We start from the raw sequence: 83602 nt of genomic DNA, 5'->3' as shown, positions 1-83602 counted from the left end.
CGCCATCGGATCGACAGGGGAAAGGATGGTCAGGCGGCAGGCGGCTGGGGCAGGGGCACCACCGCCAGGGGGGCGGGGCCGGGGCGCCGGGGGGGCACGGCGGCGGGGGCCCAGGCGGGCGGAGCGGCCGGGCGGACGGGGCCGTCGTCCCGCAGCACCAGGCGGCCGTCGCCGCCCAGCTCCCGCACCTGGGGGTGGGTGGGCTGGCCGCGGAGCAGCAGATCCACCGTGCCGGCCACGTCGCGGTGCACCAGCCAGCGGTGGCGGCTGTGCATTTCCACCGCCAGGGGGAACGTGGGCTCGGCCGCCCGTTCCAGCACGGTCTTCTGGGTGCGCCGGCGGCGGGCCTCCTCGTCCCCCAGGGTCACCGACTGGATCCCCCCCACCAGGTCGCTGAGGGTGGGGTTGCGGATCAGGTTGGCCAGTTCGTTGCCGTGGGCGGTGGCCACGAGCATCACGCCCCGCTCGGCGATGGTGCGGGCCGCCTGGGCCTCCAGTTCGGTGCCGATCTCATCGATGACGATGACCTCGGGCATGTGGTTCTCCACCGCCTCGATCATCACCTGGTGCTGCAGCTCCGGGCGCGCCACCTGCATCCGCCGGGCCCGGCCGATGGCGGGGTGGGGGATGTCGCCGTCGCCGGCGATCTCGTTGCTGGTGTCGATCACCACCACCCGGCGCTGCAGGTCGTCGGCGAGCACCCGGGCAATCTCCCGCAGGGCCGTGGTCTTGCCCACCCCGGGGCGGCCCATCAGCAGCAGCGACTGGCCCGTGTCCAGCAGGTCGCGCACCATCGCCACCGTGCCGAACACGGCCCGGCCCACCCGGCAGGTGAGCCCCACCACGTCGCCGGTGCGGTTGCGGATGGCGCTGATGCGGTGCAGGGTGCGCTCGATGCCGGCCCGGTTGTCGCCACCGAAGGGGCCGAGGCGCTGCAGCACCGCCGCCAGATCGGAACGCGCGATCGCGTCGTTGCCCAGGGCAAGAACCCTGCCGGGGTAACGGGCCTCCGGCACCCGCCCCAGGTCGAGCACCACCTCCAGCAGGCCCTCCCGCTGCTCCGGCCCCGCCAGGGCCCGTTGCACCACAGGCGGCAGCACGGCCAGCAGACGATCCAGATCGTCGGTGACCCGCTGGGGGGAGAGGGACGGGGGGGGCGAAGGCTCCAGGGGGCGGCGGGGGGAGCTGTCCGTTCGTTCTAGCCGGGCCCGGGGCCCGCCAGACCCCGGGGGCCGCTGGCACCACGGACCAGCCAGGGGTTCACCAGCGCTTCCGCGATGGCCAGGGCCCGGGGCCAGAGCAGGGGCAGGTCCAGCAGCCGTCGCCCCTCGGCCTGGGCCTCCTGCAGCAGGGGCTGGAGCTGGCGGCGGGCCACCCCCCCAAAGGCGACCCCGGCCGCCCGGGGCCCGGCCGCCGGGGAGCGGGCCAGCACCGCCAGGGTGTGGGCATTGGTGCCGCCGGCCAGCTGCAGCGGACCCGGCGGCGCCAGCGGCCCCAGCCGCTCCAGCAGGGCCACGGCCGCATGGGCCGTGCCGGCCCCCACATCACCGCTCATCGGCCGGCCATCCAGCTGCCAGAGCGGTCGGTAGCCGGCCCCGCGCAGCAGGCGGAACCGCGCCCAGAGCTCCGCTGCCAGCCCCTCCACCGTGGCCCCACCCTCCAGGGCGGCGCTCACCGCCACCCGGCGCAGCGGCACCCCGCTGGCGGCCAGCTGGGCCACCCGATCACCGAAGGCCTCCAGCCGCCCCGGCCGGGTGTGCAGCTCCACCGCGTCCGGGGCCAACTGCGCCAGCAGGGCCCCCACGCCGGCGGCCTCCAGCACCTGGCTGCGCTCCTCGATCAGCCCCAGGGGGCAGGCCGGCAGGCAGCGGCCGCAGCCGTAGCAGCGGTCCTCCACCACCCCGGTCCCGGCGATGGCCAGGGCGGGGCAGACCCGCTCGCAGGGCCGGGGGCAGGCGGGGGGGCAGCGGTCCGGATCGAACCAGGCCTTGCGGAAGTGGGGGTCGAGGCCGTCACTGAGGCTGACCATCAGCCAGGGACGGGCTGCGCCGCGGGCCGCGGCCCAGGCCATGCCCCGCCGGGCCGCGGCCACCACCGCCGGATCGGCGGCCACATCGATGCAGTGCACCCCGGCCAGGGCATGGATGCCGGCCAGGTCCTCGATGGCGGCCAGATCCTGGTTGCTGGCCCCGCCGATCAGCTTCACCCAACGGCCGGTTGCCAGGGCCTGCTCGGGGTCCTGCCGGAGCAGCGGCTCGGGGCCCCGGAGCAAGGCACCCATGGATGGCGCGCGTGGGGCGAAACGATCCTGCCACCGGCAGGGCCCTCAGCCGGTGCCGGGCAGCTCCGGCGCGATCTCCGGCTGGGCCAGCCCGAGGCGCTGCACCAGCCAGGGGGCGGAGAACCCCTGCAGGCCCACGGTGAGCAGGATGGTCAGGAACACCAGCCCCTTGAGGGTGGCGCCGCCGGGGACCTCGGCCCGGTCGAGCTCGAGGGCGAACAGGCTCACCACCGCCGCCGTGACGATGCCCCGCGGCGCGATCCAGCTGAGCAGAGCCTTCTCCTTCCAGTCGAGGCTGGGCAGGCCGAGGCCCGTCAGTTGGATCAGGGGCCAGCGGATCAGCATCAGGCCCAGCACGCAGGCCAGGCCGCCCAGGCCGAGGGGACTCAGCTCGGCCCAGGACACATCGGCCGCCAGCAGGGGAAACAGCACCGTGATCGCCAGCATGGCCAGCTGGCGGATCAGGGCGTCGAGCTGGGTGGCGGCCGCATCAAGGCGCAGCCCCACCACCACCCCCGCGCTCACCGCCGCCGGCAGGCCCGACTCCGGCAGCAGCGCCTCGCAGCCGCTGAACATCAGAAACAGCACCCCAAGGGTGAGCTGCAGCTCCAGGCCACCGGGCTCGGCCGGCGGCTGGCCGCCCCGCGACGCCGCCACGGCGGCCAGGCGCCGGAGCACCTCCGAAAGCAGCAGCCCGGCCAGGCCGCCGAGCACCACCCCGCCCCCCAGGCGCAGCAGCAGTCGGGAGGCCACCTCCTGCCAGCTGCCCAGGTCCCCCAGGATCACCTGGAGCAGCACCAGGCCCAGCACCGCACTGACCGGTTCGAGGATCAGGCCCTCCGCCTCCAGCAGCTGGCCCAGCTTCGGAGCCAGGCGCAGCTGGCGCACCATCGGGGTGACCACCGTGGGACCGGTGGCCAGGGCGATCGCGCCGTAGACCAACGCCAGGGGCCAGGGCAGCCCCGCCAGGACATGGGCCAGCAGGGCCGCCAGGGGCAGCCCCAGCACCAGGCGCACCAGCACCAGCTGCAGCACCGACCGCTGCAGATCGCGGCCGGCCAGGCGCAGGTTGAGCCCCCCGTCGAAGAGCACCAGACTCACCAGCAGGCCGACCAGGGGCTCCAGGCCGGCGCCCAGGTTCTCGGGATGGACCAGGTCGAACCCGGCGTGGCCCGTGATCAGGCCGATCGCCAGCAGCAGCACCACCGCCGGCTGGCCGGTGAGCCAGGCCGTGGCCTGGGCCAGGGAGCCGGCGAAGAAGGCCGAACCCCAGATCAATCCGAGCCGCTCACTCAAGGCCTGGGAGTCCGCGGAACGGACCCAGGCTATGGGGTGAATTCAGCTCAGGCCGGCACGAGCTGTTCGAGCGGCTGCCAGCGCAGGGCCCTGGCGCCGCCCATCTCCACCACCAGCTTCAGGCGCGGTTCGCGGCGGCAGAGCTCACAGAGGGCGGCCAGTTCAGAGCTGCTCAGCACCTGGCCCTCCAGCAGCCAGAGAAGCACCGGACCCTCGCCGGCCAGCGCGGGGCCGAGCTGGGGCATCACCCGCTGCACCTCGCCCACGGCGGCCGCCTGGCCGACGCTGTGGTGGCCCAGGTGGGGCGGCCGGATGCCGTGCAGCTGGAGCAGGTAGGCCTCCGGGTCGCCCAGCCCGCGGGCGGAGGTGAGGTGGGCCCGGTAGCCGGCCGCCCGCAGCCGCCGCAGCAGCCGGGTCTCGGCGCCGCCCTCCAGGGGAACAAACAGGGCGAGGGCACCGCAGCGCTCCAGCTCGGTGCGGAAACCACGGCCGGTCATCAGCAGGGGCATCGGGAGCGGCAGGCGAATCGGGGCTGAGTCTGGCAGCCGATGAGGGTCCCAGGGGTGGTGGTGCACACCATGGGGTACTGTTGTCTCTTGTGCCGATGATCTGTGCCCGTCCGCTAGCCGGGCCTCCAGAGAACGGTACGGGGTCCGTCAGTGGTGACGAACCCTTCCCGGCCCGTACGACTCCTGCAGCGCTCGTCGCTGTCCGGACCGTCGGGATACTGCCCGAGGCCTCACCGCTTCCGGCAAGTCCCAGCCCGCTGATTCGCCTCGCTAGCTCCTGACCCTCGGGTCAATCTGCGATTCCACGAATTCAGCCCCCCCGCCGTCCAGCGGGTCCTCCACGGATGTCGGGCCTCGGCCCAGATCCATGGCGGCACGCCTCGGCAGTCCAGCTGGTGTTGTTCTCCCTCCCATGTCCATCGGCATTCTCGGGAAGAAGCTGGGTATGTCCCAGTTCTTCGACGAAGAAGGCAAATCCATTCCGGTCACCCTGATCGAAGCGGGTCCCTGCCGCATCACCCAACTCAAGAGCGAAGCCACCGACGGCTACACCGCGGTGCAGCTCGGCTTCGGCGAGACGCGCGACAAGCTCGTCAACAAGCCGGCCAAGGGCCACCTGGCCAAATCCGGCGAGGCGCCCCTGCGGCACCTCAAGGAGTACCGGCTGGAGGCCCTCGACGGCCTCGAGCTCGGGGCCGCCGTCACCGTCGGTGACTTCGCCCCCGGCCAGAAGGTCGACGTCAGCGGCGACACGATCGGTCGTGGTTTCTCGGGCCTCCAGAAGCGCCACGGCTTCAGCCGCGGCCCCATGAGCCACGGCTCCAAGAACCACCGCGAACCGGGTTCCATCGGCGCCGGCACCACCCCAGGCCGGGTCTATCCCGGCAAACGGATGGCCGGCCGCTACGGCGGCAAGCAGATCACCACCCGCGGCCTCACCATCCTCAAGGTGGATGCGGAACGCAATCTGCTCGTCGTCAAGGGCTCCGTACCCGGCAAGCCCGGCGCCCTGCTCGACATCCGCCCGGCCCGGCGGGTGGGCGTCCCCGCAGCGAACTGAGGAGAACACCCATGACTGACTGTGTGATCCGCGACTGGCAAGGCAAGGAGAGCGGCAAGGCTCCCCTCGACCTCAAGGTCGCCAAGGAAACATCCGCCAACGGCCTGCTGCACCGCGCCGTGGTCCGCCAGCTGGCCCATGCCCGTCAGGGCACCGCCAGCACCCTCACCCGGGCCGAAGTGGCCGGTGGCGGCCGCAAGCCCTACAAGCAGAAAGGCACCGGCCGGGCCCGCCAGGGCTCGATCCGTACCCCCCTGCGGCCCGGTGGCGGCGTGATCTTCGGTCCCAAGCCCCGCAGCTATGCGGTGTCCATGAACCGCAAGGAGCGTCGCCTGGCCCTGCGCACCGCCCTGATGAGCCGCGTTGCGGACATCACCGTGGTGAAGGGCTTCGGCGCCGGGCTCGACACCCCCAAAACCAAGGAGATCACCGCCGCCCTGGCCCGCTTCGGCATCGAGGCCGGCGCCAAGGTGCTGCTGATCCTCGATGGCGCTCCCGAGGCGGTGACCCGCTCGGTGCGCAATCTCAAGAAGGTGAAGCTGATCGGTGCCGATCAGCTGAACGTGTTCGATCTGCTCCATGCCAACAAGCTGGTGCTCAGCGAAGAGGCACTGGCGAAGATTCAGGAGGTCTACGGCGATGTCTGAGCGTTTTGCAGGCCGGTTGGCGGACGTGATCCGTCGCCCGCTGATCACCGAGAAGGCCACCCGGGCCATCGAGATCAACCAGTACACCTTCGAGGTGGACCATCGGGCCGCCAAACCCGACATCAAGGCGGCCGTCGAGCATCTGTTCGACGTCAAGGTCGTCGGCGTCAGCACCATGAATCCCCCCCGCCGCTCCCGTCGGGTGGGGCGCTTCGCCGGCAAACGCGCCCAGGTGAAGAAAGCGGTGGTGCGCCTTGCCGAAGGCAACGCCATCCAGTTGTTCCCTGAGTCCTGAGGGGTCTGAAACGTCATGGCAATCCGCAACTACAGGCCCAACACCCCCGGCACCCGCACGCTGGTCGTCACTGATTTCAGTGACATCACGGGCAAGAACCGGGAACGGGGCCTGGTGGTGTCCAAGCACCGCCACAAGGGCCGCAACAACCGCGGCGTGATCACCTGCCGCCACCGCGGCGGTGGCCACAAGCGCCTCTACCGCATCGTCGACTTCCGTCGCGACAAGCACGGGGTGAGCGCCAAGGTGGCCGCGATCCACTACGACCCGCACCGCAACGCCCGTCTGGCGCTGCTCTATTACACGGACGGCGAGAAGCGCTACATCCTTGCCCCCGCCAACGTGGCGGTGGGCCAGAGCGTCATCTCCGGCCCGGACGCCCCGATCGAGAACGGCAACGCCCTGCCCCTCTCGGCCATCCCCCTGGGCTCAAGCGTCCACAACGTGGAGCTCTACGCCGGTCGCGGCGGTCAGATGGTCCGCACCGCCGGGGCCAGCGCCCAGGTGGTGGCCAAGGAAGGGGACTACGTCGCCCTCAAGCTGCCCTCCACCGAGGTGCGGCTGGTGCGCCGCGAGTGCTACGCCACCCTCGGTGAGGTGGGCAACGCCGAGCAGCGCAACACCAGCCTCGGCAAGGCCGGCCGCAAGCGCTGGCTGGGCCGCCGTCCGGAAGTGCGCGGCAGCGTGATGAACCCCTGCGACCACCCCCACGGTGGTGGTGAGGGCCGGGCACCGATCGGCCGTTCCGGTCCGGTCACGCCCTGGGGCAAACCCGCCCTGGGCCTCAAGACCCGCAAGCGCAACAAGCCGAGCAACCGGTTCGTGCTGCGGAAACGACGCCGCACCTCCAAACGGAGCCGTGGCGGACGCGACTCCTGATGACCCACACCGCTCTGCTGTTCGCCTGATCCGCCATGGGACGCTCACTCAAGAAAGGCCCGTTCGTTGCCGACCACCTGCTTCGCAAGGTGGAGAAGCAGAACGCTGCCGACGACAAGACCGTGATCAAGACCTGGTCACGGGCCTCCACCATCCTGCCGATGATGATCGGCCACACCATTGCCGTTCACAACGGCAAGGCCCACGTGCCCGTCTACGTGACGGAGCAGATGGTGGGCCACAAGCTGGGCGAATTCGCCCCCACCCGCACGTTCCGCGGTCACATCAAAGACAAGAAGGGAGGCCGCTGATCCGATGGCAACCACCACACCCGACACCCAGGCCCTGGCTCACGGCCGCTTCATCCGCGGTTCCGTGTCCAAGGTGCGCCGGGTTCTCGATCAGATCCGGGGTCGCACCTACCGCGACGCCCTGATCATGCTCGAGTTCATGCCTTACCGCTCCACGGGCCCGATCACCAAGGTGCTCCGCTCCGCGGTCGCCAATGCCGAGCACAACCTCGGCCTCGATCCGGCCACCCTGGTCATCAGCCAGGCCAGCGCCGACATGGGACCCTCCCTGAAGCGGTTCCGGCCCCGGGCCCAGGGCCGCGCCTACGCCATCAAAAAGCAAACCTGCCACATCAGCATTGCTGTGGCAGCGCCCACCGCCTGACCCCCGAGGACACCGCCCGATGGGACACAAGATCCATCCAACCGGCCTGCGCCTGGGGATCACCCAGGAACACCGCTCCCGCTGGTACGCCCCAAGCAAGACCTACCCCGTCCTCCTTCAGGAGGACGACCGGATCCGGTCGTTCATCAACAAGAAGTACGCCGCCGCCGGCATCAGCGACGTGCTGATCGCCCGTAAGGCCGACCAGCTCGAAGTGGAACTCAAGACCGCCCGTCCGGGCGTTCTCGTGGGCCGCCAGGGCAGCGGCATCGAAGAGCTGCGCACCGGCATCCAGAAGACCCTCGGCGACGCCCACCGTCAGGTGCGCATCAACGTGGTCGAGGTGGAGCGGGTCGACGCCGACGCCTTCCTGCTGGCCGAGTACATCGCCCAGCAGCTGGAGAAGCGGGTGGCCTTCCGGCGCGTCATGCGCATGGCGGTGCAGCGCGCCCAGCGGGCCGGGGTGCTGGGTCTCAAGCTCCAGGTGAGTGGCCGCCTCAACGGCGCCGAGATCGCCCGGACGGAGTGGACCCGCGAGGGTCGCGTGCCCCTGCACACGCTCCGCGCCGACATCGACTACGCCACCAAGGTGGCCACCACCACCTATGGGGTCCTGGGCATCAAGGTCTGGGTGTTCAAAGGGGAGGTGCTTCCCGGTCAGCAAGACCAGCTGCCCGTGGGTGGAGCACCGAAACGCCGCGCCAACCGCCGGCCGCAACAGTTCGAAGACCGCTCCAACGAGGAGTGATCAGGAGGCCTGAACCATGCTGAGTCCAAAACGCGTCAAGTTCCGAAAACAGCAGCGAGGCCGCATGCGCGGCATCGCCACGCGCGGCAACACCATCGCCTTCGGCGATTTCGCCCTGCAGGCCCAGGAGTGCGGGTGGATCACCTCCCGTCAGATTGAGGCCAGCCGCCGTGCCATGACCCGCTACGTCAAGCGGGGGGGCAAGATCTGGATCCGGATCTTCCCCGACAAACCCGTCACCATGCGGCCTGCCGAAACCCGCATGGGTTCCGGTAAGGGCAACCCGGAATTCTGGGTGGCCGTGATCAAGCCGGGCCGCATTCTCTTCGAGATGGGTGGCCCCGAGATCACGCCCGAAATCGCCAAGGAAGCCATGCGTCTGGCCCAGTTCAAACTGCCGCTCAAGACCAAGTTCCTCGCCCTGGCCGATCAGGTGGCAGCCGCCCCCGAACCCGCCCTCGCAGTGGAGTCCTGACCATGGCCCGTCCCACCATCACCGATGTGCGTTCGCTCAGCGACGCCCAGATCGCCGAACAGATCGATGGCGTCCGTCGCGAACTGTTCGACCTCCGCTTCCAGCAGGCCACCCGCCGTCTGGAGCACCCGCACCGCTTCAAGGAGTCCCGCATCAAGCTGGCCCACCTGCTGACGGTGCAGGAGGAGCGTCAACGCTCCACCGTCGCCTCCTGATTCCCCCCTCGATCCCCATGGCACTCAAGGAAAGGGTCGGCACCGTCGTCAGCGACAAGATGGACAAAACGGTGGTGGTGGCGGTGGAAAACCGCTTCCCCCATCCCATCTATCAGAAGACCGTCCGCCGCACCACCCGCTACAAAGCCCACGACGAAGCCAACAGCTGCCGCGTGGGTGACCGGGTCCGGATCACCGAGACCCGCCCCCTCAGCCGCACCAAACGTTGGGCCGTCGCTGAGGTTCTCTCCCCCACCAGCGCCGGCTGAGGAACTCCCCATGATTCAGCAGGAAACCTTCCTCAACGTCGCTGACAACAGCGGCGCCAAGCGCATCCAGTGCATCCGGGTGCTCGGCACCAACCGTCGCTACGCCCACGTGGGCGATGTGATCGTGGCCGCCGTCAAGGACGCCATGCCCAACATGGGCGTCAAGAAGTCGGATGTGGTCAAGGCCGTGGTGGTGCGCACCCGGGCCACGCTGCGCCGGGACACCGGCAACGCGATCCGCTTCGACGACAACGCCGCGGTGATCCTCGGCAACGACAACAACCCCAAGGGCACCCGCGTCTTCGGCCCGGTCGCCCGTGAGCTGCGCGAGCGCAACTTCACCAAGATCGTGTCCCTCGCCCCGGAGGTGATCTGAGATGGCCACCGCAACCCCCAAGGCCCGGCCCGTCCAGCGCGTCAAGATGCGCATCCGCAAGGGCGACACCGTCCAGGTGATCGCCGGCAAGGACCGGGGCAAGACCGGCGAGGTGCTGCGCACCCTGCCGAACGAGAACCGTGTGGTGGTGCAGGGCATCAACCTGCGCACCCGCCACGTCAAGCCCACCCAGGAGGGCGAGACCGGCCGCATCGTCACCGAGGAGGCGTCCCTGCATGCCTCCAACGTGATGCTGTACTCCACCGCCAACAAGGTGGCCAGCCGGGTGGAGATCGTCGTCCAGGAGGACGGCAGCAAGAAGCGCCGCCTCAAGAAGACCGGGGAGGTGCTCGACTGACCGCCCCCCACCGCGTCGCTGCCCACACCCCCTTCCGCGACGCCCCCCACGCTCCGCGTCCCTGCCTCCCTCCCCCGTCCGCCTTCTGACCACGTCCAGAAGCGCCCCCCCATCCCCCCGTCATGTCACTCAAACAGCGCTACCGGGAGACGATCCAGCCCAAGCTGCTGAAGGATCTCAACCTCTCCAACGTCCACGAGGTTCCCAAGGTGGTCAAGGTCACCGTCAACCGGGGCCTCGGTGAAGCCGCCCAGAACGCCAAGGCCCTTGAGGCCTCGATCACCGAACTGGCGACCATCACCGGTCAGAAGGTGGTGGTGACCCGCGCCAAGAAGGCCATCGCCGCCTTCAAGATCCGCCAGGGCATGCCGATCGGCGTGGCCGTCACCCTGCGGGGCGAGCGGATGTATGCCTTCCTCGAGCGTCTCATCCACCTGGCGCTGCCGCGCATCCGCGACTTCCGCGGTGTGAGCCCGAAGAGCTTCGACGGCCGGGGCAACTACACCCTGGGGATCCGGGAGCAGATCATCTTCCCCGAGATCTCCTTCGACAAGATCGATGCCATCCGGGGGATGGACGTCACGATCGTGACCAACGCCCGTAACGACGAAGAGGGCCGGGCCCTCCTCCGCGAAATGGGAATGCCGTTCCGCAATACCTGAGCCCCCTCCCGGACACGACCATGGCCAACCACGACCCGATCTCAGACATGCTCACTCGCCTTCGCAACGCGAGTGAGAAGCGCCACGAGCGCACCAGGATTCCCGCCTCCCGGCTCTCCCGCAGCATCGCCAACGTGCTGCACCAGGAAGGCTTCATCGGCGCCATCGCCGAGGAAGGCGAAGGTGTGCAGCGCCAGCTGGTGCTCGAGCTGAAGTACAGCGGCAAGCACCGTCAGCCCACCATCCGCTCCGTGCAGCGGGTGAGCAAGCCCGGCCTGCGCATCTACAAGAACACCCGCCAGCTGCCCAAGGTGCTGGGCGGCCTCGGCGTGGCGATCATCTCCACCTCCCGGGGTGTGATGAGCGACCGTGATGCCCGCAAGCAGGGCGTCGGCGGCGAAGTGCTCTGCTACGTCTACTGATCCCAGGAGTTGTTCCATGTCTCGTATCGGTAAAGCCCCGATCCCCATCCCCGACAAGGTCACCGTCAGCCTCGATGGCCTGGCGGTCACCGTGAAGGGCCCCAAGGGGGAACTCAGCCGCGTTCTCCCGGAGGGCGTCAGCGTCAGCCAGGAAGGCGGCACGGTGGTGGTCAGTCCCACCAGCAGCCACCGCCGCTCCCGGGAGCGTCACGGCCTCAGCCGCACCCTCGTCGCCAACATGGTGGAAGGGGTCAGCCAGGGGTTCACCCGCAAACTCGAGATCGTCGGCGTGGGCTACCGCGCCCAGGTCCAGGGGCGCAAGCTCGTGGTCAGCGCCGGCTACAGCCACCCGGTGGAGATGGTTCCCCCCGAAGGGGTCACCTTCTCGGTCGAGAACAACACCTCGGTCTTCGTCTCCGGCCCCGACAAGGAGCTGGTGGGCAACGAGGCGGCCAAGATCCGCGGCATCCGTCCGCCCGAGCCCTACAAGGGCAAGGGCATCAAGTACGAAGGTGAGCGGATTCTGCGCAAGGCCGGCAAGACCGGCAAGAAATGAGGTCTGCTCGAGCGTCATCCGTCTGATCCCCCATGTCTACCCTCTCCCGCAAACAGCAGACCCAGAAGCGTCACCGCCGCCTGCGTCGTCTGCTCTCCGGCACCGCCGACCGTCCCAGGTTGGCCGTGTTCCGCTCCAACAACCACATCTACGCCCAGGTCATCGACGACGACGCCCAGAGCACCCTCTGTGCCGCGTCCACCCTCGACAAGGACCTGCGCACCAGCGTCACGGTGGGAGCCAACTGCGATGCCTCCATCGCGGTGGGCCAGCTCGTCGCCCAGCGCGCCCTCGCCAAGGGCATCCAGCAGGTGGTCTTCGATCGCGGCGGCAACCTGTACCACGGCAGGGTCAAGGCCCTTGCTGACGCCGCCCGGGAAGCGGGCCTTCAGTTCTGATCCCTGCTCTCACCATGACCGAAACCAACGACCAGATCCAGACCGGCGCCGTGCCTGCGGCCTCCGACGTCCCCGCCGCTGCCGAAGGCCAGCAGGAGCAGCGCCGGGGCGGCGGCGGCGGTGGCCGGGGCGATGCCAAGGGTGACCGCCGCGGTGGCGGCGGCCGTGGCCGCGACAACCGCCGCGGCCAGGAACGCGACTCCGAATGGCAGGAGCGGGTGGTGCAGATCCGCCGCGTCTCCAAGACCGTCAAGGGCGGCAAGAAGATGAGCTTCCGGGCCATCGTCGTTGTCGGCAACGAACGCGGCCAGGTGGGCGTGGGCGTCGGCAAGGCCGGCGATGTCATCGGTGCCGTCCGCAAGGGCGTGGCCGACGGCAAGAAGCATCTGGTCAAGGTGCCCCTCACCCGCACCAGCTCGATCCCCACCCTCAGCAACGGCCGCGACGGCGCCGCCAGCGTGCTGATCCGGCCGGCCGCCCCCGGTACCGGGGTGATCGCGGGCGGTTCGATCCGCACCGTGCTCGAACTGGCCGGCATCAAGAACGTGCTGGCGAAGCGGCTGGGCTCCAAGACCCCGCTCAACAACGCCCGCGCCGCCATGCAGGCCCTTGAAGGCCTGCGCACCCACAAGGAGACCGCCAAGGAGCGGGGCATCTCCCTCGAGCAGATCTACTCCTGAGGCCCGCCATGACGTCCTTCTCTCTCAACAGTCTCCATCCCCAGACGGGCTCGCGCCGGCGCAAGCTGCGCAAGGGTCGCGGCATCGCCGCCGGCCAGGGCGCCAGCTGCGGCTTCGGCATGCGCGGCCAGAAGTCCCGCTCCGGCCGGCCCACCCGCCCCGGCTTCGAGGGTGGCCAGATGCCCCTCTACCGCCGGATCCCGAAGCTCAAGCACTTCCCGGTCATCAACCCCACCCACTACACCGTGATCAACGTGTCGCGGCTGGGTGAACTGAAGGCCGGCAGCACGGTCAGCCTCGAGTCCCTCGAGCAGGCGGGTCTGGTCACCAGCCCCCGCTATCCGCTGAAGGTGCTCGGCAACGGCGAACTGAAGGTGAAACTCACCGTCCACGCCGCCGCCTTCACAGCCTCGGCCCGCGCCAAGATCGAAGCCGCCGGCGGCACCTGCGAGATCATCGACTGACGCCGGGCCCTGCCCCCAGCCGCGAGCCGCCTGCCCGTAGCCTTGTGCTGCGGCAGGCGGCTCCGGTCGTAGCGCCCCGTTCCCTCCACTCCCGACATCACCATGCTCCTCAGCCGGGGGCGCAATCCGAGCGCCGCTGAAATCCTCGTCCAGCTGGTCCAGTCGAAGGGCCTGCGGGATCGGGTGCTCACCACCCTGGGCCTGCTGCTGCTGGTGCGACTCGGCATCTACATCCCGGTGCCCGGCATCGACCGGGTCGCCTTCCAGGACTTCATCCGCCAGGGGGGCCAGCTGATCGGCTTCCTCGACATCTTCACCGGCGGCGGCCTGTCGACCCTGGGCGTGTTCGCCCTCGGCATCCTGCCCTTCATCAACGCCTCGATCATCATCCAGCTGATGACGGCGGCCCTGCCCCAGCTCGAGGAGCTGCAGAAGAACGAGGGGGAAGCCGGGCGCCGCAAGCTGGCCCAGATCACCCGCTACGTGGCCCTGGGCTGGGGCATCCTCCAGAGCATCGTCTTCGCCCTGATCCTGCGGCAGTACGCCCTGCCGGGCCTGCCGGAATGGCTGTTCGTCGTCCAGACGAGCCTGGCCCTGGTGACCGGATCGATGGTGGTGATGTGGGTCAGCGAGGTGATCACCGAGCGGGGCATCGGCCAGGGGGCCTCCCTGGTGATCTTCATCAACATCGTCGCCACCCTGCCCAAGGCCCTCGGCTCCACCATCCAGCTGGCCCAGAGCGGCGACCGGGCCACGGTGGGCGGCATCGTCGTGCTGGTGCTCGTCTTCCTGGTGACGATCGTGGGGATCATCTTCCTTCAGGAGGGCAGCCGCCGTATCCCGATCGTCAGCGCCAAGCGTCAGGTGGGCGGGGCCAGCACCCTGGCCTCCCGCCAGAGCTACCTGCCCCTGAAGCTCAATGCCGGCGGCGTGATGCCGATCATCTTCGCCTCGGCGGTGGTCTTCCTGCCCCTCACCATCGCCAACCTCACCAAGAGCCCCTGGCTGATCCGGGTGGCGGGCTACCTCAACCCCACGAGCAGCACCCCCTGGGTCTATGCGGTGGTGTACTTCGCCCTGATCTGCGGCTTCGCCTTCTTCTACGCGTCCCTCACCGTCAACCCGGTGGACATCGCCACCAACCTCAAGCGCTCCGGCGTGGCCATCCCCGGGGTGCGGCCGGGCTCGGCCACGGCCGACTACCTCTCGGGTGTGTCCAACCGCCTGACCCTGCTGGGGGGCCTGTTCCTGGGCGCCATCGCGATCATCCCCTCAGCCGTGGAAGGCGCGACCCAGGTGCGCACCTTCCAGGGGCTCGGGGCCACTTCCCTGCTGATCCTGGTGGGCGTGGCCATCGACACCGCCAAGCAGGTCCAGACCTACGTGATCTCCCAGCGCTACGAAGGACTGGTCCGCCAGTAGGCCCCTTCTCCCGTTTCCTTTCCCATGAAACAGCGACTCCTCTTCCTCGGTCCCCCCGGCGCCGGCAAGGGCACCCAGGCCGAGCTCCTGGCTGAACGTCACCAGCTGCTGCACCTCTCCACCGGCGATCTGCTGCGGGCGGAGGTCAAGGCCGGCACCGCCCTGGGCCAGGAGGCGGAGGCGGTGATGGCCCGGGGCGAGCTGGTCAGCGACGCCCTGGTGCTGGCGATCGTGCGCAGCCGCCTCGAGGGCCACACGGGCGGCTGGCTCCTCGACGGCTTCCCCCGCAACCTCGCCCAGGCCGAGGCCCTCGACGACCTGCTGGCGGAGCTCGACCAGAGCATCGAACGGGTGCTGCTGCTGGAGCTGGAGGACGGCGTGCTGATCCAGCGCCTGCTCTCCCGCGGCCGGGCCGACGACAACGAAGCGGTGATCCGCAACCGCCTGGTGGTGTACCAGGAGCAGACCGCCCCCCTGATCGACCACTACCGCCAGCTGGGCCTGCTCTGCAGCGTGGAGGCCTCCGGCACCGTGGAGGTGATCGCAGAGCGGATCGTAGCCAGCTTGACGGACTGATGTGATAAGGTAGCTGTTTGCAAATTCGGAGAGCACAACGCCCATGAAGGTGCGTGCCTCAGTCAAGAAGATGTGCGACAAATGCCGGGTGATCCGTCGCCACGGCCGGGTCATGGTGATCTGCACCAACCCGAAGCACAAGCAGCGTCAGGGTTGACCCCCCACGCTTCCACGGCGGCCGCCTTCGGCCGCCACCCCCTTTGCCCTCTGATCGTTTCCTGACGTGGCTCGGATCGCCGGTGTCGATATCCCTCGTGACAAGAGGGTTGAGATCTCACTCACTTACGTGTACGGGATCGGGCTCACCAGGGCCCGCAAGATTCTCGCCAAGTCGGGGGTCAGCCCCGACATCCGGGTGAAGGACCTCAGCGACGGCGACGTGCAGAAGCTGCGCGGCGCCGCCGACTCCTTCGTCCTCGAGGGCGACCTGCGCCGCGAAGAGGGCATGGCCCTCAAGCGCCTGCAGGACATCGGCTGCCTGCGGGGTCGCCGCCACCGCATGGGCCTGCCCGTGCGCGGCCAGCGCACCCGCACCAACGCCCGCACCCGTCGCGGCGCCCGCAAGACCGTCGCCGGCAAGAAGAAGTGAGGTCCGGGCCTCCGTGCCCGCCCTCCCTTCCCTGCCTGCACCATTTCCCGGCCCGTGGCCCCTCGCGGCAGCCACCGGGCCCCAGTCCCGCCGCCCTCCCTTTGCGGAGGTCGTCACCGGGGCTCCCCCCCAGTCCTCCGATCACCTCCCCGCAGCCGCGGGGTCACCGCCATGGCCAAACCAGCCAAGAAGACCGGCCCCAAGAAGGCCAAGCGCAACGTGCCCAACGGCGTCGCGCACATCCAGAGCACCTTCAACAACACGATCGTCTCCATCACCGACACCGCCGGTGAGGTGGTGAGCTGGTCGTCGGCCGGCGCCAGCGGCTTCAAGGGAGCCCGCAAGGGCACCCCCTTCGCCGCCCAGACCGCCGCCGAAGCCGCCGCCCGCCGTGCCCTCGAGCAGGGCATGCGTCAGATCGAAGTGCTGGTGCGCGGCCCCGGCTCCGGCCGTGAAACCGCCATCCGAGCCCTGCAGGTGGCCGGTCTCGAGATCACCCTGATCCGCGACGTCACCCCCCTGCCCCACAACGGCTGCCGCCGGGCCAAGCGCCGCCGGGTCTGAGCCCCCGGAGTTCCTCCGGCCTCCTTCCCGCCTTCCCCGGGCCGCCGTCGCGGCCACCGTTCCCTTTTCACCTCCTCAGACCGTGTTGCACTACCAGATCGATCGGGTCGAGCACCAGGTCGCCGACGACCGTTCCCAGACGGGCGTCTTCCTGATCGGCCCCCTGGACCGGGGTCAGGCGACCACCCTCGGCAACGCCCTGCGGCGCGTGCTGATCGGTGGGCTCGAGGGAAGCGCCATCACGGCGGTGCGTCTCTCCGGGGTCAACCACGAGTACGCCACTGTTCCTGGTGTGCGCGAGGACGTGCTCGACATCCTGCTGAACTGCAAGTCGGTGCCGGTCAACAGCCGCAGCCGCGACCTGGAGATCGGCCGCCTGATGGTGAACGGCCCGGCCAGGGTCACCGCCTCGGATCTGCAGTTCTCTCCCCAGGTGCAGGTGATCGACGGCGACCGGGAGATCGCCACCGTGGCCGAGGGCCACAGCCTGGAGATGGAGGTTCACGTCGAGCGCGGCGTGGGCTACCGGCCGGTGGATCGCCACAACGAGGACACCTCCGCCATCGATCTTCTGCAGATCGATGCGGTGTTCATGCCCGTCCGCCGTGTCAACTACACCGTCGATGAGACGGCGGTCGGCGAGGGCGGTTCGGCCCACGAGCGCCTGCGCATCGAGATCGAGACCAACGGCAGCGTCACCCCCGACGACGCCATGGCCCAGGCCGCCAACCAGCTGATCAGCCTGTTCCAGCCCCTGGCCACCCTCACCATGACCGAGGAGCCCGGCCTGGAACCCGAGCCTTCGGCCGAGGCCCAGATTCCCCTGGAGGAGCTCAACCTCTCCGTCCGCGCCTACAACTGCCTCAAGCGCGCCCAGGTCAACTCCGTCTCCGACCTCATGGGCTTCAGCTACGAAGACCTGCTGGAGATCAAGAACTTCGGTTCCAAGTCTGCCGACGAGGTGATCGAGGCTCTCGAGAGGATCGGCATCTCCCTGCCCCAGAGCCGCACCAGCGGCTGAAAGGCGGTTTCCCCTTCCCCGTTTCGCCACCCGCCCCGTCCCCACCATGCGACACCAGTGCCGAGTCCCCCTGCTGGGACGCCCCGCCGACCAACGCAAGGCCATGCTGCGTGGTCTCACCACCCAGCTCATCCGTGAAGGCCGCGTCACCACCACCAAGGCCCGTGCCAAGGCGCTGCGTGACGAAGCCGAGCGCATGATCACCCTGGCCAAGGACGGCACCCTCGCCGCCCGCCGCCGCGCCATCGGCTACATCTACGACAAGCAGCTGGTGCACGCCCTGTTCGACAAGGCCCAGGACCGCTACGGCGATCGCCAGGGTGGCTACACCCGCATCATCCGCACGGTGCGCCGCCGTGGCGACAACGCCGAGATGGCCATCATCGAGCTGGTCTGAAAAGGATCGCCCTCTCGCTGCAGTACGACGGAGCCGCCTTCCACGGCTGGCAGCGGCAGGCCCATCACCTCAGCGTCCAGGAAACCCTGGAGGCCGCCATCGAGGTCCTCGACCCGCACCGGCCCGTCCGGGCGGTGGCGGCGGGCCGCACCGACACCGGCGTCCATGCCGCCGCCCAGGTGGTGCACTTCGATGCTGTTGGCCCCATCCCCGTGACCCGCTGGGCCAAGGCCCTCAACGGCCGCCTGCCGCCCACGGTCCGGGTGCGGGCCGCCGCCGAGGTGCCTGGCGACTGGCACGCCTGCTTCAGCGCCACCTACCGGCGCTACCGCTACACGATCCACAACGGCCGCACCCCCAACCTCTTCCTGGCCCCCTGGACCTGGCACCGCTACCAGTGGCGTCTGGATGAGGCCCTGATGGCCCGGTGCCTCGAGGCCCTCCTGGGCGAGCACGATTTCTCCGCCTTCCAGCGGGCCGGCAGCCGCCGCGCCCATGCCCGCACCACCCTCCAGGAGGTGCGCGTGGAACGCCACGGCGATCTGCTGGTCACCGAGGTGCAGGCCAGCGGCTTCCTCTACGGCATGGTGCGCCTGCTGATGGGCCAGCTGGTGGCGGTGGGGGAGGGCCGCCTGGCGGCTTCGGAGTTTCTGCATCGCTGGCGCAGCGGCGCCCGCCACGCCGTGAAGGAGGCCGCACCGCCCCAGGGGCTCTGCCTGCTGCGGGTGGGCTACCCGGAGCCGGTGTTCCCTGAGGCTGCCTGGTATGATTGTCAACCGCGATTTCTGTTGGAATCGCGCGATCCTCCCGCCGATCCCTTCGGCGACGATCCGATCGGTTGAGTGCCCTGCAGGGAGCCCCGTCCGGTGGCCCCAGGCAGCTGGTGCCTCTCCGAATTCGCCGGATCCGGCGACACGGTAGGGTCGAATCTTCCTGTCCCGACCCATCCGGCTGCGATGGGCTCACCCCAAACCGGCCCGCCGGCGCGATGAACAAGACAACCCCACCCTCCATCGATTCGCTCGAGCGCCAGTGGTATCTGGTCGACGCAGCGGACCAGACCCTCGGCCGTCTCGCCAGTGAAGTGGCGCAGGTGCTGCGCGGCAAGAACAAGCCCACCTTCACGCCCCACCTCGACACGGGTGACTTCGTGGTGGTGATCAACGCCGACAAGGTGCGCGTCAGCGGCAACAAGGCCACCCAGAAGATCTACCGGCGCCACTCCGGTCGTCCCGGCGGCATGAAGACCGAAACCTTCGAGCACCTGCAGGCCCGCCTGCCGGAGCGGATCATCGAGAAGGCGATCAAGGGCATGCTTCCCCACAACGCCCTGGGCCGCCAGCTGTTCCGCAAGCTGAAGGTCTACAAGGGTGCCGAGCATCCCCACGCCGCCCAGCAGCCCCAGCCCCTCGCCCTCGATCCCGCCGCCGCCGCCCAATGACCAGCACCTCCAACCGCGTCGTCTACTGGGGCACGGGCCGTCGCAAGACCGCCGTCGCCCGTGTGCGGGTCGTCCCCGGCAGCGGCAGCGTCACCATCAATGGCCGCCCCGGCGACAACTACCTCAACTACAACCCCGTCTATCTGGCGGCGGTGAAGGCTCCCCTGCAGACCCTGGGTCTGGAAGCCCAGTACGACCTCCTGGTCAACGTGCGCGGTGGCGGCCTCACCGGCCAGGCCGATGCCATCAAGCAGGGTGCGGCCCGTGCCCTCTGCGATCTCTCCCCTGACAACCGCAAACCCCTCAAGATCGAAGGCCACCTGAGCCGCGATCCCCGGGCCAAGGAGCGTCGCAAGTACGGCCTCAAGAAAGCCCGCAAGGCTCCCCAGTTCTCCAAGCGCTGATTCCTGTCATGCCGAAAGCCGACATCCATCCCACCTGGTATCCGGACGCCAAGGTGATCTGCAACGGAGAGGTGGTGATGACCACCGGCTCCACCCAGCCCGAGCTCACGGTCGACGTGTGGAGCGGCAACCACCCCTTCTACACGGGCACCCAGAAGATCCTCGACACCGAGGGCCGGGTCGACCGCTTCATGCGCAAGTACGGCATGGGCAGCACCGATTCCGCCTCGGGTGCCAAGAAGGCCGCCAAGGCCACCGAAGCCGCCCCCACCCCGGCCGAAGAGCCGGCCGCCTCCGAAGCCTGACGCGTCTCTCGGCCTGACGCGTCCCTCGGACCCCCGGATCGCGCAACGGTCCGGTTCTGCCTTGGCCGGGTGCCTGACGCACCCGGCCCTTTTTATTGCCGGTGCCGCCCCATGGATTCCGAGCTGCTGCAATCCCGGCTGGACACCGCCTGCCGCACCTTCCAGACACTGGAGCGCCAGCTGGCGGATCCGGCGGTGGCCTCCGATCCGGCCCGGCTGCAGGCGATCGCCCGGGAACGGGCGCGGCTGGAGCCCCTGGTCAACGACTACCAGCGGCTGCGCAAGCTGGAGCAGGAACGGGAGGAGGCCCGCGCCCTGCTGCGGGCCCACCGCGACGACCCCGCCGGCGAGGAACTGGCGGCCCTGGCCACGGAGGAGCTGGTCAGCCTCGAGGGCCTGATCAACGCCCTCAACGACCGCCTCACCCTGAGCCTGCTGCCCTCGGATCCCCGTGACGAGCGCAGCGTGATGCTGGAGATCCGCGCCGGTGCCGGCGGTGATGAGGCCAGCCTCTGGGCGGGGGACCTGGCCCGCATGTACGAGCGCTACGCCCAGGGCCAGGGCTGGCAGGTGCAGCCGGTGAGCGCCTCGGAGGCCGATCTGGGGGGCTACAAGGAGCTGATCCTCGCCATCCGCGGTGAAGCGGTCTACAGCCGGCTCAAGTTCGAGGCGGGCGTGCATCGTGTCCAGCGGGTCCCGGCCACCGAATCCCAGGGGCGGGTGCACACCTCCACCGCCACCGTGGCGGTGATGCCCGAAGCCGACCCGGTGGAGGTGCAGATCGATCCAGGGGATCTGGAGATCAGCACGGCCCGCTCCGGCGGCGCCGGGGGCCAGAACGTCAACAAGGTGGAGACGGCGGTCGACCTGCTGCACAAGCCCACCGGCATCCGGGTGTTCTGTACCCAGGAGCGCTCCCAGCTGCAGAACCGGGAGCGGGCCATGGAGATCCTGCGGGCCAAGCTCTACGAGCGCCAGCTGGCGGAAGCCAACGCCGCTGAGCGTTCCGTGCGCCGCGCCCAGGTGGGCAGCGGCGACCGCAGCGAGAAGATCCGCACCTACAACGCCAAGGACAACCGGGTGACCGATCACCGCCTGGGGCGGAACTTCTCCCTTGAGCCCGTGCTGGCCGGCCAGATCGAGGACCTGATCGGCGCCTGCATCGCCGAGGAGCAGCGCCAGGGTCTGGAGGCCCTCGCCCTCGAAGCCACCGGGACCGGCGGCTGAGGGGGCGGATGGGGCCGGTGACGACGGGAGTCGGGTCAGGCGCCGATGACGTACTTGGCCCACTCCTGGTGCTGGCCGGAGCGGATGCGGCGGTTGGCCTCGAAGCTCAGGCTGCCGAGGGGCCGGCGGGGCTCCCGGGCCAGGGGCATCCCCGCCTCCCGCGGGGTGCGGTTGCCCTTGCGCACGTTGCAGGGCAGGCAGGCGGTGGTGACGTTCTCCCAGACATCGGTGCCGCCCCTGCTGCGGGGCACCACATGGTCGATGGAGAGCTGCTCACCGCTGTAGCCGCAGTACTGGCAGGCGTGGCCGTCGCGATGGAAGACATTGCGGCGGGTGAGGGGGAGGGGCTTGTAGGGCACCCGCACGAACTGGCGCAGCCGGATCACCGTGGGCAGGAAATGGTCCGGACGGATCGTCCGCTCGGGGTCGTGCTCGAGACCCTCGGCCTTCCCCTTGAGCAGCATCACCATGGCGCGCCGCCAGGTGGTGATGTTCAGCGGTTCGTAGGACGCATTCAGAACGAGTACGTGGCCCATTCCCGTCCGCTGGTTACGCGGCATGCTAACGGGATTCCCATGATTTCCATGGTTCACCCCCTGCGGCGGCGCCCATGACCAGCTCTTCGCTCGCCAACGCCAGTGCGACGGAGGAGACCCAGCCGTCGCGGCAGCGGGCCTGGGTGGAGGTGAACACCGCGGCCATCCAGGCCAACGTGCGGGCCCTGCGGCGCCACATCGGCCCGGCCACCCAGCTGATGGCGGTGGTCAAGGCCGACGCCTACGGCCACGGAGCCCTGGCGGTGGCCCGGGCCTCCCTGGAGGCGGGGGCGGCCTGTTTCGGGGTCGCCACCCTGGCCGAAGGGCTGCAGCTGCGCCGCGCCGGCATCTCCGCTCCGGTGCTGGTGCTCGGCAACCTCACCCAGCCCGAGGAGCTGCGCAGCTGCCTGCGCTGGCAGCTGATGCCCACCCTCAGCAGCATGCGGGAAGCCCTGCTCTGCCAGAACCTGGCCAGCGGCAGCGGCCGCCCGATGACCGTGCAGCTGAAGCTGGACACCGGCATGGCCCGCCTCGGCGCCGACTGGCAGGAGGGCCCCAGGCTGGTGGCGGCCCTGCAGGGCATGGAGGCCCTCGAGCTGGCGGGCCTCTACTCCCATCTGGCCTGCGCCGATGCCGCTCCCGGGGAGGACGACGGCCTCAACGCGCTGCAGCAGCAACGCTTCGAGACCGTCCTCACCAGCCTGGCCGAACAGGGCCTGGCGGCCGGTTGCCGTCACCTCGCCAATTCGGCGGCCACCCTGCGGGGGCACGGGCAGCATTTCGACCTGGTCCGGGTGGGGCTGGCCCTCTACGGCCAGCCTCCGGCGGCCCACCTGGCCGGCGTGGTGCCCCTGCGGCCAGCCCTGCAGATTCACGCCCGCGTCACCCTGCTGCGCCAGGTGGGGGCGGGGGTCGGCGTCAGCTACGGCCACCGCTACCGCACCAGCCGGCCCAGCCGGCTGGCGGTGGTGTCGATCGGCTACGCCGACGGCGTGCCCCGCCAGCTCTCCAACCGCATGGACGTCCTCTTCGAGGGCCGGCGCCTGCCCCAGGTGGGCGCCATCACCATGGACCAGCTGGTGATCGACGCCACCGACGCCCCCGGCATCGAGGTGGGCAGCATGGTCACCCTGCTGGGCGAGCAGGAGGGGGAGACGATCAGCCCCCTCGACTGGAGCGAGCGCTGCGGCACCATCCCCTGGGAGATCCTCTGCGGCTTCAAGCACCGCCTGCCGCGTCTGGCCGTGCCCCCGGACCCGGGGGCGCCCCTGCCGCCGGGGCCCGAGTCCGAGCCCTGATAAGCTCGCTGGGCCACTGGAGAGGTGGCTGAGTGGTTGAAAGCGGCTCCCTGCTAAGGAGTTACAGGAGGCAACTTCTGTCGAGGGTTCGAATCCCTCCCTCTCCGTTCCAGGCCCTTCCATGGGCCGACCCCAGGGCCCTTCCATGGGCCCGACCCCCAGGCCCTTCCCGGGCCCCCGTCGCCAGGTCCGCTCAGAGCCTGGCAACACCGCTCCAGCCCAGATAGGCGGCGAACAGAAAGCACAGACCGCCATTGATCCCGCCCTGGTGGGCCAGGGTCCAGTGGCAGAGCTGCTCGAGCCGGGCCCGACCCCAGGCCCCGGTGAGCACCAGGACCACCGGCGGCAGCAGCGAAGGCGCCAGGGTGACCAGGCTCACCAGCAGCACCAGGGCGGCCAGGGGGCCCGCCGCCAGGCCGGAACGGGCCAGGTCCTGCAGCGCCGGCAGGTAGAGCACCAGGGAGGTGAGGTTGCCGGCCATCAGGGCGATCCCCAGCCCGAAGGATCGACCCAGCGACTGGCCCCCCGGGGCGGTGGAGGCCGTTGGGCCCTCACGATGCAGGGCCCGGGCGCCGATGGCGAGCAGCACGGCGGCCAGGACCAGCCGGACGCCGGCGGACACCGGATCGGCGCCGGCGGCGGCGCGCGAGGGCAGGGAGCCCCCCGAGCCCAGCCCCACCAGCGCCCAGCCCACCACCACAACGGCGTTGCCGGCGACGTAGGCCCAGCTCTGGCGCACGCCGGACCCCGGAGCGGTGAGGATGCGCATCTGTCCCACCAGCAGCATCGGGCTCACCGCCGCCCCGAGGGCGAGGGGAACCACATCGAGGGGCGGGGACGTCACTGGGGCGGGGCAGTCAGCGGGGCAGGGTCAGGCGTCCAGCAGGGCGGCGGCGATGGCCGGCAGCAGGGTCTCGTCGGCGGCCCGCACCCGTCCCTCACTGAAGACCACCAGCAGCATCGGCGCCCTCCCGTCCACCTCCACATAGGCGGCGTCATGGCGCGCCTGGCTCATCCAGCCGGCCTTGCTCCACAGCCGGGACCCCTCGGGCAGGCCCGCCCCGAGGAAGCCATCCACCTGGTTCTCGGGGTCGGCGGCCCTGGCCTGGGGGTCGAGGGAGCGGTGCAGCAGCGCCGCCATGCGGCGACAGGCCGGGGGCGAGACCGCCGCGCCGGCCATCACGGCGTGCAGCAGGCGGGCCGTGACATCGGTGCTGAGGCGGTTGCGGTTCTCCAGCTCGGCGCCGTAGAAGTCCCGTTCGCGGCCGTAGGGGCCCTCCGCCCAGGTCTTCTGGCAGGCGTTCACCCCCGCCACCTCGCTCCAGCCGAGGCGGCCCAGCCAGTCGTTGACCACCTGGCGCTGGCGGCACCAGGCGGCATGGCGCTCCGGCGGCAGGGACGGACCACTGGTGGTGCCGCTGAGCAGATCCACCACCAGGCTGGTGGCATCGTTGCCCGAATCGCGCACCATGTCGGCGAGGGCCCGGCGCAGCTCCGGTCCGTCCTCGATCAGCTGGCGCTGCAGCCAGGCTTCGGCCGCCACCAGATAGACCAGCTTCACGACGCTGGCGGGATAGCGGGGCGTCGGACCCGCCCAGGAGGCGCCGGCCACCGGCCGGCCCCAGAACTCCTCCTGGCCCAGGCCCTCGGCCGCGCCCACCAGGGAATCGCCGTAGCGGAGCCAGGTGACGGAGATCTGCTCCCCCAGCCCCGGACGCCCCTCCTCCTCCAGTCGGCCGATCAGCTGGCGGAGGGCCTCGCCCATGGCCGGATCCGGGCTGTAGAACGCCATCAGCGGCGGCACCTTGCGATGGCGACCTTAGGCACCCTGCCGGCGCCGGGCCGTGTCTGGACCCTGACCCGGCCGCTGCCGGCCTACAGCCGGCCCGAGGGCCCGGGGCTGGCCACCGAGATCCACGCCGGCCGGAGCCTGAGGGTGCTGGGGGCGGCCCCGGCCGCCGCCGCCGCCGAGACCCGCCTGCGGGTCCGCCTGCACGAGGACGGCTACCCCTGCTGGGTGGAGGCGGTGGCCCTGGCGAGCCACGGGCACCAGGTGGCGGCGCCACCGCCACTCCCCCGCCTCGATCGCGACCGGATCGCCGCCCGCCTGGAGGCGGTGCTCGCCTTCGCCGAGGCCGCCCGACACCGCCCCAACCGCTACCTCTGGGGGGGCACCCTGGGGCCCGATTTCGATTGCTCGGGGCTGGTGCAGGCCGCCTTCGCCCAGGCCGGCATCTGGCTGCCCCGCGATGCCTACCTGCAGGAGCGCTTCTGCCGCCCGGTGGCCGTGGCCAGCGGCGTCACCAGCCTGCTGCTGCCGGGCGACCTGATCTTCTTCGGCACCCGGCGGCGCTGCACCCACGTGGCCCTGCACCTGGGCGGGGGCCGCTATCTGCACAGCTCCGGGCGCCAGCACGGCCGCGACGGCATCGGCATCGACGACCTGAACCCCCGCAACCGGGATCCGGTGGCGTGCCACTACCGCGCCGAACTGCGGGGCGCGGGGCGGGTGATGCACAGCCACGACGGCAGCCCCCTGCCGCCCTGAGGTAAGTTCAGGCGACGAGCCCTGGGGAACGGTCATGGCGGGGGCAGCCCTGGCCCACAGTCCGGAACTCTCCGTTCCCGAGCTTTCCCCCGAACTCTCCGTTGTCGTCCCCCTCTACAACGAGGAGGAGAGCCTTCCCCATCTGGTGGAGAAGCTGCTGGCGGCCCTGCGGCCGCTGGGTCGCACCTTCGAGCTGGTCCTGGTGGATGACGGCTCGAAGGACGGCACCCCGGCGGTCCTGCGGGATCTGGCCGGCCGGGTGCCCGAGCTGGTGGCGGTGCTGCTGCGGCGCAACTACGGGCAGACGGCCGCCATGGCCGCCGGCTTCGATGCCAGCGGTGGCGGGGTGATCGTCACCCTCGACGGCGACCTCCAGAACGATCCCGCCGACATCCCGATGCTCCTGGCCCGGCTGGAGCAGGACGAGCTGGACCTGGTGAGCGGCTGGCGGCACCAGCGCCAGGACGGGGCCCTGGACCGGCTGCTGCCCTCCCTGCTGGCCAACCGCCTGATCGCCCGGGTCACCGGGGTGCGACTGCACGACTACGGCTGCTCCCTGAAGGCCTACCGGCGCGAGGTGGTCAGCGACATGAACCTCTACGGGGAACTGCACCGCTTTCTGCCGGCCCTGGCCTTCATCGAAGGGGCCCGGATCGGTGAGGTGAGGGTGTCCCACCAGGCCCGCCGCTATGGCCGCAGCAAGTACGGCATTGATCGCACCTTCCGGGTGCTGATGGACCTGCTGACGGTCTGGTTCATGAAGCGGTTCCTGACCCGGCCGATGCACGTGTTCGGGTTCGCCGGCCTCCTGGCCCTGCTGTCCGGGCTGGCCATCGCCGCCTGGCTGGTGGGCGAAAAGCTGCTGCTGGGGGCCGACATCGGCAACAGACCCCTGCTGCTGATGGCGGTGCTCGCGATCCTCAGCGGCGTGCAGCTGTTCAGCTTCGGGCTGCTGGCGGAACTGCAGATGCGCACCTATCACGAAAGCCAGGGCCGGCCGATCTACCGGGTGCGGGCGACCCTGCGCGGGGGCGGGTGAGCAGGGCGGCTGGGCGCGGCGGCTGAACTTTTATGTCACCCCCGCTCGCCTGAGAAGCCAGGCAGGAAGGGGTCCTTACAGTACCGGCGGTTCCTATTGGCCCAAGCCATGACTGGTGAATTTGCCGTTGCCTGGATGCCGTCCGTGATGGTTCCCCTGGTGGGAATCCTCGGCGCGGCGGTGGCCATGGCCCTGCTGTTCAACGTGATCGAGGCGACCGACTGACGCCGGCTCCGGCCCCAGCGTCATTCGCCTCCTGATCCGACGACCCCCGATCCGCCGACCCCCCGATCCGCTTCCCATGACCGTGACCCCCGTGGCCGACCCGACCGTCGGCAATCTGGCCACCCCCGTCAACAGCAGCTACTTCACCAAGGCCTTCCTGAACGCCCTGCCGGCCTACCGCCCGTCCCTCTCGCCCAACCGTCGCGGTCTCGAGGTGGGCATGGCCCACGGCTACCTGCTCTACGGCCCCTTCGCCTACACCGGCCCCCTGCGCGCCACTGAGTTCGCCAGCACCGCCGGCCTGCTTGCCGCCATCGGCCTGGTGTCGATCCTCACCATCTGCCTGTCGATCTACGGCACCGCCGGCAGCGGTCCCAACGTCCAGCCCCCCGACGCCACCATCGACAACCCCCCGGCCGACCTGTTCACCAAAGCCGGCTGGGCGGAATTCGCCAGCGGTTTCTGGCTGGGTGGCTGCGGCGGCGCCGCCTTCGCCTGGTTCCTGTGCAGCACCGCCATCCAATCGCCCCTGGCCAACATCGCCGGTGGCGTCTGGAGCGTCGGCTGAGTTCCGCGATGGTCAGCCATCCCCGGGTCAACCCTGGGATGGTCCTCCAACCCTGTCCTTCAAGCCCTGCCTCGGCAGGGCTTTTTCATTGTCCAGCTCCTAAGAGCGATCGCCGTGGCTGCCCCCGCTCGATCTGGCTGCCGCCCAGTGCCGTGCCCTCAACCGAAGGGCATCAGTGGTGACTGGATGAGGCGCTCGCTGAACACGGCCAGGTTCAGCACGAGGGTCAGCAACGAACAGATCAGAAACGTGATCTTCAGGGACCGTGGCGCCTGGGGGGCTCCGGCGGCCGCCGCGGACAGCACCACCAGCGGAATGAAGACCACAGCGAGATAGCGAGGACTGATGAATCGCAACAGCAGCGGTGGCGTCAGGGCAAGGAAAGCCGCCGCACCCAGAAACCTCAGGCTCAGCCGGGTGGCGGCAGGGAAGACCCCAAGGCGCAACGCCCGAAAAAAGGGAATCAGCATCAATCCCATCGTCTGCAACACGGAAACCACACCGAAGCCGCCAGCCACCAAGACAAAATCAAGATACTTCTTGGGATAGAGGAGCATCACCTCACTCACGGTGCGAGCCCCCGGGAACACCGAACGCATCACATCCTGCCAATTCGCGGAGTTGGCAGCCAGCGATTCGGAGCCAGAAGAAAACTGATGGGGGCTGAACATGAACACATAGGACGAGGCAAAGGTTCGCAGGCCCTTGACCGTCCTGACCATGTCCATCCCATAGAGCCTGAAACCGGGAGCCATCAGCAACACCAGCCAGAAGGCCATCCCCAGCGGGACCTGCCAACGCATCCGGTTCTCACGGAAATCCCACCAATACCAGACAGCACCCACCCCCAGGGAGCAGAGGAGCAACTGGATCTTGGAGAGCCCAAACAGGACCAGGAGGCCAGAGGACACCAGCCGTGGCCATCCCAAGCGCACGGACAGCATGAACAAGGCGAAGAATGCCGCCGCGATGATGTCACTGGAAGGCTCAGCAAACTGAAGGCCGGAACTGGCAATGACGGAGAAGGCCAGAGCCTGGAAGATCCAGTGACGAATGAACAGCCGACAAAGGGAGAATGATGATCCCAGAAACAGCAGAGTGGTGATGCACTTGGCGTGCCAATTGAGTGTCTCCGGAGCTGGAGAGACAACCAACTTGTAGAGGCCGATCAGCAGGCTGGCAGACACCCCACCGGACCACTTGAAGCGGGGATATTGAAAAACCCAGCCCGTCGGCAGTCGTTCAAGGCGCAGATCTGCCCTCGTCACAAAGGACTGGTCCATGGGCCATTCGGACACCAGACCGCTCTGACTCAGGATCCCGGCAAACGAGACGACGATGGCAATGACAAGCAGTAATGGCAGGCAACTCTTCTTGAACAAGCCCGGAAGATCCTGGGACTTTATTTGCATTTCCAGCCGGCAACCGCAAGAGCGTAGCAGGCAAAAATGCAGCCATCCACACCCTGCAGCGATGGACTCAGACCAGCTGGTTGAAGTTGAAGCCGATCACGTGGTCATCGAAATCGCGGTCACCACCACCGAATGTGTCCTCCAGGCCGAACAGGTTGGTGCCCAATGTCCGGAAGTGGCTGATGCCGTCGGCATTGGCTCCGGCATAGGCAAAGAAGCTGCGTCCCCTCACCTGGGCAAAGGGTGCCAGGAAGGAGGATTCCGTGATGGTGACCGAAGCGGCGCTGGACTGGTTATCGCCCACCCGCAGCCCCTGGAGTTCGGTGACGAGGTTGTCGGCGCGCAGGGCAGCCTCGCGATAGCGGGCCTCCCCGGGGCGCACAAGGTTGCCAGCGGCATCGCGCACGGTGCCATGGGCATCGAGGGCGCGGTAGAAGCCGGTGACGGCATCGAAGTCGGCTTCGCGGCTGAGCACCACGGTGCCTTGGACCCCCTGGACGGCGGAGAAGGCGGTGAAATCCAGGACCGGGGCCAGGCCCTGCTCCTGACCGATCAGCGCATCGAGCCCCTGGTCGCTGTCGAGCAGATCGAGGGCGAGGCGCACGCCGCTGGCGGAGGCGAAACCCACCGAACGTTCGGAGCCGGCAGGGGCGGCGGGGCTGAAGAAACGCAGACGCGTGTCGCCGGCACTGGCGAGGTCGGCGAGGCTGGCGTCGACCACCTCGAAGAAGCGCACCGACTGGCCGTTGACCAGCAGGATCTCGCGATCGAACGTGGTGCCCGCCGCCAGGGTGACGTCGCTGCTCTCCAGGGTGGAGAACAGGGTCTGGGCGCGGGAGCGGATGGCCGCCAGATCCGCCAGAAGGGTGTCGGCGCTGGCCAGCTCGCTGGCCTCGAGCACCACATAGCCGATCTGGTTGGAGCTGGCCGGCCGGCCTGACAGGGTGGCCCGCAGCACCAGGCTGGCCGCCGCGTTGCCTTTGGACGGATCCGCCACCGTGAGGGTGAGCGGATCGACGCGCCGGAAGACAGGCGCCAGATCCACCGTCCCGACCGTCACCGACTGCAGGATCTCGCCATCCGCCGCCGGCCCCTGATCACCGGGGCCGCCATCGGCCAGGGAGAGGTGCAGAAACTCCGCGGCCCCATCGGCATCGAGGTCATAGAAACGGGCACCGCCGCCCTGGCGCGGGTCGTAGGTCAGCGGTGTGGTGACGCCGGTGTCTGGGTCGGTGGAGACGGCGACCCAGCGGCTGGACGGGGTGTCGGCGAAAGGGGCCCCGACCGTCAGCGCAGCCAGCTCGAAGCTGACCGTCGCCCGCTCCAGCCCCGGGTCCAGATCAATGCCGAAATCAACCGAACTTTCCCCGAGAACGACACCGGGGGCCGTCACCAACGCGGCATGGCTGGGATCCTGGGAATCGACCAGGGAGCTGGTCGGAACCACCTGGAAAGGCCGATCGGCCTGGACGGTGCCGCCGGTGATATTGACGGGAATCGCTTCGGCATCACCTCCGGGCGTGATGACCACCACGACCGGGTTGCCCGGCTCGGAAGGCGGGACCGCACCGATCGTCAGCGCCGGCGAGAAGGGCGTGATCGCCGTTCCATCGAAGAAGCCCAGCCGCAGGTTCAGGCCGGCCAGGTCGGCGGGGCCGAAGCCGGCGGGGGCCGTGAGGCTGAGGGTCGTACGGTCGGCTCGGATCCAGTCGGGGCCCTCGAGGACCACCAGCTGCAGGCTGTCGCCATCGGCATCGAGGCCGGAGGGCCCCAGGTTCTGAAGCACCTGGACACCGGGAATCACAGTGAGGCTTGGAGGGGTCGATGGGGTGGCCAGGTCCGGCGCCGCATTGGCCTGGATGCCGGCCGCGGCCAGGGCCTGCCTGATCTGGCCCCAGCTGCCCTGGAGCTGCTGGCCATCGATGAAGGCCGTATCCCGGCCCACTTCGAAGTCGCTGATCCGCAGGGGCGCGGCCATCGCCACGGCGGCGGAGCGGTCGATCAGGAACTGATCCGCCTCGCGGTCCGCCAGGGCTGTGGCGGGCGCCAGCCCAGGCAGGCGGGCGGGGTCGATCAGACGGCCGCCGATGACCACATCCCTGGCCTGGCCCAGGAAGAACTGATCAGCGCCCCCGCCGCCCACCAGGACGTTGCCGCCCAGGCTTTCGGTGTTGAAGAACTGGTCGCTGCCGCCCCGGCCCTCGATGCGGGAGCCCACACCGACATAGACGCTGTCCGGCGCATCGGAGCCGATCACCGTCACGTTGGCGAGCTGGATGCCCTGCTCGGGGACGGCCCCGTAGGCGGCCGGGTCCAGCAGCAGGACGTTGCCGCTGCTGTCCACCGCGGCGCCGAACACCAGATCGAGTTCCTTCCAGCCGGCCTGCCAGAGGATCGGGCCACCCCGTTCGGGAGCCACCGTCAGGCTGAGATCGGCCGAACCGGTCACCGTCTCGATGGCCCAGGCCGGTTGGTTGGTGAGCGGGTCGGTGCCGGAGAGCAGGTGGAAGGCGCCGTCGACCTTGTCAGTGGTGACGGTGAGATCGAGGAAGCCGCGCCGGTTCACATCGGCGTAGGCCAGTCCCTTGATGTAGCCCATGAACAGACCGTCGAGACCATCGACGGCGGGGTAGTTCGCCCGGATGTAGGCATCGGCGCCGGGGAGATACTTTTCCAAGCCCGGCGAGGTGACCCCGGGGGTGGCGAACTCCAGGCCGGCCAGGCTGCCGGCGGGGCGGGTGCCCGCGGTCATCGTGTCGAGCACGCCGGCCCAGGCGTTGTGGGTGTCGCCGGCCAGGCTGATCAACCGTTTGCCCAGGGCCAGGGCGGTCTGCAGGATCGTTTCCCGCTCCACCCCGTAGCCATCCCAGGCGTCGAGGTTGTAGGGGATCTTGCCGGCCTCGGCGAACAGGGCTTGCTCCGCCGGGCTCAGCTGGTTGAAGGGGGTCCCGGTGGCGAGTTTCTGCAGGGGGGCGGCGTACTTGTCGAGCAGGGCGGGGTTGCCGGCATCCAGCAGCAGCTCCGCCGGCACCGCCATCGACTGCATCAGCACCTGCTGGCCCAGCACCTGCCAGGCGGCGCTGGAGCCCGCCATCCGTTGCTGCAGCCAGGCCATCTGGCTGTCGCCGAGGAGATCACGGCCGGGGTCGCCCCAGGCCTGCTGCACGGTGGCCAGCACCAGTTCCTGGGTGACGAGGGGAGCCAGGCCAGCCGCAAAACCCGGGACCGCCGCGGGGGAGGCCGGCGGGGTGAGGCCCAGCCGGTTCGCATAGGCCACCACCTGGGCAGGGTCGGCGAGGATCGCGCCGATGCGGGCCTGCACCGCGGCGGCATCGGGGTAGTCCAGCTGCCGGTCGCGGGCGGTGAGACGGGTTTCGAGGATGTGCAGGGCCAGCACATCGCCGAAATCGAAGGAGCGGTACCCCTGGGTGAGCGGCGTGAGGGCGTTGGCGCCGTCCTCGGGCTGCCGCAGACCGGGTTCCCGGATCGGCAGCCACTCGTGGTAAGCCTTCAGGGCTGCATCACGCCGGCTGATCCAGTCGCCCTCGGTGGCGCTCTGGTGGTTCTGGGCGCCCCCGGCCCAGCTGTCGTTAGCGGTCTCGTGGTCGTCCCAGATGGCGATCAGCGGCGCCGAAGCCCGCAGCGCCTGGAGATTGGCATCGGTGTGGTACTGGGCATAGCGGAGCCGGTAGTCGTCGAGGCTGACGATCTCCCGGTTGGGCAGGAAGCCGCGGTCGCCGGCGGCGTCCTCCGCCTCACCGAAGCCCCCGGGGCCGTACTCGTAGATGTAATCACCCACATGGACCAGGGCGTCGTAGGGATTCACCGCATGGACGGCGGCGGCCCGGCCATAGGCGAGGAATTCCTCAGCGGCGGTGAAGTTGGCGCAGGAGAAGACGGCCAGCCGCACCGGGCCGCTACCCACCGGCAGGGTCTTGGTCTGCCCCACCATCGACTCCGCGCCGCCGGCACGGAAGCGGTAGTGGTACACGGTGTCGGCGCTGAGGCCGTCGGCCTCCACCTTCACGGTCCAGTCGCGGGCGGCACTGGTGGTGAACACACCGCTGTCAACGATCGAGCCGGGCTCGAAGCCGGCGCTGCGGGACACCTCCCACTCCACATCCACCAGGCCCGCAAAACTCCCGGGCGGCGTGATCCGGGTCCAGAGGATCACCGAATCGGCGTAGGGGTCGCCGGAGGCGACACCGTGGGAGAAGGCGAGTCCGGCAGGGAGCGCCCGGCCCAGATCCAGGTCCAGCACCAGGGGATCGTGGTCGGAGGTGCGGTAAGGGTCGGGCGCGAAGAAGTCGCGGGACGCCGCATTGCCGTTGCTGTTGGTGTCGAGGTTGTAGTCGCGGAAGGCGCCTTCGGCGGCGTTGATGCCCCAGTCGGTCGCGGCCACCGCCTGGCGCACCAGCGAGGGGGAGATCAGCATGTGATCGAGGGCCCCGCTCATGTCGACCGGGTTGAAGAAGGCGTAGCTCGAGGGGGGTTCGGCCGTGAAGGTGGGCAGGGCGTTGCGGAAGCCCGCCGCCTCCAGCCCCCGGATCGGGTCCTCCTTGGCGTAGGCATTGATGTCGCCCAGCACCACCCAGTCGCTGTCGCCGGTGCCGGTGGGGTCGGTGCCGATCCACCGGAGCAGCTCGGCGGCCGCCGCGGTGCGGGTGGCATTGAAGGCCGACTGACCATCCCGCTGGTCGAGATCAGGGCCGGTGGCACCGCCGCTGCCCTTCGACTTGAGGTGGTTGACGGCCACATTCAGCACCTCGCCGCTGGCCAGTTCCCGGAAGCCCTGGGCCAGGGCCGGGCGGTTGAGCGGGCTGCCGGTGGCGAGGGGGTCGGTGAAGCCGGCGCTGTCCAGCACCCGGGCCGGGCCGGTGGGGGCCACCGTCCGGCTGTCGTAGATCAGCCCCACCTTGATGGCATCGCTGCCGATCAGGCCGGTGGGCACGAAGCTGTACAGGCGCGCCGAGCCACTGGGCTGGGCGGCGTTGAGGCGGGCCACGATCGCGGCCAGGGTGGCGTCGTCGGCATCGTTCTCCAGCTCCATCAGGCCGATCACATCGGCACCCAGGCCGACGAGGGCGGCGCTGAGCTTGGTGAGCTGGCGCTCCAGTTCCTGGACCGTGTTGGCCCCGCGGGGGGCCAGACCGGTGTCCGTGAGGGCGCCGCCGGCGTTGAGGGTGGTGAAGGTGTTCAGCACGTTGAAGCTGGCCAGACGCAGCTGGCCCGCCCCGGCCGGCGCCGGTGCCGGCGGGCGGGGATTGCCGCTCTCGAAGCTGAGGGGCGCCGTGGGCTGCAGCCGGTACTTGCCGAAGTCGAACCCGAGCACCCCTTCCACATCGGTGATGGTGTCGCCGCGGCGCAGCAGCTGGTCACGCACCGGCGCCGCCGGGGTGGCGGCCGCCGCCGGCCGGTAGGCGCTGTTGCTGCCGTCGTCGAGCACCAGCTCGCGCAGGGCCGTGGCCTGCTCGGCGGCAAAGGCCTCCGGCCCCGGCTCCATCACGTTGGTGGGCTGGAGCGGCAGACCACCGGCGCTGAGCTCCACCTCGCCGAAGCGGAACTGGCCGAACAGACCGTTGACGCTGAGGGTTTCCGGGAAGCGCACCCACATGCCCTCGTAGGGCTCCAGGTCGAGGGCGCTGCTGCGCTGGGCGAGCAGGTCGGGGATGTCGACCCGGCGGGTGTCGCCCAAGCGGCCCTGCCCTTCCACCGTCAGGGCACTGACGGCGGTGATCGCCGTCTGGCCGAAACGCTCAGCCGCCGTGCCGGTGAGCCGCACCCGGTCACCGATCACCACATCCACGTTGGCGCCCGTCAGGGGGTAGGCCACATAGAGCCCCTCGGAGGTCAGGGCACTGCTGTCCCAGTCGGCGGTCTCCTCCTGCAGGAAAAAGCCGCCCAGCTCGCCGGTGGCCTGGAAATCACCCACCACCACGGCGCGGAGGGTGACGCTCTGGGCCAGGAGGGGACTGCTGGTGCCGCTGCCCTGCACCGCCGAGATCCGGCTGATGCGGTCGTTGTCGGCGATGGAGACGGTGGCGCTGCCCGCCGCCGCGGCAACCGTGTGGCCGGCCGGTGCGGCCAGCTCGATGCGCAGGGTCTCGGGGCCCTCATCGAGGGCGTCATCGAGCACGGCGATCGCCAGATCAACGCTGGCCGCGCCCGCCGGGATCAGCACCGAAGCCGGCAGGGGGCTGGCGAGGTCGCCGGCCCCGGCCAGCCCGACGCCCGCGGCCAGGCTGATGGGCACCGTCAGGGCCGCCAGGGTGGAGCCACTGCGGCTGATGCGCAGGCTGGCCCCATCGCCGGATTCGCTCGCCACCGCGTCGATGGCCTGGATCGACACCTCGGGCAGCGCCGGTGGCGTCGCCGCCGACAGGCTCAGATCGTCGATGGCCAGGCCGTGGTCGTTGCCGGGATCGTTGATCTCCGCCCAGCGCAGCCAGAGGGTGGCATCGGCCGCCCAGGGGCTGGCCGAGAGGTCGAGGCTGCCTCCCACGCCAGCCACCCGGCCGGCGCTGTTGCCATCCACGGCACCGGCCGTGCTGCCGGTCAGCGGCGAGCTCCAGTTGAAGCCGCCGCCTGGCGTGGTCCACTGGCTCACCTGCGCAAAGCTGGCGCCGAAACCCCACTGCAACTCCATTGTGTGGGCCGCGGTGTTGCCGCCGTTGCGCCACTGCTCGCCGCTGAAGGAGAGATCGAGGCTGGCGATCGCCGCCCCGGTGGTGTTGGTGAGGGCCAGGGCGAACCAGCCGGCCACCGAACCGCTGGCGGGTGAGCCGAAGAAGGCACCGCCGGAGCCGAGGCTCCCCAGGGCGCGGTCGCCGCTGCCCGTCGCTCCGTAGCTCAGGACGGCGCCGGCATTGCCGCTGCCGCTGTCGGCGGTGTAGGTGGCCAGGGCGACGGGGGCGGCCGCCGGCTGGCGGAACAGGTGCCACCCCGGCAGCGTCACGTCGTTCACCCAGGCGTTCCCGGATCCGGAGGCGGCCAGGGCATCGAAGCTCTGGCTGTACAGGCCTGTGAAGAGGGCTGGCATGGTCCGGGTGGGGGAGGGCGAGGGAGGAAGACGAAGACGCGAGGGGGCCCAGGGGATGGGCCCCCAGGACGTGCTCAGACCAGGGCGAAGTTGGCCTGGTTGTTGAGCGCGGAGGCGCTGATGTTCGTGAAGTGGCCCACGGCCACCCCCGACACACGCAGCAGGGTGTCGGCTCCCACCTGGGAGAAGCCGAGGTCGGCGAAGGCCACGCCCCGCAGGCCCACCGTGTCCACACCGACCGTGAAATCCATCACGAACTGCTTGGCGGCGGGCCGGTCCCCCGGCTCGCTCACCAGCCAGAACTGGTCGGCGCCGGCGCCACCGTTGAGGTGGTTGGTGCCCGCCCCGGCCAGCACGGTGAAGATGTCATTGCCGGCGCCGCCCAGGGCCCGGTTGCCGCTGCTGCCGAGGATGAATTCGTCGTCGCCGGCCATGCCGCTGAGGCGGTTCTGGCCACCGTCGATCGCCCAGATCTGGTCGCTGCCGCTGCCGCCGGTGATCACATCGCGGCTGCCGGCGTACACCACGTCGGCACCGGATCCGGTGAAGATCGTGTTATCGAAGCCGTTGGTGATCGCCACATCGACTTCGTCGTTGCCGGCGCCGGTGAACACGGTGCTGACCCGACCGTCGAAGCCGGGAACCGTGGACTGGCCCGGGAGGGTGGTGTCGTTGCCCTCGGTCCCGACCAGAACCTCACCGCGCTGGGCCAGGACCACCGGATCGATGCCGAACAGGGTCGTGTACATCAGGCCATAGATGCCCGTGTTGTCGACCGTGGAGGGCAGCAGATCGGCGTTCATGCCGTAGGTCTTGGCGACGATGCTGCCCGGGAAGTCCGGCGTCCCGGCCCAGGCGATGCCGAAGTTGCCCATGGGGCCATCCGCGCTGTTGACCGAACCGAAGGCGGTCCAGGGCTGGCCGGGGGCGGCGGTGCTTCCCTCCGGGCCATCGAGAAAGGCCCTGGAGGTGTTGGTGGTGGTGCGGTTCACATTGATGAACGGCACCTCGGGCTGGGTATCGGCGAGGTTGGGGTTGGAGACGTCGAAGTTGCCCGTCGGCCTGACATAAGGCGCGAACTGGAACACCTGCATGCCGCCGGCATCGCTGTCGGCCGCGGTGATCACCAGGGTGTTGGGATCCTTCTGATCCACATAGTTCATGGCCACGCCGATGGCCGCATCCGCGCGCCTGGTCGCCTCAATCGAGCCGATGGCGTTGTTGTTGTTGGCGAAGTTGTCGGTCCCCTCCTCCTCCACCACCACGAAGAAGCCGTCGTCGCTCTTGCCGACGATCTCCAGGGTGGCCGCCAGCATCTCGGCGACCGTGGGGGCCGTGGAGACATACAGGGGCAGGGGAGTGTCCGTGTTCAGGCCAAGGCTCTCCTCCCGTCGATCGTCAAAGGTGTGGTTGGCCGCAAAGATGCCGAGCAGCTTGGTCGCGGGTGTGGCGTTCTGGGCCGCTTCGAGCAGTTGATCCTTGGTGTAGACAACCTGGTAACCGAGAGACCTGGCCAGTTCGATCAGGTTCTGGGTCGGGCGGTCTTCGGCGTCCGGGAAGCGGGCGTCGATCTCGGCGGTGACGTGGAAGCCGAGGGTCCCCTTCGGCAGCAGGTAGACCTCGCCACCGGCCAGGATCACCTGGGTTCCCGAGCGGATCACCTGCTCAGCGATCTCCGCCGTTTTCTCCCTGGCACGAATCGCATTGCCATCCCGGTTGGTGGTGGCGGCGGCGAAGGCGGCCGTACCCGGCTCGCCGATGTGGCCCGACTGGATCAGGGCCGTGGCCTTCCCTGACGCAATGGCCTCTTCGAGGATGGTGTAGCCGAGCTTCCCGGAGGCCGAGCGGATGGGGGTGTTGTCCTCCTCGAGGCCGAAGGATTCGTTGAAGACCTTGGTCCCCGTGGCATGGGTGACGGCGCCGGCGTTGGAGGTGCCGGTCAGCTGGTTCTCCATGTGGCCGAGGTAGACACCGGCCTTGGTCATCTTGTCCCAGTTCAGTCGACCATCCGGGCCCTTGTCGATGTTCCGCAAGGCCATGAAGCTCGAGGGCGTCGAGCCATCGGGATGGATGAAGATCACATTGCCCGTGTTCTGATTCGCCGCCGGAGCCGTCTTGACCTGATCGGGGAGGCGCGACGCGATCTCTGTGTCAAACAGAGTCTCGTACATCAGTTCGTAGATCTTTGTGTTGTCCAGGGTGGCCGGCAGCCGATCGGCGTTGAGGCCATGGGCCTTGGAGACGATCGAACCACTGAAATCCGGCAGGCCCGCCCAGGCGATGCTCAGGCTGAAGCGATCGCCGTTCTGATCAGGAGCCGACAGGAACGGCAGGCTGCCGACGCCGGTGACGCCATCGGTCGGCAGATTGCGTCCCGACGTGCCATCGATCGGATTGTTGGTGATGGAACCCACGGGCCGATCAGAGGCCAGCGGGTCGCGAACCTGCAGGCCCCCCGCATCGCTGTCGGCCGCCGTGATCACCAGCGTGTTGGGATGTCGCTCAACAAAATCGAGGGCGACACCGATGGCCGCATCGGCCCGCCGCAGGGCCTCAAGCGTGCCGGCCGCATTGTTGTTGTTGCCGAAGTTATCCGTGCCTTCTTCTTCCACGATCGTGATCGACCCCTTCACAAAGTCGGGGTGGGCCTCCATGAGGCGCTGCGCCGCCGCCAGCATGTCGGCGATCGCAGGAGCCGTGGGGGAATAGAACGGCAGACCCGCGGCGGCGAGCTGCTCTTCGGCGCGATCGTTGAACGTATGGACGGGGGCAAAGACGCCGAGAACCTTCTGGGGCAGGACGGCGCCACTGATGAGGCTGTTGAGCTGATCCTTGGTATAGACAACGGTGTAGCCAAGGCTCTGGGCCAGCTCGATCAGGTTCTGGCTCGGCCGCAGGCTGGAGCTGGTGCTCAGGGCGTCGTACTGGGCGGCGGTGCCATGGAATCCGGCCACACCGACCGGCAGCAGATTGAGCTCGCCGCCACTGAAGATGAAGTTGACCCCTGACTCGATGACCTGTTTGGCAATCTCAGCCGATTGGGCCCTGGGAACGACGCGCGTTCCATTGGGATTGACGATCTCCTCGGTCTTGGCGACGAAGGCGGCCGTTCCCGGCTCGAAGATGGCTCCGGACTGCACCAGCGCCGTCACCTTGCCGGCCTGGGTGGCCGCCTCAACGATCGTGTTGGTGCTGCCATCCAGGGAGGTGATAGGGAGATTCCCCTGCTCATACCCGAAGGATTCGGCATACACCTTGGCACCGGTCGCATGGGTGACCGCACCACCATTGGAGGTGCCACCCAGCTGGTCCTCCATGTGCCCGAGATAGACACCGGCGGCTTCCATCTTGTCCCAGTTCAGGCGACCATCAGGGCCATGGTCGATGAAGCGGGCAAATCCGAAGTGCGATGGACTTGCACCATCCGGATGGATGAAGATGACGTGATTTCCAGAGGTCGTCATGGCTCTATGAGAGAGGGAGTGAGAAGCGGTGCACCCGTACCTGGAGACGATGTCGGGTATCGCCCGGACGGGAATGACTCAGACAGAAATGAATCAGACAGAAATGACTCAGACGGGAATCGCTCTGACCTGGAAGGCTCAGACCGGCCGTTCACTCAGCCGGACACCTGTATTCTCAAACCATCGGATCGGCCGTGGGGTGATGCGGCCGACACCATCTCTGTAGCCTGGAATGCCTTGTGGAAAGATGTTCTTAACCAGGCAGAAGCTGGCCTAGATGTTGAGAGTCGAAATGCTGATCGTCGTGAAGTGAGCTACGGCCACCTCCGACATGTTCGGCTGGGTGGCCGCTCCCACCAAGGGAAAGCTGTCTGGCGGGGGCCCGGTTGCCCGTGCTGCCGATGATGAAGGCATCATCGGCACGCAGCAACAGCAAACGCCTGGGGCGAATCCACGCTCACAGCATCACTGGGGCCGTCTTGTGTCAGGCCAGCAACTGAATGTCGGCGGCCGGGCCGCCGAGGCTGAGGCCGGTCACTCCCTCAAGCAACACACCCTGCAGCGGCCGTCCGGAGAAGCTGAGGAAGGTGCCGTTGCGGTACTCCCTCAGTTCGGTCACGCCCGCTCCTCCGAGCAGGGTGAGCTTGTCGCGGCCGGCTTCAAAGCCGACGACGCGGTCCACGCCGCCGCCCTGGATGTCGTACACGACAGTGTCGGCGGCCCCGTCCCCGCCGCCGCCAGGGGCGCGCAGGTCGATCAGGTCGCCACCGTTCACCACAACACTGCGCGCGACCCTCCTGCCGGAGAAGCGGAAACTGCCCCCGTCGCCACCTCCGGTGAGGGTGTCCTCTCCCAGCCCACCGATGAGGGTGTCGTCGCGCCGCGAGCCGATCAGGGTGTCCTGGCCCTCGCCGCCATCGGCCTGGAGCCGCACGCTCCCCTGGCTTTCGATTCGGTCGGCGCCGGCGCCGCCGAAGGCGATGGCGGTGCTGAAGCGACCGTCGTAGGAGGGATCCCAGAGGGGGCCGTTCCCGGGACCCCCGGGGTTGTCGGCGAGCAGCGCCTCGTCAACCGACGCACTGCCCACGGCCGCGAAGGTCAGCGTGTCATTGCCGGCTCCGGCCGTCACCGTGGCCGTGTTGACAAGGCTGGGGCCATCGCTGTGGAACAACCAGGTGAGGGTGTCGTCGCCGGCGCCGAAGTCGACGACGCCGCGCTTGGCCCCCACCACCTGGAGATCGAAGTCCAGGGGTGGCGCAGCGGAGAGATCCCAGCGCACGTCGACGAAATTGGCCACCAGCAGGTTGGTGCCCAGGGCCGGTGTCCAGTAGTCCGCGCCGAGGGTGAGGTTCTTGAGGTCGTTCCAGGAGCCGGTGTTCTCGATCCGTGCCCGAGGGACGTTTTCACCGGGAAGGGTGATCGGGGTGGTTGCCACGGCTCCCAGCGCGCCGGTGGGCAGAGCGGGCCCTCCAGGCTGGGATCCCCGAGGTCTGCCGCCCAGCTGCTGGCTGATGGCGAAGCCGGGGGCATTGATCACCGCCGGCTGGACGGCGGCCCCTTCCGCCAGGTCGTTCACCGTGATGGTGAACGGCTTGTCGAAGCTGTTGCCGGCGCTGTCGGTGGCCCGCAGGGTGAGGCTGCGCGTCGTGGCCGTCTCGAAGTCCAGCGAGGCCGTGGTCAGCAGCCGGTTGCCGTCGAGGCGGAACAGGCCGCCCGGGTTGCCGTTCGGTGCGAAGGAGAAGCTGAAGGTCCTGCCGGGGTTCGGGTCGGTCGCCGTCAGCAGGCCGACGAGGGTGTCGGCAGGCAGGTTCTCCAGAACCGCGGCACCCGTGAGGGTGATCACGGGGTCGATCACCCCGTCACTGCGGACCGCCAGATTCTGCAGGCGCCGATCGAGGGCGGCCGGGGTGTCGGCCGCCGTGAACGGGTTGGCGGGGGAATGGCTGGCCGCCAGGAATTCGGCCAGGGCATCCTGTTCGGAGCCATTGGCGGCGAAGGTGGCGACGCCGGTACGGGGTGCGCCACCCGGCTGGGTGATGTTCACCCGGTTGGGGTTGGACAGGCTGGTGAAGGGGTAGCCGTCACCGCCGCTGGCCATGAAATCCAGGGTGACCATGCGGATGCTGCGGGCCGGATGGCCCACCACCTCGCCGTTTCGCACCACGACGTCGAGATCGTTGCCGGCGTCGTCCTGGATCGCCAGGCTCACCACCCGGGAGCCGGCCGGCCGGCTGAGGTCATAGCTGAAGGCCATGCCGCCCACCTGGGGAAAGCGGCCCTGGTTGATGCCGGCGGCGATGCCGTGCTCGATCAGCGCCTTGAGCTCGCCGGGGGTGACGCTGACCAGGGTCAGGCCGTTGTTGAAGCTGAGGGCATTGGCGATGTCGTTGCGGGAGATGCCGCCCTCCGGCTTCACCACGTTGCCCTGGGCGTCGAAGACCGCCGCCGTGGGCAGCAGTTCAGGGACACCGTTCACGGAGCCGGTGGGAACGATCGACTGGCCAATCGAGTTGCGGATGCCGCCGCCGTTCTTCAGCGAGACGACCACGCTGGAATCAATCTGGCGGGCATAGGCCAGGTTGGCGTCGGCCGTGAGGTTGCCGAGGTTGGTCTCCTCGCTGCGCACGCCCGGGTTGCGGTTGCCATTGAGGAAGACCTCGCTGACGCCGAACCATTCCGACTCCTGGGCGACGATCACCGACCGCAGGTTGTCGACCACCTCCTGCACCCGCGCATCGATGAAGGCCTCGGCGTTCAGGGCCGCCACACCCGCGGCATCGGTGCGGAACGCTCCGCTGATGCTGGGGTCGTAGCTGGCCGGGATGATCACACCGGAGGCATCGAAGTCGAGAACCAGGCGGCCCAGGTATTTGTAGTTGCCATCGGTGTTGACCACCGCCACGGGCCGGCCGTCGGCATCGGTCTTGACGATCGGATAGGGGCCCTGGACGCTGTCGCCGGGGCGGGTGATGTCATCGCTGTCGAACAGGCGGGTGTTGGAGCCGCCGGCCACGATGATGTCAACGTGGCGCAGGCGCTCGGCCAGGGCCTGCTCAATGCTGATCTGCTGCATGTGGGCCAGCAGGATCACCTTGTTCAGGCCCGGATTGGCGGCGATCAGGGCATCCACGTCGGCCTGGATCTCCGCCGCCAGAGCATCCAGTTCGGCGGCCGTGGGGGTGCCGCTGAAGGGGGCCGGGGCCACACCCACGCCGCCCGGGCTGGAGATGGTGCGCAGCCAGGGGGTGGTGGCGCCCACAACGCCCACCGACGCGCCGTTGACATCGAACACCACGCTGCTGGTGATGCTGTTGGGCCGCGGCGCCTGGCCGGCGGGCACCACCAGCCCCGCCAGGTTGGCGTCCGTGGCGAAGTTGAGGTTGCCGCTCAGATAGGGGTAGGCCGTGCCGGGGTAACCGGCGGCCGCATTGGGCCGGATCAGGTCCCGCACCACCGCGGTGCCCTGGTCGAATTCGTGGTTGCCGAAGGCGATCGCCTGCACCCCCAGGGCGTTCTGGATCAGCACATCACCGCGGCCCACGGCGCCGTAGGCCTGGGCCGAAGCCCCGTAGAACAGGCCCGGAATCCAGGCGTCGCCGCTGGAAAGGGTGAGGGTGTTGACGAAGCCGGGGATGCCATCGAGATCGATGTCCTGGGCCCGCAGGGCATTGAGCACGCCGGACAGGCGGGGGGCGTCGTCCAGGGCAGCGATGCCGCCCTCCTGGTCGGCCAGGTGGAAGAGCTGCAGGCGGAAGGCGCTGCCGGAGGCCAGGGGCGCGGCGCCGGTGACACTCACCTTGTCGTTGCCCTCGCTGCTGGCGATCAGGCCGGCCGGCTGCCCGGCGGGGCTGCGCAGGAAGGTGATGCCCTCGATCCGCTCGGCGCCGGGGAACACCACCGGATCCACCGCCGCCACGTTGTAGGGGTCGGTGACGTCGAACACGGCCGCCACGCTGGTGGTGGTGCGCTCCAGGGCCACGAAGGCGTAGGTGCGACCGGCCACGGTGGCAATCTCCACCATCTCGGGCTCGGTGCCCTTGTCGTCGTCACGGTTGCTGGCCATCAGGCCGAGACTGGCGGCCAGGTCCTCCAGGGCGTCGCTGGAATCGAACACCACGTTGCCCTGCACGTCGTAGATGCGCAGCGAGCGGGAGCCGATGCTGAAGGGCTTGTCGATCAGGCCATCGCCGTTGATGTCGCCGGTGTCGTTGAGCAGGTTGAGGCGGGTGCGGCTGATGCCGGTGGCGGCGGCGAAGGCGGCGTTGAGGGCGCTGACGCCTGGGTGGTTACGGAAGGGGGTGCCGTTGACCGCGGTGCTGGCATCAGCCCGGGTGAGATCGGAGAAGATGTTGCCCCGGTCCGGTTCGTATTCACGGGAATCACCCTCACCCACCGCCAGCAGGAAGCTGCGGCCCTGGACATCGGTGAACGCGGCAATGCCGTCCGGCATGGTGAGGCCGTAGAGCGGCAGACCGGAGATGGGCCGGTACTGGTTGCCGCCGCCGCTGCTGCCGTCCACATCCCGATCGGAGCTGTCGAAGCCGGCGCGATCGAAGCTGACCACGGTGAAGGCATTGCCACGGGCGCCCTCGGTGCCGAAGTCGTTGTCGTAGTTGATCACCAGCGCGCCGTCATCGCGGATGGTGAGACCCTCCGGCTTGTCGTAGGCCAGGCTGCCGCCGATGGAAGGCAGGTTGAACAGCTCGATCTTGTGGGCCAGGCGGATGCCGGCGGCCGCCAGCACGTCGGCGCTGGAGGTGCTGAAGATCGGGGCCGTGGCGGCGTTGCTGTCGTGGTCGACAGGGGTGCGGCGGTTGTCGAGCAGCTCCGGGCTGACAACGCCGATCGCCCCCAGCCAGCCTGCCGTGGCCTGGTTGGCAGCGGTGGTGAGCGGCAGGGTGTCGGTGGCACCGCGCAGATCCACCTCGTAGACGTGCTTGAAGCCGGTGAGGCTGCGGCTGCTGTCGCGTTCCATCACCAGGAACACGCCCCGGGCGGCGTCGAAGGCGACATCGCCGATCTTGTCCTGGCCGGCACGGCCGCTGAGCAGGTAGAGGTGCTCCTTCACCGGGGCGCCGGTGGCTGGGTTGATGGCCAGGATGCGGGTGAGTTCGGAGCGGCTGCGGCCTTCGGTGACGCCGTCGCCGTTGGCATCCACATCCAGGGGGCTCTGCAGGAAGGCATAGAGCAGGCCGTCGGTGGGGTTGAAGGCCATGCCCTCGATGCCGCGGTTGCTCCAGCGGTTGCCGTAGATGGCGGGCAGGCTGTCGATCGTTTCCGCCCCGATCGGCGTGGCACCACCCACGTTGTGCTGGGCCACGAGCTGGGCCTTCTGGCCGGCGGGGATATAGCGCTGGATCAGGTTGCCGCTGACGGCATCGAAGATGGAGATCTGGCCGCGGTATTCATCGCCGACCGCAAACACCTGACGGGTGCTGCCGCCGATGGTGAGGCTGAACCGTGAGACGGTTTCCGAGTCGATGCCGAAGGGGTCGTAGGCCAGCGGGGCATTGGCCCCATCGATCGGCACGTCATCCTTGATCGCCAGCTGGGGCAGGCCGGTGAGGGGGGTGCCATCGGGGCGGTTGAGGCCAAGGCGGCCCAGCTCGGTGACAGCGCCGGTGGCGCGATTCATGCCCAGCTTGTAGATGCTGGGCTGAAAGTCCGGATCCAGGAACTGACGCCTGCCCGCGATCAGAGCACCGTTGGGGCCGCGATCGGTGATGGAGTAGTAGACATCCAGCTCCGTACCGTTCAGCGTCTCCTTACCGGCGAAGAACAGGCCGGAAAGGCCTCCGGCCAGCACGCCTGCCGGCTGGTTGGCACCCCCAGCGGCATACTCCAGTTCGTAAGTGAAGTTCTCGGCACTGGCAATGCCGCGGGACCAATCCTTGATCCCAGCGGAGAAGATGGTGCTGATCACCGGCGCCGTACCGCTCAGATCCAGCACGGCGATGGCGTTGTTCTCCTGCAGGGAGATCCAGGCGGTGTTGCCATCGGCGCTGATGGCGATGGCCTCCGGCTCGATGTCCTGGGCGACCGTGGTGGTGACGCCCAGACGGGTACCGATGCGGACGCCGCGGTTGATCAACTCGGCACGGCGGCTTTCCCAGGCTTCGAAGCCCACGGTCTGCACATCGGCGGCGGCGGGAGCCACGGGCGTGCTCGCCAGATAGCCGCTGGTGTTGATCAGGGAGATCGAACCGACGGGATCAATGGTGTAGACGGAATTCGGCTCCCCTTCATTGGTCACCAGCAGCCTGCGGCCGTCGCTGCTGAACTTCACCATGTCGGGCAGGGCGCCCACGGTCACGGTGCTGATATGGACAGGCAGGGCCGGATTGCTGAGGTCGTAGAACTGCACGAAGCCCGGGTCCGTCTTGACGGCGTTCTGCACCGCAATGGCGAGCAGATTGCCGAACACGGCTGCGCTCTGCAGGGTTTCGCCGTTGCCGGTGGACGTGGCTCGAGCAACGGCGAGGGGACTGCCTGGATCACGGAGATCGGAGACAACAATGGCCCCGGATCCACCGCCTACGGTATAGAGATATCCAGTGGCTGGGTTATAGGCAGAGATTTCAGCATTGGCCCCGAGATTGGCCAGGGAGATCACTCCGTTTGTCGCTGGGATGAAGGGATCCAGAGCGGAAAAGGTGAGTCCCATTGAAAGCTGCTGCAGTCTTTTTCAACTTGGCAGCAGCCCCTTCAGGCAAGGTTAAGTCCAGTCAAATGTGTGTTGAAGGGATGGGGGGATGGGCGGCCCCGGCACCTCTCGAGGTGTTCGGGGAGACGTCGATCGAGCGCTTCACGCAGCACCACAGCGGCACAGAAAAAGACCCCCGGTGGTAACCGGGGGTCTGGGTGTCCCTCGAAGATTCGAGAAGGGGCGTTGACGGAATTCGGGAGCCGGAGGCTCAGCCGAACTTGCCTGACGTGGACGCGATCAGGAAGGCCGCGTACGTGAGGATGTAGCCGATCGTGAAGTGGGCGAGACCCACCACACGGGCCTGAACGATCGAGAGAGCGACAGGCTTGTCGCGCCAGCCCACCAGGTTGGCGAGGGGCGTGCGCTGATGCGCCCAGACGATGGTCTCGATCAGCTCCTGCCAGTAACCCCGCCAGGAGATCAGGAACATGAAGCCGGTGGCCCACACCAGGTGACCGAAGAGGAACATCCAGGCCCAGACGGCCAGGTTGTTGGACCCCATCGGGTTGTACCCGTTGATCAGCTGGGAGCTGTTGAGCCAGAGGTAGTCGCGGAACCAGCCCATCAGATAGGTGCTGGATTCGTTGAACTGGGCCACGTTGCCCTGCCAGATGGCGAGGTGCTTCCAGTGCCAGTAGAAGGTGACCCAACCCACGGTGTTCAGGGCCCAGAAGACCGCCAGATAGAAGGCGTCCCAGGCCGAGATGTCGCAGGTGCCGCCACGGCCGGGGCCGTCGCAGGGGAAGGAGTAGCCGAAGTCCTTTTTATCGGGCATCAGCTTGGAACCCCGGGCATCCAGGGCACCCTTCACCAGGATCAGGGTGGTGGTGTGCAGACCCAGCGCGATGGCGTGGTGCACGAGGAAGTCGCCAGGACCGATCTGGAGGAACAGGGAATTGCTTCCCGAGTTGATGGCATCCAGCCAGCCCGGCAGCCAGACGGCGCCGTTGTTGGGCCACGCCGTGGAGGCGATGCTGTCGGCGTTGGCGAGCAGCACATCCATGCCGTAGAGGGCTTTGCCACTGGAGGCCTGGACGAACACCGGCTCGATGAGGATCTGCTTCTCGGGGGTACCGAAGGCGACCACCACGTCGTTGTGGACGTAGAGACCCAGGGTGTGGAAGCCGAGGAACAGGGAGACCCAGCTCAGGTGGCTGATGAGGGCTTCCTTGTGCTCAAGCATCCGGGCAAGGACGTTGTCCTTGTTGGCTTCCGGGTCGTAGTCGCGGATGAAGAAGATCGCACCGTGGGCGAAGGCACCGCACATCAGGAAGATGGCGATGTACTGGTGGTGCGTATAGAGGGCGGCCTGGGTGGTGTAGTCCTTGGCGATGAACGCATAGGACGGCAGCGCGTACATGTGCTGCGCCACCAGGCTGGTCACGACTCCCAGGGCAGCCAGGGCGAGGCCCAGCTGGAAGTGGAGGGAGTTGTTGACGGTGTCGTAGAGGCCCTTGTGGCCGGCGCCCAGGTCACCAGGGGTGCCCTTGGGGGGGTTGTGGGCGTCGAGGATCTCGCGGATCGAGTGGCCGATACCGAAGTTGGTCCGGTACATGTGGCCGGCGATCACGAAGATGCAGCCGATGGCCAGGTGGTGGTGGGCGATGTCCGTGAGCCACAGCGCTTCGGTCTGGGGGTGGAAGCCACCCAGGAAGGTGAGGATCGCGGTGCCTGCTCCCTCGGAGGTCCCGAACACCTGGTTGGCGGTGTCGGGGTTCTGGGCATACACGCCCCAGTTGCCGGTGAAGAACGGAGCCAGACCGGCGGGATGGGGAGCGACCGAGAGGAAGTTGTCCCACCCGACGTGCTGTCCCCGGGACTCGGGGATGGCGACGTGGACCAGGTGACCGGTCCAGGCGATGGAGCTGAAGCCGAACAGCACAGCCAGGTGATGGTTGAGCCGCGATTCAGCGTTCTTGAACCAGGCCAGGGAAGGCAGGAACTTGGGCTGGAGATGGAGCCAGCCGGCGAACAGGGCCCATGCCGACAGGATCAGCATGAAGATGGAACCCTGGTAGAGCTCCATGTTGGTCGTCATACCGATCGTGTACCACCAGTGGTACAGACCGGAGTAGGCGATGTTCACCGGAGAGGAGGCGCCCGCCTGGGTGAAGGCGTCGATGGCGCCCTGGCCGAAGTGGGGATCCCAGATCGCGTGAGCGATGGGACGGACGTGCAGCGGATCGGCGACCCACTGCTCGAAGTTGCCCTGCCAGGCGATATGGAACAGGTTGCCCGAAACCCAGAGGCCGATGATCGCCAGGTGACCGAAGTGGGTGGAGAACAGCTTTTGGTAAAGCCGCTCCTCCGTCATTCCGTCATGGCTCTCGAAGTCGTGAGCCGTGGCGATGCCGTACCAAATACGGCGGGTTGTCGGGTCCTGTGCCAGACCCTGGCTGAACGAAGGAAATTTCGTTGCCATTGGGAAAGGTCAGGTGGAGGTCAGCCGACCGCGATGAGTCGGGACAGGAAGAAGGCCCAGGTTGTCGCGATACCGCCCAGCAGGTAATGGGCGACACCGACGGCACGGCCTTGGGTGATGGAAAGCGCCCGCGGTTGGATGGCGGGAGCCACCTTCAGCTTGTTGTGAGCCCAGACGATGGACTCGATCAGTTCCTGCCAGTAGCCGCGGCCGCTGAAGAGGAACATGAGGCTGAAGGCCCAGACGAAGTGGGCACCCAGGAACATCAGACCGTAGGCACTGGAGGACGAGCCGTAGCTGTTCAGCACCTGGGCGGCCTGAGCCCAGAGGAAGTCCCGGAGCCAACCATTGATGGTGATGGCGCCCTGGGCGAAGTTGCCGTTGGTGATGTGCTGGACGCTGCCGTCGGCATTGACGGTGCCCCACACGTCGCTCTGCATCTTCCAGCTGAAGTGGAAAATGACGATCGACAGGGAGTTGTACATCCAGAACAGGCCGAGGAACACGTGGTCCCAGGCCGACACCTGACAGGTACCGCCACGGCCGGGGCCGTCGCAGGGGAAGCGGAAGCCCAGGTTCGCCTTGTCGGGGACGAGGCGGGAGCTGCGCGCGTAGAGCACACCCTTCAGAAGGATCAGCACGGTGACGTGGATCGTGAAGGCGTGGATGTGGTGGACCATGAAGTCCGCCGTTCCCAGGGGGATCGGCGCAGCGGCCACCTTGCCGCCGACGGCGACGACAGCGCCGTTGAACACTTCACTCACACCGGCCAGCGCATTGGGTGCGGTGGTGCCGGCGGCAGCGGCGTGCAGGCCCTGGATCCATTGCGCGAAGACGGGCTTCAGCTGGATCGCGGTGTCGCTGAACATGTCCTGGGGACGACCCAGGGCACTCATGGTGTCGTTGTGGATGTAGAGGCCGAAGCTGTGGAAGCCCAGGAAAATGCACACCCAGTTGAGGTGGCTGATCAGGGCATCACGGGCTTTCAGCACCCGATCCAGAACGTTGTCGATGTTCTTGGCCGGGTCGTAGTCGCGAATGAGTGCGATGGCCGCATGGGCACCGGCTCCGACGATCAGGAAGCCGCCGATCCACATGTGGTGGGTGAACAGCGACAGCTGGGTCGGGTAGTCGATACCGATGTAGGGATACGGAGGCATCGCATACATGTGGTGCGCCACGATGATCGTGAGCGAACCGAACAGCGCCAGGTTCAGACCCAGCTGGGCGTGCCAGGAGGTGGTCAGGAATTCATAGAGCCCATCGTGACCTTTGGGCGCGGGGAACAGCAGGGGATCGCCCTTCTGGCCCTCGAGAATTTCCTTGATGCTGTGGCCGATGCCCCAGTTGGTGCGGTACATGTGGCCAGCCACGATGAACAGCACCGCGATCGCCAGGTGGTGATGCGCGATGTCGGTCATCCAGAGGCTGCCGGTCACAGGATTCAGACCACCCTTGAAGGTGAGGAAATCGCTGTAGGCGGCCCAGTTGCCGGTGAAGAAGGCGGAGATCCCCGCGCCGAAGCCGGGGAACAACTGGGTCAGCAGATCCTGGTTGAGGAACTCGTGGGGGAGCGGGATGTCGGCCACCGAAGCGATGGTCTTGCCGTTGAGCACCAGCGGGTTGCCGGCGTCGATGGCGTCCATCAGCTGGGTGGTGGGCAGCGACACGTGCAGCAGGTGACCTGTCCAGGACAGGGACCCGAGCCCGAGCAGACCGGCCAGGTGGTGGTTGAGCATGGACTCAACGTTCTGGAACCACTCCAGCTTCGGAGCTGCCTTGTGGTAGTGGAAGACCCCTGCGTTGAGCATGAGGCCGGCCATCACCAGGGCACCGATGGCGGTGCAGAGGAGCTGGAACTCGTTGGTGAACCCCCAGGCTCTCCACACATGGAAGAGGCCGGAGGTGATCTGAATGCCGTGGAAGCCGGCACCCACATCGCCATTGAGAATTTCCTGGCCGAAGATCGGCCAGACCACCTGAGCACTGGGTTTGACGTGCAGGGGGTCGGCCAGCCAGCCGGTGTAGTTGGAGAAGCGGGCTCCGTGGTAGAAGGCGCCGCTCAGCCAGATGAAGATGACGGCCAGATGGCCGAAGTGAGCGCTGAAGATCTTCCGGGAGACCTCTTCAAGATCGCTCGTGTGGCTGTCGAAATCGTGAGCGTTGGCGTGGAGGTTCCAAATCCAGGTGGTGGTTTTGGGACCTTTGGCGAGGGAGCGATCGAAGTGCCCGGGCTTGCCGAGAACATCGAAGTCGACGGGAACGGGGTTCCGGTCAACCATGTCCTTCGCCGTTTTCCCACGCTCTGGTGGGCTGATGGTCATCGAGACGTTCCTCGAGGGACGGGGTCGAGGTGGAGGGTCCACCCCTTCGACGGACGCCGGGGACAGGTCATGCGACCGTCCCGGCCCCATCGGTGGGCCCCATGGCCGGGAAGCCCCGACCATGGGCACCAGTCGCGATGGGGGAGAAATCCCTTGCCACGACTGGGGCTTTGGGCCCCGAAAGGGGACCGCTGGCGGAAGTATAGGGGTCGAAAACAAGGCGAATCGGCCGCCAGTTACAAAGGTTTAATCCCGGCGGTTCCAAGGCTGCGACTGCGGTCTGGCGACATGTTGTCAACAACGTGACAATCAGGAAAACCGCGGGGTTTCTATAACCCCTTGCTGCATTTTGCAGCGATTTCAACAGCCGATTACCCCTCTTCGGCCCCCAAAGCAGAATGGCTCCACGAATGACGGAGCGCGCGTGGGCGACAGGGGAGAGGGGCATGGAGCCGCGGGACGGTGGGTCCGTCGGTTCGTCTGCCGAGCCGGCCTGCTGGCGGCCGCCCTGCTGCTGGTGCTCACCCTGGCGCCGCCGGCTGCCCTCGCCTTCTCCCTGCCGGGCCGCCGCCCGAGCGCCGCGGCCCCGGCCACACCCGCCATGGGACGTTCCAGCCAGCAGGAGGTGGCCCCACCTCTGGCGGTGCAGCAGCTGCAGGAGGCCCTGGAGGCGCGTCGTCCCCGGGTGGAGATCGTCTCCCCCGCCGACGGCGCCCTGCTGCCGGCGGGTCCCTGGAGCCTGCGGCTGCGGGTGGAGGACTGGCCCCTGGTGGATGCCGGGCCCCTCGGCCTCGGCCCCCACCTGGTGGTGCAGCTGGATGGGGATGACCCCCTGCCGCTGACCGCCACCACCACCACGATGCGGCCGCTGGAACCCGGCAGCCATCGGCTCACGGTCTATGCCGCCAGGCCCTGGGGTGAGGCGGTGAAGGGCCCTGGTGCCCAGCGCCAGATCCGGCTCCACAGGGTCGCGGCCAATCCCCTCGGCCAGCCGGCCCCTGGCAGCCCCCAGCTGATCGCCGTCAGCCCCCGGGGCACGGCGGCCGCCACGCCGCTGCTGCTCGACTGGCTGTTGCTGGAGGCCCCGCTGCAGAACCTGCGCAGCGGCGATGCCAGCTGGCGGCTGCGGGTCAGCATCAACGGCGACAGCTTCCTGGTGGATCGCCAGACGCCCCTGTGGCTGGAGGGCTGGCGCACGGGCAGCAATGCGGTCCAGCTCGACCTGCTCGATGGCCTGGGCGAGCCCCTCAACCCTCCCTTCAACAGCCTGGTGGGTGAGGTGATCCTGGAGACCGGCGGCGAACCGCCCCGCTGGCAGAAGGGGCGGCTCACCGCCTCCGAGCTGGCCATCCTGCTGGGCGAGGCCCCACCGCCGGCCGCCCCTGAGCCGGAGTCGGAGCCAGAGCAGGAGCAGGCGGCGGAATCCGACGGGACCCTGGAGCCGGAGGCCGCGGCGCTGCCGGAATCGGCGCCGCCGCAGGAGCCACAGCCCGATCCGCTGCCGCCGCTGGCCCTGGCCGGTGGGGCTGCGGGCCCGGACAGCGACCAGGAACTCCCGGGCCAGGCGGGAGAGCTGGCCGCCCAGGGGAGCCCACTGGCGCAGGCGCCGGAGCCCCCCAGCCCACCCGACCCGCCGATGGCGGACGGCACCACAGCAGCAGATGAAAGGGCAGCGGCTGGCACCGCGGGCCCCGGCCCGGAAGACTCCCCTTACGGCCAGGACCTGGCCGCCCTCGACGGGGGGGTGACCCCTTGAGCGACACGACGCGGCGACACATCGGCCTCGGCTTCGGCCCGACGGCCGCAGCGATGCTGCAGCGGCTGCGCCAGGCCGGTCTGCTGACCGTGGTGCGGGGCCCGGAGGAGGAGGCCTCCGCCCCCTGGCTGGCGCGGCACTGGGGGAGCGCCGACGCGGTGGTGGCCGTCGGGGCCTGCGGGCTGGTGACCCGGCTGATCGCCCCCCTGATCGGTGACAAGCAGAGCGATCCGGCCGTGCTGGTGGTGGACCCCCGGGGCCGCTTCGTGGTGCCCCTGCTGGGGGGCCATGGCGCCGGCGGTGACCGGCTCGCCGAGGAGATCGCCGCCCTGGTCGGTGGCCAGGCCGTGCTCACCGGGGCCGGCGCCGCCCGGGGCCGGCTGCCCCTGGATGCCTTCGGCCAGGCCTGGGGCTGGCGCCGCGGCACCGGCGACTGGAGGGAGCTGATGGTGGGGGCGGCCGGCGGTCGCCGCCCCTACCTGCACCAAGAGGAAGGCACCACGCTGTGGCAGGGGCTGGAGGCCAACGTCAGCGGCGACGACCACAGCAGCCAGGACGAGAGCAGCCAGGACGGCGGGGCGCCCCTGGTGATCGGCCCCCGCAGCGGCGCGGGCTGCCGCTGGCATCCCCCCAGCCTCTGGCTGGGCATCGGCTGCGAGCGGGACACGAGCCTGCCGGTGCTGGAACGGCTGGTGGCGGAAGGCCTGGAGCAGCAGGGCCTGGCCCGGGAGGCCGTGGCGGGCCTGGCCAGCATCGATCGCAAGGGGGATGAGCCCGCCCTGCTGGCCCTGGCGTCGCAGCACGGCTGGCCCCTGCGCCTCTATGACGCCGCCACCCTGGCGGCGGTCGCCGTGCCCCATCCTTCAGAAGCGGTGGCCCGGGAGATGGGCACGCCCAGCGTGGCCGAAGCCGCCGCCCTGCAGGCGGCAGGGGAGGCGGGCCGGCCGCTGACGGACCCGGCCGGGACGGACCAGGCCGGGTCCGCGCCCCGCCTGCTGGTGGAGAAGCGGATCGGGCGCGCCGCCAGCGGGGAGCGGGGTGCCGCCACCCTGGCGGTGGCCCTGGCCGATCGCCAGTGGGCCCCGCAGCGGGGCAGCCTGCATCTGGTGGGCAGCGGTCCGGGCCCGATCGATCTGCTCAGCGGCGATGCCCGCCGGGCCCTGGCCTCTACGACGGTATGGGTGGGCTACGGGCTCTACCTCGATCTGCTGGAACCCCTGCGGCGCCCCGACCAGCTGCGCCGCGAAGGCCGGCTGACGGAGGAGCGGGCCCGCTGCACCGAGGCCCTCGACCTGGCCCGCCAGGGCCTCGACGTGGCCCTGATCTCCTCCGGGGACAGCGGCATCTACGGCATGGCGGGCCTGGCCCTGGAGCTCTGGCTGCAGCTGCCGGTGCTCGACCGTCCGGCCTTCACGGTCCACCCGGGCCTCTCGGCCCTGCAGCTGGCCGCCGCCCGGGCCGGGGCCCCGCTGATGCACGACTTCTGCACCATCAGCCTCAGCGACCGCCTCACCCCCTGGGAGGTGATCGAACGGCGGCTGAAGGGTGCCGCCAGCGGCGATTTCGTCGTGGCCCTCTACAACCCCCGCTCCCTCGGCAGGCCGTGGCAGCTGGGGCGCGCCATCGAACTGCTGAGGGAGGGCCGGCCGGCCAGCACGCCGGTGCTGCTGGCCCGCCAGCTGGGCCGCGCCGAAGAGGCGCTCAGCCTCCACACCCTGGGCACCCTGCCCGAGGGCCAGGTGGACATGCTGACCCTGGTGCTGGTGGGCAACAGCTCAACACGCGTTCAGGACGGCCGCATGGTCACCCCGAGGGGCTATCCGGGAGCGGCCCTGGCCTGACAGTCAGAAGAAAAAAATCGGGATGACAGGATTCGAACCTGCGGCCCCTTCGTCCCGAACGAAGTGCGCTACCAAGCTGCGCCACATCCCGATGGCCAGACTTTAGGGGATGGCCTGCGGCGACCGGCCACCGTGACCGGCGTCCCTACAGTCCGCACAGCCCAGCGATGCCCGTGACCGTCAGCGACCCCCGGCCCGCCCCCGCCAAGCCGCCCTGGTTGCGGGTCAAGGCGCCCCAGCGGGAGCGGATCGGAGCGGTGGCGGATCTGCTGGTCGACCTCAAGCTCAACACGGTCTGCCAGGAGGCCAGCTGCCCGAACATCGGCGAGTGTTTCGCCGGCGGCACCGCCACCTTCCTGATCATGGGGCCGGGCTGCACCCGGGCCTGCCCCTACTGCGACATCGACTTTGACCGCAGCGTGCGGGCGCTGGACCCCACCGAGCCCGAGCGGCTCGGGGAGGCGGTGCGGCGCATGGGCCTGAGCCATGTGGTGATCACCTCGGTCAACCGGGACGACCTGGCCGACGGCGGCGCCAGCCAGTTCGTGGCCTGCATCGAGGCCGTGCGCCGCACGTCCCCCTTCACCACGATCGAGATCCTGCTGCCCGATCTGTGCGGCGCCTGGGAGGCCCTGGCGGCGGTGATGGCGGCGGCGCCGGAGGTGCTCAACCACAACATCGAGACCGTGCCCCGGCTCTACCGGCAGGTGCGGCCCCAGGGGGTCTACGAGCGCTCGCTGGAGCTGCTGCGCCGGGTACGCCAGGGCTGGCCGCGCACCTACACCAAGTCAGGGCTGATGGTGGGCCTGGGCGAAAGTGACGACGAGGTCCGCGCCGTGATGGCCGATCTGCGTGCCCACGCCGTCGACATCGTCACCATCGGCCAGTACCTCTCCCCCGGCCCGAAACATCTGCCGGTCCAGCGCTTCGCGTCGCCGGAGGTGTTCGAAAGCTTCCGCCGTCACGGGGAAGGCGACCTGGGCTTCCTCCAGGTGGTAAGCAGTCCGCTCACCCGCAGCAGCTACCACGCCGGCGAGGTGCGTCGCCTGATGCAGGAGCATCCCCGCTGAGCAGAACCGGACTCCGGGGCAGGATGAGAATCCCGCAGCCCCACGGTCCGGTCATGAGCAAACTCGCCTCCTTCGGCCTGCTGCTGGCCCTGCTCTCGCCGGCTGAGCCGGCCCTGGCGGTGCCGCACGTCTACTCGGACGTGGTGCTGGGGGTGAACGACCTGATGGCCTGCGTGGACACCGCCAAGAAGGTGGCCAGCAAGAACGGCTTCAGCGAGGACGTCCAGGTGGTCGGCACCGGCAAGAGCCGCTCGGTGTACGCCGACCACGCCAGCCTGCCGATGGCCCTGTCGATCAGCTGCAGCACCCACCTGGGTGCCGCGTCGATCGCCGTTGCCGGCATGAACAACGACGACACCTTCGCGGCCTTCCAGAAGGTCTACGACGACTTCTGAGCCTGAGCGGCAGAACCGCTCAGGCCGCCACGGCCTCCCGCTGGGCCAGACCCACCGTGGCCGTCTCGCTGGGGGGCACCAGCACCCGGAAGCGAGCTTTCCAGGTGGCCCAGTCGGCCAGGATCGCCGCCGCCTTCGCGCTGCCGGTGGCCTGGAGATGGGCCTCCAGCAGCGGCAGCAACAGCCCCTCCTGCTCGGGGGTGGTGAGGGAAACCAGCGCCACCGACTCGGGATTGAGGCGGGCCGCCAGGCCTCCGGTTTCGTCGAGCAGGAAGGCCACACCGCCGGTCATGCCGGCGGCCACGTTGCGGCCGGTGCTGCCCAGCACCACCACCACGCCGCCGGTCATGTACTCGCAGCAGTGGTCACCGACGCCCTCCACCACGGTGCGGGCGCCGCTGTTGCGCACGGCAAAACGCTCACCGGCCCGGCCGAGGGCGAACAGCTCCCCACCCGTGGCGCCATAGAGGCAGGTGTTGCCGAGGATCACCTGGTCGCCGGGGTCACGGACCGCGGCCGGGGGCACCACGGTGATGCGACCGCCGTTGAGGCCCTTGCCGACGTAGTCATTGGCCTCGCCCACCAGGCGCAGGTCCATGCCCTGGAGCACGAAGGCGCCGAAGCTCTGGCCGGCGGCGCCGTGGAAGGTGAGGGCGAGGCCCCCCTGGAAGCCGGTGTTGCCGTGCAAAGCGGCGATCTCGCCGGAGAGTCGGGCCCCCACGCTGCGGTCGGTGTTGACGATCGTCAGCTGACGCGCCACCTGGCCGTGGCTCTCGATCGCCGCGCGCACCTCAGCGTCGGCGAGCAGCCCGTCCTCGAGCACCGGGCCATTGCCATGGGCCACGTCGTCGTGGCGGAGCCAGGCCCGGTCGGCGGCTGCGGGGATCGGGTCAAGCAGGCAGGAGAGATCCAGGGCGCTGGTCTTGGTGAGACCGATGGCGCGGGGCGCCAGCAGGTCGGTGCGGCCGATCAGGTCCTCGAGCCGGGCCACCCCCAGCACGCTCAGCAGCTGGCGCACCTCCTCGGCCACGAAGACGAAGAAGTTGACGACGTGCTCGGGCAGGCCGGTGAAGCGCTTGCGCAGGGCCTCCTTCTGGGTGGCGACGCCCACCGGGCAGTTGTTGGTGTGGCAGACGCGGGCCATGATGCAGCCCTCGGCGATCATGGCCACCGAGCCGAAGCCGAATTCCTCGGCCCCGAGCAGGGCGGCGATCAGCACGTCCCAGCCGCTCTTGAGGCCGCCGTCGGCCCGCAGCAGCACCCGGTCCCGCAGGCCGTTCTCCAGCAGGCTGCGGTGCACCTCCGTGAGCCCCAGCTCCCAGGGGCTGCCGGCGTGCTTGATCGAACTCAGGGGCGAAGCTCCGGTGCCGCCGTCATGGCCGGAGATCTGGATCACATCGGCATTGGCCTTGGCCACACCGGCGGCGATCGTGCCGATGCCGATCTCGGCCACCAGCTTCACCGAGACCCGGGCGGCGGGGTTCACCTGATGCAGGTCATGGATGAGCTGGGCCAGGTCCTCGATCGAATAGATGTCGTGGTGCGGCGGCGGTGAGATCAGCGCCACGCCGGGCTTGCTGTTGCGCAGCCAGGCGATGTAGGTGTCCACCTTGGGGCCGGGCAGCTGGCCGCCCTCGCCGGGCTTGGCGCCCTGGGCCACCTTGATCTCCAGCTGCTGACCGCTGCGCAGGTAGGCCGGGGTGACGCCGAAGCGACCCGAAGCGATCTGCTTGATGGCGGAACAGGCGCTGTCGCCGTTGCGGAGACCGCGCAGGCTGGGGAGGGTGGGCGAATGGCCCTCACCGTCGACGTCGTGGAGGGGGTGGTAGCGGGCCGGGTCCTCGCCGCCCTCGCCGCAGTTGCTCTTGCCGCCGATGCGGTTCATCGCCACCGCCAGCACCTCATGGGCCTCTCGGGAGAGGGCCCCCAGGCTCATGCCGCCAGTGCAGAAGCGGCTGCAGATGCTCTCCACGCTCTCCACCTGCTCGATCGGCAGGGGCGTCGGGGCCGGGCGCAGCTCAAGCAGATCCCGCAGCGCCGTGACCGGGCGGTTCTCCAGCAGGGTGCGGTAGGTGGTGAAGTGGTCGTAGCCGGGGCCCGCCGCCACGGCGGCGTGCAGGGCCTTGGACATGTCCGGGTTGTTGAGGTGGAACTCCCCGCCGGTGCGGTACTGCACGAAGCCCATGAACTCCAGCTTGGTGCGGTTCAGCTCCGGGTAAGCCTTGGCATGGAACGCCAGGGTTTCGCTGGCCAGATCCTGGAGGCTGAGGCCGGCGACGCGGCTGGTGGTGCCGGTGAAGGCCAGATCGATCAGATCGGCGCCGATGCCGATGGCCTCGAAGATCTGGGCGCCGTGATAGCTGGCGAGCAGGGAGATGCCGATCTTGGAGAGGATCTTGCGGAGCCCCTCCTCCAGGGCCTTGCGCACGTTGGCCTGGGCCGTGTCGGCATCGAGGCGGGGGAGCTTGCCCCGCTCGATCATCGACTGGGTGCGGGGATGGGCCAGCCAGTGGCGGGTGGTCTCGAAGGTGAGCCACGGGCAGACGGCGCTGGCGCCGTAGCCGATCAGGCAGGCGAGGTGGTGGGTGCTCCAGCACTGGGCGGTGTCCACCACCAGGGAGCACTGCAGGCGCAGGCCGAGCCGCAGCAGATGGTGGTGCACGGCCCCCACCCCCAGCAGGGGAGGAATGGCCGTGGTGCCCGCACTGATGCCGCCATCGGCCCGGTCGGAAAGGACCAGGATCTGGGAGCCGCTGCGCACGGCGGCCTCCGCCTCGAAGCAGAGCCGATGCAGCGCCTGCTCCAGCCCCTCGGGTCCGCTGGACACCGTCAGGAGCGTGGACAGGGTGGTGCGACCGAGGCCGTGGGTGCCGAGGTCCTCCAGTTCAGCCTCGTTGAGCACCGGGGTGGTGAGGTGCAGCACGGCGGCGCCGGAGGCATCGGGCCGCAGGGCGGAACCGCGTCGACCCAGGTGCATCTCCAGGCTCATGACCAGCTTCTCGCGCAGCGGGTCGATGGGGGGGTTGGTGACCTGGGCGAAGCGCTGCTTGAAGTAGTCGTAAAGAAGGTGGGGCTTGGAGGAAAGCACCGCCAGGGGGATGTCGTCCCCCATGCAGTAGGTGGGCTCCTTGCCCTGGCCGGCCATGTCCTCGATCACCAGATCCAGGTCCTCGGCGGTGAAGCCGAAGGCGGTCTGCTGCTGGAGAAGCTCCAGTTCGCCCAGGGTGCGTTCCTGCTCCCAGACGCCGGGGGACAGGCTGCGGCGGTGATCTAGCAGCCAGCCGGCGTAGGGGAGGCGTGCCGCCGTCTCCTCCTTCACATCCCAGTTGCGCAGCAGCCGGTGCTGCTCCAGGTCGACGGCCAGCATCTGGCCGGGGCCGAGGCGCCCCTTTTCGATGATCCGGGATTCCTCCAGTTCGACCACACCCGTTTCCGAGCCCATCACCACGTAGCCGTCGCTGGTGATGCAGTAGCGGGCCGGCCGCAGGCCATTGCGGTCGAGGGTGGCCCCCACCATGCGGCCGTCGCTGAAGACCAGCAGGGCCGGACCGTCCCAGGGCTCCTGCAGGCAGGCGCTGTATTCGTAGAAGGCCTTGATCGCGGGCCGTTCGTCGAGCTCGGGCTGGTCGCGGAAGGCCTCCGGCACCAGGGTCAGCAGGCTGTCGGTGATCGGCCGGCCACTGCGCACCATCAGCTCGAGGGTGGCGTCGAGGTTGGCCGAATCGCTGAAGGCGGCGTTGACCAGGGGCCGCAGGTCCCGGGCGGCATCGCCCCAGACGGCCTCGAGGTGGGATTCGGCGGCTCTGGCCCAGTTGATGTTGCCCAGCAGGGTGTTGATCTCGCCGTTGTGGCCCAGCAGGCGCATCGGCTGGGCCAGGGGCCAGCGGGGCAGGGTGTTGGTGCTGAAGCGGCGGTGGTACACCGCAAAGGCGACGCTGAAGCGCTCGTCCCGGAGGTCGGTGTAGAAGGCGTCGAGCACCTCCGAGCGCACCATGCCCTTGTAGACGACGGTGCGGGCGCTGATCGAGGCGAAATAGAGGTCGGTGGTGTCGGCCCCCCACACCTCCCGCACCCGGTCGACGGCGCGGCGCCGCAGCCGAAACAGCAGGGATTCGAGGGCGTCGACGTCGGCCATCACGCCGGGCACCGCATCGGGGGCGGCCAGCAGCCACTGCTCGATGGCCGGGGCGTTCTCCCGCGCCAGGGGACCGAGCACCTCGGGAACCACCGGGACCTGCCGCCAGCCGAGGCTGAGGAGACCGAGGCGCTCGGCCTCCTCGTCGCAGATCCGGCGGGCCTGGTCGCGGCGGTCGGGATCCGCCGGCAGGAACAGCATCCCCAGGCCCCGAACGATCGCCGTGGAGGCGGCCGCCGCCGGCCAGACGGCCTCGAGGTAGCTCCAGGGGATGGCGGTCAGCAGGCCGGCGCCGTCGCCGGAATCACCATCGCCGCCGCAGCCGCCCCGGTGCTCCATGCAGCGGAGGCCCCGCAGGGCCTGCTGGAGCACCCAGTGGTTGGCCACCCCATCGAGGTGGGCCAGGAAGCCCACGCCGCACGCGTCCGTTTCTCCAGGGCCTGGGGACGAGCTGTCGCGATGGGGCCAGAGCGGAACGGAGGAGGACATAGGCCGGGTTGGTGCTGCTGAAACGGAGCTGGAGATGGCTTGAAAACAACAAGCCTAAAGAAGCCGGCAGGAAGGGTCTGCCGAGGAGCTGCCGTGTCACCCGTGCAGCAGCCGTGTCCGCGACGACAGGGCGAGCCATCGATCCTAGGCAGCCACCCTTCCCCGGAGCGATGGGACTAACTTTTTGCCTCAAGGGGCAGGATTTTTGCCTCAAGAGGCAGGACGTCGTCGATGGCCAGGACTCTCCCGATCACCCTGGCCCTGCTGGCCCTGATCGGAGCGCCACCAGTCACCAGGGCGGCCCCGCCGCCGATGCCCCCGCCCCTGCCGGAACTGGCGCCCCCCCGTCCAAGCCGGCCCGTGCCGGTGCGCTCGGGCTCCGCCGCGGAGGTCGGCGGCACCGGGCTGACGCTGAACGGCCGCAGCCAGCAGGCCGCCTGGCGCTGGAGCGGCGATGACCCGCGCCGGCCGGTGGCCCTGTGGCTGCCACTGGAGGTGCTCGAAGGCCAGCTGGGCTTCAGCAGCCGTTCCAGACCCGATGGCGTCCTGGCCCTGGAATGGTTCGGCCGGGAGCTGTTGGTGCCGCCGGCCCAGCAGCGGTCGCTGGCGGACGAGGTGGCCGTCGACGTGGCCGCCCTCCTGGAGGAGGTGGGCGTGACGGTGGAGCGGCGCGGCGAGCGGCTGGATCTGCGCCTGCCGGCGCCCCGACTGCTCCAGGTGCGCAGCTCGGAGCAGGCCGGGGTCCGGAGGGTGGTGCTCGACCTCGATGGCCCCACCCTGGTGCGCAGCAGCGAGGGCGGCCTGCGGCTGTCCCTGCTGAGCCGGCCCGACCAGCTGGCCCTGCTCACCGCCCGGGGCCTGCGCAGCGGCAGCGACGGGACGGACCTGACCCTGGCGGTGCCCGGTGCTGCCGCGCCCCTGCGCACGTTCACCCTGGGGGATCCGGCCCGGGTGGTCATCGATCTGCCCCAGGGCGCCGGCAACGTCGGCACGGCGCCGGAGGCACCGGCGCCGATCGATCCGCGGCTGCTGGCGATGCTGGGGTCCCAGCTGCGCTGGGACCAGCAGGTGCGCAGCGTGGGCGGCAGCCGGTTCCTGGTCAACGCCGTCCGGATCGATCCGCGCAGCGGTCCCCTGGAGCTGCGCACCCTCAGCCGCCCCGACGGCATGGCGGGGCTCAGCTCCCTGACGGCCCTGGCCCAGCGCCAGGACGCCCTGGTGGCGATCAACGGCGGCTTCTTCAACCGGGTGCGCCGGCTTCCCCTCGGCGCCCTGCGGGACCAGGGCCGCTGGCTGTCCGGGCCGATCCTCAACCGCGGCGTGGTGGGCTGGGAGCCCCGCAGCCTGCCCCGCTTCGGCCGCCTGCGGCTGGAGGAATGGATCAGCGATGACCGCGGCCAGCGCCTGCCGCTGCTGACCGTGAACAGCGGCCTGGCCCAGCGGGGCCTGAGCCGCTACACGGGCGAGTGGGGCCGGCTCTACCAGGCCCTGACCGGCTCGGAGACGGGCCTGCTGCTGAGCGGCGGCCAGGTGCAGCGCCGGATCGGCAGCGCCGAGCTGGCGGCGGGGGTGCCGCTGCGGCCGGAGGACACCCTGGTGGTGGCCCGCGGCGGGGCCGACCTGCCCTGGGGCGAGGGGGATCGGCTGCGGATCGAGAGCCGGCCGAGCGATCCGGTGGGCAACGCCTCCTCGGTGATGGGGGGCGGACCGCTGCTGCTGCAGAACGGCCGCATCGTGCTGAATGGCGGCGCCGAGGGGTTCGGGGCCGCCTTCCTGCGCCAGGGTGCGCCCCGCACCGTGGTGGGCAGCGACGGCACCCTGCTGTGGCTGGTGACCCTGGAGGGCGCCGGGGGGGGCGCCGGGCCCACCCTCTCGGAAACCGCCTGGCTGCTGCAGCAGTTGGGGCTGGTGGATGCCCTCAACCTCGACGGGGGCAGTTCCACGGGCCTGGTGATGGGCGGCAGCCACCGGGTCAAGGGGCGCGGCGTGGCCGGCTCCGTGCACAACGGCCTGGGCCTGGTGCCCATCGGGGGCGGGGGAGCGGCCACGAGCCTGGCGCCGGCCGGCCGGCCGCTTGCCGACTGATGGCCTGGGCAGATGTCCCCCACTGGCAGACTGATCCCATTCGCCGCCTCGCCGTGCCCAGGGGCCACAGCCTCCGACTCACCGCCGCCGCCGCCGCCGAGCTCTGCCGGCAGGCGGCCGTGGCGGGCACCCCCGGGCTGATGCACCTGGAGCTGCTGGAGGGCGCCTGCGAGGCGTGGGCCATCCGCCTGCGCCCCGGCCACCTGTCCGGCACCCCCGTGGCTCGCGCCGACGGCATCACCCTCTATTCCCCCGGCGACCAGCTGTCCCTGCTCAAGGGCCTCCAGCTCGACTACCGGGGCGACCTCAGCGGCGGAGGGTTCCTGGTCCGCTCCGGGCCGGGGGTGCGCAGCTGCGCCTGCGGCGCCGCCTTCAGCCGTGAGAACTGAGCGGGACGACGACGAAGTAAGGTGTCGGATTGTCGATACGGTCGGACGTCCGACCTGTCCACCCAGAAGTCCCCACAGAGCAGCACCCGGCCCTCGATGCCCACTATTCAGCAGCTGATCCGCACCGAGCGGCAGCGTCTCACCCGCAAGACGAAGTCGCCCGCCCTGCGCGCCTGCCCTGAGCGGCGTGGCGTCTGCACCCGGGTGTACACCTCCACCCCGAAGAAGCCCAACTCGGCGCTGAGGAAGGTGGCCCGCGTGCGCCTCACCTCCGGCTTCGAGGTCACGGCCTACATCCCCGGCATCGGCCACAACCTTCAGGAGCACTCGGTGGTTCTGATCCGCGGCGGCCGCGTCAAGGATCTGCCCGGTGTCCGGTATCACATCATCCGCGGCACCCTCGACACCTCCGGGGTCAAGGACCGGCGTCAGTCCCGCTCCAAGTACGGCGCCAAGACACCGAAGGCCTGAGCCTTCGCGCCACCGGCTCTCCGCGGCCGACTCCCTCCTCCTGCTTTTTCTCCCTCCGTTCCATGTCCCGCCGCAACGCCGCCGAGAAGCGCCCGGTTCTCCCGGATCCTCAGTTCAACAGCCGTCTGGCCTCGATGATCGTGGCCCGGCTGATGAAGCACGGCAAGAAGTCCACGGCCCAGCGCATCCTTTCCGATGCCTTCACCCTGATCAACGAGCGCACCGGCGCCGATCCCCTCGACCTGTTCGAGACGGCGGTCCGCAATGCCACCCCCCTGGTGGAGGTGCGGGCCCGTCGGGTCGGCGGCGCCACCTATCAGGTGCCGATGGAAGTGCGTCAGGAGCGGGGCACCGCCATGGCGCTGCGCTGGCTGGTCAACTTCTCCCGCGCCCGCAACGGCCGGAGCATGGCCCAGAAACTGGCCGGGGAGCTGATGGACGCGGCCAACGAGGCCGGCAGTGCCGTCCGCAAGCGGGAGGAAACCCACAAGATGGCCGAGGCCAACAAGGCTTTCGCCCACTACCGCTACTGAGCGACCCCGGGAACCGGATCCCTGGGCTGATCCGGTTCCCCCAGACCTGAGCCATCACCGGTCTGTAGAGTTACGCCCGCTTTTCGTCGACCCACCCCCGGAGAACTTTCCCGTGGCCCGCGCCTATCCCCTGGAACGCGTCAGAAATATCGGTATCGCCGCTCACATTGACGCGGGCAAGACCACCACGACCGAACGGATTCTGTTTTATTCCGGCGTGGTCCACAAGATGGGCGAGGTGCACGATGGCGCCGCCGTCACCGACTGGATGGAGCAGGAACGCGAGCGGGGGATCACCATCACCGCCGCCGCCATCTCCACTAGCTGGAAGGACAACCGGATCAACATCATCGACACCCCCGGCCACGTCGATTTCACGATCGAGGTGGAGCGCTCGATGCGCGTCCTCGATGGTGTGGTCGCCGTGTTCTGTGCCGTTGGCGGCGTCCAGCCCCAGTCGGAAACCGTCTGGCGCCAGGCCGATCGCTACAACGTGCCCCGGATCGTGTTCGTCAACAAGATGGACCGGACCGGCGCCAACTTCCTGAAGGTCTACGACCAGATCAAGGATCGCCTCAAGGCCAACGCCGTGCCGATCCAGTTGCCGATCGGTGCCGAGGGCGACCTCAAGGGCATCATCGACCTGGTGCGCAACAAGGCGATCATCTACACCAATGACCTCGGCACCGACATCCTCGAAGAGGAGATCCCCGCCGACATGCAGGACGAGGCTGCGGAGTGGCGCCAGAAGCTGATGGAGTCGGTGGCCGAAACCGACGAAGAGCTGATCGAATCCTTCCTTGAGAACGGAGAGCTCACCCAGGAGCAGCTGATGCGTGGCATCCGCCTCGGGGTGCTGCATCACGGCATGGTCCCGATCCTCTGCGGCTCCGCCTTCAAGAACAAGGGCGTCCAGCTGGTGCTCGATGCGGTGGTCGACTACCTGCCCGCCCCCGTCGATGTGCCGCCGATCCATGGCCTGCTGGCCGACGGCAGCGAAGCCACCCGTGCCTGCGACGACAGCGCCCCCTTCAGTGCCCTGGCCTTCAAGGTCATGGCCGACCCCTACGGCAAGCTCACCTTCGTCCGCATGTACAGCGGTGTGCTGCAGAAGGGCAGCTACGTGCTCAACTCCACCAAGGACAAGAAGGAGCGCATCTCCCGCCTGATCCTGCTCAAGGCCGACGAGCGCGAAGAAGTGGACGAGCTCCGGGCCGGTGACCTGGGCGCCGTTCTTGGCCTCAAGGACACCACCACGGGCGACACCCTCTGCGTCGACTCCGATCCGATCATTCTGGAATCCCTGTTCATCCCCGAACCGGTGATCTCCGTGGCCGTGGAACCCAAGACCAAGGGCGACATGGAGAAACTCGGCAAGGCGCTGCAGTCCCTCTCTGAGGAAGACCCCACCTTCCGGGTCTCCACCGATCCGGAAACCAACCAGACCGTGATCGCCGGCATGGGCGAACTGCACCTGGAGATCCTGGTCGACCGCATGCTGCGGGAGTTCAAGGTGGAGGCCAACATCGGTGCCCCCCAGGTGTCCTACCGGGAAACCATCCGCGGCAGCGCCAAGGGTGAGGGCAAGTTCGCCCGCCAGACGGGAGGCAAGGGCCAGTACGGCCACGTGGTGATCGAAATGCAGCCCGGCGAGCCGGGTTCAGGGTTCGAGTTCGTCAACAAGATTGTTGGCGGCATCGTTCCCAAGGAGTACATCGGTCCGGCGGAAGCCGGCATGAAGGAAACCTGCCAGTCCGGTGTGATTGCCGGTTTCCCCATGATCGATGTCCGGGTCACCATGGTGGACGGCTCCTATCACGACGTCGACTCTTCGGAGATGGCGTTCAAGATCGCCGGTTCCTTGGCCTTCAAGGACGGCGTCAAGAAGTGCAATCCCGTGCTTCTTGAGCCGATGATGAAGGTTGAGGTCGAGGTCCCCGAGGATTACCTCGGTTCGGTCATCGGCGACCTTTCCTCTCGCCGCGGCCAGGTCGAAGGACAGTCCGTCGACAACGGACAGTCCAAAGTCCAGTCCAAGGTGCCTCTGGCCGAGATGTTCGGCTACGCCACCCAGCTCCGATCCATGACCCAGGGTCGGGGTATTTTCTCGATGGAGTTCAGCCATTACGAGGAAGTTCCTCGCAATGTGGCTGAAGCCATCATTTCCAAGAATCAGGGCAATTCCTGATCTTTCTTTCCATCCAACCCACCCCCCCGATTCTTTCCTTCCATGGCACGCGAGAAGTTCGAGAGGAACAAGCCTCACGTCAACATCGGCACCATCGGTCACGTTGACCACGGCAAGACCACCCTCACCGCCGCCATCACCAACGTGCTGGCGTCCCAGGGCATGGCCAAGGCCCAGGCCTACGACGAGATCGATGGCGCCCCTGAAGAGAAGGAGCGGGGGATCACCATCAACACGGCCCACGTCGAGTACGAGACCGAGAACCGTCACTACGCCCACGTGGACTGCCCCGGCCACGCGGACTACGTCAAGAACATGATCACCGGTGCCGCCCAGATGGACGGCGCCATCCTGGTGGTGGCCGCCACCGACGGCCCCATGGCCCAGACCAAGGAGCACATCCTCCTAGCCAAGCAGGTGGGCGTGCCCGCCCTGGTGGTGTTCCTCAACAAGAAGGACATGGTCGACGACGAGGAAATCCTCGAGCTCGTCGAACTGGAGATGCGTGAGCTGCTGAGCAGCTACGACTTCCCCGGCGACGACATCCCCGTGATCGCCGGCTCCGCCCTCAAGGCCCTCGAGTACATCCAGGCTGGCAAGAAGGCCGTGCGCGGTGAGGATGAGTGGGTCGACAAGATCCTCGACCTCATGGATGCGGTCGACGAGTCCATCCCCGAGCCCGAGCGTGAGATCGACAAGCCCTTCCTGATGGCCGTCGAAGACGTCTTCTCGATCACCGGTCGGGGCACCGTCGCCACCGGTCGTATCGAGCGCGGCAAGGTGAAGGTGGGCGAGACCGTCCAGATCGTCGGCATCCGCGACACCCGGGAAACCACCGTCACCGGCGTGGAGATGTTCCGCAAGCTGCTCGACGAGGGCATGGCGGGCGACAACGTCGGCCTGCTGCTGCGCGGCATCCAGAAGGAGGACATCGAGCGCGGCATGGTGCTGGTGAAGCCCAACTCCATCAAGCCCCACACCAAGTTCGAGGGTGAGGTCTACGTGCTCAAGAAGGAGGAAGGCGGCCGCCACACCCCCTTCTTCGCCGGCTACCGCCCGCAGTTCTACATCCGCACCACCGACGTGACCGGCCAGATCACGGCCTTCACCGCTGACGACGGCACCAACGTGGAAATGGTGATGCCCGGCGACCGCATCAAGATGTCCGCCGAGCTGATCTGCCCGGTCGCCATCGAGCAGGGCATGCGCTTCGCCATCCGCGAAGGCGGCCGCACCATCGGTGCCGGCGTCGTGTCCAAGATCGTTCTGTGAGGCTGATCTAGCCTTTTCGGGGGAGTCTCACCACGGTGGGGCTCCCCCTTCCGGAACCGTTGGTTCCGTCCGCACCTCGACAACCCGTTTCCACGGCCTACGGCCGCCCTTCGCCCGCGTTTCCCCTCCGATGACCGCCTCCATCCCCCAGCAGAAGATCCGCATCCGCCTGAAGGCCTTCGATCGCCGCATGCTGGATCTGTCCTGCGAAAAGATCATCGAAACCGCCGATCACACCGCTGCCACGGCCATCGGTCCCATCCCCCTGCCCACCAAGCGCAAGATCTACTGCGTGCTGCGCTCGCCTCACGTCGACAAGGATTCCCGTGAGCACTTCGAGACCCGCACCCATCGCCGCATCATCGATATCTACAGCCCCAGTTCCAAGACCATCGACGCCCTGATGAAGCTCGACCTGCCGAGCGGTGTGGACATCGAAGTCAAGCTCTGATGCCGATGGGCTCAACGGGGCTTCGACGGACTGGTCGCTCTCTCTAGGATCGCGACACACCCCGAGTTGCCCTGGTTGATCCTTTCGCTGCCGACCTCCGATCGCCCCTTCCCCCCTGCCGCCAGCGGCATCCTGCTCCCGTGACTGATCTGGCCGTCAGGGAGCTGCCCCTGTTCCCCCTCCCCGATGTGGTGCTCTTCCCCCAGGAAGTGCTGCCGCTCCACATCTTCGAGCCGCGCTACCGCATGATGCTGCGCACGGCGATGTCGGAGGACAGGCGCTTCGGGGTGGTGCGCTGGGATCCCCAGAGCAAGAAGATGGCGGAAGTGGGCTGCTGTGCCGAGATCCTCCACTGCCAGGTGCAGGACGACGACCGCAGCAACATCGTCACCATGGGCCAGCAGCGCTTCCGGGTGCTCGACATCGTGCGCGACACCCCGTTCCGGGTCGGCATGGTCAGCTGGATCGAGGACACGGTGAGCGAAAGCCACGAGGAGCTCGAGACCCTCACCAGCGACGTGACCCGGGCCCTGCGGGACGTGGTCGATCTCACCGGCAAGCTGATCGGCAAGCCTTCCTCCCTGCCCGCCGATCTGCCCGATCTGCCGCGGGAGCTCTCCTTCTGGATCGGTGCCCACCTCGGCGGGCCGGTGGCCGACCACCAGCAAGCCCTGCTCGAGATCACCGACACCGGTGAGCGGCTGCGCCAGGAATTCGAACTGCTCGACCAGACCCGGCGCCAGCTGGCGGCCCGCACGGTCCTCAAGGACACCTTCTCCACCCTCGGCGACGGCAGCAGCGAGACCTGAGCCATGCCGAGCCTTCTTCCGGGCGGCGCCCTGCTGCCCCTCCTCCTGACGGGGGGTGCCCTGGCGACCCTCCTGGCTGCCCTGCTGTGGCAGCGCCGCTCCCGGGCCTACCTGTCTCCGGCCAGCGTCGCCGCCGCCTACGACCGCTGGACGGACGACCGTCTGCTGGAGCGGCTCTGGGGCGAGCACGTGCACCTGGGCCACTACGGCGATCCGCCGGGTGGCCGGGATTTCCGAGCCGCCAAGGCCGCCTTCGTCCACGAGCTGGTGCGCTGGAGCGGCCTCGACCGTCTGCCCCCCGGCAGCCGGGTGCTGGATGTGGGCTGCGGCATCGGCGGCAGCGCCCGCATCCTGGCCCGCGACTATGGCTTCGAGGTGCTGGGCATCAGCATCAGCCCGGCCCAGATCGCCCGGGCCCGGGAGCTCACACCGGCCGACCTGCCGAACTGCCGCTTCGCCGTGATGGATGCCCTGGCCCTGGAGCTGCCGGACGGAGGCCCCGACACGGGCTTCGATGCGGTCTGGAGTGTCGAAGCCGGCCCCCACATGCCCGACAAGCAGCGCTACGCCGATGAGATGCTGCGCGTGCTCCGGCCAGGTGGCGCTCTGGCGGTGGCCGACTGGAACCGCCGCGACCCGAGCGTCGCCCCCATGAACCGGCTGGAGCGCTGGGTGATGCGCCAGCTGCTCGACCAGTGGGCGCACCCGGAGTTCGCCAGCATCCCCTCCCTGAAGAGGAATCTGGAAACCAGCCCCTGGAACCGGGGCCTGCCGATCAGCACCGGCGACTGGACCGTGGCCACCCTGCCCTCCTGGGTGGATTCGATCCTCGAAGGCGTGCGTCGCCCCGGGGCGGTGCTGGGGCTGGGCCCCCGGGCCGTGATCCAGGGGCTGCGGGAGACCCCGACGCTGCTGCTGATGGACTGGGCCTTCCGCAACGGGCTGATGCAGTTCGGCGTCTTCCGCGGACCGGTGCCCGGGCCGGGCTGACTCAGTCGGCCTTCTCCTCGGCGGCAAGGTTGGTGAGGGGATAGGCCCCGAACAGGGCCAGGTGCTCGCAGAGGGGGGTGAGGTCGGCGATCGCCCCGTCCAGGGGAGCGGCGCCCTCGGGGAGCTCGAGATCGACGAAGAAGATGTATTCGCCCATCTCCCGCTTGGAGGGACGGGATTCGATCCGGCTCATGTTCAGCCCCTGGCGGGCGAAGCAGCCGAGCGACTCCAGCAGGGCACCGGGCTGGTTGGAATGGAGCGAGAACGCCAGGCTGGCGTAGGGGCCCTGGTGGGAGCGCTCGCCGCGACGCAGCAGCAGGAAGCGGGTGCAGTTGCCCGGCACATCGTTGATGGGGTGGGCCAGCACCTCCAGGCCATGCTCGGCGGCGGCCTCCAGGGAGGCGATGGCGCCCCGGAAGCGGCTGCCCCGCACCAGCCGGGCCGCCTCGGCGGTGGAGCTGGTGGGCAGTTGCAGGGCCTGGGGCAGGTGTTCCCCCAGCCACAGGCTGCACTGGGCCAGGGCCTGGGGATGGGAGAGCACCTCACTGATGGCGTCGAGGGGGCCACTGCCCACCAGGGCGTGGCGGATGGGCAGCACCAACGCCCGGGCCACCGCCAGGTCGGGGTGTTCCCAGAGGGCATCGAGGCAGCTGGTGACGCCCCCCTCGACGGAGTTCTCCACCGGCACCACCGCCAGATCGCAGTCGCCGTCGGCCAGGGCCCGGATCACGGCGCGGATGCCCTGCTGGGGGACGAAGTCCACCGCCTCGAGGCCCTCGAGGGCCGCCAGTCGCTGCGCCGCCTGCTCACCGTAGGTGCCGACGGGACCGAGAAAGGCAAGACGCATGGCGGTGGGACGCTCTGGGGTGATCGGTAGGATCATGGCCTGCCGGCCCGCAGGCCATGTCCCTGGCCTTCAGCGCCAGTCAGCAACTCGACCTTCCGGTGGCCAGCGAGGCGGATCGCCTGCCCGCCTACCTCGACGATGAGCAGCGGGTCGTGCAGGCCCTGCTCGACCCCACCCAGCTCGAACCCCTCGGCCCCGGCCGCTACCGCTACACGGTGAGCCAGGTGAGGGTGTTCCAGCTGAAGATCCAGCCGGTGGTGGAGCTGCAGGTGGTGCGTCGCCATGGCCGGCTGGAGCTGGAGGCCCTCGACTGCCAACTCGAAGGGCTCGGACTGGTGGAGGACTTCCGCCTCGGGCTCTGCTCCTGGCTGGCCGCGGCCGACGGCGGCCTGACCGGTGAGGCCAGCCTCTCGGTGACGGTGAGCCGCCCCACCCTGCTGAAGCTGATCCCCCCCAAGGTGCTGGAGGCCACGGGCCGCTCGGTGCTCGGCGGCATCCTGCTGGGCATCAGGACCCGGGTGAGTCAGCAGCTGCTGGGGGATTTCCAGCACTGGTGCCGATCGACCTGAGAAAGCTGCGGCGGTGCAGGGCCGTGGGTCCCAGCCGCTGGATCGCCTCCCGGTGCTGGCGGGTTCCGTAGCCGGCGTGGCGCTCCAGGCCGTAACCGGGGTGGCGCAGCGCCAGGCGCCGCAGCAGGGCATCCCGCTCCTGCTTGGCGAGCACGCTGGCGGCGGCGATCGCGGCGCAGCGACCATCCCCGCCCACCAGGGTGGACTGGGGGCCGGACCAGCCCCGCAGGGGCAGGACCCCATCCACCAGCAGCAGCCGGGGCGGGCGGGCCAGCCGTTGCAGGGCCCGCAGCATCGCCCATTCGGTGGCCTGGCGCACCCCCCAGCGATCGATCTCGCCGGCGCTCGCCTGCCCCAGGGCCCAGGCCAGGGCATGGTGGCGCAGCACGGGAACCAGGGCCTCGCGGCGCCGGGCGCTGAGCTTCTTGCTGTCGTTCAGGCCCGCCGTCGCCAGGGGTGCCAGGGCCGTGGCCGGCAGCACCACCGCCGCCGCGAACACCGGGCCGAACAGGCTGCCCCGGCCGACCTCGTCCACCCCGGCACAGTCGCCGGGGTCCAGTCCCCCCCAGACGTCTGTATCGGGGCGCCCGAGGGCAGCAGGGGCCGGGCGCCCTCGGGCGTCGCGGCCGGGGCGATCAGCCAGCGGCGGAGGAGCGGCGGCGGCGGCGGCGGGGTTCACCCGCGTCGGCGCCAGCGGCCTCGGCCGCGGGAACCGCGGCGGCAGCCACCACGGGAACCGGAGCCGCCGTCGCCGCCGGGGCCGGCACCGCCGTCGAAATGGATCGACTGGGGGAGCGGCGACTGGGTACGGCCACGGACACCGGCTCGGAGGGGACGGAGCTGGGCAGGGGCTCGAACGGGGCCGGCGTGATCTCGAAGATGGGGATCGCCTCCGAGACCGGGGATTCGAAGGCCCCGGAGACAGCGGGGGATTCGGTAACGTCGGGCGCGTCGGCCATGCCGTTGGCGTCGGCGGTGCCATTCGCGTCGGCCAAGCCATTGCGACCCTCACCGTTGCGGCCGCGCCGCCGGCGACGGGAGCCGCTGGCGGCCAGCTGCTGTCGGGCTTCCTCCAGGACGGCCTCGGGGTCGGCGTCGGGGCGCACCACACGCACCATCAGGCTGTCGCCGGTGGGGAGCGGATCCAGCAGCAAGGCCGGACTCAGACCCATCCAGCCGAAGACCAGTTCCTGTTCGGGATCCATCGGCACGGCCAGCACCTCGGGCTCCTGACGGCGCTGCGGGGCGTCGCTGGCGGGGCTCTCCTGGGCCGCCGGCAGGACGACGGCGCTGCCGTTGCCGCCACCCTCGCCGTAGCCACCCAGGCTGGGGGTCTCGGCCCCGTCGGAGCCGCGGCCACCGCGGCCGCCACGGCGGCGCCGGCCGCCACCGCCGGACTCGCCGGCACCGGTGGAGGGGCTGGCCACTTCGGCCCGGGCCGAGGCCGCCGAGCGCACCAGGCCGGAGACCGTGGCCAGGGGCTGGAGGGTGTCCTTGCCGGGCAGCACGGCCACGTGGCCGAGGCCGCCACAGCTGGGGCAGGCCCGGCCGAAGAGTTCGTAGATGTTCTGGCCCTGGCGTTTGCGGGTCAGCTCCACCAGACCGAGCTCGGTGAGCTGGGCGATCTGGGGGCGGGCCGTGTCGTCCCGGGAGGCCTGGGTGAAGTGCTCCAGCAGCTGCAGCTGGTCGCGCCGGGACTCCATGTCGATGAAGTCGATGATCACGACGCCGCCGATGTTGCGCAGCTTGAGCTGGCGGGCGATCTCCACCGCCGCCTCGCAGTTGGTCCAGAGCACCGTCTCGCGGGCGTTGGCCGAGCGGGTGAACGAACCGGAGTTGACGTCGATCACCGTGAGCGCCTCGGTGGGCTCGATGATCACGTAGCCGCCGGAGGGGAGATCCACCCGGGGCTTGAGGGCATCGCGGATGGCGGCGTTGACCCGGTAGTGCTCGAGGATCTCGGTGGGTTCACCGTGGTGCTCCACCAGGAGGTTGGCCTGGTCGGCGCCGAGGAAGGCGTTGACGCGGGCCACCGCATCGGCGCTGTCGACCACCACCCGCAGCACATCGGGGCTGTAGAGGTCGCGCAGCACCCGATGGATGAAGTCCTCATCGCGGTTGAGGAGCACCGGCGGCGAGGCCGTCTCGGCCGCCTGCTGGATCGATTCCCACTGGCGCAGCAGGGCCTCGAGGTCGTCGATCAGCATCTCCTCGCTGACGTCCTCGGCCTCGGTGCGGATCAGCAGGCCGGCGCCGGGGGGCTTGATCAGCACGCCAAGGGCCCGCAGCCGGTTGCGCTCGTTCTCGCCGTTGATGCGCCGGGAGATGCTGACCCCCTGGCCGTGGGGCTGGAGCACCAGGAAACGTCCCGGCAGGGAGAGGTTGCCGGTGAGGCGCGGACCCTTGGTGCCCGTGGGCTCCTTCATCACCTGGACGAGCACCTTCTGGCGGGGCTCGAGCAGCTCGGTGATGCCGGCGCCCCCCTTCTTCAGGCGCAGGGGACCCAGATCGGTGATGTGGATGAAGCCGTTCTTCTCGCTTTCACCGATGTTGACGAAGGCGGCATCGATCCCGGGCAACACGTTCTCGACGGTTCCGAGGTAGACGTCACCGATCTGATAACGACCCTGGGCGACGATCAGTTCATCGACGCGTTCGTCGTTGAGCACTGCGGCGATCCGCAACTGCTCAGCGATGACGATCTGCTGGGGCATGGAAGAGATGGTGGGCTCAGTGGAGCCCTGCCGGGGGGCAGGTGGGGGAAGGAATCGGGCGGCGACCGTGGCGGTCGCTCAGCCACTGGAGAGGATCAGGCCGGACCCCGGAAACAAGGGAATCGGCTGGTTGCCTGGTCTGGCCCCCAGAAGCCAAGGGGCCCGGAGGGGAGCAGTGATGTCGTCGGGCCGGCAGCGTGACGGAAGGAATGACGTTCCTTCCCGATGCAAAGCAACGAAGACCGAACCAAGCAATGTTGACTTTGATAGCGCTTTCGCCGAGGAGCTTCTAGAAAGCGTCCCTGATGCAGAAGCGTCTGGGCGGGGGAGGAAGAAGGGAGGGAACCCCGCTATTCCTGTCTCCGTCTAGGGCGAACTTAGCATGCGTCCAGCCGGAGGCAACGGCGCTGGACCGGACCGAGCACCAGCGGCTGGCCGAGGCCGGTGCTCAGCCAGTGGCGCAGATGGTCCGGCCGCAGGCTGCGGCCCTGGGGATCCACGGCGGCCTCCAGATCCAGCACCTGGTCCGCCCCGGACGGGCCTTCGGGGGGCACCAGGCGGAGGTCTAGCAGATAAGGGCGACACTCCCGCTCCCTTGGGCGCCCCTTCTTGTCCTGGTCCTGCCAGGGCAGGCTGGTGGCCGCCAGCAGCGCGGCGACCGCCGCCGCCCAGCGCTCAGGCGTCAGTGAAGCCTGAGCCGGTGCCGCCGGATCGGGGGCCGCCTGATCAGGGGGAGCCTGCTGGGGGGCTGGCCGCAGGGTGAACCGCCACTCGGCGGAACGGATCTGCTGGGCCAGGCCGGGGGTCGCCAGGGGCACCGCCTGCACCGACAGCAGCAGCAGTTCAGGGCTGAGCTCCGCCTGCAGACGCTCCCGGGCCGTCTCGGGGTCGACCGGGGCGGCGAAGTCCAGGTCGAGCCACTCGTGCAGGCCCTCCACCCCCAGGGGCAAAGGGAGTGCCACCTGCAGCCGCGGCAGGGGATGGAAGCCGCCCGTGAAGCTCACCGGCAGGCCGCTGCGGCGCAGGGCCCGCTCCATCAGCCGCAGGATGTCGAGATGGCTGATCAGGGCCAGGGAGCCGGTCTTGGCGAAGGCGAAGCGCAGCCGGCAGACCCGCTCGCTGGCCGGCGCCCGCGGCGGCAGCGGCGACGGCACGGGGGGCGGCGGGATCACCACGTTGTGCCCCAGTTCCGGACCGCAGACCCCGCAGCTGCTGCAGCCCTCGAAGGAGCAGTCCGGCACCACGGCGGCCGCCAGGGCCCGGCCCAGGTCCTCCGCCAGCCAGGCCTTGTCGACCCCGGAATCGATGTGGTCCCAGGGCAGGGGCTGGCGGCAGAAGGCCTCCAGGTCGCCGGTGGCGAAGGCCTCCGCCGCGCTCCAGCCGCCCATCTCCAGGGCCCGGTAGGAGCCCCCCAGGCCAGCCGCCTCGATGGCGCCGGTCCAGGCGGCATGGGTGCGCTCGGCCGATTCGAACCAGGCATCCAGCCCCGCCCCGGCCCGCCAGGCCGCCTCGATCACCGGCGCCAGCCGCCGGTCGCCGCGGCCGACGAAGTCCTCCACCGCCGACAGCCGCACGTCGGTGTAATTGGTCTTGATGCCCCGCAGGGGCCGCAGGGCGTCGCGCAGCAGCTGCTGCCGGCGCCGGAATTCCGCCGTCGACACGCTGTGCCACTGGAACGGCGTGTGGGGCTTGGGGGTGAAATTGCTGATCGTGAGGTTGAGCTGCAGCCGGCCCAGATCACGGCATTGCTGCTGCAGCGCCCGGCAGGTGTCGACGATCCCGAGCACGTCGGCGTCGGTCTCGCCCGGCAGGCCGATCATGAAATAGAGCTTCACGCGGTTGTAGCCGTTCTCCATGGCGGTGCGGATGCCGCGCAGCAGTTCCGCATCCGTGAGTCCCTTGTTGACGATGTCCCGCAGGCGCTGGGTGCCGGCCTCGGGGGCGAAGGTGAGCCCGGCCCGGCGGGTGCCGCCGAGGATGTGGGCAATGGAATTGTCGAAGCGGTCGACCCGCTGGCTGGGCAGGGTGAGGCTGACGTTGTGTTCCGCCAGCCGGTTGCGCAGCTCCACCCCCACCGCCGGCAGGGAGAGGTAATCGCTGCAGCTGAGCGACAGCAGCGAGAAGTCGCTGTAGCCGGTGCGGAGCATGCCCTCCTCCACCGCCTCGATGACCGCCTCGGGTTCCACGTCCCGGGCCGGGCGGGTCAGCATCCCCGGCTGGCAGAAGCGGCAGCCGCGGGTGCAGCCGCGGCGGATCTCCACCGTGAGCCGGTCGTGGACCGTCTCGATGTGGGGCACCAGGCCCATGGCGTAGTGGGGCATGGGGGTGGCGGTGCGCCGCTGGATCCGGGGCGCCAGGCCCGGCTCCAGCGGCAGCAGGCTCACGCCGTCGGGCCCGGGGGCGTACATGGAGGGCACATAGACCCCGGGCACCTCGGCCAGGTCCCGCAGCAGGGCCCGGCGGCCCAGGCCGGCGGCCCGCCCCTCGGCCACCACCAGGCCGATCTCGGGCAGCAGTTCCTCCCCGTCCCCCAGGGCGAGGAAATCGAAGAAGGGCGCGAAGGGTTCGGGATTGCCCGTGGCGGTGGGGCCGCCGGCAAAGATCAGGGGAGGGGACGCCGGGTCGTCCAGGGGCAGGTCGCCCCGGTCGGCGGCGCGGATCGGGATGCCCGCCAGATCCAGCATCTCCAGGATGTTGGTGCCGCCGAGCTCGTAGCTGAGGCTGAAGCCGAGGATGTCGAAAGCGGTCAGGGGCCGGTGGCTTTCCACCGCGAACAGGGGCGCCCCCCGCTCCCGCAGCCGGGCCGCCAGATCGGGCGCCGGCAGGTAGGCCCGATCGCACAGCTGGCCCGGAACGGCATTGAGGATCGCGTAGAGCAGCACGTGGCCGAGGTTGCTGGCGCCGACCTCGTAAACCTCCGGGTAGGTGAGCGCCCAGCGGACCCGGGCCGCCGACCAGTCGCGGGGCTCCACCCCCCGCTCATTGCCGAGGTAGCGGGCGGGCCGGGCGATGCCGCCGTCGACCAGCTCAGCGAAGGCGACGGGGGCGTCGGCCGTCGCGGCGGCGGTGGCGAAGGTCACGGCGGAGACCGGCGGGCTGCGACCCGAGCGTAGGCAGGCCGGCCCGCGCCATAGGAAGATGCCGCCTGGCCCCGCCGCACGCCTCCCGCTTCCCACCCATGGTTCAGGTCAACGACAGCTACCTCCGGCTCAAGGCGGGCTACCTGTTCCCCGAGATCGCCCGACGCGTCAAAGCGTTCACGGAGGCCCATCCCGAAGCGGCCGTGATCCGGCTGGGCATCGGCGACGTCACCGAACCCCTGCCGGCGGCCTGCCGGGAGGCGATGCAGCGGGCGATCGAGGCCATGGGCACCCGGGAGGGCTTCCACGGCTACGGCCCCGAGCAGGGCTACGCCTGGCTGCGGGAGGCGATCGCCCGCCACGACTTCCAGGCCCGCGGCTGCGAGGTGAGCGCCGAGGAGATCTTCATCTCCGACGGCTCCAAGTGCGACAGCAGCAACATCCTCGACATCCTCGGGGCCGGCAACCGCATCGCCGTCACCGATCCGGTCTATCCGGTGTATGTGGACAGCAACGTGATGGCGGGCCGCACCGGCGACGCCGACGGGGGCGGCCGCTACGGGGGCCTCACCTACCTGCCGATCACGGCGGCCAACGGCTTCGTGGCCCCGCTGCCGGAGCAGCCGGTCGACCTCATCTACCTCTGCTTCCCCAACAACCCCACCGGCGCGGTCGCCACCCGGGAGCAGCTGAAGCAGTGGGTCGACTACGCCCTGGCCCACAACGCCCTGATCCTGTTCGACGCCGCCTACGAGGCGTTCATCTCCGATCCGGAGCTGCCCCACTCCATCTACGAGATCGAAGGGGCACGGCGCTGCGCGATCGAGTTCCGCTCCTTCTCCAAGAACGCCGGCTTCACCGGCACCCGCTGCGCCCTCACCGTGGTGCCCCGGGGCCTCACCGGCACCACGGCCGCCGGTGAGGCGGTGGAACTGTGGGGCCTCTGGAACCGGCGCCAGAGCACCAAGTTCAACGGGGTGAGCTACATCGTGCAGCGGGGCGCCGAGGCCGTGTACTCGCCGGAAGGACAGGAGCAGGTGCGGGCCCTGATCAGCTTCTACATGGAGAACGCGGCCACCATCCGCCGTGAACTGGAGGCCGCCGGCCTGCAGGTGTACGGCGGCCAGCAGGCCCCCTACGTGTGGATCAAGACCCCCGACGGGCTGGATTCCTGGGGCTTCTTCGACCACCTGCTGAACCAGGCCCATGTGGTGGGCACCCCCGGCAGCGGCTTCGGCGCGGCGGGCGAGGGCTATTTCCGCCTCTCCGCCTTCAACTCCCGCGCCAACGTGGACGAGGCGATGCGCCGGATCCGGGCTCTTTAGAGTTGGCCACTGTCAGGACCGGAGCGGCCATGCCCATGACCATCCCGCCCTTTGCCACCGCCTCCACCACCCCGGCGGCCACCGAAACCCCCTCCCGTTCGCCGGGGGGGGCTGCCGTGATCGAGAAGGCGCCGGAGCGGGTGCGCAAGACCTCACCCCGCTACAAGGTGCTGCTTCACAACGACCCCGTGAACAGCATGGAGTACGTGGTGAACACCCTGCGCCAGGTGGTGCCCTCCCTGAGTGAGCAGGATGCCATCGCCGTGATGCTGGAGGCCCACAACACCGGGGTGGGACTGGTGATCGTCTGCGACCTGGAGCCGGCGGAGTTCTACTGCGAAACCCTCAAGGCCAAGGGCCTCACCAGCACGATCGAGCCGGAGAACTGAGTGGGCCCCCGCTGGAGCGGCACCCTGCTCTACGTGCCGCTGCTCTACGGCCTCGGCTGGCTGCTGGTGCGTCCCCTGGGCGGCCTCGCTCCGGGTCTGCGCCCCGATCAGGTGGATCTGGCGGGGGCGGTGGTGGCCCTGGTGCTGCTGCTGCTGACCCTGCCGCTGCGGTTGCGCCGGGCCTGGGGGGAAACCCATCCGTGGCGCGCCCTGGGAGTGTTGGCCCCGCTGCCCGTGGTGCTGGGGGCCTTCGGGCGGGGTCTGCTTCGGACCCTGGCGCTGCTGGCTCTGGTGGTGGGCGCCCTGCTGGCCTCGGGCAGCGCCCGCTGGATCGGGCCGGCCGGCCTGGACGGGGGCGAGTTGCTCAACGCCCTGGCCCTGGTGGCGGGCGTGGGCTTCGCGGAGGAACTGGTGTTCCGCGGCTGGCTGTGGGGTGAACTGCAGCACCAGATGGCCCCCAGGGGGGCGCTGCTGCTGCAGGCGGCCGTCTTCGCCCTCGTCCACCCCTGGAGTCAGCCCGGCGGAATGGGGGCGGTGGGCCTGCTGGGCGGGCTGCTGCTGCTGGGACTGAATCTGGCCCTGGTGCGCAGGGACGATGGCGGGGTGCTCTGGGGGGCGGTCGGCCTGCACGGCGGACTGGTGGGGGGCTGGTTCGCCCTGCAGGCGGGCCTGCTGGAGCTGGTGCCGGGCGCCCCCCCATGGATCGCCGGGCCGGGCGGCAGCCAACCCAACCCCATCGGGGGCCTGGTGGGGTGGATCGGGCTTGGTGGGCTGCTGGTGCTGCGGGGGTACCTCAAGCCGCGGTCTCGGGCGGATGGGATGCCGACGTCCGAGGGGTGAAGCCCCCTCAGCGCTGATTGCCGCCCACCAAAGCCGCGGTGGGCCTAGAGGACAAAGTCGGCGGCGATGAAGGTCTGCAACCCATTCACCTGGATGGTGAATTCCGCTCCAGTGGCTCCTGTGGTGTTGCCCTCAACGAAGGTGTTGGTGCCGTCCTGGACGAAACGTAACTGACCCACAGCGGTGAACGCTGCATTGCCGATGAAGGTGAAGTTCTGGTTGCCACCCGCACCGGTGTTCGCGTCAATTTCATTGACATTGATCAGATCACCCCCGGCAACTCCAGCTCCTTCAAAGGACGTGATGATGTCACGGGTTGCAGCCGTTGTGCCCGATTCATCGCTCGAGAAGTATCGGAAGGAGTCATTCCCCGAGCCACCTGTCAAGAGATCGGCCCCGAGGCCACCGATCAAAGTGTCGTCTCCACCGCCACCATCAATCGTATCGTTGTTGGCACCACCATCAAGAATATTGGCCACAGTGCTACCCGTGAGGGAATCAGCACCTGCACCTGACCGCACATACTCAATTTCTGCGATTGAGGCAAACCCACTTGCACTTCCGAGGGCAAGATTGACGGTGACAGCAGCCGTTGTTGTTTCGTAAGCCAGCAGGTCAGCCGGGCCTCTGCCAAGGTTGGCCGTCACTGACTCCACATTGGTGACTGAACCACCTTCAAAGCCTGTAATGGAGACTCCGTCAAAGACGACTGTGAGAGTCTGATTACCCGAACCTGAGGTGAGCACCAGGGCATCGGTGTCAGCGCCGCCATCCACCGCATCGACACCATCGGCATCGACGGTGTAATTGATGGTGTCATTTCCAGCGCCACCGCGGACGGTGTCGTTACCGGTTCCGCCGGTCATGGTGTCGTTGCCCCCACCCCCCAGCAGAACGTCGGCGAGGTCACCGGTGGAAATCGAATCATTGCCGTCATCACCGCTCACCCAGTCGGTGAAGCCGGCGACAAGGGTGAGCGTGTCATTGCCCTGCCCACCGGCGGTGAGCTTCGTGAAGGACGCACCGTTGACGATGCTGGTCCCGGTCAGGCTGATGGACTTGTTGGTCCCAGGGTCGACGTATTTCAGGGCAAGGCCCGGTCCGCTGAAGACGTTCGTGCCGGCCAGGACTGGGAGCACCCCGACGGTGGGGCCATTGACACGAAGGCCGAAGCCATTGGCAATGGTCGAAAACGTGTTCGAGGTCAGCGTGATGGGCCTGCTGACGTCATAGAGATCAAGATAGGAGCCGTTCTCGAAGGTATTGCCGCTCAGCGTCGCTGCCACATTGGCGAGGATATTGCCCGTGGGGCGCACCACGGTCTGGTTCTCGGAGCGGGTGAAGGTATTGCCGGAGATCTGAACCGAACCGGCGGCAAAGGAACCCGTGAAGTTGAGGATGTTGAAGCTGCTCAGGAAACCGGCCTCATCAAAGAGGCTGTCGCGGATGAGAAGGCTGCCGCTGTTGTTCCAGCTGTGCAGGAAAGCGGAGCCACCCGCGCCGGTCAGGGGATTGAATCCGGACTGCCCCTTCACCCTGACCGCGACATCGTCCAGGGTCAGATCCGCCGTGATCGGGGACAGGGCCGAAAACGAGGTCAACGACATGTAGAGGTTGCCGTTGCCGTTCCAGCCGGTGTGGTTGCCGGTGAAGGTGACACCGCGCACCAGAAACGCCCCAGAGGTGGCCCGCAGCAGGGCGCCGCCATCGGAGAGGCCACCGGAGGTGTACTCCAGGGTGAGGTTCTCGACGCTGCCGGGACCGAAGGCCCCGTCCACATTCCTCTGGAAGATGCGGGTGTCCTTGACGATGGTGCCCGCCTCGGAAGTGCCGGTCACGGCATAGCCGGAGGCCTGGACGACCCCAGGGACGGAGGTCTGCTTGGCCAGGGACCGGACGGAGGCGTAGGTGCCATCCGCCAGAAGGATGGTGTCCCCTGCCGCCGCCGCATTGATCGCCTCACGGAGGGTGGGGATTCCGGAGGGGGTGACGTTTCTGGTGGCCATGCTGGGGAAGCGCTTGGGGGAGCCTTGGGTGGAAGAGGCCTGCAGGGCAGGCGCCTGCGACCGCGGCTAGGCCGCTTGAGTGGTGAGTTTACTGTAAATACCTTAAAATTCTCTAATAGCAGCCTATTTGCGGCAATCGTGACAGGTTTCGGGCTGCTCGCTGCTCAGAGCGTCGCCGTGGCCAGGGCCCGGCGCCCCTCCACCGGCGCCCGCAACGCCTGATCCAGGGGAGCCACGCCGTACTCCCTCTCCAGCAGGTCCATCACGGTGCGGCCGAAGTCGGCCGGGTTGCGCTCGAAGGCCTCCAGGCAGATCCGGCCGAACACCTGACCCATCGGTTCCGGGTTCCAGAGCAGCTTGCGGGCCGTCCAGGGCATCAGGCTCATGGGGTCGTAGCCCGGCTTGAGCATCCCCTGGTCGAAGGCGTACTGCTCCAGGTGGGTGTGGGGCTGGAGGCCGATGAAGAAGATCGCCGGCTCCACCGACCTGGCGCCGAAGATGCTCTCCAGTTCCCGGTGATAGGCGATCGTCTGGCGGATGGTCTCCGGCCGTTCATCGATCACGTTGAACGAATAGTTGACGGAGACATGCTCACGGAAGCCGGCCGCCGCCAGCATCCGGCAGTTCTCCAGCACCGTGCGCAGGTTGTAGCCCATGCGCATCTTGCGCACGAGCTCCTGGGACCCCGAGGTGATGCCGATCTCGAAGTAACTCATCCCCGTGGCCACCATCAGCTCGGCCAGCTCGGCGTCGAGATTGTCGGCGCGGATGTAGGCCGCCCAGCGGATGTCCGTGAGGCCCTCCGCCTGAATGGCCCGCAACAGGTCCTTGGCGTCGTCGATGTAGCGCCGGGCCGGGATGAACTGGGCATCGGTGAACCAGAAGCCACGCACGCCACGGTCGTAGAGCTGGCGCATCTCGCGCACCACCTCGGCGATCGAGTTGACGCGCACGGCCTTGCCCTCCACCACGGTGTAGACGCAGTAGCAGCAGTTGTGGGGGCAGCCGCGCTTGGTCTGGACCCCGACGTAGAAGTCACCACCGTCGAGGTACCAGTTCAGCTGGGGCCAGATCGATTCGATGTAGGCGTAGTCGCAGGCCGTCTTCTCCAGGCCCGCCGGCTGCTCGTGGATCAGGCCAGGACGGGGCGCCTCGCCCACCACGTAGCAGCGTTCGCCCGTGAGGGACTGGCCACGGATCAGCTTCTCCAGCAGCCCTTCCCCCTCCCCCACCGACACCACGGAGCCCGTGGGCAGGCCACGGCCCAGCTGCTCGTAGAAGACGCTCACCGCCCCGCCGCCGATGACCACCCGGGCCCCGGGGTTGTGGCGGCGGGCGCGCCGCAGCCCCCGGCGCACCAGCCGCAGGTTCCGCCACAGCTCGCCGTAATAGGAGCCCATCAGCCGCAACCCGCCGATCGCCCCCCGCAGGCGCTTGAGGGGGCTGGCGGAATAGAACACCTCAAAGGAGTTCTGGAGCGGATTGCCGCCCCGGCCATCGACCGGGGCGTAGATCTGGATGTCCCGCCAGGAGAACACCAGCAGGGTGGGCCGGAACTGGTCGACCACCTCCAGGAGCACGCGCTGCACATCGAGCAGGGGCACCGCCGCCAGATCCAGGATCCGCTGGGGCAGGGCGGGAAAGCACTTGTGCAGGTGATCGGCCAGGTAGATCGGGCCGATCGGGAAGATCGGATTGCAGGGCAGCCGCACGAGCAGCACCCGTTGATCGCTCACGGCTGACGCGGCTCGAGGGGGTCTCTGGACGCTAACAAGCGCGCCCGGGCCGCCGGTGGGCGGCTGGCTTACCGGGGGCGGGAGGTCCCAGGGGAGGGGGCCGGGGGAGGCGCGCCGGGGAGCAAAGGTTTTCTTCATGAAGGCGGCCCTCACACTCCGCAACACACTGTTACAGTGCTGCGGGGACGGGATTCCGCCCCCATCTCCTTCCACCGGCCCGGCGTTTCGACGCCAGCGCTCGGTGACTTCCTTCTACGCACTCATGACCGCCACTCTCCAGCAGCGCTCCGGCGCTTCGGTGTGGAACCAGTTCTGTGAGTGGGTCACCTCCACCAACAACCGTCTCTACGTCGGTTGGTTCGGTGTGCTGATGATCCCCACCCTGCTGGCCGCCACCATCTGCTTCATCGTCGCCTTCATCGCGGCGCCC

Annotated in this window: 71 protein-coding genes, 2 tRNA genes and 1 pseudogene; 53 read left to right on the top strand and 21 right to left on the bottom strand. The window is 69.0% G+C overall.

The window, feature by feature from the left end:
- Window positions 1-35: 35 nt before the first annotated feature.
- The 4 genes and pseudogenes from KUG38_RS09075 to KUG38_RS09060 all read right to left on the bottom strand — a co-directional run.
- A pseudogene (locus tag KUG38_RS09075) lies at window positions 36-1169 on the bottom strand (AAA ATPase domain-containing protein); the annotation flags it as partial.
- A 29-nt stretch (window positions 1170-1198) separates the two neighbouring features.
- On the bottom strand, window positions 1199-2281 hold the full coding sequence (locus KUG38_RS09070; protein WP_216920758.1) for a Light dependent period protein LdpA domain-containing protein: 1083 nt from the start codon (window positions 2279-2281) through the stop codon (window positions 1199-1201).
- A 45-nt stretch (window positions 2282-2326) separates the two neighbouring features.
- Window positions 2327-3577, bottom strand: coding sequence for a cation:proton antiporter (locus tag KUG38_RS09065; RefSeq protein ID WP_216920756.1), 1251 nt, complete (start codon window positions 3575-3577; stop codon window positions 2327-2329).
- 47 nt (window positions 3578-3624) lie between these two features.
- Window positions 3625-4086, bottom strand: coding sequence for an NAD(P)H-quinone oxidoreductase subunit N (locus tag KUG38_RS09060; RefSeq protein ID WP_190611509.1), 462 nt, complete (start codon window positions 4084-4086; stop codon window positions 3625-3627).
- A gap of 412 nt (window positions 4087-4498) precedes the next feature.
- Between KUG38_RS09060 and rplC the strand changes: the two genes are divergently transcribed.
- From rplC to prfA, 30 genes are all read left to right on the top strand, one after another.
- Window positions 4499-5146 (top strand): 50S ribosomal protein L3, encoded by a 648-nt coding sequence (rplC, locus tag KUG38_RS09055; protein ID WP_216920754.1) that lies wholly within the window; start codon window positions 4499-4501, stop codon window positions 5144-5146.
- 11 nt (window positions 5147-5157) lie between these two features.
- Window positions 5158-5793, top strand: coding sequence for a 50S ribosomal protein L4 (gene rplD, locus KUG38_RS09050; protein WP_216920752.1), 636 nt, complete (start codon window positions 5158-5160; stop codon window positions 5791-5793).
- The gene (locus KUG38_RS09045; protein ID WP_094586023.1) at window positions 5786-6088 is read left to right on the top strand and encodes a 50S ribosomal protein L23; all 303 of its coding nucleotides are present in this window, start codon (window positions 5786-5788) and stop codon (window positions 6086-6088) included. Before rplD ends, KUG38_RS09045 begins: the two co-directional genes overlap by 8 nt.
- Window positions 6089-6103: 15 nt before the next feature.
- Window positions 6104-6967 (top strand): 50S ribosomal protein L2, encoded by an 864-nt coding sequence (rplB, locus tag KUG38_RS09040; RefSeq protein ID WP_094586022.1) that lies wholly within the window; start codon window positions 6104-6106, stop codon window positions 6965-6967.
- 35 nt (window positions 6968-7002) lie between these two features.
- Complete coding sequence (gene rpsS, locus KUG38_RS09035; protein ID WP_015109404.1) at window positions 7003-7278, top strand: 30S ribosomal protein S19; 276 nt, start codon at window positions 7003-7005, stop codon at window positions 7276-7278.
- A 4-nt stretch (window positions 7279-7282) separates the two neighbouring features.
- Window positions 7283-7642, top strand: coding sequence for a 50S ribosomal protein L22 (gene rplV, locus KUG38_RS09030; protein WP_015109405.1), 360 nt, complete (start codon window positions 7283-7285; stop codon window positions 7640-7642).
- A 19-nt stretch (window positions 7643-7661) separates the two neighbouring features.
- Window positions 7662-8390 carry a 30S ribosomal protein S3 gene (gene rpsC / locus KUG38_RS09025; RefSeq protein WP_094586021.1) on the top strand — a complete coding sequence of 243 codons (729 nt, stop codon included), beginning with the start codon at window positions 7662-7664 and terminating at the stop codon, window positions 8388-8390.
- Window positions 8391-8406: 16 nt separating this feature from the next.
- A complete protein-coding gene (gene rplP, locus KUG38_RS09020; protein WP_094586020.1) occupies window positions 8407-8865 on the top strand; it encodes a 50S ribosomal protein L16 in 459 nt (152 codons plus the stop codon).
- Between the two features lie 2 nt (window positions 8866-8867).
- A complete protein-coding gene (gene rpmC / locus KUG38_RS09015) occupies window positions 8868-9080 on the top strand; it encodes a 50S ribosomal protein L29 (protein WP_094586019.1) in 213 nt (70 codons plus the stop codon).
- A 17-nt stretch (window positions 9081-9097) separates the two neighbouring features.
- Window positions 9098-9349 carry a 30S ribosomal protein S17 gene (rpsQ, locus tag KUG38_RS09010; RefSeq protein WP_094586018.1) on the top strand — a complete coding sequence of 84 codons (252 nt, stop codon included), beginning with the start codon at window positions 9098-9100 and terminating at the stop codon, window positions 9347-9349.
- Window positions 9350-9359: 10 nt separating this feature from the next.
- A complete protein-coding gene (rplN, locus tag KUG38_RS09005; RefSeq protein ID WP_015109410.1) occupies window positions 9360-9725 on the top strand; it encodes a 50S ribosomal protein L14 in 366 nt (121 codons plus the stop codon).
- A 1-nt stretch (window position 9726) separates the two neighbouring features.
- Complete coding sequence (gene rplX, locus KUG38_RS09000) at window positions 9727-10083, top strand: 50S ribosomal protein L24 (RefSeq protein ID WP_190611508.1); 357 nt, start codon at window positions 9727-9729, stop codon at window positions 10081-10083.
- 122 nt (window positions 10084-10205) lie between these two features.
- Complete coding sequence (gene rplE / locus KUG38_RS08995; protein WP_094586016.1) at window positions 10206-10745, top strand: 50S ribosomal protein L5; 540 nt, start codon at window positions 10206-10208, stop codon at window positions 10743-10745.
- Window positions 10746-10765: 20 nt separating this feature from the next.
- On the top strand, window positions 10766-11167 hold the full coding sequence (gene rpsH / locus KUG38_RS08990; protein ID WP_015109413.1) for a 30S ribosomal protein S8: 402 nt from the start codon (window positions 10766-10768) through the stop codon (window positions 11165-11167).
- Window positions 11168-11183: 16 nt separating this feature from the next.
- Window positions 11184-11723 carry a 50S ribosomal protein L6 gene (gene rplF, locus KUG38_RS08985; protein ID WP_094586015.1) on the top strand — a complete coding sequence of 180 codons (540 nt, stop codon included), beginning with the start codon at window positions 11184-11186 and terminating at the stop codon, window positions 11721-11723.
- 32 nt (window positions 11724-11755) lie between these two features.
- The gene (gene rplR / locus KUG38_RS08980; RefSeq protein ID WP_094586014.1) at window positions 11756-12121 is read left to right on the top strand and encodes a 50S ribosomal protein L18; all 366 of its coding nucleotides are present in this window, start codon (window positions 11756-11758) and stop codon (window positions 12119-12121) included.
- Between the two features lie 14 nt (window positions 12122-12135).
- Window positions 12136-12801: a 30S ribosomal protein S5 gene (rpsE, locus tag KUG38_RS08975; RefSeq protein ID WP_015109416.1), complete on the top strand. Its 666-nt coding sequence runs from the start codon at window positions 12136-12138 to the stop codon at window positions 12799-12801.
- An 8-nt stretch (window positions 12802-12809) separates the two neighbouring features.
- Window positions 12810-13265: a 50S ribosomal protein L15 gene (rplO, locus tag KUG38_RS08970; protein WP_216920750.1), complete on the top strand. Its 456-nt coding sequence runs from the start codon at window positions 12810-12812 to the stop codon at window positions 13263-13265.
- 102 nt (window positions 13266-13367) lie between these two features.
- A complete protein-coding gene (secY, locus tag KUG38_RS08965; RefSeq protein ID WP_094586012.1) occupies window positions 13368-14687 on the top strand; it encodes a preprotein translocase subunit SecY in 1320 nt (439 codons plus the stop codon).
- A gap of 24 nt (window positions 14688-14711) precedes the next feature.
- The gene (locus KUG38_RS08960) at window positions 14712-15263 is read left to right on the top strand and encodes an adenylate kinase (protein ID WP_216920748.1); all 552 of its coding nucleotides are present in this window, start codon (window positions 14712-14714) and stop codon (window positions 15261-15263) included.
- Between the two features lie 43 nt (window positions 15264-15306).
- Window positions 15307-15420: a 50S ribosomal protein L36 gene (gene rpmJ / locus KUG38_RS08955; RefSeq protein ID WP_006173336.1), complete on the top strand. Its 114-nt coding sequence runs from the start codon at window positions 15307-15309 to the stop codon at window positions 15418-15420.
- A 66-nt stretch (window positions 15421-15486) separates the two neighbouring features.
- Window positions 15487-15852, top strand: a complete 366-nt coding sequence (gene rpsM, locus KUG38_RS08950) for a 30S ribosomal protein S13 (RefSeq protein WP_094586010.1) — start codon at window positions 15487-15489, stop codon at window positions 15850-15852.
- 171 nt (window positions 15853-16023) lie between these two features.
- Complete coding sequence (gene rpsK, locus KUG38_RS08945) at window positions 16024-16416, top strand: 30S ribosomal protein S11 (RefSeq protein WP_094586009.1); 393 nt, start codon at window positions 16024-16026, stop codon at window positions 16414-16416.
- Window positions 16417-16498: 82 nt separating this feature from the next.
- On the top strand, window positions 16499-17437 hold the full coding sequence (locus KUG38_RS08940; RefSeq protein WP_094586008.1) for a DNA-directed RNA polymerase subunit alpha: 939 nt from the start codon (window positions 16499-16501) through the stop codon (window positions 17435-17437).
- A gap of 46 nt (window positions 17438-17483) precedes the next feature.
- Window positions 17484-17834 carry a 50S ribosomal protein L17 gene (gene rplQ, locus KUG38_RS08935; protein ID WP_015109423.1) on the top strand — a complete coding sequence of 117 codons (351 nt, stop codon included), beginning with the start codon at window positions 17484-17486 and terminating at the stop codon, window positions 17832-17834.
- Entirely contained in the window at window positions 17831-18676 is an 846-nt protein-coding gene (gene truA, locus KUG38_RS08930) for a tRNA pseudouridine(38-40) synthase TruA (protein ID WP_216920764.1), read from the top strand. The genes rplQ and truA overlap by 4 nt, the downstream gene beginning before the upstream one ends.
- Before the next feature lie 146 nt (window positions 18677-18822).
- A complete protein-coding gene (rplM, locus tag KUG38_RS08925; RefSeq protein ID WP_015109425.1) occupies window positions 18823-19275 on the top strand; it encodes a 50S ribosomal protein L13 in 453 nt (150 codons plus the stop codon).
- Window positions 19272-19679 (top strand): 30S ribosomal protein S9, encoded by a 408-nt coding sequence (gene rpsI / locus KUG38_RS08920; protein WP_015109426.1) that lies wholly within the window; start codon window positions 19272-19274, stop codon window positions 19677-19679. The genes rplM and rpsI overlap by 4 nt, the downstream gene beginning before the upstream one ends.
- 8 nt (window positions 19680-19687) lie before the next feature.
- On the top strand, window positions 19688-19984 hold the full coding sequence (rpmE, locus tag KUG38_RS08915; protein WP_216920746.1) for a 50S ribosomal protein L31: 297 nt from the start codon (window positions 19688-19690) through the stop codon (window positions 19982-19984).
- A 111-nt stretch (window positions 19985-20095) separates the two neighbouring features.
- On the top strand, window positions 20096-21211 hold the full coding sequence (gene prfA, locus KUG38_RS08910) for a peptide chain release factor 1 (RefSeq protein ID WP_094586005.1): 1116 nt from the start codon (window positions 20096-20098) through the stop codon (window positions 21209-21211).
- A 35-nt stretch (window positions 21212-21246) separates the two neighbouring features.
- Here the strand turns inward: prfA and KUG38_RS08905 are convergent, their stop codons facing one another.
- Window positions 21247-21747 carry an HNH endonuclease gene (locus tag KUG38_RS08905; RefSeq protein ID WP_015109429.1) on the bottom strand — a complete coding sequence of 167 codons (501 nt, stop codon included), beginning with the start codon at window positions 21745-21747 and terminating at the stop codon, window positions 21247-21249.
- 74 nt (window positions 21748-21821) lie between these two features.
- Here KUG38_RS08905 and alr point away from each other — a divergent pair, with 74 nt between their 5' ends.
- Together alr and KUG38_RS08895 are read left to right on the top strand one after the other, a co-directional pair.
- Complete coding sequence (gene alr / locus KUG38_RS08900) at window positions 21822-23045, top strand: alanine racemase (RefSeq protein WP_216920744.1); 1224 nt, start codon at window positions 21822-21824, stop codon at window positions 23043-23045.
- 18 nt (window positions 23046-23063) lie between these two features.
- Window positions 23064-23152: transfer RNA gene (locus tag KUG38_RS08895), tRNA-Ser, on the top strand.
- Window positions 23153-23238: 86 nt separating this feature from the next.
- Here KUG38_RS08895 and KUG38_RS08890 read toward each other — a convergent pair.
- Window positions 23239-23889: a GAP family protein gene (locus KUG38_RS08890; RefSeq protein ID WP_216920742.1), complete on the bottom strand. Its 651-nt coding sequence runs from the start codon at window positions 23887-23889 to the stop codon at window positions 23239-23241.
- Between the two features lie 27 nt (window positions 23890-23916).
- Entirely contained in the window at window positions 23917-24837 is a 921-nt protein-coding gene (locus KUG38_RS08885) for a serine hydrolase (RefSeq protein ID WP_216920740.1), read from the bottom strand.
- Between the two features lie 18 nt (window positions 24838-24855).
- On the opposite strand from KUG38_RS08885, the gene KUG38_RS08880 reads away from it, so the two are divergent.
- The 4 genes from KUG38_RS08880 (at window position 24856) to KUG38_RS08865 (ending at window position 27425) form a co-directional block, all read left to right on the top strand.
- The gene (locus KUG38_RS08880) at window positions 24856-25593 is read left to right on the top strand and encodes a C40 family peptidase (protein ID WP_216920738.1); all 738 of its coding nucleotides are present in this window, start codon (window positions 24856-24858) and stop codon (window positions 25591-25593) included.
- 34 nt (window positions 25594-25627) lie between these two features.
- A complete protein-coding gene (locus KUG38_RS08875) occupies window positions 25628-26632 on the top strand; it encodes a glycosyltransferase family 2 protein (RefSeq protein WP_190611501.1) in 1005 nt (334 codons plus the stop codon).
- A 108-nt stretch (window positions 26633-26740) separates the two neighbouring features.
- On the top strand, window positions 26741-26857 hold the full coding sequence (locus KUG38_RS08870) for a photosystem I reaction center subunit VIII (RefSeq protein ID WP_015109434.1): 117 nt from the start codon (window positions 26741-26743) through the stop codon (window positions 26855-26857).
- A 76-nt stretch (window positions 26858-26933) separates the two neighbouring features.
- Complete coding sequence (locus KUG38_RS08865; RefSeq protein WP_094585999.1) at window positions 26934-27425, top strand: photosystem I reaction center subunit XI; 492 nt, start codon at window positions 26934-26936, stop codon at window positions 27423-27425.
- 158 nt (window positions 27426-27583) lie between these two features.
- On the opposite strand, the gene KUG38_RS08860 is transcribed toward KUG38_RS08865, so the two are convergent.
- The 6 genes from KUG38_RS08860 to psaA form a co-directional block, all read right to left on the bottom strand.
- The gene (locus KUG38_RS08860) at window positions 27584-28807 is read right to left on the bottom strand and encodes a hypothetical protein (protein WP_216920737.1); all 1224 of its coding nucleotides are present in this window, start codon (window positions 28805-28807) and stop codon (window positions 27584-27586) included.
- Between the two features lie 97 nt (window positions 28808-28904).
- Window positions 28905-35876 (bottom strand): ExeM/NucH family extracellular endonuclease, encoded by a 6972-nt coding sequence (locus KUG38_RS08855; protein WP_216920735.1) that lies wholly within the window; start codon window positions 35874-35876, stop codon window positions 28905-28907.
- 74 nt (window positions 35877-35950) lie between these two features.
- Window positions 35951-39340, bottom strand: a complete 3390-nt coding sequence (locus KUG38_RS08850; protein ID WP_216920733.1) for an alkaline phosphatase — start codon at window positions 39338-39340, stop codon at window positions 35951-35953.
- A 484-nt stretch (window positions 39341-39824) separates the two neighbouring features.
- Entirely contained in the window at window positions 39825-46004 is a 6180-nt protein-coding gene (locus tag KUG38_RS08845) for a choice-of-anchor I domain-containing protein (protein WP_502988692.1), read from the bottom strand.
- Window positions 46005-46254: 250 nt separating this feature from the next.
- A complete protein-coding gene (gene psaB, locus KUG38_RS08840) occupies window positions 46255-48468 on the bottom strand; it encodes a photosystem I core protein PsaB (protein WP_216920729.1) in 2214 nt (737 codons plus the stop codon).
- A 20-nt stretch (window positions 48469-48488) separates the two neighbouring features.
- Entirely contained in the window at window positions 48489-50792 is a 2304-nt protein-coding gene (psaA, locus tag KUG38_RS08835; protein WP_094585993.1) for a photosystem I core protein PsaA, read from the bottom strand.
- 424 nt (window positions 50793-51216) lie between these two features.
- On the opposite strand from psaA, the gene KUG38_RS08830 reads away from it, so the two are divergent.
- Window positions 51217-52548 (top strand): hypothetical protein, encoded by a 1332-nt coding sequence (locus KUG38_RS08830; RefSeq protein ID WP_353617759.1) that lies wholly within the window; start codon window positions 51217-51219, stop codon window positions 52546-52548.
- Between the two features lie 53 nt (window positions 52549-52601).
- Entirely contained in the window at window positions 52602-54389 is a 1788-nt protein-coding gene (gene cobJ, locus KUG38_RS08825) for a precorrin-3B C(17)-methyltransferase (RefSeq protein ID WP_502988693.1), read from the top strand.
- Between the two features lie 17 nt (window positions 54390-54406).
- On the opposite strand, the gene KUG38_RS08820 is transcribed toward cobJ, so the two are convergent.
- Window positions 54407-54480: transfer RNA gene (locus tag KUG38_RS08820), tRNA-Pro, on the bottom strand.
- Window positions 54481-54562: 82 nt separating this feature from the next.
- Here KUG38_RS08820 and lipA point away from each other — a divergent pair.
- Together lipA and KUG38_RS08810 are read left to right on the top strand one after the other, a co-directional pair.
- Window positions 54563-55459, top strand: a complete 897-nt coding sequence (gene lipA / locus KUG38_RS08815) for a lipoyl synthase (RefSeq protein WP_353617758.1) — start codon at window positions 54563-54565, stop codon at window positions 55457-55459.
- 53 nt (window positions 55460-55512) lie between these two features.
- The gene (locus tag KUG38_RS08810; RefSeq protein WP_216920724.1) at window positions 55513-55854 is read left to right on the top strand and encodes a hypothetical protein; all 342 of its coding nucleotides are present in this window, start codon (window positions 55513-55515) and stop codon (window positions 55852-55854) included.
- Window positions 55855-55873: 19 nt separating this feature from the next.
- On the opposite strand, the gene gltB is transcribed toward KUG38_RS08810, so the two are convergent.
- Window positions 55874-60478: a glutamate synthase large subunit gene (gene gltB, locus KUG38_RS08805; protein WP_216920723.1), complete on the bottom strand. Its 4605-nt coding sequence runs from the start codon at window positions 60476-60478 to the stop codon at window positions 55874-55876.
- 231 nt (window positions 60479-60709) lie between these two features.
- Between gltB and KUG38_RS08800 the strand changes: the two genes are divergently transcribed.
- From KUG38_RS08800 to KUG38_RS08760, 9 genes are all read left to right on the top strand, one after another.
- Complete coding sequence (locus tag KUG38_RS08800) at window positions 60710-62563, top strand: phosphodiester glycosidase family protein (RefSeq protein WP_216920722.1); 1854 nt, start codon at window positions 60710-60712, stop codon at window positions 62561-62563.
- Between the two features lie 53 nt (window positions 62564-62616).
- Window positions 62617-62952: an AIR synthase gene (locus KUG38_RS08795; protein WP_216920721.1), complete on the top strand. Its 336-nt coding sequence runs from the start codon at window positions 62617-62619 to the stop codon at window positions 62950-62952.
- A 96-nt stretch (window positions 62953-63048) separates the two neighbouring features.
- Window positions 63049-63423: a 30S ribosomal protein S12 gene (gene rpsL / locus KUG38_RS08790; protein WP_015109448.1), complete on the top strand. Its 375-nt coding sequence runs from the start codon at window positions 63049-63051 to the stop codon at window positions 63421-63423.
- Between the two features lie 62 nt (window positions 63424-63485).
- Complete coding sequence (rpsG, locus tag KUG38_RS08785) at window positions 63486-63956, top strand: 30S ribosomal protein S7 (RefSeq protein WP_015109449.1); 471 nt, start codon at window positions 63486-63488, stop codon at window positions 63954-63956.
- Window positions 63957-64068: 112 nt separating this feature from the next.
- Window positions 64069-66144 (top strand): elongation factor G, encoded by a 2076-nt coding sequence (gene fusA / locus KUG38_RS08780; RefSeq protein WP_094585986.1) that lies wholly within the window; start codon window positions 64069-64071, stop codon window positions 66142-66144.
- 42 nt (window positions 66145-66186) lie between these two features.
- Entirely contained in the window at window positions 66187-67416 is a 1230-nt protein-coding gene (gene tuf, locus KUG38_RS08775) for an elongation factor Tu (RefSeq protein ID WP_216920720.1), read from the top strand.
- A gap of 130 nt (window positions 67417-67546) precedes the next feature.
- Entirely contained in the window at window positions 67547-67867 is a 321-nt protein-coding gene (gene rpsJ / locus KUG38_RS08770) for a 30S ribosomal protein S10 (protein WP_015109452.1), read from the top strand.
- 140 nt (window positions 67868-68007) lie between these two features.
- Complete coding sequence (locus KUG38_RS08765) at window positions 68008-68676, top strand: LON peptidase substrate-binding domain-containing protein (protein ID WP_094585984.1); 669 nt, start codon at window positions 68008-68010, stop codon at window positions 68674-68676.
- Window positions 68677-68679: 3 nt separating this feature from the next.
- On the top strand, window positions 68680-69666 hold the full coding sequence (locus KUG38_RS08760; RefSeq protein ID WP_216920719.1) for a methyltransferase domain-containing protein: 987 nt from the start codon (window positions 68680-68682) through the stop codon (window positions 69664-69666).
- Window position 69667: 1 nt separating this feature from the next.
- On the opposite strand, the gene pheA is transcribed toward KUG38_RS08760, so the two are convergent.
- Window positions 69668-70513, bottom strand: a complete 846-nt coding sequence (pheA, locus tag KUG38_RS08755) for a prephenate dehydratase (protein ID WP_216920718.1) — start codon at window positions 70511-70513, stop codon at window positions 69668-69670.
- A 56-nt stretch (window positions 70514-70569) separates the two neighbouring features.
- Here pheA and KUG38_RS08750 point away from each other — a divergent pair, with 56 nt between their 5' ends.
- Window positions 70570-71082: a DUF1997 domain-containing protein gene (locus tag KUG38_RS08750; RefSeq protein ID WP_094585981.1), complete on the top strand. Its 513-nt coding sequence runs from the start codon at window positions 70570-70572 to the stop codon at window positions 71080-71082.
- Here KUG38_RS08750 and KUG38_RS08745 read toward each other — a convergent pair.
- From KUG38_RS08745 to KUG38_RS08735, 3 genes are all read right to left on the bottom strand, one after another.
- The gene (locus tag KUG38_RS08745; RefSeq protein ID WP_216920760.1) at window positions 71021-71641 is read right to left on the bottom strand and encodes a ribonuclease HII; all 621 of its coding nucleotides are present in this window, start codon (window positions 71639-71641) and stop codon (window positions 71021-71023) included. The two genes, KUG38_RS08750 and KUG38_RS08745, sit on opposite strands and share 62 nt — an antisense overlap.
- A 76-nt stretch (window positions 71642-71717) precedes the next feature.
- A complete protein-coding gene (locus KUG38_RS08740) occupies window positions 71718-73796 on the bottom strand; it encodes an Rne/Rng family ribonuclease (RefSeq protein WP_216920717.1) in 2079 nt (692 codons plus the stop codon).
- A 377-nt stretch (window positions 73797-74173) separates the two neighbouring features.
- Window positions 74174-76876: a TIGR03960 family B12-binding radical SAM protein gene (locus KUG38_RS08735; RefSeq protein ID WP_216920715.1), complete on the bottom strand. Its 2703-nt coding sequence runs from the start codon at window positions 76874-76876 to the stop codon at window positions 74174-74176.
- Window positions 76877-76974: 98 nt separating this feature from the next.
- Here KUG38_RS08735 and KUG38_RS08730 point away from each other — a divergent pair, with 98 nt between their 5' ends.
- The 3 genes from KUG38_RS08730 to KUG38_RS08720 are packed head-to-tail and all read left to right on the top strand — an operon-like array spanning window position 76975 to window position 79430.
- On the top strand, window positions 76975-78201 hold the full coding sequence (locus KUG38_RS08730) for an LL-diaminopimelate aminotransferase (RefSeq protein WP_216920713.1): 1227 nt from the start codon (window positions 76975-76977) through the stop codon (window positions 78199-78201).
- Between the two features lie 29 nt (window positions 78202-78230).
- Window positions 78231-78590: an ATP-dependent Clp protease adapter ClpS gene (gene clpS, locus KUG38_RS08725; RefSeq protein ID WP_190611481.1), complete on the top strand. Its 360-nt coding sequence runs from the start codon at window positions 78231-78233 to the stop codon at window positions 78588-78590.
- Window positions 78591-79430 carry a CPBP family intramembrane glutamic endopeptidase gene (locus tag KUG38_RS08720; protein ID WP_216920711.1) on the top strand — a complete coding sequence of 280 codons (840 nt, stop codon included), beginning with the start codon at window positions 78591-78593 and terminating at the stop codon, window positions 79428-79430.
- A 44-nt stretch (window positions 79431-79474) separates the two neighbouring features.
- Here KUG38_RS08720 and KUG38_RS08715 read toward each other — a convergent pair whose 3' ends face one another.
- Complete coding sequence (locus KUG38_RS08715) at window positions 79475-81436, bottom strand: beta strand repeat-containing protein (protein ID WP_216920709.1); 1962 nt, start codon at window positions 81434-81436, stop codon at window positions 79475-79477.
- A gap of 164 nt (window positions 81437-81600) precedes the next feature.
- Window positions 81601-83172, bottom strand: a complete 1572-nt coding sequence (locus tag KUG38_RS08710) for a photosystem II high light acclimation radical SAM protein (protein ID WP_216920707.1) — start codon at window positions 83170-83172, stop codon at window positions 81601-81603.
- Window positions 83173-83602 lie beyond the last annotated feature (430 nt).

The organism is Synechococcus sp. CCAP 1479/9 (genome assembly GCF_019038535.1).
Classification (GTDB): Bacteria; Cyanobacteriota; Cyanobacteriia; order PCC-6307; family Cyanobiaceae; genus Cyanobium.
The sequence above is the reverse complement of the archived record's forward strand: the minus strand, read 5'-3'. Positions and strand labels throughout refer to the sequence as shown.

Coding starts and splice junctions, on each gene's coding strand:
- KUG38_RS09070 (WP_216920758.1), bottom strand. CDS start 2,281: ATGGGTGCCTTGCTCCGGGGCCCCGAGCCGCTGCTCCGGCAGGACCCC.
- KUG38_RS09060 (WP_190611509.1), bottom strand. CDS start 4,086: ATGCCCCTGCTGATGACCGGCCGTGGTTTCCGCACCGAGCTGGAGCGC.
- rplC (WP_216920754.1), top strand. CDS start 4,499: ATGTCCATCGGCATTCTCGGGAAGAAGCTGGGTATGTCCCAGTTCTTC.
- rplD (WP_216920752.1), top strand. CDS start 5,158: ATGACTGACTGTGTGATCCGCGACTGGCAAGGCAAGGAGAGCGGCAAG.
- KUG38_RS09045 (WP_094586023.1), top strand. CDS start 5,786: ATGTCTGAGCGTTTTGCAGGCCGGTTGGCGGACGTGATCCGTCGCCCG.
- rplB (WP_094586022.1), top strand. CDS start 6,104: ATGGCAATCCGCAACTACAGGCCCAACACCCCCGGCACCCGCACGCTG.
- rpsS (WP_015109404.1), top strand. CDS start 7,003: ATGGGACGCTCACTCAAGAAAGGCCCGTTCGTTGCCGACCACCTGCTT.
- rplV (WP_015109405.1), top strand. CDS start 7,283: ATGGCAACCACCACACCCGACACCCAGGCCCTGGCTCACGGCCGCTTC.
- rpsC (WP_094586021.1), top strand. CDS start 7,662: ATGGGACACAAGATCCATCCAACCGGCCTGCGCCTGGGGATCACCCAG.
- rplP (WP_094586020.1), top strand. CDS start 8,407: ATGCTGAGTCCAAAACGCGTCAAGTTCCGAAAACAGCAGCGAGGCCGC.
- rpmC (WP_094586019.1), top strand. CDS start 8,868: ATGGCCCGTCCCACCATCACCGATGTGCGTTCGCTCAGCGACGCCCAG.
- rpsQ (WP_094586018.1), top strand. CDS start 9,098: ATGGCACTCAAGGAAAGGGTCGGCACCGTCGTCAGCGACAAGATGGAC.
- rplN (WP_015109410.1), top strand. CDS start 9,360: ATGATTCAGCAGGAAACCTTCCTCAACGTCGCTGACAACAGCGGCGCC.
- rplX (WP_190611508.1), top strand. CDS start 9,727: ATGGCCACCGCAACCCCCAAGGCCCGGCCCGTCCAGCGCGTCAAGATG.
- rplE (WP_094586016.1), top strand. CDS start 10,206: ATGTCACTCAAACAGCGCTACCGGGAGACGATCCAGCCCAAGCTGCTG.
- rpsH (WP_015109413.1), top strand. CDS start 10,766: ATGGCCAACCACGACCCGATCTCAGACATGCTCACTCGCCTTCGCAAC.
- rplF (WP_094586015.1), top strand. CDS start 11,184: ATGTCTCGTATCGGTAAAGCCCCGATCCCCATCCCCGACAAGGTCACC.
- rplR (WP_094586014.1), top strand. CDS start 11,756: ATGTCTACCCTCTCCCGCAAACAGCAGACCCAGAAGCGTCACCGCCGC.
- rpsE (WP_015109416.1), top strand. CDS start 12,136: ATGACCGAAACCAACGACCAGATCCAGACCGGCGCCGTGCCTGCGGCC.
- rplO (WP_216920750.1), top strand. CDS start 12,810: ATGACGTCCTTCTCTCTCAACAGTCTCCATCCCCAGACGGGCTCGCGC.
- secY (WP_094586012.1), top strand. CDS start 13,368: ATGCTCCTCAGCCGGGGGCGCAATCCGAGCGCCGCTGAAATCCTCGTC.
- KUG38_RS08960 (WP_216920748.1), top strand. CDS start 14,712: ATGAAACAGCGACTCCTCTTCCTCGGTCCCCCCGGCGCCGGCAAGGGC.
- rpmJ (WP_006173336.1), top strand. CDS start 15,307: ATGAAGGTGCGTGCCTCAGTCAAGAAGATGTGCGACAAATGCCGGGTG.
- rpsK (WP_094586009.1), top strand. CDS start 16,024: ATGGCCAAACCAGCCAAGAAGACCGGCCCCAAGAAGGCCAAGCGCAAC.
- rplQ (WP_015109423.1), top strand. CDS start 17,484: ATGCGACACCAGTGCCGAGTCCCCCTGCTGGGACGCCCCGCCGACCAA.
- rplM (WP_015109425.1), top strand. CDS start 18,823: ATGAACAAGACAACCCCACCCTCCATCGATTCGCTCGAGCGCCAGTGG.
- rpsI (WP_015109426.1), top strand. CDS start 19,272: ATGACCAGCACCTCCAACCGCGTCGTCTACTGGGGCACGGGCCGTCGC.
- rpmE (WP_216920746.1), top strand. CDS start 19,688: ATGCCGAAAGCCGACATCCATCCCACCTGGTATCCGGACGCCAAGGTG.
- prfA (WP_094586005.1), top strand. CDS start 20,096: ATGGATTCCGAGCTGCTGCAATCCCGGCTGGACACCGCCTGCCGCACC.
- KUG38_RS08905 (WP_015109429.1), bottom strand. CDS start 21,747: ATGGGCCACGTACTCGTTCTGAATGCGTCCTACGAACCGCTGAACATC.
- alr (WP_216920744.1), top strand. CDS start 21,822: ATGACCAGCTCTTCGCTCGCCAACGCCAGTGCGACGGAGGAGACCCAG.
- KUG38_RS08885 (WP_216920740.1), bottom strand. CDS start 24,837: ATGGCGTTCTACAGCCCGGATCCGGCCATGGGCGAGGCCCTCCGCCAG.
- KUG38_RS08880 (WP_216920738.1), top strand. CDS start 24,856: ATGGCGACCTTAGGCACCCTGCCGGCGCCGGGCCGTGTCTGGACCCTG.
- KUG38_RS08875 (WP_190611501.1), top strand. CDS start 25,628: ATGGCGGGGGCAGCCCTGGCCCACAGTCCGGAACTCTCCGTTCCCGAG.
- KUG38_RS08870 (WP_015109434.1), top strand. CDS start 26,741: ATGACTGGTGAATTTGCCGTTGCCTGGATGCCGTCCGTGATGGTTCCC.
- KUG38_RS08865 (WP_094585999.1), top strand. CDS start 26,934: ATGACCGTGACCCCCGTGGCCGACCCGACCGTCGGCAATCTGGCCACC.
- KUG38_RS08855 (WP_216920735.1), bottom strand. CDS start 35,876: ATGCCAGCCCTCTTCACAGGCCTGTACAGCCAGAGCTTCGATGCCCTG.
- KUG38_RS08850 (WP_216920733.1), bottom strand. CDS start 39,340: ATGACGACCTCTGGAAATCACGTCATCTTCATCCATCCGGATGGTGCA.
- KUG38_RS08845 (WP_502988692.1), bottom strand. CDS start 46,004: ATGGGACTCACCTTTTCCGCTCTGGATCCCTTCATCCCAGCGACAAAC.
- psaB (WP_216920729.1), bottom strand. CDS start 48,468: ATGGCAACGAAATTTCCTTCGTTCAGCCAGGGTCTGGCACAGGACCCG.
- psaA (WP_094585993.1), bottom strand. CDS start 50,792: ATGACCATCAGCCCACCAGAGCGTGGGAAAACGGCGAAGGACATGGTT.
- cobJ (WP_502988693.1), top strand. CDS start 52,602: ATGCTGCAGCGGCTGCGCCAGGCCGGTCTGCTGACCGTGGTGCGGGGC.
- KUG38_RS08810 (WP_216920724.1), top strand. CDS start 55,513: ATGAGCAAACTCGCCTCCTTCGGCCTGCTGCTGGCCCTGCTCTCGCCG.
- gltB (WP_216920723.1), bottom strand. CDS start 60,478: ATGTCCTCCTCCGTTCCGCTCTGGCCCCATCGCGACAGCTCGTCCCCA.
- KUG38_RS08800 (WP_216920722.1), top strand. CDS start 60,710: ATGGCCAGGACTCTCCCGATCACCCTGGCCCTGCTGGCCCTGATCGGA.
- rpsL (WP_015109448.1), top strand. CDS start 63,049: ATGCCCACTATTCAGCAGCTGATCCGCACCGAGCGGCAGCGTCTCACC.
- rpsG (WP_015109449.1), top strand. CDS start 63,486: ATGTCCCGCCGCAACGCCGCCGAGAAGCGCCCGGTTCTCCCGGATCCT.
- tuf (WP_216920720.1), top strand. CDS start 66,187: ATGGCACGCGAGAAGTTCGAGAGGAACAAGCCTCACGTCAACATCGGC.
- rpsJ (WP_015109452.1), top strand. CDS start 67,547: ATGACCGCCTCCATCCCCCAGCAGAAGATCCGCATCCGCCTGAAGGCC.
- KUG38_RS08760 (WP_216920719.1), top strand. CDS start 68,680: ATGCCGAGCCTTCTTCCGGGCGGCGCCCTGCTGCCCCTCCTCCTGACG.
- pheA (WP_216920718.1), bottom strand. CDS start 70,513: ATGCGTCTTGCCTTTCTCGGTCCCGTCGGCACCTACGGTGAGCAGGCG.
- KUG38_RS08750 (WP_094585981.1), top strand. CDS start 70,570: ATGTCCCTGGCCTTCAGCGCCAGTCAGCAACTCGACCTTCCGGTGGCC.
- KUG38_RS08740 (WP_216920717.1), bottom strand. CDS start 73,796: ATGCCCCAGCAGATCGTCATCGCTGAGCAGTTGCGGATCGCCGCAGTG.
- KUG38_RS08730 (WP_216920713.1), top strand. CDS start 76,975: ATGGTTCAGGTCAACGACAGCTACCTCCGGCTCAAGGCGGGCTACCTG.
- clpS (WP_190611481.1), top strand. CDS start 78,231: ATGCCCATGACCATCCCGCCCTTTGCCACCGCCTCCACCACCCCGGCG.
- KUG38_RS08715 (WP_216920709.1), bottom strand. CDS start 81,436: ATGGCCACCAGAAACGTCACCCCCTCCGGAATCCCCACCCTCCGTGAG.